General features: G+C 63.2%; 106 protein-coding genes and 2 pseudogenes (1 of these 108 cut by a window edge). 44 read left to right on the top strand and 64 right to left on the bottom strand.

Annotated features, from left to right (window positions below; all coding sequences use genetic code 11):
• Window positions 1-508, top strand: partial view of a CocE/NonD family hydrolase gene (locus JCM7686_RS20580; protein WP_020952941.1) — the final stretch only. It extends 1496 nt beyond the left edge of the window; only the last 508 of its 2004 coding nucleotides appear in the window; its start codon lies beyond the left edge, outside the window; its stop codon occupies window positions 506-508.
• Between the two features lie 80 nt (window positions 509-588).
• Here the strand turns inward: JCM7686_RS20580 and JCM7686_RS20575 are convergent, their stop codons facing one another.
• The gene (locus JCM7686_RS20575; protein WP_020952940.1) at window positions 589-1386 is read right to left on the bottom strand and encodes a M55 family metallopeptidase; all 798 of its coding nucleotides are present in this window, start codon (window positions 1384-1386) and stop codon (window positions 589-591) included.
• A gap of 152 nt (window positions 1387-1538) precedes the next feature.
• Here JCM7686_RS20575 and JCM7686_RS20570 point away from each other — a divergent pair, with 152 nt between their 5' ends.
• Together JCM7686_RS20570 and JCM7686_RS20565 are read left to right on the top strand one after the other, a co-directional pair.
• A complete protein-coding gene (locus JCM7686_RS20570) occupies window positions 1539-2786 on the top strand; it encodes an MFS transporter (protein ID WP_020952939.1) in 1248 nt (415 codons plus the stop codon).
• A gap of 126 nt (window positions 2787-2912) precedes the next feature.
• A complete protein-coding gene (locus JCM7686_RS20565; RefSeq protein ID WP_020952938.1) occupies window positions 2913-3383 on the top strand; it encodes an SRPBCC family protein in 471 nt (156 codons plus the stop codon).
• Window positions 3384-3405: 22 nt separating this feature from the next.
• Here the strand turns inward: JCM7686_RS20565 and JCM7686_RS20560 are convergent, their stop codons facing one another.
• Genes JCM7686_RS20560 through JCM7686_RS20545 form a run of 4 tightly spaced genes read right to left on the bottom strand, consistent with a single transcriptional unit; the run spans window position 3406 to window position 9427 of the window.
• Window positions 3406-3744, bottom strand: a complete 339-nt coding sequence (locus tag JCM7686_RS20560; RefSeq protein WP_020952937.1) for a DUF3307 domain-containing protein — start codon at window positions 3742-3744, stop codon at window positions 3406-3408.
• A 37-nt stretch (window positions 3745-3781) separates the two neighbouring features.
• On the bottom strand, window positions 3782-6013 hold the full coding sequence (locus JCM7686_RS20555) for a CHASE2 domain-containing protein (protein WP_020952936.1): 2232 nt from the start codon (window positions 6011-6013) through the stop codon (window positions 3782-3784).
• A 12-nt stretch (window positions 6014-6025) separates the two neighbouring features.
• The gene (locus JCM7686_RS24185; protein WP_020952935.1) at window positions 6026-7993 is read right to left on the bottom strand and encodes a FecR domain-containing protein; all 1968 of its coding nucleotides are present in this window, start codon (window positions 7991-7993) and stop codon (window positions 6026-6028) included.
• A 9-nt stretch (window positions 7994-8002) separates the two neighbouring features.
• On the bottom strand, window positions 8003-9427 hold the full coding sequence (locus tag JCM7686_RS20545; protein WP_020952934.1) for a tetratricopeptide repeat protein: 1425 nt from the start codon (window positions 9425-9427) through the stop codon (window positions 8003-8005).
• A gap of 428 nt (window positions 9428-9855) precedes the next feature.
• Here JCM7686_RS20545 and JCM7686_RS20540 point away from each other — a divergent pair, with 428 nt between their 5' ends.
• The 3 genes from JCM7686_RS20540 to JCM7686_RS20530 all read left to right on the top strand — a co-directional run bounded on the left by JCM7686_RS20540 (window position 9856) and on the right by JCM7686_RS20530 (window position 12867).
• Entirely contained in the window at window positions 9856-11682 is a 1827-nt protein-coding gene (locus tag JCM7686_RS20540) for a patatin-like phospholipase family protein (protein WP_020952933.1), read from the top strand.
• On the top strand, window positions 11679-12188 hold the full coding sequence (locus JCM7686_RS20535) for a GNAT family N-acetyltransferase (protein WP_020952932.1): 510 nt from the start codon (window positions 11679-11681) through the stop codon (window positions 12186-12188). Before JCM7686_RS20540 ends, JCM7686_RS20535 begins: the two co-directional genes overlap by 4 nt.
• Window positions 12189-12276: 88 nt before the next feature.
• The gene (locus JCM7686_RS20530) at window positions 12277-12867 is read left to right on the top strand and encodes a hypothetical protein (RefSeq protein WP_020952931.1); all 591 of its coding nucleotides are present in this window, start codon (window positions 12277-12279) and stop codon (window positions 12865-12867) included.
• Window positions 12868-12885: 18 nt separating this feature from the next.
• Here JCM7686_RS20530 and JCM7686_RS20525 read toward each other — a convergent pair whose 3' ends face one another.
• From JCM7686_RS20525 to JCM7686_RS20490, 8 genes are all read right to left on the bottom strand, one after another.
• On the bottom strand, window positions 12886-13623 hold the full coding sequence (locus tag JCM7686_RS20525) for an ABC transporter ATP-binding protein (RefSeq protein WP_041528291.1): 738 nt from the start codon (window positions 13621-13623) through the stop codon (window positions 12886-12888).
• Window positions 13624-13701: 78 nt separating this feature from the next.
• Window positions 13702-14634: an IS5-like element ISPam2 family transposase gene (locus JCM7686_RS20520; RefSeq protein ID WP_020952554.1), complete on the bottom strand. Its 933-nt coding sequence runs from the start codon at window positions 14632-14634 to the stop codon at window positions 13702-13704.
• A 107-nt stretch (window positions 14635-14741) separates the two neighbouring features.
• Window positions 14742-15734 carry an ABC transporter substrate-binding protein gene (locus tag JCM7686_RS20515; RefSeq protein WP_020952929.1) on the bottom strand — a complete coding sequence of 331 codons (993 nt, stop codon included), beginning with the start codon at window positions 15732-15734 and terminating at the stop codon, window positions 14742-14744.
• A 29-nt stretch (window positions 15735-15763) separates the two neighbouring features.
• A complete protein-coding gene (locus JCM7686_RS20510) occupies window positions 15764-16603 on the bottom strand; it encodes an ABC transporter permease (RefSeq protein WP_020952928.1) in 840 nt (279 codons plus the stop codon).
• Window positions 16604-16612: 9 nt separating this feature from the next.
• The gene (locus JCM7686_RS20505) at window positions 16613-17962 is read right to left on the bottom strand and encodes an LLM class flavin-dependent oxidoreductase (RefSeq protein WP_020952927.1); all 1350 of its coding nucleotides are present in this window, start codon (window positions 17960-17962) and stop codon (window positions 16613-16615) included.
• Between the two features lie 316 nt (window positions 17963-18278).
• On the bottom strand, window positions 18279-19820 hold the full coding sequence (locus JCM7686_RS20500) for a phospholipase D family protein (RefSeq protein WP_020952926.1): 1542 nt from the start codon (window positions 19818-19820) through the stop codon (window positions 18279-18281).
• A 172-nt stretch (window positions 19821-19992) separates the two neighbouring features.
• Window positions 19993-21510: a DHA2 family efflux MFS transporter permease subunit gene (locus tag JCM7686_RS20495; protein ID WP_020952925.1), complete on the bottom strand. Its 1518-nt coding sequence runs from the start codon at window positions 21508-21510 to the stop codon at window positions 19993-19995.
• On the bottom strand, window positions 21507-22637 hold the full coding sequence (locus JCM7686_RS20490; protein ID WP_020952924.1) for an HlyD family secretion protein: 1131 nt from the start codon (window positions 22635-22637) through the stop codon (window positions 21507-21509). The genes JCM7686_RS20495 and JCM7686_RS20490 overlap by 4 nt, the downstream gene beginning before the upstream one ends.
• A gap of 457 nt (window positions 22638-23094) precedes the next feature.
• On the opposite strand from JCM7686_RS20490, the gene JCM7686_RS20485 reads away from it, so the two are divergent.
• The 5 genes from JCM7686_RS20485 (at window position 23095) to JCM7686_RS20465 (ending at window position 29365) form a co-directional block, all read left to right on the top strand.
• Window positions 23095-24075: a lysylphosphatidylglycerol synthase domain-containing protein gene (locus JCM7686_RS20485; protein WP_020952923.1), complete on the top strand. Its 981-nt coding sequence runs from the start codon at window positions 23095-23097 to the stop codon at window positions 24073-24075.
• 140 nt (window positions 24076-24215) lie between these two features.
• Window positions 24216-26267 (top strand): type VI secretion system Vgr family protein, encoded by a 2052-nt coding sequence (locus JCM7686_RS20480; protein WP_020952922.1) that lies wholly within the window; start codon window positions 24216-24218, stop codon window positions 26265-26267.
• Window positions 26268-26854: 587 nt separating this feature from the next.
• Window positions 26855-27328: a molybdopterin-dependent oxidoreductase gene (locus tag JCM7686_RS20475; RefSeq protein WP_020952921.1), complete on the top strand. Its 474-nt coding sequence runs from the start codon at window positions 26855-26857 to the stop codon at window positions 27326-27328.
• Window positions 27329-27341: 13 nt separating this feature from the next.
• Window positions 27342-28736: a sensor histidine kinase gene (locus tag JCM7686_RS20470; protein WP_020952920.1), complete on the top strand. Its 1395-nt coding sequence runs from the start codon at window positions 27342-27344 to the stop codon at window positions 28734-28736.
• Window positions 28737-28738: 2 nt separating this feature from the next.
• The gene (locus JCM7686_RS20465; protein ID WP_020952919.1) at window positions 28739-29365 is read left to right on the top strand and encodes a response regulator transcription factor; all 627 of its coding nucleotides are present in this window, start codon (window positions 28739-28741) and stop codon (window positions 29363-29365) included.
• Between the two features lies 1 nt (window position 29366).
• On the opposite strand, the gene JCM7686_RS20460 is transcribed toward JCM7686_RS20465, so the two are convergent.
• Window positions 29367-30236: a dienelactone hydrolase family protein gene (locus JCM7686_RS20460; RefSeq protein ID WP_020952918.1), complete on the bottom strand. Its 870-nt coding sequence runs from the start codon at window positions 30234-30236 to the stop codon at window positions 29367-29369.
• Window positions 30218-31882, bottom strand: a complete 1665-nt coding sequence (locus JCM7686_RS20455; protein ID WP_020952917.1) for an alpha/beta hydrolase — start codon at window positions 31880-31882, stop codon at window positions 30218-30220. Before JCM7686_RS20455 ends, JCM7686_RS20460 begins: the two co-directional genes overlap by 19 nt.
• A 230-nt stretch (window positions 31883-32112) precedes the next feature.
• On the opposite strand from JCM7686_RS20455, the gene JCM7686_RS20450 reads away from it, so the two are divergent.
• A complete protein-coding gene (locus tag JCM7686_RS20450) occupies window positions 32113-32517 on the top strand; it encodes a YbaY family lipoprotein (protein ID WP_020952916.1) in 405 nt (134 codons plus the stop codon).
• 78 nt (window positions 32518-32595) lie between these two features.
• Here the strand turns inward: JCM7686_RS20450 and JCM7686_RS20445 are convergent, their stop codons facing one another.
• From JCM7686_RS20445 to JCM7686_RS20420, 6 genes are all read right to left on the bottom strand, one after another.
• Entirely contained in the window at window positions 32596-33342 is a 747-nt protein-coding gene (locus JCM7686_RS20445; RefSeq protein WP_020952915.1) for a 2OG-Fe(II) oxygenase, read from the bottom strand.
• On the bottom strand, window positions 33339-34400 hold the full coding sequence (gene ada, locus JCM7686_RS20440) for a bifunctional DNA-binding transcriptional regulator/O6-methylguanine-DNA methyltransferase Ada (RefSeq protein WP_020952914.1): 1062 nt from the start codon (window positions 34398-34400) through the stop codon (window positions 33339-33341). The genes JCM7686_RS20445 and ada overlap by 4 nt, the downstream gene beginning before the upstream one ends.
• Before the next feature lie 96 nt (window positions 34401-34496).
• Window positions 34497-35150, bottom strand: a complete 654-nt coding sequence (gene alkB, locus JCM7686_RS20435; RefSeq protein WP_020952913.1) for a DNA oxidative demethylase AlkB — start codon at window positions 35148-35150, stop codon at window positions 34497-34499.
• A gap of 247 nt (window positions 35151-35397) precedes the next feature.
• On the bottom strand, window positions 35398-36663 hold the full coding sequence (locus JCM7686_RS23695) for a CAP domain-containing protein (protein WP_020952912.1): 1266 nt from the start codon (window positions 36661-36663) through the stop codon (window positions 35398-35400).
• 304 nt (window positions 36664-36967) lie between these two features.
• Entirely contained in the window at window positions 36968-37375 is a 408-nt protein-coding gene (locus tag JCM7686_RS20425; RefSeq protein WP_020952911.1) for a DUF2000 domain-containing protein, read from the bottom strand.
• Window positions 37376-37417: 42 nt separating this feature from the next.
• A complete protein-coding gene (locus JCM7686_RS20420) occupies window positions 37418-38239 on the bottom strand; it encodes an AraC family transcriptional regulator (RefSeq protein ID WP_041528317.1) in 822 nt (273 codons plus the stop codon).
• 619 nt (window positions 38240-38858) lie between these two features.
• Here JCM7686_RS20420 and JCM7686_RS24180 point away from each other — a divergent pair.
• Window positions 38859-39726: pseudogene (locus JCM7686_RS24180) on the top strand (transposase); the annotation flags it as partial.
• Between the two features lie 229 nt (window positions 39727-39955).
• Here JCM7686_RS24180 and JCM7686_RS20410 read toward each other — a convergent pair.
• Window positions 39956-40825 (bottom strand): DUF6073 family protein, encoded by an 870-nt coding sequence (locus JCM7686_RS20410; protein WP_020952908.1) that lies wholly within the window; start codon window positions 40823-40825, stop codon window positions 39956-39958.
• Between the two features lie 74 nt (window positions 40826-40899).
• Here JCM7686_RS20410 and JCM7686_RS25240 point away from each other — a divergent pair, with 74 nt between their 5' ends.
• Window positions 40900-41313 carry a hypothetical protein gene (locus JCM7686_RS25240; protein ID WP_148292708.1) on the top strand — a complete coding sequence of 138 codons (414 nt, stop codon included), beginning with the start codon at window positions 40900-40902 and terminating at the stop codon, window positions 41311-41313.
• 249 nt (window positions 41314-41562) lie between these two features.
• Here the strand turns inward: JCM7686_RS25240 and JCM7686_RS24990 are convergent, their stop codons facing one another.
• Together JCM7686_RS24990 and JCM7686_RS25205 are read right to left on the bottom strand one after the other, a co-directional pair.
• Window positions 41563-41892 carry a hypothetical protein gene (locus JCM7686_RS24990; RefSeq protein WP_236635912.1) on the bottom strand — a complete coding sequence of 110 codons (330 nt, stop codon included), beginning with the start codon at window positions 41890-41892 and terminating at the stop codon, window positions 41563-41565.
• A gap of 105 nt (window positions 41893-41997) precedes the next feature.
• Window positions 41998-42111, bottom strand: a pseudogene (locus JCM7686_RS25205) (TetR/AcrR family transcriptional regulator); the annotation flags it as partial.
• 940 nt (window positions 42112-43051) lie between these two features.
• On the opposite strand from JCM7686_RS25205, the gene JCM7686_RS23680 reads away from it, so the two are divergent.
• The gene (locus JCM7686_RS23680) at window positions 43052-43390 is read left to right on the top strand and encodes an MFS transporter (protein ID WP_148292707.1); all 339 of its coding nucleotides are present in this window, start codon (window positions 43052-43054) and stop codon (window positions 43388-43390) included.
• Between the two features lie 153 nt (window positions 43391-43543).
• On the opposite strand, the gene JCM7686_RS20385 is transcribed toward JCM7686_RS23680, so the two are convergent.
• From JCM7686_RS20385 to JCM7686_RS20365, 5 genes are read right to left on the bottom strand one after another with little or no spacing between them, the layout of a single operon-like run.
• Complete coding sequence (locus tag JCM7686_RS20385; protein ID WP_020952905.1) at window positions 43544-44056, bottom strand: AmiS/UreI family transporter; 513 nt, start codon at window positions 44054-44056, stop codon at window positions 43544-43546.
• A 22-nt stretch (window positions 44057-44078) separates the two neighbouring features.
• A complete protein-coding gene (locus tag JCM7686_RS23675; protein ID WP_020952904.1) occupies window positions 44079-44405 on the bottom strand; it encodes a hypothetical protein in 327 nt (108 codons plus the stop codon).
• Window positions 44402-45382 (bottom strand): Rieske (2Fe-2S) protein, encoded by a 981-nt coding sequence (locus tag JCM7686_RS20375; protein ID WP_020952903.1) that lies wholly within the window; start codon window positions 45380-45382, stop codon window positions 44402-44404. The genes JCM7686_RS23675 and JCM7686_RS20375 overlap by 4 nt, the downstream gene beginning before the upstream one ends.
• Window positions 45383-45441: 59 nt before the next feature.
• On the bottom strand, window positions 45442-47868 hold the full coding sequence (locus JCM7686_RS20370) for a N,N-dimethylformamidase beta subunit family domain-containing protein (RefSeq protein ID WP_020952902.1): 2427 nt from the start codon (window positions 47866-47868) through the stop codon (window positions 45442-45444).
• Between the two features lie 58 nt (window positions 47869-47926).
• Complete coding sequence (locus JCM7686_RS20365) at window positions 47927-48367, bottom strand: hypothetical protein (RefSeq protein WP_020952901.1); 441 nt, start codon at window positions 48365-48367, stop codon at window positions 47927-47929.
• Window positions 48368-48560: 193 nt separating this feature from the next.
• On the opposite strand from JCM7686_RS20365, the gene JCM7686_RS20360 reads away from it, so the two are divergent.
• The 3 genes from JCM7686_RS20360 (at window position 48561) to JCM7686_RS20350 (ending at window position 51977) form a co-directional block, all read left to right on the top strand.
• Window positions 48561-49781 (top strand): transporter substrate-binding domain-containing protein, encoded by a 1221-nt coding sequence (locus tag JCM7686_RS20360; RefSeq protein ID WP_020952900.1) that lies wholly within the window; start codon window positions 48561-48563, stop codon window positions 49779-49781.
• A 100-nt stretch (window positions 49782-49881) separates the two neighbouring features.
• A complete protein-coding gene (locus tag JCM7686_RS23670) occupies window positions 49882-51354 on the top strand; it encodes a sensor histidine kinase (RefSeq protein WP_020952899.1) in 1473 nt (490 codons plus the stop codon).
• The gene (locus JCM7686_RS20350) at window positions 51351-51977 is read left to right on the top strand and encodes a response regulator (protein ID WP_020952898.1); all 627 of its coding nucleotides are present in this window, start codon (window positions 51351-51353) and stop codon (window positions 51975-51977) included. Before JCM7686_RS23670 ends, JCM7686_RS20350 begins: the two co-directional genes overlap by 4 nt.
• 181 nt (window positions 51978-52158) lie before the next feature.
• On the opposite strand, the gene JCM7686_RS20345 is transcribed toward JCM7686_RS20350, so the two are convergent.
• From JCM7686_RS20345 to JCM7686_RS20295, 13 genes are all read right to left on the bottom strand, one after another.
• The gene (locus JCM7686_RS20345; RefSeq protein WP_020952897.1) at window positions 52159-52506 is read right to left on the bottom strand and encodes a hypothetical protein; all 348 of its coding nucleotides are present in this window, start codon (window positions 52504-52506) and stop codon (window positions 52159-52161) included.
• An 80-nt stretch (window positions 52507-52586) separates the two neighbouring features.
• The gene (locus tag JCM7686_RS20340) at window positions 52587-52853 is read right to left on the bottom strand and encodes a hypothetical protein (RefSeq protein WP_041528284.1); all 267 of its coding nucleotides are present in this window, start codon (window positions 52851-52853) and stop codon (window positions 52587-52589) included.
• A gap of 276 nt (window positions 52854-53129) precedes the next feature.
• Window positions 53130-53561, bottom strand: a complete 432-nt coding sequence (locus JCM7686_RS20335) for a sugar ABC transporter ATP-binding protein (RefSeq protein WP_041528283.1) — start codon at window positions 53559-53561, stop codon at window positions 53130-53132.
• 239 nt (window positions 53562-53800) lie between these two features.
• On the bottom strand, window positions 53801-54523 hold the full coding sequence (locus JCM7686_RS20330) for a type 1 periplasmic-binding domain-containing protein (RefSeq protein ID WP_041528282.1): 723 nt from the start codon (window positions 54521-54523) through the stop codon (window positions 53801-53803).
• Entirely contained in the window at window positions 54520-55158 is a 639-nt protein-coding gene (locus JCM7686_RS20325; RefSeq protein WP_041528281.1) for a hydantoinase/oxoprolinase family protein, read from the bottom strand. Before JCM7686_RS20325 ends, JCM7686_RS20330 begins: the two co-directional genes overlap by 4 nt.
• Window positions 55145-55327: a hydantoinase/oxoprolinase family protein gene (locus JCM7686_RS25085; protein ID WP_328286689.1), complete on the bottom strand. Its 183-nt coding sequence runs from the start codon at window positions 55325-55327 to the stop codon at window positions 55145-55147. Before JCM7686_RS25085 ends, JCM7686_RS20325 begins: the two co-directional genes overlap by 14 nt.
• An 823-nt stretch (window positions 55328-56150) precedes the next feature.
• On the bottom strand, window positions 56151-56444 hold the full coding sequence (locus JCM7686_RS25200) for a 3-keto-5-aminohexanoate cleavage protein (RefSeq protein ID WP_148292704.1): 294 nt from the start codon (window positions 56442-56444) through the stop codon (window positions 56151-56153).
• Window positions 56445-56655: 211 nt separating this feature from the next.
• Window positions 56656-56862, bottom strand: a complete 207-nt coding sequence (locus tag JCM7686_RS24170; protein ID WP_084621257.1) for a 3-keto-5-aminohexanoate cleavage protein — start codon at window positions 56860-56862, stop codon at window positions 56656-56658.
• Between the two features lie 192 nt (window positions 56863-57054).
• Entirely contained in the window at window positions 57055-57369 is a 315-nt protein-coding gene (locus JCM7686_RS20320) for a hypothetical protein (RefSeq protein ID WP_148292703.1), read from the bottom strand.
• A gap of 331 nt (window positions 57370-57700) precedes the next feature.
• Window positions 57701-58144: a hypothetical protein gene (locus tag JCM7686_RS20310; RefSeq protein ID WP_041528279.1), complete on the bottom strand. Its 444-nt coding sequence runs from the start codon at window positions 58142-58144 to the stop codon at window positions 57701-57703.
• A 187-nt stretch (window positions 58145-58331) separates the two neighbouring features.
• Window positions 58332-60011, bottom strand: coding sequence for an ABC transporter permease (locus JCM7686_RS20305; RefSeq protein WP_020952888.1), 1680 nt, complete (start codon window positions 60009-60011; stop codon window positions 58332-58334).
• Between the two features lie 41 nt (window positions 60012-60052).
• Window positions 60053-61078, bottom strand: a complete 1026-nt coding sequence (locus JCM7686_RS20300; RefSeq protein ID WP_020952887.1) for a Fe(3+) ABC transporter substrate-binding protein — start codon at window positions 61076-61078, stop codon at window positions 60053-60055.
• A 77-nt stretch (window positions 61079-61155) separates the two neighbouring features.
• A complete protein-coding gene (locus JCM7686_RS20295; RefSeq protein WP_020952886.1) occupies window positions 61156-62247 on the bottom strand; it encodes an ABC transporter ATP-binding protein in 1092 nt (363 codons plus the stop codon).
• Between the two features lie 235 nt (window positions 62248-62482).
• Between JCM7686_RS20295 and JCM7686_RS20290 the strand changes: the two genes are divergently transcribed.
• Window positions 62483-63154: a helix-turn-helix domain-containing protein gene (locus JCM7686_RS20290; RefSeq protein ID WP_020952885.1), complete on the top strand. Its 672-nt coding sequence runs from the start codon at window positions 62483-62485 to the stop codon at window positions 63152-63154.
• A 26-nt stretch (window positions 63155-63180) separates the two neighbouring features.
• Here JCM7686_RS20290 and JCM7686_RS20285 read toward each other — a convergent pair whose 3' ends face one another.
• From JCM7686_RS20285 to JCM7686_RS20275, 3 genes are all read right to left on the bottom strand, one after another.
• Window positions 63181-63855, bottom strand: a complete 675-nt coding sequence (locus JCM7686_RS20285) for a TetR/AcrR family transcriptional regulator (RefSeq protein WP_041528278.1) — start codon at window positions 63853-63855, stop codon at window positions 63181-63183.
• A 284-nt stretch (window positions 63856-64139) separates the two neighbouring features.
• Entirely contained in the window at window positions 64140-65084 is a 945-nt protein-coding gene (ctlX, locus tag JCM7686_RS20280) for a citrulline utilization hydrolase CtlX (protein WP_020952883.1), read from the bottom strand.
• A complete protein-coding gene (locus JCM7686_RS20275) occupies window positions 65085-66134 on the bottom strand; it encodes an ornithine cyclodeaminase (RefSeq protein WP_041528277.1) in 1050 nt (349 codons plus the stop codon).
• Window positions 66135-66237: 103 nt separating this feature from the next.
• Here JCM7686_RS20275 and JCM7686_RS20270 point away from each other — a divergent pair, with 103 nt between their 5' ends.
• Entirely contained in the window at window positions 66238-66666 is a 429-nt protein-coding gene (locus JCM7686_RS20270) for an Lrp/AsnC family transcriptional regulator (protein WP_020952881.1), read from the top strand.
• Between the two features lie 48 nt (window positions 66667-66714).
• On the opposite strand, the gene JCM7686_RS20265 is transcribed toward JCM7686_RS20270, so the two are convergent.
• The 5 genes from JCM7686_RS20265 to JCM7686_RS20245 are packed head-to-tail and all read right to left on the bottom strand — an operon-like array spanning window position 66715 to window position 70639.
• Window positions 66715-67680, bottom strand: a complete 966-nt coding sequence (locus JCM7686_RS20265; protein ID WP_020952880.1) for an arginase family protein — start codon at window positions 67678-67680, stop codon at window positions 66715-66717.
• Between the two features lie 23 nt (window positions 67681-67703).
• The gene (locus JCM7686_RS20260) at window positions 67704-68396 is read right to left on the bottom strand and encodes an ABC transporter permease (RefSeq protein WP_020952879.1); all 693 of its coding nucleotides are present in this window, start codon (window positions 68394-68396) and stop codon (window positions 67704-67706) included.
• Window positions 68393-69082 carry an ABC transporter permease gene (locus JCM7686_RS20255; protein WP_020952878.1) on the bottom strand — a complete coding sequence of 230 codons (690 nt, stop codon included), beginning with the start codon at window positions 69080-69082 and terminating at the stop codon, window positions 68393-68395. The genes JCM7686_RS20260 and JCM7686_RS20255 overlap by 4 nt, the downstream gene beginning before the upstream one ends.
• Before the next feature lie 6 nt (window positions 69083-69088).
• Window positions 69089-69838 carry a transporter substrate-binding domain-containing protein gene (locus JCM7686_RS20250; RefSeq protein ID WP_020952877.1) on the bottom strand — a complete coding sequence of 250 codons (750 nt, stop codon included), beginning with the start codon at window positions 69836-69838 and terminating at the stop codon, window positions 69089-69091.
• A 30-nt stretch (window positions 69839-69868) separates the two neighbouring features.
• Complete coding sequence (locus tag JCM7686_RS20245) at window positions 69869-70639, bottom strand: ATP-binding cassette domain-containing protein (protein WP_020952876.1); 771 nt, start codon at window positions 70637-70639, stop codon at window positions 69869-69871.
• A gap of 9 nt (window positions 70640-70648) precedes the next feature.
• On the opposite strand from JCM7686_RS20245, the gene JCM7686_RS20240 reads away from it, so the two are divergent.
• A complete protein-coding gene (locus JCM7686_RS20240; RefSeq protein ID WP_148292702.1) occupies window positions 70649-70933 on the top strand; it encodes a hypothetical protein in 285 nt (94 codons plus the stop codon).
• Here the strand turns inward: JCM7686_RS20240 and JCM7686_RS20235 are convergent.
• The gene (locus tag JCM7686_RS20235; protein WP_020952875.1) at window positions 70926-71864 is read right to left on the bottom strand and encodes a LysR substrate-binding domain-containing protein; all 939 of its coding nucleotides are present in this window, start codon (window positions 71862-71864) and stop codon (window positions 70926-70928) included. The genes JCM7686_RS20240 and JCM7686_RS20235 overlap by 8 nt on opposite strands.
• Window positions 71865-71965: 101 nt before the next feature.
• On the bottom strand, window positions 71966-72631 hold the full coding sequence (locus JCM7686_RS20230; protein WP_020952874.1) for an HAD family hydrolase: 666 nt from the start codon (window positions 72629-72631) through the stop codon (window positions 71966-71968).
• 272 nt (window positions 72632-72903) lie between these two features.
• Between JCM7686_RS20230 and JCM7686_RS20225 the strand changes: the two genes are divergently transcribed.
• Window positions 72904-73257, top strand: a complete 354-nt coding sequence (locus tag JCM7686_RS20225) for a hypothetical protein (RefSeq protein ID WP_020952873.1) — start codon at window positions 72904-72906, stop codon at window positions 73255-73257.
• Between the two features lie 65 nt (window positions 73258-73322).
• A complete protein-coding gene (locus JCM7686_RS20220; protein ID WP_041528275.1) occupies window positions 73323-74894 on the top strand; it encodes a multicopper oxidase family protein in 1572 nt (523 codons plus the stop codon).
• Window positions 74895-74936: 42 nt separating this feature from the next.
• Here JCM7686_RS20220 and JCM7686_RS20215 read toward each other — a convergent pair whose 3' ends face one another.
• The 4 genes from JCM7686_RS20215 to JCM7686_RS20200 form a co-directional block, all read right to left on the bottom strand.
• Window positions 74937-75554 carry an NUDIX hydrolase gene (locus tag JCM7686_RS20215; RefSeq protein ID WP_020952871.1) on the bottom strand — a complete coding sequence of 206 codons (618 nt, stop codon included), beginning with the start codon at window positions 75552-75554 and terminating at the stop codon, window positions 74937-74939.
• A 167-nt stretch (window positions 75555-75721) separates the two neighbouring features.
• Window positions 75722-76924: a 3-oxoadipyl-CoA thiolase gene (gene pcaF / locus JCM7686_RS20210; protein WP_020952870.1), complete on the bottom strand. Its 1203-nt coding sequence runs from the start codon at window positions 76922-76924 to the stop codon at window positions 75722-75724.
• A 1-nt stretch (window position 76925) separates the two neighbouring features.
• Window positions 76926-77597, bottom strand: a complete 672-nt coding sequence (locus tag JCM7686_RS20205) for a 3-oxoacid CoA-transferase subunit B (protein WP_020952869.1) — start codon at window positions 77595-77597, stop codon at window positions 76926-76928.
• Window positions 77594-78328 (bottom strand): 3-oxoacid CoA-transferase subunit A, encoded by a 735-nt coding sequence (locus JCM7686_RS20200; RefSeq protein ID WP_020952868.1) that lies wholly within the window; start codon window positions 78326-78328, stop codon window positions 77594-77596. Before JCM7686_RS20200 ends, JCM7686_RS20205 begins: the two co-directional genes overlap by 4 nt.
• Before the next feature lie 108 nt (window positions 78329-78436).
• Between JCM7686_RS20200 and JCM7686_RS20195 the strand changes: the two genes are divergently transcribed.
• On the top strand, window positions 78437-79195 hold the full coding sequence (locus tag JCM7686_RS20195) for an IclR family transcriptional regulator domain-containing protein (RefSeq protein ID WP_020952867.1): 759 nt from the start codon (window positions 78437-78439) through the stop codon (window positions 79193-79195).
• 12 nt (window positions 79196-79207) lie between these two features.
• Here the strand turns inward: JCM7686_RS20195 and JCM7686_RS20190 are convergent, their stop codons facing one another.
• Window positions 79208-80440, bottom strand: coding sequence for a glycerate kinase type-2 family protein (locus JCM7686_RS20190; protein ID WP_041528274.1), 1233 nt, complete (start codon window positions 80438-80440; stop codon window positions 79208-79210).
• A gap of 346 nt (window positions 80441-80786) precedes the next feature.
• Here JCM7686_RS20190 and JCM7686_RS20185 point away from each other — a divergent pair, with 346 nt between their 5' ends.
• The 5 genes from JCM7686_RS20185 to JCM7686_RS20165 all read left to right on the top strand — a co-directional run bounded on the left by JCM7686_RS20185 (window position 80787) and on the right by JCM7686_RS20165 (window position 85599).
• Complete coding sequence (locus JCM7686_RS20185; protein WP_020952865.1) at window positions 80787-82001, top strand: aminotransferase-like domain-containing protein; 1215 nt, start codon at window positions 80787-80789, stop codon at window positions 81999-82001.
• 147 nt (window positions 82002-82148) lie between these two features.
• Window positions 82149-83138, top strand: a complete 990-nt coding sequence (locus tag JCM7686_RS20180) for a cation diffusion facilitator family transporter (RefSeq protein WP_020952864.1) — start codon at window positions 82149-82151, stop codon at window positions 83136-83138.
• Window positions 83135-83494, top strand: coding sequence for an ArsR/SmtB family transcription factor (locus JCM7686_RS20175; protein ID WP_020952863.1), 360 nt, complete (start codon window positions 83135-83137; stop codon window positions 83492-83494). The genes JCM7686_RS20180 and JCM7686_RS20175 overlap by 4 nt, the downstream gene beginning before the upstream one ends.
• 144 nt (window positions 83495-83638) lie before the next feature.
• The gene (locus tag JCM7686_RS20170; RefSeq protein WP_020952862.1) at window positions 83639-83938 is read left to right on the top strand and encodes a hypothetical protein; all 300 of its coding nucleotides are present in this window, start codon (window positions 83639-83641) and stop codon (window positions 83936-83938) included.
• Window positions 83939-84084: 146 nt separating this feature from the next.
• On the top strand, window positions 84085-85599 hold the full coding sequence (locus JCM7686_RS20165) for a malonate--CoA ligase (protein ID WP_020952861.1): 1515 nt from the start codon (window positions 84085-84087) through the stop codon (window positions 85597-85599).
• A 57-nt stretch (window positions 85600-85656) separates the two neighbouring features.
• Here the strand turns inward: JCM7686_RS20165 and JCM7686_RS20160 are convergent, their stop codons facing one another.
• From JCM7686_RS20160 to JCM7686_RS20150, 3 genes are all read right to left on the bottom strand, one after another.
• Entirely contained in the window at window positions 85657-87621 is a 1965-nt protein-coding gene (locus tag JCM7686_RS20160; protein WP_020952860.1) for an ABC transporter permease, read from the bottom strand.
• Window positions 87618-88640 (bottom strand): quaternary amine ABC transporter ATP-binding protein, encoded by a 1023-nt coding sequence (locus JCM7686_RS20155; protein WP_020952859.1) that lies wholly within the window; start codon window positions 88638-88640, stop codon window positions 87618-87620. The genes JCM7686_RS20160 and JCM7686_RS20155 overlap by 4 nt, the downstream gene beginning before the upstream one ends.
• 76 nt (window positions 88641-88716) lie before the next feature.
• Window positions 88717-89646 (bottom strand): ABC transporter substrate-binding protein, encoded by a 930-nt coding sequence (locus tag JCM7686_RS20150; protein ID WP_236635911.1) that lies wholly within the window; start codon window positions 89644-89646, stop codon window positions 88717-88719.
• A 226-nt stretch (window positions 89647-89872) separates the two neighbouring features.
• Between JCM7686_RS20150 and JCM7686_RS20145 the strand changes: the two genes are divergently transcribed.
• Complete coding sequence (locus JCM7686_RS20145) at window positions 89873-90577, top strand: response regulator (protein ID WP_020952857.1); 705 nt, start codon at window positions 89873-89875, stop codon at window positions 90575-90577.
• On the opposite strand, the gene JCM7686_RS20140 is transcribed toward JCM7686_RS20145, so the two are convergent.
• Window positions 90558-93431 carry a sensor histidine kinase gene (locus JCM7686_RS20140; RefSeq protein ID WP_020952856.1) on the bottom strand — a complete coding sequence of 958 codons (2874 nt, stop codon included), beginning with the start codon at window positions 93429-93431 and terminating at the stop codon, window positions 90558-90560. The genes JCM7686_RS20145 and JCM7686_RS20140 overlap by 20 nt on opposite strands.
• A 77-nt stretch (window positions 93432-93508) precedes the next feature.
• On the opposite strand from JCM7686_RS20140, the gene torT reads away from it, so the two are divergent.
• From torT to JCM7686_RS20075, 13 genes are all read left to right on the top strand, one after another.
• Window positions 93509-94597, top strand: a complete 1089-nt coding sequence (torT, locus tag JCM7686_RS20135; protein WP_020952855.1) for a TMAO reductase system periplasmic protein TorT — start codon at window positions 93509-93511, stop codon at window positions 94595-94597.
• Between the two features lie 642 nt (window positions 94598-95239).
• Entirely contained in the window at window positions 95240-95758 is a 519-nt protein-coding gene (locus JCM7686_RS20130) for an RNA polymerase sigma factor (protein ID WP_020952854.1), read from the top strand.
• 107 nt (window positions 95759-95865) lie between these two features.
• Window positions 95866-96831, top strand: coding sequence for a FecR family protein (locus JCM7686_RS20125; RefSeq protein ID WP_020952853.1), 966 nt, complete (start codon window positions 95866-95868; stop codon window positions 96829-96831).
• 105 nt (window positions 96832-96936) lie between these two features.
• On the top strand, window positions 96937-99366 hold the full coding sequence (locus tag JCM7686_RS20120) for a TonB-dependent siderophore receptor (protein ID WP_020952852.1): 2430 nt from the start codon (window positions 96937-96939) through the stop codon (window positions 99364-99366).
• 17 nt (window positions 99367-99383) lie between these two features.
• The gene (locus tag JCM7686_RS20115) at window positions 99384-100268 is read left to right on the top strand and encodes an ABC transporter substrate-binding protein (RefSeq protein WP_020952851.1); all 885 of its coding nucleotides are present in this window, start codon (window positions 99384-99386) and stop codon (window positions 100266-100268) included.
• A 6-nt stretch (window positions 100269-100274) separates the two neighbouring features.
• Window positions 100275-102254, top strand: coding sequence for a Fe(3+)-hydroxamate ABC transporter permease FhuB (gene fhuB / locus JCM7686_RS20110; RefSeq protein WP_020952850.1), 1980 nt, complete (start codon window positions 100275-100277; stop codon window positions 102252-102254).
• Window positions 102255-102275: 21 nt separating this feature from the next.
• Window positions 102276-103049, top strand: coding sequence for an ABC transporter ATP-binding protein (locus JCM7686_RS20105; protein ID WP_020952849.1), 774 nt, complete (start codon window positions 102276-102278; stop codon window positions 103047-103049).
• A gap of 161 nt (window positions 103050-103210) precedes the next feature.
• Entirely contained in the window at window positions 103211-104329 is a 1119-nt protein-coding gene (locus JCM7686_RS20100) for an SGNH/GDSL hydrolase family protein (protein WP_148292701.1), read from the top strand.
• Window positions 104330-104427: 98 nt separating this feature from the next.
• Entirely contained in the window at window positions 104428-105483 is a 1056-nt protein-coding gene (locus tag JCM7686_RS20095) for a glycosyltransferase family 61 protein (protein WP_020952847.1), read from the top strand.
• A 35-nt stretch (window positions 105484-105518) separates the two neighbouring features.
• Window positions 105519-106052 carry a serine O-acetyltransferase gene (locus JCM7686_RS20090; protein WP_020952846.1) on the top strand — a complete coding sequence of 178 codons (534 nt, stop codon included), beginning with the start codon at window positions 105519-105521 and terminating at the stop codon, window positions 106050-106052.
• Entirely contained in the window at window positions 106045-107619 is a 1575-nt protein-coding gene (locus JCM7686_RS20085; protein WP_020952845.1) for an AMP-binding protein, read from the top strand. The genes JCM7686_RS20090 and JCM7686_RS20085 overlap by 8 nt, the downstream gene beginning before the upstream one ends.
• A 20-nt stretch (window positions 107620-107639) precedes the next feature.
• The gene (locus tag JCM7686_RS20080) at window positions 107640-107876 is read left to right on the top strand and encodes an acyl carrier protein (protein WP_020952844.1); all 237 of its coding nucleotides are present in this window, start codon (window positions 107640-107642) and stop codon (window positions 107874-107876) included.
• Window positions 107857-109125, top strand: coding sequence for a type III PLP-dependent enzyme (locus JCM7686_RS20075; protein ID WP_020952843.1), 1269 nt, complete (start codon window positions 107857-107859; stop codon window positions 109123-109125). Before JCM7686_RS20080 ends, JCM7686_RS20075 begins: the two co-directional genes overlap by 20 nt.
• A gap of 188 nt (window positions 109126-109313) precedes the next feature.
• Here the strand turns inward: JCM7686_RS20075 and JCM7686_RS20070 are convergent, their stop codons facing one another.
• The 3 genes from JCM7686_RS20070 to JCM7686_RS20060 form a co-directional block, all read right to left on the bottom strand.
• Window positions 109314-110366, bottom strand: coding sequence for a glycosyltransferase family 61 protein (locus tag JCM7686_RS20070; protein ID WP_020952842.1), 1053 nt, complete (start codon window positions 110364-110366; stop codon window positions 109314-109316).
• A 618-nt stretch (window positions 110367-110984) separates the two neighbouring features.
• A complete protein-coding gene (locus JCM7686_RS20065; RefSeq protein ID WP_020952841.1) occupies window positions 110985-112034 on the bottom strand; it encodes a ParB N-terminal domain-containing protein in 1050 nt (349 codons plus the stop codon).
• Window positions 112031-113341, bottom strand: a complete 1311-nt coding sequence (locus JCM7686_RS20060; protein WP_020952840.1) for an AAA family ATPase — start codon at window positions 113339-113341, stop codon at window positions 112031-112033. The genes JCM7686_RS20065 and JCM7686_RS20060 overlap by 4 nt, the downstream gene beginning before the upstream one ends.
• Before the next feature lie 363 nt (window positions 113342-113704).
• On the opposite strand from JCM7686_RS20060, the gene JCM7686_RS20055 reads away from it, so the two are divergent.
• Entirely contained in the window at window positions 113705-114394 is a 690-nt protein-coding gene (locus tag JCM7686_RS20055) for a DnaA N-terminal domain-containing protein (RefSeq protein ID WP_020952839.1), read from the top strand.

The following is a 114394-nucleotide window of genomic DNA, read 5'->3' as shown; positions in this document are numbered from 1 at the left end:
CGCGCCCGAGGCCGCGACGCTGACCATCCACCCCGAGCATTCGACGCTCTCGCTGCCGGTGCGTGACCTGTCCCTGCCGCAAGCTGAGGTCGCCTTCCTGCCTCCGGCGCATGGGCCTTTGACGCCGACAACCCAGCTTGATCCGGGTCGGGTCGCGCGCTGGTCCTCGGTCGATCACCTGACCGGGCTTGCGACCTATGTCACTGAAGGCGAAGGCGGGCTCTTCGGCGAGGGCATTCTGCGCTTTGACGAGATCGACACGACGCAGGCCCATAACCTGCGGCGCGAGCTGACCATCCACCCCGATGACCCGCTCTCGGCGCGCTACGTCCTTGAGCAGAGCTATGTCATGGGGCGCGAGGGCTGGCAGAGCCATATCGAGACGCGGACGGAAATGACCTCGGATGCGGGGAATTTCTACCTGACCGGCTGGCTCACCGCCCATCTCGAGGGCGAAGAGGTCGCGCGCCGCGACTGGTCGCAGGTGATTGCGCGGCATCTGATCTGACGACAAGGCGCGCCGCCTCAGCGGGTGGCACGCCCGAACGGCTTTGGGCGGCGCGGGTTTGAACCGCGCCGCGCTTTTGCTCAATCGATCAGGAAACGCAGCGCGCGCTGGATCTCGAAGAACTCGGTCGCGGCAAAGGCCACGGCGCGCGGGCCATGCGCACGCGCGCCCGGAAACCACGAGACGCGATAGGCATCGGTCGGGTTCACGAATTCGATCACCACCTCGAAGGGCCCCTCGATCTGCGGCAATCCCCCCACGCCTTCGCGCAGCGCCGCCTCGACCCCCGCGCGGATCGCCTCCTGCGCGCGCACTGGCGCCACGGAAATCGAGGCACGACCAAAGCCTTCCAGCGTCGCGAAAGAGTGGATGCCCGGGATCATCGCCTGCGCATCGGCACAGATCTCGGCATCGCCCGCGATAAAGGCCGAGCGCACGCCATGGCGCGCCGCCGCCAGGGCATTCACCGTCAGCTCGGAGGCCACCTCGCCATTGAGCAGGAAGCGCGAGATCCGCAGCGTCGAAGTATGGGCGAGCGGGTTGCTCTCGGCCCCGGCCTTGGCGTGATAGCCGGTATAGATCGCCGCGTCGAAGCTGGGGTCCAGCCCGAACATCATCGAATCGGGATGGCCCGACCAGCCGCGCACGATCCGCGCATAAGCGGGCAGACGGTCGACCAGAAGGTTGCGCCCGCTTTCATGGGCATCCTTGATCAGCACCTCATCGGCCCCCGCCGCGCGCGCACCTTCGCAGGCGGCAACCACCTCAGCAGTCATCAGCACGCGGAATTGTTCGTAATCAACATGGTTGCGGTCGGCCTCGTCCCAATGAGCGATGCCAGCGGTGCCTTCCATATCGGCGGAGATGAAGACTTTCACGGAAAGATTTCCTTTTCCCTGTCGGTGGTGTCATGGCGCGGCTCGTGTGTTACGTCCGCAAGCGCCGCGCGTAAAGAGCGCGCAGCCAACGCCCCCAACCTGCCCTTCCGCCGTGATGGCGCTCAGGACATCCAACCGCCCAGGACTGGCCCATGACCTCCCAAGATTTTGCCAACGGCAGCGATCTCCTCTCTCCATCCGTTCTGCAAAATCGCAATTATCGCCATTTCCTGATCTCGCGCACCTGCTCGTCCTTGGCGTTTCAGTCGCTGACTGTCGCAATGGGCTGGATGATCTATGAGATCACCGGATCGGCCTGGATGCTGGGCTGGGTCGGTTTTTTCCAATTCCTGCCGATGCTGATCCTGACCTTTGTCGTCGGCGCCATGGCCGACCGCTATGACCGCCGTCGCATCGGGCTGATCTGCCAATGGGTCGAGGCGCTGACCGTGCTCGTTCTGGGCGTTCTGGTCTGGAAGCAAAGCCTGACGCCGCAGGGCATTCTGGTCGCGGTGACGATCTTGGGCGCCGCACAGGCGTTCGAGCGCCCGACCATGGCCTCGCTTCTGCCCGGCATCGTCGGCCCGGCCATGCTGCAACGCGCCATCGCAACCTCGACCTCCTTCATGCAGACCGCGCTGATCGTGGGTCCGGCGCTTGGCGGCGTGCTTTACGGCTTTGGCCATATCGTGCCCTTCTTCGTCTCGGGGCTGCTCTTTTTGGCGGCGGGTTATAGCGTCGGCACGATCCGCATCCTGAGCGCCGCGCCCACGGCCCGCACGCCCGTGACCTTCGAAACGATCTTCGCGGGCGTCGCCTTCATCCGGCGCACGCCTGCGGTTCTGGGCATGATCTCGCTCGATCTGTTCGCGGTCCTGTTGGGCGGCGCGACCGCGCTTTTGCCGATCTATGCCTCGGATATTCTTGAGGCAGGCCCCTTCGGGCTTGGCCTGTTGCGCTCGGCCCCGGCAATCGGCGCTTTGGCGATGTCGATCTATCTCGGCCGCTATCCGGTGGTCGCAGGCGCCGGGCGCAAGATGTTTGCCGCCGTCGCGGTCTTTGGTCTGGCAACCATCGTCTTCGCGCTCTCGACGCAGGTCTGGCTTTCGATCCTTGCGCTGCTGGTCGTCGGCGCCTCGGACAATATCAGCGTCGTCGTGCGCTCCTCTCTGGTGCAGCTGATGACCCCCGACGAGATGCGCGGGCGGGTCAACGCGGTCAATTCGCTCTTCATCGGCACATCGAACCAATTGGGCGAGTTCGAGAGCGGGATGATGGCGGGCTTTCTCGGTCCGGTCACAGCCTGCGTAATCGGCGGTGTCGGCACGCTGGCCGTGGTCGCGATCTGGATGAGCGCTTTCCCGGTGCTGCGCCGGATCGAGCGGCTTGACGGCAAATAGCGCGCTTGCCTTGATGCGGCTCACGTGGCTAGCTTGGCCCATGGCGAGAGCTGCGCGCTGCCCGACAAATCGGCCCTGCCGATCCTGACGCGCGAGACCCGCCTCCCTTGACGAGGAGTGAAGACGATGGAACTCGACCCTCTGACCGATCTCACGCTGGAACGCCATCTCGACCTGCCGCGCGCCTTGGTCTGGGAATGCTGGACGACGCCCGAGCATATCCGGCATTTCTTCGTCCCGAGCCCGCATCGGGTCCTTGATTGCGAGATCAACCTGCGGGTCGGTGGCCGCTTCAACACGACATTCGATGTCGAAGGCCATGAGATGAAGAACGAGGGCGTCTATCTTGAAATCGACCCGCAGCGCAAACTCGTCTTCGCCGACAGCTATCGTGAGGGCTGGAAGCCTGCGCCCGAGCCCTTCCTGACCGCAATCCTGCTGCTTGCGGACAATCCCAAGGGCGGGACCGATTATACGGCCATCGCCCGCCATCGCTCGGCTGAGGCGCGCAAAAGCCATGAAGAAATGGGCTTTCACTCCGGCTGGAGCGCGGTCATCGACCAGCTTGAAGCCTACGCGAAAGGGCTGGGCCGCTAGGCCCCTCCCTCCGCTGCGGCCGTCAGGTCCAGATCACCAGCAGCCCGATCCACAGCAGTTTGCACAGGATGTGCAGCAGCTGATCGAGATTGAAGCCGATCTTGTTTCTGCATTTGGCGTCGTCGATCAAGGCGTGGATCACGGTTTCCAAAAGCGCGAGCACAAGGCTGCCGGTGATGATCCCGACGATACCGCCCTGAATGATCGCATGGGCCGCCAGCGCCTGATACCACGGCGTGCCGGGCAAGGGATCGCTGCGGTTCTTGGCACGCGACAGAAACGCGCCCTGCAATGGATAATCCCCGAGCATATGCCCAAAGACCATCAGGGCAAACAGGTCCGCCAGATTGCTCGTCAGCATGTCAGTGCTCCGTCAAACCGGGTCAGGATCGAGATTATCATTTTGATTTCGCGGTATAAACGCCATCCCAATCTGGGCCGGGCGGTTTGGCAAGAAGATTCGTAATCCGCTCGTGATATTGTTCGTAGAGGCCCTGCAATCCGGGCTCGGCTCGGGTGCGCAGCGCGGCCAGACGCGTGGTGGCCGTGGCGAAATCCCCAGCGCGATAGGCCGCCAGAAACGCCTCATGCGCAAGACGCCAGTCGTAGAACGCGGGCTGGCGCGCTTGGTTTTCATCGCCGAGAAGCGCGAAAAGCGCGACCGGCGCGGCGCGACCCACAACGCGGACGCGGTCAAGTTCGAGAAAGGCCAGATCCTCGCCAGTGGCCTCGCTGACGGCGGCGCGCACCGCCTCGGTCACGGCAATGCTGACGCCATATTGCTTGGTCAGCCCTTCGACCCGCGAGGCCAGATTGACGGTGTCGCCAATCGCGGAATAGGAAAACCGCTGGATCGAGCCCAGATTGCCGACGCAGGCCATGCCGCGATGCAGCCCAACGCCGATACGGATCTCGCTGCCGCGCTCGCGGTTCATCCGCTCGACCGCCTCGGCCATGGCAAGCGCGGCAAGGCAGGCCTTGCGCTCGTGTCCTTCGATCTCCAGCGGCGCGTTCCAGAAGGCCATGATCGCATCGCCAATATATTTGTCGATCGTCGCCTCATGCGCCAAGAGGACATCGGTCATCGGCGTAAGAAAGCCGTTCAAAAGCGCGGTCAATGCGGTCGGATCGAGCCGCTCTGACAAGGTGGTAAAGCCGCGGATATCGGAAAAGAGCACGGTCAGCTCACGCGCCTCGCCACCCAGCCGCAGGGCCGAGGGGTCATCGGACAGCCGATCGACCAGCGTCGGCGAGAGATAGCGTCCGAAGGCACTGCGCACGAAAAGCTTCTCGCGGTTGGTCAGCGCGATCAGCAAAGGCGCGGTCAGGCCAAAGACCGCGATCAGGCACAGGACCGGCAGCACCGGATCGAGGAGCAGGCCAAAGCGATTGAAGCTGATCCAGGACAGCCCGGCCACCGCCGCCAGCAACAGCCCAAGGCCAAGGCTGCTGAGAACCGGGCCCAGAAGGGCCACGATCCCGATCAGCACGACACTGGCCAGAACCGCGACCGTCAGCTCGGCGCCGGGTGCCCAGTCGGGACGGGTCAGAAAGCTTTGGTTGATGATCTGGTCGATGACCTCGGCATGGACCTTCACCCCGGGCCAAGAACGCGAGATCGGAGTCGCCACAATATCGCGCAGCCCGATTGCGCTGGTGCCGATCAGCACGATCCGGCCCGAGATCTCGGGCTCGATCACCGCCGCTTTCGTTGGGTCGAGCACATCCGCCGCTGGGATCACCGGCATCCGCGGCATACCCGAGAAATGCAGCCAGAGCCGCCCGTCAGCATCGGTCGGCGCCGAAAGTGTCCCGACTTTCAACGCGGTCATCGCCCCGCCCGAGCCGCCAAGCTCGCCGCTGGCATCGGTCGAGCGCAAGACGAAGGACGAAGCCCCTTGCGCCACGCGCAGCGCCTCGACATTGAGCGCGGGAAAAAGCCCCTCTTCGGTCGCCACGACCAGCGGCATGGTTCGGACGATATTGTCGGATGACGGCACGAAGGAAAAGCTGCCGATCCCGGTCGCCGCCGCCGTCAGCGGTGCGATATTGCCGATACTGCCGGTGAAATGCGGCAGATAGCTCAGCGGATCAGAGCCGCCAAAGGCAAAGCCCGCGCGGGGTTTCGGCGGCGGGGTTCGGGTTTCGTTGTTCAGCGCGACCCCGAGCACCACCGGATTGCGCGCAATGGCGGCGGCGAAAGCCGCGTCGCTGTTCAGCGCCGCGCCGCCGTCAGGCAGGTTGATGCTGGCCCCCATATTGCGCAGCCGCGTCACCGCCTGATCGAGCGAGGTGCGGTCAGGCTCGGAAAAGCTCATATCGAAGGCAATGGCCGCCGCGCCCATGCCGCCCAAGCGGTCAACCAGATCGGCAACAGTTCCGCGCGGCCAAGGCCATTGCCCAAGCGCGGCAATCGAGGCCTCGTCGATATCGACCACGGCAACCGCCGGATCGGTCGCGGCCCGAGGCGCCAGCCGTTGATAGGCGTCAAAGACCTGAAAGGTCAGTCGTTCGCGCCAAGGCTGAAACAGCGTCGCCGCAAACAAGGCCAAGAGCAGCGTCGCCAGCCCGGCGAGGCTCACGCCAGCGCGGCGCCGCCCGACCGGAGAGCTCGGCCAGAGCCGTATCATTCCGCCCGAGCGTCAGTCACGCCCGCCGCCGAAAATGCCCGACCCGGACCATCCCGACCCGTCATGGACATCGAAGCCGCCGAGAATTCCGCCAGCCGGAATTTGGCCGTTATCAACGAAACCGCCCTCGAGATGCCCGTTGATGCCGCCCGGGCCCTGCGCCTCTCCGATAAAGCCATTGCCATGGGTTCCGCCCTGCGGCGTCATGGGAATATTGCCGGTTCCAAAGTCGCGGCCATCGAAATTCGTGATCTGGACGTTGCCCCGGCCCGTAGCGAAATCGACGCCTGCCGTCATATCGCCGGTGACCTCTCGCACCTGCCCGTCCTGCACCGAGTTCCCGACCGCATGGCCGCTATAGGTTGCGCTGCCAGTGGTCGGAATATCGGCGGGATCGGTGAACCGGCCAACCGCCCAATAGCCGTTCTCGACCGGATCGTGATTGGTGCTGCCGGTCGGCCCGGTCGCCGCCCAGACGCCCCAAGCCATGAACGCGCAGTCGCACAGCCGGTCTTGGCGGATCGCCGTCGTCACACTGCCCTGCTGCCCCGAACCTGCCGGCTTCCTCGCGCCGAAACGGCTATCCGAGGAATAAAACGATTCCGCATCGGAAAAGTCGAATGACTGCTGGTCACCGTACCAACTGCCCGGAGTGATCGAGCCGTTGAGCGTGCGCTCCTGCGGGTTGAAGGTGAAACGCACCTGCCCAGTCGTGCCGCTCAACGGACCAAAGGCGGTGGTCAACCCGCTGGAATAACCCTGATAGGTGCCCGTGAAGGTCCGCCCGGACGGAGGCGGCTCTGTCGGGCCCGTCGGATCGGTTGGAAAGGTCGGGTTCGTCGGAAAGGTCGGCTCGGTCGGGAGCGTCGGCTCTGTTGGACCGGTCGGTCCCGTAGGATCGGTCGGACCAGTCGGACCCGTTGGTCCAGTGGGATCGGTGGGCCCCGTCGGTCCCGTGGGGCCGGTCGGATCGGTTGGTCCAGTCGGACCCGTCGGGCCGGTGGGATCGGTGGGACCCGTTGGCCCGGTGGGGCCTGTTGGGTCAGTCGGGCCGGTTGGCCCAGTGGGTCCGGTTGGATCGGTTGGGCCAGTCGGCCCCGTAGGATCGGTCGGACCCGTGGGTCCGGTCGGGCCGGTTGGAACCGTCGGCACGAGATGGTCCGGCAGATTCACCAGCGTATTGTCCTCGCGGGCCTGATCTCCCGGCTGGTTGCTCTGATTGGCGAGGTCTTCCTCATCCCCGGGACGATTGCCCCAGCCAGCAGGCGGCGGCAGCGGAACCGGGCCGAGACCGCTGCGGATCAGCGCGGCCTCAAGCTCCGTCAAGGGCGCGCGCAGGCCCTGCTGTTGCTGGCTGTTGGTGAAGACCATGTTCTGGGTTGCAGCCCAGCTGTCGGGCGCCCATCCGATCCGGGGCGGCTCGTTGGGGCTGAAGATGATCGAGGTCCCGGGCAGGCTCAGGCTCAGGATTTCACCGTTTGGCAGGCGCAGCGTGACCTCTTCGCCGAAGACCAGCGTGATATGGGCCGGCATGTCGTCCGCGGGCGTCAGGTTGAAATCGACGATCGCGCCGCGGATGCCCGCGACGCCCACCGGCGTTGTCACCTCGGCCTTGCCATCGCCCTTGCTCGCCGCGCCGCCGATGAAGCGGAATACCCCGCGCGAGGCGCTTGCGGCAACGCTCGCCGTATCGGCGGTTGGGTCATAGACGAAATTGTCGATCTTGAGCGAGGAATTCGGGCCGACCGTGAAATTCGTGCCATCCGCCAGCAGGATCTGCACGATCCCGGCGCTGTCGGTATCGAAGATCTCGTTGTGAATCACCGTCTGACCCAGCCGCACCAACGTCGAGGCGCCGCCCTCCATCCGCGATTTCGCATCGGGATTGATCGCCGAGGTCACGCCGACATCCTGCGCCAGAACCGGGCCTGAACTCAGCGCCGCGGCGACAGAGGCCGCGAGAAGACGGGAGGTTCTCATCGGTTCACCTCAGAAGTTGTGGATCACGGATACCCCGACCGAGGCATCATGGAAGGTGCGGATGTCGTAATTCGAACGGACCGAGCGATAGCCACCATAGACCTGCAACCCGACCTTGTCGTTGAGCGGCACATTCTGGATCAGCTGAAGGTAATAATCGTTCCCCTTCTGCTTTTCCGTGCTGCTGACAATCGGGTTGGGCGCATCATTCACCCGGCGCGAGACCCGGCCAAGCAGCGTCAGCGTCCAAGGCCGCTCGGTCACCTTGAAGGGCGCGGTATAGCGATAGGACAGACCGAATTGCGTGCTGCCCTCCCAATAGGCGGTGTAATCGCGCTCGGCCGTGCGCCGCTCGAGGCCCGCGCCGATAAAGCCCTGCAGATTTTGCCCAAGCTGGCGCGTGATCATGCCGGTCAGACGATAGCGCTCTCCCGAGAGCAGATTGGACAGCGGGCGCTTGGCTGTCGCGCGGTAATCTTCATCACGGTAATCAAAGGCCAGACGCAGCCCGCTTTTGCGCGAAAGCGGCATCTGATAGCCGACGCTCAGCCCATAGCTGAGATAATTCGGCGCATCGCCCAACCGCCCGCCACCCAGCGTCGCCGCGACCGACAGCCGGCCGCCCTTGATGCCATAGCGATCAAGCAGGAAGACCGGACCCAGCCGGATCTCGACATCCTCGGTCGAGATGTCGGTGCGCTCGCGGAATTCAGTGGCATTGACATCGAGGCTGTATTGCATCGCGACGCCGCGATAGGACAAAGGCTGAAGATAGCCAAGCGTCAGGCCCAGCACCGCGCTGGTATCCGGGCGCCCCCGCGCCAGATCGTCGAGCACGAAATCACGGCCCATCAGGTTCACGACCGGATTGTTCGGCCCGGCATTGGCATTGCTTTGATGGCGCAGGCCATAGGTGAGTTGGCCGGTCACCCCGCCCTTCTTGCGGCTGCCGTTCATCGCCAGCATGAAGGTCGAGATATTGTTGCGCACCTCGGGCGGCGTGTCGGGCCGGGCCAGCACCTGCTGGAAATAGGCGCGCGAATTGTCAAACGCGCCCAGCCGGAAATAGAGCGCGCCCAACTCGAGCTGCAGCCGCGGCGTGTTCGGGACCCGGATCAACATCCGCTCATAGGTCGCAATCGCGCCCTCAAGATCACCAAGCCGCGCCGAGGCCTGCGCATAGGCAAAGGCCGCATCGAGATCGCCGGGATCGGCCTGCATCCGCTTGAGCAGCGCGCGCCGGCGCTGTTCCAGCGGCGCGACCAGGGCACCGGGGGCGTCCGGGGCAATGTTGTAACGCTGCAAATTGACCTGCTCGGCCAAAAGCGGCGCGGGCGCGGCGAAGCCCGCAAACATGACGCCCGCAGCCAGACCCGCACGCGTCATCAGGCCAGAAAAATACCCGCCCGCGTCAGATCTGCTCTTGCCTGTCACTCGTCCGTCCCTCGCTCAGTCAAGCGGTTTACCCGCATCTGAGATTCGTCATCTTCGGGCTTGTGTAGGCGACTTTGGGCCGAGGACCAAAGCATTTGACCCCGGCAGCCCCTACAAAGTTAGTTTTCCCGGGGAAAGTGTGCTGTGCGGGCCATCCGCACCCGAGGGTTTGCGTCTGGAAGATCACAGTTCCGCGCCATCGCCAGCTTCTGTCGGAGAGTTTAACACAGTTTGATTTCCTTGGCTTAAACCTCATCCTAAACTCTGACATATTGCGGAGATGAGAACGCCGGATCACCAACGACGACGCAACCCCTTCGCTGTGACGACCTGCGCCCCACGGGCTTTGCTGCACTGACTGATCCGTTTGGTTCAGCCTGACCACCTTGCCGTTTTCTTGCTGCCTGCCCCTCAATTCCGCGGATGTGATGACCCTTTCCAGTTCCGAGCTTCCCCCCTCAGCGCAAGAACTGCTGCGCGATCTCTCGCCCGAGGATCGCGGGCTGGTCTTGCAGATGGCCCAGATCCTGCGGGTGCCGCGCGGGAAGGTGCTGGTCCATCAAGGCGAACCTGCCGATTGCGTCTATTTCGTCTTGCGCGGCAAATTCGAGGTGCTGCGCGACCGCAGTCGCGTGCTGGCCGAGATCGGCCCGGGTGAGCCCATCGGCGAGATTGCCTTCTTCGCCGGGCTGACCCGCACCGCAGATGTCACCGCGACTCGCGACAGCGATGTCATGTCGCTCGACCGCGATGCCTATGCCGAGCTGTCGCGGCGCGTCCCAGCCTTCACGCAGGCGATCCTGCGCAGTTTCGGGCGCAGGCTGGCGGCGGCAACCTCGACCGCACCCGCGCTGGCACCACGCGCGCCCGGGACCATCGGCATCTGTCAGGCGGGCGCGACCCCGATGCCTGAACGTCTGGTGCGCCAGCTCTGCGCGGCGCTGGGTCAGTCGGGCCATGCAGCGCCAATCGGCTTTCGCGACCTGCCCGCCGACCGCGATCCAAGCCAATCCGCCGCAGTTTCGGACTGGCTCGCGATGCGCGAGCGCGCGCAGGGGCGGCTTTTGCTCATCACGGGCGAGGGCAATGCCGATTGGGACCGCACCGCGCTCAGCCAATGCGATTTCCTGCTTTTGATCGGTGCCGCCGATGAAGGCCACGCCGGACCGGTCGCGCTTGGCGCGCTCGAAACCTTCGCCCTGCCGCTTTTCCGACAAGAGCATGTGAGCCTGCTGCTTTGGCGCGAAAGCCAGAGCGACCCCATCCGCGAGACGGCGAATTGGCTTGGCCCGCGCGCGCCGCATCTCCATCACCATCTGGCGCTGGACAATCCGGGCGATCTCGCGCGGCTCGTGCGCTTTCTCAACGGCACCGCACTTGGCGCCGTCTTTGGCGGCGGCGGGGCGCTTGGCGCGGGTCATATCGGTGTCCTGCGTGCGCTGTTTGATGCGGGCGCGGTCTTTGACCTTTTCGGCGGCACCAGCATCGGCTCGTCAATCGCGATTGAAATGGCGCGCAACCCGGTCATGGCGGGCAAGCTCGACGTGTTCGAGGAGTTTTTCCTCAAGCGGCGCTCGCTCAGCAAGCTGAACATCCCGCTCTACAGCGTTTTCGATCACAGCCATTTCGACACTGAATTGCGCGTCGAATTCGGCAAGAACCGCCTCGAAGACCTCCCGCTCAACGCCTTCGCAGTCGCGACCAGCCTGTCGACGAATGAGATCGTCGTGCTGCGTCAAGGCCTGTGCTGGCAGGCCGTGCGCGCCTCAGCCGCGATCCCGGCCGTGCTGCCGCCCTTTGTCACCGAAACCGGCGATGTGCTGGTTGATGGCGCGATCATCGACAACGTGCCGACTGCGGTCATGCGGCAGCTGAAACCCGGCCCGAATATCGCGGTGATCCTATCGCCGGACGAAGATTGGCGCGTGCGCAGCGCCTATGAGAACCTGCCTTCGCGCCGCCGTTTGGCCGGGCAGATCGTGCTGCGCCGCCATTCCGCGACGGATTTCCCGAAGATCATGGAGGTCGTCGGCCGCGCAATGATGGTCACCAGCAGCCGCACACTCCGCCAGCCCGCCCATCCCGACGACCTGCTGCTGATGCCGCCTTCGGTGCCGGGCATGGGGTTGCTCGACTGGAAAAGCGTCCGCGCTCAAGAGGCGGCGGCCTATGAATTCACCCTGCGCCGGCTTGACGCAGCAGGCGGCTTGGCCGGGCTGCTGGCTGGCCCTGCCCCGAAAGATCCCAACGAATGACCGATCCCACAGCTCCCGCCTGGCAGATCCTCGATCTGCGCGACTGCCCCGAGCAGGCGGCAGATGTCGCCGACCGGATCTGGCAAGCCTGGTGGAAGGCCGATGGTCATGCTCTGGCCGATGTTACCGCGCTGACGCGCCTGTCGATGGGCGAGGCGGCGATCCCCTCGACACTGGTCGCTCTGACCGAGGGGCGCTTTCTCGGCACGGTTTCGGTCATTGCCAATGATCTCGAGGCCCGCCCGGCGCTGACACCGTGGCTCGCCGCGCTTTGGGTCGAGCCCGAGGCACGCGGGCGTGGGATCGGGGCGGCTTTGATCGGCGCGGCTCTGGCCCATGCCAAAGCCAGCGGCGCTGCGCGGCTGTATCTTTGCGCGGAAAACCCGATCTCGGCCTATTACGAGCGGCTCGGCTGGACGGTCGAAGAGCGCGCGGTCGAGGGGCTTGATGTACTGTCCCATCCCCTGCCCGCCGATTTCGCCGCTGCATCGCCGCGACGTGATTGAACCCTGCGGGGCCGTTGCGAGTTCATCCCACGCCTGAGGGCCGTCCCGTCAGATCGGCCCACAGCGACGCGCCCGCAAGGAGAATGCCATGAGCTTTCATCTCCGCCTTGCCACTTGCCTGATGATCCCGCTCAGTCTGGCCCTGCCCTGCGCAGGCAGCGCCGATCCGGTCAGCGATGCCTTGAACGCCGCGCAAAGCGCCTATCGCTCGGGCGATCTCGCCGCGACCGGCGCCAGCCTGATCACCGCGAGCACAGAGCTGCGCCGCATCGAAACCGCAAAGCTGCGCGCGGCACTACCCGACGCGCCCTCTGGCTGGTCTCGCCAGATCACCGAAACCGGCACGGACGACAGTGCGACCGCCGCCGCGACGCTGCTGAGCGGGCCCTCGATCGAGGCGACCTATGTCAATGGTGACAGCGATGCCTTCACCCTGACCTATTCCGCCGACAATCCCGTCGCGGGCACCCAAAGCAATGCCTATGGCGATCCGAAGCTGATGGCCCTGCTGGGAAAGGTCGTGGATTTGAACGGGGTGGCGCTGCTCGATCAGAATGACACGGTCACGGCCATGCTGGCCAATCGCGTGCTGGTTCAGGCCGAGGGCATGAGCTTTGACAAGATGCGCCCGGTGCTCGAACGGATCGATTTCAAGAAGCTTGGCAGTTTCGACAAATAAACCGCGCCCGGCCAGAGCTCAATGCAGGCCGAATTCGCGCATGAGCCGCTCGCGCAGCCGCACAAAGCCGGTTTCGGCGCGTTCGCGCGGGCGCGGCAGCGGGTTTTCCAGTATGCGCGGCGCGCCGCCTTTCTGATGGGACAGGACCAGCACTCGGTCGGCCAGATAGATCGCCTCTTCGAGGTCATGGGTCACGAGAACCATGGTCACGCCCTCGCGCTGCCAGATCCCCGCCAGTTCCTCCTGCATGGTGATCTTGGTCATCGCATCCAGCGCCCCGAAAGGCTCGTCGAGCAGCAAGATGCCGGGCTGGACCGCCAGCGCGCGGGCGATCCCGACCCTCTGGGCCATGCCGCCCGAAAGCTGCGCCGGATAGGCCGCGGAAAAATCGCCAAGCCCGACCAGCCGCAGATAGCTTTCCGCATAGCGGCGCGCGGCAAGCTTGGTGCGGCCCTGCATCTCAAGCCCGAAGGCCACATTGTCGAGCACGGTCAGCCAGGGCAGCAGCCGTGGCTCTTGAAAGATCACGGCGCGGCCCGGACCAACGCCCGAAACCGGATCGCCGTCGATGCTGATGCTGCCGCTGTCGGCCTCCTCCAGCCCAGCCAGAACCCGCAGCAGCGTGGTTTTGCCCGAGCCCGAGGCGCCGACGATCGCCAGAATTTCGCCCGGCTCGATGTCGAGATCGAGGTTGCGCAGCACCTCAAGCCGCTCGCCGTTGATCTCGAAGCTCTTGCTCAGATCGCGGATGCGCAGGGCCGATTGGTGGCGGCTCAGGTCGGCATTGTTGCAGAAGTCCGGCTGCGGCCAGACGCGCCCCTTTCCCCGTTGGGTTCAGGCCACGCGTTCAATCTCGGCAGTGCCGAGTGCATTGAAGCGGTTCATGAGTGCTACGCGGATCTGGACCTCGGCGGTTTGGCGATCCGGGTCGCGTGATGCAATGCGTTCCCCGAACGACTTGAGACACCTCATCTTGGCCTCGATCCGGCTTCGGGCGTGATATCCTGACCAGCGTTTCCAGACTGCCCGCCCCAGGCGTTGTGTCGCCTTGAGGATCTCGTTGCGGGCCCTGGCGGCGGGACAGTTCTCCCGCCATCGCCGCCCGTTCTTGCGGATGGGTATGATCGCCGTTCCACCGCGCTCGAGGATCGCGCTATGGCATCGCCTTGTGTCAAAAGCGCCATCGCCGGTCACGGTGCCGATCTGTTCATCGGCAGGGATCTGGTCCAGCAGGTGGGGCAGAACGGGGCTGTCGCCCTTGTCGCTCGAGGTGAACTCTACTGCACGGATGTCGCCGGTGGCCGTATCCATCGCCAAATGAACCTTGCGATATTGGCGCCGACGCTGCGTGCCGTGCTTACGCGCAAGCCACTCCCCATCCCCGAGGAACTTTATTCCGGTGCTGTCAACAAGCAGGTTGAGCGGACCGGACGCACGGCGGTTCGATATTTGCACCGTGATGCGCTTCTGCCGACGGCTCAGGGTCGAAAAGTCAGGCACCGGCCAGTCCAGACCGGCCATCGACAGAATGCTTGCCACCATCCCGGTCGTCTGGCGAAGTGGGAGCCCGAACAGAACCTTCACCATCAAACAAAACTGGACAGATGCATCGCTGAACACCGGCGGTCGGCCATTGCCACCGGCCTTCGGCGCAAGCCACGTCATGTCTTTGTCCAACCAGATCAGCAGGGAACCGCGCCGCTTCAGGGCCTCGTTGTAACTCTTCCAGTTATTCGTCCGATAGCGGGCAGGATCAGGTCTCGTCATCTCAGACCATTAACCCCATGGATTCCCCGTGTGAATCCTGCTCCCTGGGGACTTCTGCAACAAAGCCGCTCAGGTCCAGCATGGTGGTCTCCGGGTCCATCAGCATGTCAGGATTTCGCCGCTGCTGCGGGCGAGGCCGCCAGCAAGGCATCGGCATCAAGCTTGCCCTTCGGGACCGAGCCCTCGGCTTCAAGCCGTTCGATCCAGAAGGAGAGGTCGTGTTTCTCGGCAACCGCGCCCGGACGCAGGCCGAAACCGCGCCAGTATTGCGCCAGCTCGCCCGGCTCGCTGCGGGCTTCAAGGATCTCGGCAAAGACCTTCTTGGCCTCTTCGGGATGCTCGCGCGACCAATCTGCGGCCCGGATCGCGCCATCGACAAAAGCGCGGGTCGCCTCGGGATGCTCTTGGGTGAATTTCTTGCTCAGAACGATGAAACCGCCCGCGATATTGCCCAGAACATCGGTGTCGTTAAAGACCTCGCGCACGCCGCCGGTGGCGAGCAGCTTGCCGTCGAAGGTCGTCTGCCAATAGCCGACCGCCGAGACATCGACCTGACCCGCGCGCAAGACCTGCTCGAGCTGGGGGCCCGGCACGACGACGAGGTTCACATCCGAAGGCTTCAACCCGTTCTGCGCCAAAGCCTCGCGCACCGTATAATCGAGATGCGCGCCAAGCGTATTCACCGCAATCGTCTTGCCCTTCAGATCAGCGATCGCCTTGATCGGGCTGTTTTCAAGGACATAGAAGTGGCTTTGCGAGTTTTCATTGATGCCGTTGCTGGGATAGGCCAGCACGAAATCATTGCCCGCCGCGATCGAGTTCAGCACCGCCGCCGTCGCCGCCGAGCCGACATCGCCGCTGCCGCCCGCCACCGCCATCAGCGATTCCGGGCCGCCGCTGCTATAGCCGATATGCTCAAGCCGGACCGGGGTGCCGTCGTAATAGCCCAGCTTTTCGGCGAGAAGATGGGGCTCGATGCCGCCTCGTGAGGCGAAGACGCGGAAGGTCGCGGGGTCTTCGGCCAAGGCGGGGCTCGCCAGAGCGGCGAAGGTTACAGCAGCCAGAGCGGCCGCATGACGTGTCACATTGCGCAAAAACATGCTCGGATCCGTTATCTGGGGAAAGGGGGTCAGTAATTGGCCTTGGTGTTCCAGCGGCAGAGGTGGCGCTGAAGCGCGACGATCAAGCCATTGGCGGCCAGACCCAGAAGGGCGAGCAGGCCGATATAGCCAAACATCAGGCCGATCTGGAAATTGTATTGGGCATTCATCACCTGAAAGCCGACACCGCTGTTCGCGCCGATCATTTCAGAGGCGATCAGCATCAAAAGCGCGGTCGTCGCAGATAGCCGCAGCCCGACGAAGATCTGGGGCAGCGCGGCGGGCAGGATCACCCGGCGGAAGATCTGCACCCGGTTCGCGCCATAGCTGCGCGCCATTTCGACCAACTTGTGATCGACCTCCTTGACCCCGCCAATCGTCGCCAGAAGCAGCGGAAAGGCGGTGCCCCAGAAGATCACGAAAACCTTCGAGGTCTCGCCAAGGCCGAGCAGCAGAATGAAGACCGGGTAAAGCGCCAGCGCCGACAATTGGCGAAAGAGCTGCAGCACCGGGTCGAGCACGCGCTCAAGGCGGTGCAGCGTGCCCATGACCAGCCCGAGCGGGATCGAGACCAGAACCGCCGCGCCAAAGGCCAGACCAGAGCGTTGCAGCGAAATCGCCAGATCGCGTTGCACGATGCCCTTGTCGATCGCCACGCCCATTGCCGCGACAATCGTCGAAGGGGCGGGGAAAACGGCGGTGTTGATCCAACCCAGCCGCGCCGTCACCTCCCACAGCAGCAAGGCCGCGAGAATGATGCCATAGCGGGCCAGCGTCGCGCGCACGACCGCGGCCATGCGGCGCGAACTCGGGCGCGGCAGCGTGCGAAGCGTGCTCAGGTCAAGCGGATTGGTCGTTTGGAGCGTCATCGCTGTCTCTCACTCTGCCGCAAGCGCGCTGCGAGCGCGGGTCCAGGGATTCTCGGGCCGGGCGAGCCCAAGGTTTTCGCGCAGCGTCCGCCCCTCGTATTCGGTGCGGAAGAGCCCACGTCGCTGCAATTCCGGCACGATCAGGCCCACGAAATCCTCGAGCCCGGCCGGCAGCCACGGCGGCAGGATATTGAAGCCGTCAGCCGCGTCAGAGGTGAACCATTCCTCAAGCGTATCGACGATGGTCTTGGGCGTGCCGATCAGCGTCAGATGCCCGCGAGCGGTTGCAACATATTGATAAAGCTGGCGGATGGTGAAGCCATGGCGGTCGGCGATCTCGCGGATAAGGACCTGACGGCTCTTGTTGCCCTCGGTCACATCCTGCGGCGGCAGGGGGCCGTCCAGCGGATAGCCGGTCAGATCAAGCGTGCCGCCCGCGAGCCCATTGAGAAGCGCCAGCCCCTCTTCGGGCAGGATCAGCGAGGTCAGCCGGTCATATTTCGCCTGCGCCTCGCCCAGAGTGCGACCGATGAAGGGCGCAACCCCGGGCATGACCAGAATCTCGCGCGGATCACGGCCTTTTGCTGCGGCGCGGGCCTTGATGTCGCGATAGAATTCCTGCGCCGAAGAGAGGTTCTGATGCGCGGTGAAGATTACTTCGGCGGTGGCCGCAGCCAGATCGCGACCGTCCTCCGAGGCACCGGCCTGCACCACCACCGGATGGCCCTGCGGCGGACGCGGCGTGTTCAGCGGGCCGCGAACCTTGAAATATTCGCCCTCGTAATTGATCTCATGGACGCGGTCGCGGTCGAAAAACTGCCCGCTTTCCTTGTCGCGCAGGAAGGCATCGTCCTCCCAACTGTCCCAGAGCTGGCGCACGACATCGACATGTTCACGCGCCCGGGCGTAGCGTTCGGCATGGGGCAGCTGCGTATCGCGGCTAAAGTTGCGCGCGGTCTCGTCGCCGGTCGAGGTCACGACATTCCAGCCCGCGCGGCCCCCCGTCACCAGATCGAGCGAGGCGAATTTGCGCGCCAATTGATAGGGCTCTTCATAGGTCGTCGAGGCCGTCGCGATAAAGCCGAGGCGCTTCGTATGGGCCGACAGCGCCGCAAAGAGCGTCACCGGCTCGAAGCCCGCCGCCTTGGCACTGCCGCCCTCCCGGCCCCCCGCAAAGCCCGCGGAAAGGCCGTCGGCGAGGAAATAGGCATCGAACAGGCCCTTTTCGGCGGTCTTGGCCAGTTCGATGTGAAAGGCCAGATTGGTCGCGCCATCCGAGGGGGAGCCCGGATGGCGCCACGCCGCAACATGCTGCCCGCCGCCGGGAAGGAATGCGCCAAGGCGGATCTTTCTGCTCATCTCAACGTCCTTTCTGCACGGCTCCGCGGCGCAAGGCCTCAGGGAGTTCCCGGGTCGGCAGGGCTTAATCACGCCCTATATGGTCGTGTATAAACTACGCCCGAGTTCCGCCGTCCCGCCATTCCAAAAAAGGTGCGTTCCAGAGCATGTTTTGCTCTTTGATGTCGGAGTACAGGAAAAAATCCCGAGATTTTGAGATGATCTCAGCCAGTTCGGGAAATTATCCCAGAATCGGTGCCGAAATCTCCGGATCATCAGTGCGAGAGGTCACACTCTGCGGCGTCAATCCGGGGCTTTGACCTGTGCCTGATTGGCCCTAGAGCAACCATTCGATCGGCAAAACACCGATCACGACAATCGCCGCCTGATCATAAAGCGTCGAGCCGGGCTCTTGCTGATAGATCGCAACCTTGCCGTCGTGCTTTTTCTCGGTCCAGACAAGGCGCTCTTCGACACTGAGCTGGGGCTTGTAGCACATGACCTCCAGCGCGCCGTCAAAGGCCGCCGTGGTCATTTTGGCCAGCACCGGGCTTTCGATCATAAAGCCCATTTCGCAATTCAGAAGCGCCGAGCGTGGGTCAAAGTTGAACGAGCCGATGAACACGCGTTTCTGGTCGATGGCAAAGGTTTTGGCGTGAAGACTTGCGCCCGAAAGACCGAAGCGCTTGATTTCCTCGTCGCCGCGCACCTTGCCCGCGCGCAGCTTCAGCTCGAAAAGCTCGACCCCGGCCTTGAGCAGACGGCGGCGGTATTTCGTATAACCGGCATGGACCATCAGCACATCAGTCGTATCAAGCGCATTGGTCAGGATCCGCACGCGCCGCGTCCGCGCGAGACTTGAAAACAGCCGCAGCCCGCCCGTTCCCGGCACGAAATAGGCCGAGACCAGATTAAGCTCGCTTTCGACGCCGCCCAGAATCTGATCGAGATGGGTGACCATCAGATGCTTGCGCTTGGCCCCGCCGGTGCCCTTGATCGGATCATCTACGACCAGCCGGATCTCGGTCCAATCCGGGGTGATGCTGTGCCGGTTCAGCCGCTCGGCGCTGGTGGTCAGCTCGCCCACCACCTTCTGCGCCTCGGGCGTGCTGGCCGAGGTCGTCAGGGTTTCGCGCAATGCATCCGGATCCTTGACCTTGCGCACGATCTGTTCGAGCGCGAAGACCGAGCTGCAATTCCAATAGGCGTCAAAGGCCTCTGCCGTCTCGGCGACGATCGGGCCAATCGCGATGACATCGAGGTCGAGATAAAAATCGGCGTCCCCGACCTGAAAGTACTCATCGCCAATGTTGCGCCCGCCAATGATCGCCAGCGCCCCATCAACCAGATAGGATTTGTTGTGCATCCGCCGGTTCATGCGCAAAAGATCGAACGCATAGCCTGCATATTTCGGACGCCGAATGGTCGAGGGATTGAACAGCCGGACCTCGAAATGCTCGAGCGCGTTCAGCGCATAAAGCGTGTCATCGAGCCCCGGGATTCCGTTGTCGTCGAGCAATAGCCGCACCCGGACGCCGCGCAAGGCCGCATCATGCAGCGCCTTCAGCAGCAGCCGTCCAGACGTGTCGTCGTGCCAGATGTAATATTGCACGTCGATTGAACGCTCGGCCCGATGCGCCAGCTCAAGTCGGCTGCCCAAAGCGTCATGGCCGCTCATCAGCGGGATGAAGCCGCTCAGACCCGGATGGGTGCGCATTCCCGCGAACATCTCGCGCCCAAGCCGGGTGGTTTCATCGGCGGGAATGGCGGCCTCGAAGGGGCGGCCCGCGATCGAGGGCAGGCGAAAGATCAACCGGGCCACCAGAATGGCCGCAACCAGAGCGACCACGGTCCAGAGCAGGATCTTCAGGACGATCACGATCAAAAGCCGCTCCTCTTCCTTGCCTGCCCGTTCGGCCCGCGGCAGATGCTCCCGCTCTGTCCCCCGAGCATGGCGAAACCGCGCCGCGCCGCAAGGGGCTCTGTTCCAGCGCAGCCAGATGTCACGCCAAGGCGGCGCGCGAGCCACAGCCGAGCGTCGCGCGGGCCGATCAATGCGCGGCAGCCGGGGCGCCCTGCCCCAGATGCGGACGCTCCATCAGCAACACCACCGGCAGCATCGCGAAAGCGCCCCAGCCGGTCAGCAGGAAGACGTCCTTGAAGGCCAGCATCTGCGCCTGCGCCGCGACGATCTGGGTCAACTGCCCCGCCGCCGCCGGGCTGAGAAGCGGGATGCCGTGGACCTCGGCCCAATGCTGCACGGTCGGATTGACCTCGGTGATATGGGCGGTGAGATCGTGCCAGTGGATCTGGGTCCGCGATGAGACCTGCCAACCCGCAATCGCAATCCCGATCGAGCTGCCAATCTGACGCACCACGCCGTAAAGGCCCGAGGCTTCGTCCTGCCGTTCGCGCGAGATCTTCTGGAAGGCCACCGTCGACATCGGCACGAAGAAAAGGCCCATGCCGACACCGGAAACCGCCCCGGGCCAAGCGAGATCCCAAAAGCCCGAGAAGAGATTTTCCCGCGCCAGCATGATATTGCCAAGCCCGGTCATCACCAGCCCGCAGGCCACCAGCAAACGCGGGTCGAATTTTTTAAGGAGGATCGAGCCGGTCACGACCATAGTGACCCCGGCGGCCAGCCCGCGCGGCATGAAAAGATAACCCGCCGTCAGCACGTCGAAATCCAAAAGCCCCTGCACGAACAGAGGCAGGATCGCGATCGTGCCGAACATCGCCAGACCAAAGCCCATCATCGCAATATTCGCGGCGGCGAAGCTGCGGTCGGCGAAGAGCTTCAGATCGACGACGCTGTGCTTGTTGCCAAGGCTATGCGCCAGAAAGGCGGCCCCGGCGAAAACGAAGACCAGCAGCGAGACCTGAATGAAATGCGAGGAAAACCAGTCCTTGCTTTCGCCCATGTCGAGCATCATCTGCAGGCCGCCCACTGCCAGCACCATCAGGATCAGCCCGGTCCAGTCGATCGGCGCGGGCTTCGGATCCTCCTTCGGCAGACCGCCTGCCATCATCAGCAGCGCCAGAACCGCGACCGGGATATTGACGTAAAAGACCGCGCGCCAGCTGAAATGCTCGGTCAAGATTGCGCCGACGGTCGGGCCAAGGATCGGTGCGACGATCACGCCAAGTCCGAACAGCGCCATCGCCTGCCCGCGTTTTTCCACCGGGAAGCTGTCAAACAGAATCGACTGCGACAGCGGGATCAGGAAGGCGCCGAACAGGCCTTGCAGGATGCGGCAGGCCACCATCATGCCAATGCTGATCGAGGCGCCGCACAAGGCCGAAGACACGGTAAAGCCGATGATCGCGGTCATGATCAGGCGACGGCGACCATAGCGGCGCGCCATCAGCCCGGTCAGCGGCATCGCCGCCACCGCCGAGACGATATAGCTCGTCAAAATCCAGACAGTCTGGTCCGAGGTAATGCCGAAAGCCGCCTTCATATGGGGCAGCGCGACGTTCACGATGGTGCTGTCGAGCACCTCGAGAATGGCGGTCATCACGACCGCCAGCACCACGCCCCATTTGACCGGGCTGGTTTCGGTCATTCGGCTTGGCCCGGCTTCGCCGCCGCTGCGGCGGGCTCTGCCGCGCCTGCCTGACCAGCCCCGGCGACCGCCGATTGGGCCGGTTGGCCCGCCCCAGGGGCGGGGGCGGTCGTGGGCTGGGTCTGCGGGGCCGCACCACCGCTCTGCGTCGTATCGACCGTGACCGTGGTCGAGGCGCCGGTGCGCAGTTGGAAGGCGGGATCGGTCGGCACTTCATCCAACCGCACGCGGACCGGGAAACGTTGCGTCACTTTCACCCAGTTCCCGCTCGCATTCTCGGGCGGCAGAATCGAAAAGCTCGACCCCGAGCCCGCGCCAATGCTCTCGACATGGCCCTTAAGCTTAAGGCCGGGATACATGTCGATCTCGATTGATGCGGGCTGGCCCGGGCGGATGCGGTCCAGATCGGTTTCCTTGAAATTCGCGACGATCCACCAGCTGCTGTCCTCGACCAGCGTGAAGAGCCCCTGTCCGGTATCGACGACCTGCCCCGGCCGCAAGGTCAGGTTCGATACCCAACCCGAGGCGGGCGCGGTGACCCGGGTATAGCCAAGCGAGATCTTTTCCTGATCGAGTGCGGCCTGAGCGGCGCGCACCTGCGCGTTTTCATCGCCGCTCGAGCCGTGCTGATCCTGCGCGGCCTTCAGCGCCGCTTCGGCGGCCTTGACCTCGGCCGCAGCCTGATCGAGCTGGGCCTGCGCCAGATCGCGCGCGGCTTTGGCGACATCGCCCTTGCGAAACAGCGTAACCTGCCGGTCATAGGTCAGCTGGGCATTTGAAAGCCCCGCCCGCGCGCCCGCAAGCCGCGCCTCGGCCTGGCTGATGTCGGCGCCAGTCACGCCGCTGCCTTGCAGCGCGATATCAAGCTTGGCCTGCGCCGCCGAGACCGCGGCTTGAACCGGCGTGTCGTCGATCGTGAAAAGCGCGTCCCCGGCTGTGACGCGCTGGTTTTCGGTCACATCGACCAAAAGCACGCGCCCGCCGATCTGCGGAGAAATCGTGATCATATCGGCGGTCAGATAGGCGTCGTCCGTCGACGGATGCAGCTTGGAATGCTGCCACCAGAACCACATGCCGACGCCCGCCGCGACAGCCACCGCACCGATGATAATCAGTTTCTTATTCATAGTTCTTCCTGACGGCCCGAAATACCCAGCGCAGAGATTCGAACGTCACTGGTATGAGGCAACGGGCAGCTTTGCCTGCGGTTCCACCGAGAGAGAATCCCGGTCACGCAAACAACGCACAATTCGGATATCTGCCTCCGAGCAATCTCCGATGGCTCGGGGAAAGACAACATCTGCTGTGACAGCTTGCCGCAGATTGTGACACAGTGGCAACGGCGCAACCTTAACGCGCACCAGCACAGAGCGTTCGCGCGATCAAGGAAACCCCTCGACCTTCCGACCCGCGCGCAGTATGCGACCGAACAGAACGGATGTCGGCATTTCAACTCGGGAAAGTCTGCGCCCTTCGGCGCATTGCCCCCGCCTCGGAATGCTGATCCTATCCCGGCACGCCGGGCCTGCCGCAAGGCCGGTCTCGGCCCGCGTCAGGAAAAGCGCGACAGGAAGACGAGGCAAAGTGGCAGGTCAATGCGGCAATTCTAGCAGGTGGAAGCGGTTTCTCTGGCCGGTTATCGGCCTGACCGCGATCTCGATCTCGTTCTGGCTGCTGACGAAAGAGCTCCGGGGCATGTCTTGGCATGTGCTCTGGCTGGATCTGCGGGCGATTCCCTCGCAGCATTGGCTGATGATCCTGATCTGCACGCTTGGCTGCTATCTGATCCTTGCGGCCTATGACGGGCTGGCGCTTCAGCATCTGCATAAAAAGGTCGGCTATCTCTTCATCGCGCTCTGTTCGCTGTCGAGCTACGCGCTTTCGCATACGCTCGGAGCCTCGGCCTTCACCGGCGCGGTGATCCGCTACCGCGCCTATTCGACCAAAGGGCTCAGTGCGGCCGAGGTGGGGGTCCTCGCCACCTTCTGCTCGCTCACCTTCGCGCTTGGGGTGATGATGCTTTTGGGCGCGCTTTACCTCTTGGTGCCTGCGCTCGACGACCGTTTCTCAACCCTGCTCTCTGGGCCGACCGTGCGCTGGATCGCCTTTGGCCTGCTGGCGCTGGTGATTTTTTACCTGATTGGCAGCGCCTTGAAGCTGCCCGATCTCATAATCCGCAACTTCCGCATCTCTTACCCCAGCCTGTCGATCGCGCTGAAGCAGGTGGTGGTGGCCCCGGTCGAGCTGTTTTTCGCAGGCGGCATCCTCTATTTCGCTTTGCCGGCTCTGGGCAACCCCGGCTATTTCGTGGTGCTGGGCGTCTTTGTCGTGGGCTTCACGCTGGCGCTTTTGTCCCACGCTCCGGGGGGAATCGGGGTCTTTGAGCTTGCGGTCATCACCGCTTTGCCTGAGTTTCCGCCAGAGACCGTGCTCGCCGCGCTGCTGGTCTTCCGGCTCTGCTACTTCCTGATTCCGTTGGCGATCGGCCTTCTGACCGTGGCTTATTTCGAGCATCAGCAGCTCAAAACCGTCGACGCGCAGCCAAACGATCCACCAACCCCCTGATCTCACCGCATTTTTGGAAACCCGATGTCACCCGAAGGCACACCTTCGGGAAATCGGGCAATTTCCGGTGGCAAAATCTTGCCTGTTTTGTCTAAATACCCTAGCATTTCTTCAAGTCCTTTGTGTTTACCGGTGTTTTTATGTCAACGAGCTTGCGCCAAACTGACCGTCTCGGGCATCTGACGACGGTTTTAGGCCCGGATGTTCTGGTTCTCTTGCGCTTTGACGGGTCGGACCACCTGAGCGAGCTCTTCGAATACCGCGTCGAGGCCCTGTCCGCCGAGCGTGACCTCGATTTCGACAGCCTCATGGGCACCCATGCCAGCGTCACCATCGAGGGCCGCGAGGGCGCGCGCCATTTCGACGGCATCGTCACGCAAGCGCGCTGGATCGGCTCGGGCGAGAACGGGCATCGCTATGATCTGACGCTGCGCCCGTGGTTTTGGCTCGCGGGGCGTCGGCGCAACCAGCGGATTTTCCACAATAAAACCGTGACGCAAATCCTGCAGGAGCTTTTCGCCGATTATGCCTCGCTTGGCGATCCGGCTTTCGATTTCGCGTTAACCGGCGATTATCCGGTGCTGGAATATACTGTCCAGTATCGCGAATCCGACCTCGATTTCGCCCGGCGCCAGATGGAGCGGCACGGGATCTCCTTCTTCTTCCGCCATGCCGAGGGCAGCCATACCCTCGTTCTGACCGATGATGTCTCCAGCCATCCGAATGTCGGCGCGCGCGAATTCAAACCCTTCGATGCCCATCACCAGGCCGAGGGCGAACATTTCTGGGAATGGGCTCCGGAAAGGAACATCACCACCGGCGCGGTGCGCCTGACCGATTTCAACTTCAAGACCCCGCTTGCCGCGATGGAGGTCGACCGGCAGGGCGATGCCGCCCATGCACAGGGCAAGATCGAAAGCTTCGACTATCCCGGCGATTATCTCGATCGCGGGCGCGGCAAGACCGTGGTCGGGCTGCGCAATGACGGCGAACGCGGCGGCGACAAGCGCCACCGTGCGGCGGGCGATTGCATCTCGCTGGGATCGGGGATGCAGGTCTCGCTCTCGGGCGATCCGGTGCCGGGCACGGGCGAGACCTATCTCGTGCTCTCTTCGAGCTATCATTTCCTGAGCGAGGCCTATGGATCGGGCTCGCCGGCAAGCGACGGCTATGCCTTCAACGGCGCCTGGACGATGATGCCGGCCTCGGCGCCAATGACGCCGCCGCGCCGCACTGCCGTGCCCGTGGTTCAGGGCCCGCAGACCGCGATGGTGGTCGGCGATGGCGAGATCGATTGCGACGAATTCGGCCGCATCCTCGTGCGGTTCCACTGGGATCTGAAGGACGCCTATTCGATGCGCTGCCGCGTGTCGCAGAACTGGGCGGGCGCGGGCTGGGGCGGCATGGTCATCCCCCGCATCGGCATGGAGGTCGTGGTCGAATTCCTCGAAGGCGATCCCGACAAGCCGCTCGTCACCGGTTGCGTCTATAACGGCAAGAACAACGTTCCCTACGATCTGCCCGCCAATAAGACGGTCAGCACCTTTCGCACCGACACCCATGAGGGCACCGGCTATAACGAGCTGCGTTTCGAGGATCAGTCGGGCCGCGAAGAGATTTTCCTGCACGCGCAACGCGACCACAACACCGTGATCGAGCAAGACGAAAGCCATTCGATCGGTCACGACCGTGCCAAGGCCGTGGGCAACAACCAAAGCGAATCCATCGGTCATGACAAGGCGATCTCGGTCGGCAATGACCACCGCGAGACCATCGGTCAGGACATGTATTATCAGGTCGGCCGCAACCAGCAGGAAAACTACGGCAAGGATCACATCCACCGCGTCGGCAATATCCACAAACAGACGATCTTCGCGGATCATCTCTATGAAGCCGGGCGGAATTTCGAGGGCGAGGTGCTGGGGCGCTACACGCTGGATGTCGGCAAGTCGATCACCAACAACACCCGCGTCCATACGCTGATGGCCTTCGAGAAGATGCAGATCAAGGGCCCCGGCGGCAAGATCACCATCGATGCAACCGGGATCACACTCGAGGCGCCGACGATCTGGCTGAAGGGCCAAGTCATCACCGGCGGCACCGGTGGCGCGCAGGTGCCGACGCTGCTTGCCGCTGCACGCGACGGGCTGCCGCTGTGCGAGGAATGCGCCAAGTTCGAGGAAGAAAGCTGAGGCCGGTGACGGCCGAGCCCAAACGCTCGGATCCCCGTCTGAATTGACGAATCAATTGATCTAAATCTGCAAGATCGCCTCGGATTTTGCGCCGCGGCGCGGCGCGCTGGCTCAGGTCTCTGACCACCGCGCCCGCGAGCACACGCGGCAAAACGCGCTTTGACAGCCCGCTTTGGATGGGCCGAACAAGGCCCGTTCCTGACTTATCAGACAAATTTCCTGATAATTTTCACGAAATTGAGGATGCGTCCGGGAGCAAGCCCCATTAGCCTTTCAGCACAAGTCTTCCTCATTTCAACGTGCGAGGGGCGGAAACCACTTAACCTGCCCCAAAATAACCAGCGCCGACCCCAGTTTGAGCCCGCGCCTCACCACCTCTCGCAGGACCTATACTTATACAAGTTATCTTGACCGCAACATTCCCCCGAACTCGGGAATAGCCCTGCTGTAAAAACGAATAGAAACCTTTATGTGAGTGAAGATGTCGGTTGTTGGAGTGTTCTGCCTTGCATAACTCTGCTCAGGATAAAGCGGCCCCTTTCTGGACGCGTCTGGCGGTTCTTCTATGCGCTATATCTTTGATTGTTATGGCGACGGGGCCAACAAGCCCGGCCCAGGCACAAGAGGATGACCACACCCCGCTGGAGGTCATTTTATCGGTAACCGGAACCGATGGCGTCCAGCACGACTTTTCGGAAGAAGAGTTCAACCAGCTGCCGCAACACCAGATCGTGACCAATACGACCTGGACCGACACTGCCCAGACCTTCGACGGGGTGCTGATGCGCGATTTGCTGGCCGCGGTTGGCGATGACAAAGCGGCGATGCAACGTCACACGGTCGATACGCTCGCGCTGAATGACTACCGCATCAATATCCCGATCGAGGATATCTATCACTACGACGCCATGGTCGCGCGCAAGATCAACGGCGTGCCGATGTCGCGGCGTGACAAGGGCCCCTATTGGCTCGTCTATCCGCGCGACACCTATCCCGAGCTGAAAGACGCGCTCTACGATTACCGCTGGATCTGGCAATTGCGCAGCGTCATCGTGAAATGAGGTCGCCCGGCCGATGAGAGGGAAAAGCTACTTCCTGCCCACCGGGGCGGCGATCTGTGGCTTTGTCCTGCTGTTCCTCTACGCTTTCGTCCAGCTTGTCGAAATCCAGCACCGGATCACGACCAAGGTCGGCGAGAACATGCTCTGGGCAATCTATCAGGCCGAGCGCGAGGCTTTGCGGCTTCAAGAGGCCTTGGTCGGTGCAAAGCTGCATCTGGCCACGGATGATGAGATCCGGCTTCGCCTCGATATCCTTTACAGCCGCATCACCCTGCTGAAAGAGCCGCCTCAGGCCGCCTGGGTTACCCATCTTGGCGCGACATCGCGCATCGAGGAAAATGCCCGCCGCGTCGACGCATTGGCGGCTCTGATCGACGCGGCGCCATCGCCCTCTGCGGTCGATCTGAACCAAGCGCGCGCCATCTTGCGGCCGATTCTTTCGGATATGGGCGAACTCGCCAATCAAACGATGATCGGTGAGCAGAATGAACGGGTCGCGCAATGGCAAGAGGAACGCCAGAGCATGTATCTGATCATGGCCGCTCTGGTTGGCACGCTTCTGGCGGGCGCCTTCCTGTCCTGGCGGCTGGTCCTGACGATGCGGGCGACCGAACGCGCAGGCGAAGAGCTGCGCCAGCACAAGATCCATCTCGAAGATCTGGTGAGCAAACGCACCGACAAGCTCAATGCGGCTTTGGCGACCGAGCGCCATGCCAAAGAGGTTTATCGCAGCTTCATCACCACCGTCTCGCATCAGTTTCGAACCCCGCTTGCGATCATTGACATGGTTGCGCAGCGCCTGATCCGACGGCCCGAGAAGTTCACCACCGCCGAAATCGCCGAAAAGGCGCGGCGCATCCGCTCGGCGACGCAGAGGCTGAACCAATTGGTCACCAGCGTCACCCGCGTCGCAAAGCTCGACGGCGGCGATGTGGCGATTTCGCGTAAGCCGCATGATCTCAATGAGATCCTGCGTTCTGCCGCCGCCTTCAACGCCGAATTCGAGCCCCATCGCCGAATCGAGCTTGATCTTGCGTCCGACCCTTTGGTTTGTGATTGCGACCCGGCGCTGATCGAGCAGGTCGCGCTGAATCTTATCTCGAATGCAATCAAATATTCCGACGATCTGACCGTGATCCGCATCCGCAGCTGGTGCGCGGAACGGCGGTGCTGCTGCGCGATCAGTGATCACGGAATCGGTATTCCGGCAGCGGATCAAAATCGGATCTTCGAGCGTTTTTTCCGTGCGGGCAACGCATCGCTGCTGGTTGGCTCTGGCCTCGGGCTCAATCTGTCACATACGATCATCGAGCTGCATGGGGGACGCCTGAACTTTCATTCTGTCGAAAGCGAGGGCACGACCTTTACCTTTGACCTGCCTGCTTCCTCTGACCTGAAGGAGGTCTGACGATGCCCGCGCCCGAACGCCCCGTCATCCTGTGTATCGAGGATGAGCCGCATCTGCTTGGCGAGCTGGTCGAAGAGCTGACGGCGCTGGGATTTGATGCCCATGGCACGCCTCACCCGCGCGAAGCTGAGGATCAAATCGCGCGACTGCGGCCCGATCTGATCATTTGCGATATTATGATGCCCGAGCGCAGTGGCTTCGAAGTGCTGGACCAGTTGCGCCAAAGCCCCGAAACCGGCGTGCTGCCCTTCATTTTCCTGACCGCGCTCAGCGATCGCGACAGCCAGATCCGCGCCCGCAGGCTGGGCGCGAATGACTATCTTGTCAAACCTGTCGATTTCGATCTGCTCGAGGCCGCTGTCCGCGCGAAACTCGATTACATCGACCGCCTGCGCGCGCCGCCGCCACCGGGACCAGAGACCGGCCCGCCCTCGGTTCATCTGTCGCGGCGCGAAACGCAGGTCCTGCGCGAGCTGGGGCTGGGGTTGAAGATTTCCGACATCGCGCTGCTGCTGGCGATCTCGGAACATACGGTCGCGCAATATGTGAAATCGGTCTATTCTAAGCTCAATATCTCGAGCCGGGCCGAGGCCGCGCGCGAAGCCGTCCGGCGCCGCCTGCTGGATTGAATCAGCGCGATCCATATTCCAGAATGAAGGGCACAATCAGCGCCTTGGCCTGATCGACCAGCCCTTGATCGAATTTCAGCGTCGACAGGAACGAGCGGTCATTCTGGTCAAAACCGTGATCCGCCCCGGCGAGCGTCACGACCTCGACCTCATCGCCCAGAGCGATCAGGCCCTCGGACATCGTCCGGCATTTCTGCGGATCGACGATGCTGTCATTTTGCGACAGCAGCATCAGGCCGCGCACCTGCGCGGGCCAGCGCGCCTCGGCCGCGCCGCTCAAGAGGCCACAGTAGGGGTAGAGCATCACCGCCGGGCCGATCCGGGCGGACAGCACCGCGCGCGGCTCGGGCCAATCCGAGAGGCCGGGCGGGGGCGCGTCGCTGCCGAGAAGGTCGAGAAGCTCCATCACCGACCAGCCGCCATGCGAGGCCCCGATCAGCGCGATCTCATGCGGGTCGATCTCGGGCAGCGAGCTGAGCGCCTTGATCGCAACCGCAATATCGCCCGCCCGCTCGGCCCCGGTCAGCACCTGCCCCGCGCAAACCGCGCGCCAGGCCTGCAACTGATCAAGCCCGCGCGGGCCGTGGCTGTCGACGATCAGCGCCGCGCGGCCAAGCCGGACCATTTCGCCCGCCCAGAGATCCATATTGTCGTGGACCCCGTCGCAGCCCGACATCAGCACGGCCGCCTTGAACGGGCCCGGCCCCTCGGGCTTCACCAGCCGCCAGCCCGGGGCGAGCAGCGCGGCGCGCTCGGTCGGGGTCTCGGTCAGCGGCTGCCAGCGCGCGGCATTGCGCGCGGTATTGCCCGCAAGCGCGGCGATCAGCACCCCCAGAACGATCAGCCCACCGATCAGGACCCGTTTGCGCATCCCAGCATCTCTCCCTGACCACAATGCCCCTTGAGCGCCGCGGCCGCCGCCTCGGACCAGCCCGCAGGCTCGGTCACCGCGGCCCAGGCGTCAATATAGTCATGGGCATGATAGGTATGGCCAAAGCCGGGCGGCGGCACGGTGCTGAACAGCAGATCGACCGTCAGCTGAAGCTGCGTCACCAGAGGCGTGAAGGACAGCAGCGGCGAGACATCGGGCGCCTTCGGCTCATGCATCCAGACCGGGGCGCGCCAGAAGCCGCTCGGCGCGTAGAAGGTGATCGGATCGCTGGCATATTGCAGGAAGAGGATATGGATCCGACCCCAGGGCTTGCCCGAGCGCAGGGGCTTGGCGAACTGGCTGGCATAGCGAATGACGCGGCCCTCATCGAGCTCGGGCAGAACGAAGGGCGTGCCCGGATCGCGCGCCGAATTGGCCTGATTCCACAACGTCGAGGGGAAGGGCGGGCCGACCCAAAGCGCGCCGTCGATCGGCTCGTTCATCATCTGGAAGACGTTGAACGCATACATCGACGACCAGGCACCAAGCGAGATCCCATGCATGTAAAGCTTCGGCCGCCGGTCGGGCGGCAGGCGCGCCCAATGGTCATAGACGACATGCATCAGGGCCTCGGCCTGTTCGAGCCCGGAATCGGTCTCGAAAATCAGGGCGAGCGGGCTTTGCAGATAGGAATATTGCGCGGCCACCGTCGCGACATCGCCGTCATGCATATATTCCAGCACATCATAGCTCGCCGGATCCATCCAGCCGGTGCCGGTCGGGCTCGCGACCACCAGGATCTTGCGCTCGAACGCCCCGACGCGGATCATCTCGGCCAAAGCGATCTCGGCGCGGCGCTGCGCATGATCGGCCTCGGCCAGACCGACATAGATCCGCAAAGGCTCTTGCGCGGGACGGTGGTTGAAGGCCTCGATATCGGCGCGCGAGGGGCCGCTTTCGACGAAATCCCGCCCCGGCGCGCCCATCATGTCCCAGCGGATCTCGGAAGGTGCCGAGCCGGATTTCCAGCTTTGCGCCGGGGCCGGGGTCGCCGGATCGGTCAGGCGCTGCGCCGCGACATAGGATTGGTCGGCGACCTTCAGCGCGGCATTGACCACGCCGTCGCGCGTCACGACAATCAGCAAGACCGCCGACAGCAAGAGCCCAAGCACATTGGCGCTGCGGGCCGGGATATAGCGCGCGAGCCGGTCGCGTAGGATGCGAAACAGCCCGCGCACCGCCAGACCGATCGCGAAGAGCACCAGAAACACCGCCAGCGCCACCAGAAGCATCTTGACCGTGCTCGTCGCCTCGAGATCAGGCAGCCCCATGCGCGAGCGGATGCTGTTTTGCCACATCCGCGCCTGCGAGATGCAAAACACCAGAGTGGCCAGCACCGGAATGGCGAGAATGGTCAGCGCGATGCGTGCCGGACGTCCGCCAAGCTCGGGGATCTCGAGCGCGCGCCACAGCGCCAGAAAGAAGCGCATGCAAAGATAGCCGACCGCAGTCGATGCGCCCGCGAGCACGCCCTGAAACAGCATGTCGCGCGGGATCAGCGAGGGCGTCAGCGAGGCCGCCGCGAGAAGCAGCCCGACCAGAATGGCCAGAACCGAGACCTCCGACATGAATTTCTGTCCTGTCACGTTCTGTCTCCGCTGATGGTCCGGGTCGCGCCCGCCGCTTGGGGCCGGCCGCAAGGCTTGCCCTCCTTTTGTCCGAGAGCGGCGCCTCGAACAAGTCAATCGACGCAAGTCGCGTCAAGATTGTGACGCTGCGTGGCGCGCGGCGACGTTTTGCGGCGAAAGACGTTTGTCATTGCCGCCTCGGGCCACGCCGCATAGCCTTGGGCCAAGCCGCAATTCGGGAGATGTCAATGTTTCAACGCGTAATTTCCGCCCCATTGGTCGCCGCCGCCGTGCTGTCGCTGGCCGCCTGCGAGGCCCCTGCCGCCAAGACCGAGACCGTGAGCGGCTCGGTCATCTATCGCGAGCGCATGGCCCTGCCGCCCGGAGCCGAGGTTTCGGTGCAGCTCGTCGATGTCTCGCGCGCCGATGCCCCCTCGATCACCTTGGCGGAGACCACGATCCAGCCCAAGAGTCAGGTGCCGATCCCCTATGTGCTGAGCTATGATCCCGCGCGGATCGAGAGCGGCCACAGCTATGCGCTGCAAGCGCGGATCAGCGATCAGGGCAAGCTCTTGTTCATCAACACGACCCATCACCCCTATGTGCCGGGCGAAGCCAAACAGGCCGATATTCTGGTCGAGCGCACCCGCTGATCGCAGAAAGCGCCGCGAACCGGCCGCCACGGATCTGCGGCGGCCGGTCTTGAGGTGGCCAGTCTTGAGGCGCGCGCGTCAGAGCGCGTCGTGAAAGATGATCCCCAAAGTATGGCGCCGCCCCGAGCGCAACCGGCTGACCCCGTGCCGCAGGTTGACGCGGTAGCTGCCGCGACTGCCCTGCACCGGGCGGTTATGGACCGCGAAGATCACCGCATCACCCTGGCGCAAAGGCACCACCTCGGCCCGGCTTTGCATGCGGGGGCGCTGCTCTGTCAGCACGAACTCGCCGCCGGTGAAATCACGCCCGGGCTCGGAGAGCAGAACGGCGACCTGCAAGGGAAAGGCGAGCGCCCCGTAAAGATCCTGATGCAGGCAGTTATAATCGCCCTCGACATATTGCAGCAGCAAAGGCGTCGGGCGGGTCTGGCCGCCCGCGTGACAGGCGGCCAGAAAATCGGCATGCTCCGCCGGATAGGGCGTCGCACCGCCCATCCGCATCGCCCAATCATTCGCGACCGGCGCGAGGCGGGGATAAAGCGCCTTGCGCAGATCGGCGATCAGCCCGGGCAGCGGATAGGCGAAATAGCGGTATTCGCCCCGCCCGAAACCATGGCGCGCCATATGGATATGGCTGCGGAAATGGCGCTCTTGGGGATAAAGCCCGGCGATCCCGTCGCATTCCTCGGCGCTCAGTAGGCCGGGCAGGATGGCGGCACCAAAGCCGTCGAGCTCGCGCCGCAGTGCTTGCCAATCCTGTGCCTGAACCCGGCTCTCGACCGAAATTGCAATCGGGCTTTCAACCACGCTTTCGACCGGGCTCATGCGCTGGCCTCGCGGGCGAGAAGCTGGCGCTTGCGCTCGACGCCCCAGCGATAGCCCGAGAGCGCGCCATCGCTGCGCAGCACCCGATGGCAGGGCACCGCCACGGCAAGCCGGTTCGCCGCGCAGGCCTGCGCCACCGCGCGCACCGATTTCGGCGCGCCGATCCGGGTGGCGATCTCGGCATAACTTGCCGTCTCGCCCGAGGGGATTTCACGCAGAGCCTGCCAGACGCGCTGCTGGAACGCTGTGCCGCGAATGTCGAGCGGCAGGTCAAGACCGATCGCAGGGGCTTCGACAAAACCCACGACCTCGGCGACAAGCTTCTCGAATTCGGGATCCGCGCCGATCAGCTCGGCCTTGGGAAAGCGGTCCTGCAGCTCGCGCAGAAGCGCCTCGGGATCGTCGCCAAGCGTGATCGCACAGATGCCGCGATCGCTTTGCGCCACCAAAAGCGCACCAAGCGAGCAATCGGCCAGCGCAAAGCGGATCGTCGCCGCCGCACCGCCCTTGCGATAGGCCGAGGCGGTCATGCCCAAAGTCTCGGCGGATTTCTCATAAAACCGGCTGCTCGAATTATAGCCCGCGCCATAGATCGCGCCAGTGACGCTTTCCCCCGCCGCAAGACCGTCGCGCAGACGGCGCGCCCGCTCGGCCTCGCCCCAGGCTCTGGGGGTGAGCCCTGTCATCGCCTTGAATTGGCGGTGAAAATGATGCGGGCTCATGCCGAGGCGGTCGGCAAGCGCCTGAAGGTTCGGCGGCTCATCGGCTTCGGCGATCAGGCGGCAGGCCTCGGCCACCAGCGCGGCATTGGCCTCGGCGGGCGACTGGCCCTTCGGGTGACAGCGCAGGCAGGCGCGATAGCCCGCAGCTTCGGCCTCGGTCGGGACCGCGAAAAACCGGACATTGGCCGGGCTTGCATGGCGCGAGGGACAGGACGGGCGGCAATAAATCCCCGTGGTTTTCACCGCGAACACAAAGCGGCCATCGGCCCCGGCATCGCGCGCCACCACGCTGTGCCAGCGCGGATCGGCTTCTATCAATTTGGAGTGGCTGGTCATCTTGGACCTCATTGTCTGAACCATGGGTCGAAGATAGGCCACACCCCTGCCGCGCTCACTCCGGTCCTTGCTTTCAAATTCGGACGAGAGATCGGGCTAGAGCGCATGGCGGAAAGTCAGGTTCAGGCGGATCTGACCAACCCGCGGATGCTCGCCGGGTTTCAGGGCGAGAATACCGTGATAGGCCAGCCGCATCGGGCCGCCCCAGACGACGACATCGCCATGCAGCAAGGGATAGCGATGGACCGGCGCCGCCCGCGTCAGGCCGCCGAATTGAAACACCGCCGGCAATCCCAGCGAGACCGAGACGATGGGATGGCCCAGATCCTGCTCATCCTTGTCCTGATGGAGCGAGAGCTTCGCGCCAGGCTCGTAGCGGTTGATCAGGCAGCCATCCGGCGCAAATCCGGGAAAGCCCGCCTCTGCGGCGGCGGCCTTGGCCAGCGTCAGGAAGCTTGCGGGCATCGCGGGCCAAGGCGCACCGCCAAGCGGATCGTTTCGGGCATAGCGATAGCCCTGCGCATCCGTGACCCAGCCCGCGCCGCCGCAATTGGTCATCGCGACCGACATCTTATAGCCACCCGGCGTCGTCATATTGCGAAAGGGCGCGGCGGCGCTGATCCGGGCGATATCCTCGAGCAGCTGCGCCTCGGTGGCGATGGCGCGACCGCGCAGGATGACAGCGCCCGGCGCGAGCGTCTCGCGCCCGGTCTGAATCGGATCCTCGCCCGAGAAAAGATCCGCGCTCATCTGCGTTCCCATAGCGTGAAGGCCAGGATGCGGCCCACATCAAGATAGGCAGCGCGGCAGACGGGGCAAAGACCCGAGGGCGAAGATTCCGGCGCGCTGCGCGGCACCCGCCCTCTAGGCCTCCGGCCGGGCCGACATCAGCCAATACTGGTCATGCGGCTCAGACGGCAGCCGCGTAGCGAGATCACCGCCAAGGCGCGCTCAGACGGTGCTCCCCTCCGAGCATTCGCCGCCGAAGGCAAAGCACTCAGACGACGAAAATGTCGTCAGCGATTACCGCGGCCGTCAGCCCCTTGCCCTGAATGGTGATCGAGCCCTGCGCGCCGAAGTCGATGACAACGCCGGTCGCGGTCTCGCGGGTATGGGACAGAATATAGTCCGGGCCATTCTTGCCGACCAGATCAGCGGTCAGGAACAGTCGGTCGATGCCATGTTCGAACCCCACAATCGTGTCGCGCCCAAAGCCGCGCTCGAAGAGGAACACATCCGCGCCCGCGCCGCCGTTCATCAAATCATTGCCGCGTCCGCCGACCAGCGTGTCATTGCCCGGCCCCCCGATCAGCGTGTCGTTCCCGGCATCTCCGGCAAGCCAGTCATCGCCGGGGCCTCCGTCGATCCGGTCCGCCCCCGCACCACCGCTGATCTTGTCCTGCCCGGCGCCCCCAAAGAGCCGATCATTCCCGAGGCCGCCAAAGATGATATCGTCCCCGGCCCCGCCGAAAATCTGGTCATGCCCGCCACCGCCGACCAGCCTGTCATGGCCTGCCCCGCCGATCAGCTTGTCATTGCCAGCCCCGCCAAAGAGATGATCATTGCCCGCGCCGCCGTCGAGCTTGTCATGACCGCCATTGCCCGCGATCCAATCATCCCCCGCGCCGCCCGAAACCACGTCATTCTTGCCCGTCAGCCGGTAATCATCATTCCGCGCGGTTCGGTCCTGAGGCCCTGCGTCCAGAAACAGCTTACCGTCGAAACTGGTCAGCCATTCCGCCCGACCGATCATCGAGAAATCTACCTTCGGCGCCGCGACCCGCTCGAAATTACCGGTATCGAGCGAAAGCTCGCCTTGCGTATTTCCAAAATTCTGCGTCACCATCAGGACTTTGTAATCGCGCCCGCCAGAGCGGAAAGAACCGACCTGAAGCCCGATGCCGATAAAGGCCGCATCGCTCATGATATTGGCGTAATGGCCGGGGCTGTTCATCAGGTTCTGATGCAGCTGGCGCACCTCGTCGCGCAGATCGTCCTCGCCCCGGATCGTGACATAAGCGATGTTTTCCGCGGTCATCCAATTGCCCGCAAGATCAAAGCCCGCGGCCTTCATCCGATCATTCGAGCTCGATCCCCGCTCCCCGGTATGGGAGAACACATTGGCGTCGAGCATCCATCTGCTGTGGCTGTCCGCGGAATCGTTCAAATGCTTTTCAATGGTCAGGGGCTTCAGCCCCTTTTCCGCCCGGGCTGTATTAACCAGACTGACAAAATATCGTTCATCTTGAGTGGCATAGGACATCAACAACGCTCCGCTTCTCAGGCTCTTTGACCATAGTCCCGCCCTTGGATCGAGGCCAGAAATCAGTGTTTAAGATATTATCGATCCCGTGAGACCGCTCTGGTCGGGGACCGAAACCTCAGGCTCTGGGCGGGCGAACGGGCAGTTGGCCTTGGATAAAGCTCGATATGCCCGCAAATCCCGCCGCCGCGATCTGGACCCGGCAGCGGGTGCGGTTCAAGGATTTTCGCGGCCGAGGCGCGTGGCGTCTGGTCCGCGCAACTTTGACGCCACAGCTGAGCCAGGTCGTAACCCGCGCCGCGCGTCAGGGATGAAGCTTCGCGCCCTTGATCACCTTATCCACGTCCTTTTTGGCGCCATAGACGGCGAGCCCGACCAGATCCGGGGCATCGGCGGGTTCGGCGCGAAAGACCTCGCGATTGGCACTGTCATGGCCGGTCGCAAACATCGCCCGGACATAGGCTGCGCGAACCAGACCACGCTCGATGCTTTTGGCCCAGACGCGCTGCAGCAGATCGGTCTCGCCCGCAAAAATCAGCATCGGTTGGCCCAAAAGCCGCCCGTGTTCGCGCCCGGCGGCGTCGATATAGGGCTCGCCCAGAAGATCGGGCAGCGCGGCTGTCATCCCGGATGCAAGGAACGCGGTCACGTTCAGTTTTTGCCAGTTTTCTAGATCGGTTTGGATCAGAATGGCGATTTTGGTGTCAAACATCTGCGGCCTCTTCGTGATGGGAGGCCGCAATAGCCCACGCGGTCAGGCGTGGTCTTGAACGATTGTGCGCCCCCGCTGCCAGGCCCCCGGAGCAATGCCATAGGCTCGCCGGAACCAACGGGTCATATGGCTTTGATCGGCAAATCCACAGGCAGCGGCGGCCTCTGCCGGGGCTTGACCCGCGCGCAAAAGCGCCCGCGCTCGCGCCAGCCGGATCTCGACCAGACAGGCATGGGGCGAGGTGCCGTAGCGCGCCTGAAACGCGCGCGCGAGCTGAAAGCGGCTGTCCGCGCCCGTCGCCTGAACCAGATCGGCGCTGGTCAGATCCGTGTCGAAATGGGCCTGCAAATAGGCCATCGCCCGCGCCGCGAGCCCAAGGTCGGGGCGGTCCGCGCGCGCAGGCGCGGCACCCAGATGCTGGCGCAGCCGCCCGAGCACGCGGTCACGAAGCTCTTCGATTTGCAGCGCGCCGCCCCCCTTCAGCATTGCGCGGCAGGTTGCAACAATCGCTTGGCCCAGCCGGTCGTCCTCGGCCAAGGTCTGGCGAAAACCAATGCCCGCATCGCTGCCAAGCGCATGTCGCACCCAAGGCGCCGGCAGGTAGAGCATACTATAGGAGAACCCGCCCGCCTCGACCGCACGGCCGTCGTGTCGTTCGCCGGGCTCGATCAGGATGACCTTGCCGCGCGTGCTCTGCCGCCGACTGCCTCGGCAGAAGAAATCCTGCACGCCCGCATGGGTCACGCCGACCAGCCATTCGTCGTCATGCGTGTGCATGTCATAGGCATGACCCGAGAACCGCGCATGAATGGCCTCGATCCCGGTGACAAGATCGCGGCGCGAGGTGAGACTGGAGCCCTGCATGGCGGACCTGTTCTGCATCTGACCGGGGCCCGCCTCGACGCGAATGCGGCCCTCTTCGGAGCCGGGCCATAGCCCCGATCGCCGTCGCCGAAAAGCCAAATGATCGTTATCGTCGATCTGGGCAGATAGCCCGGCCCGAGCGGCTCGCCTCCGGTGCCTGCGGCACAGAAGCGCGGGGATGGCCAAGGTGATCGGCGGATCAAAAATCGTCGGTGCGCGCATCTCGATTTCAAGTGCGGCGCCAGTGCCTTTTGCCTGAACCGAGCCAATCTGTTGCGGACGAAAGCACACCATATCTGAGACCTTGGGAAAAAGCGGCAACGTCACCGCCAGCAGGTATTTTCCCGCCAGTTCAAGCTGTGCTGGCTTGCGCAACGGCGGAACAAAACGCCAATTCGCAGGCCTTCCCACCGGCGCGCGGCGATCAAAAGAGCCGACAATGATCGGGCTGATCGCATTGGCACGGTTCTTGAACTGGAGCCGCGCAATCTCGCCGCTGCCCGCACCAAATCCGCGCTCGTGGCGCAGGATCAGATGATAGATTGATATGGCTTTGTTGCGCTCTTCCTTGGCCGTCGGATTCATGATTTTGAATCAGCCGATTAGGCTGGCACTATGAGCAAACCCGTCCCCCCTTTTCCGCACGACGAACTGATCCTGCTACAACCAGGCTCTAAAGCGGCGCGGCGCGCTCTTGGTATGGCTTGACCCAGAGGTGTCATGTTTCGCGGCCCGAACGGCAGGCCAGACCATCCTGAGAGGTGTCTGCCGCAACCATCCAAGTCGGCCTTTCGGTCAAGGTGCTGTTCGGGCGACCGCTCCGACAAGCAGCTGCGTTCCTAGAGAGCCTGCTAAGCCTGTCCGGTCTCAACTGGTCGGTGCCGGATTGCACGACGCTCTGTCGCAGGCAAACGCATCTGAAGGTGCAGATCCCCTATCGTGCAGCGTCCGGCCCCCTGCATCTGCTGTTGGACAGCAGCGGCCCTAAGCCCGCGGGCAAAGGCGAGTGGCAGGTTCGCAAGCAAGGGGCCAGCCGCCGTAGGCAGTGGCGCAAGATCCACATCGGCATCGATGCCGAAACCCTTGAAGGTCGCGCGGTGGCGATATCGCGCCGGTGAGGCGCCACCGATTCGAGCGAACTGGCAGGGCGTTCTGCCCGACCCGTTGGCGCAGACCCCGCCCGAGGTGTCGATGCCAACATACCGTCGCGACGATAGGCCCGGGACTGGAAGGGCCCCGACCCGGGTCTGAATGCACGCAAGGAAGTATTGCAGGCCCGCAAACGCTTCGGTCGGGCGAACTGGAAGAAGTGGTCCGGATATCACCGACGGCGTCGTGTCGCGGCCAAGATGAGGCGCCTCAAGTTGCTGAATGAGCGCGTCATGGCCAGAGAGTTCGACCGGCAGGATGCACAGGTTCAGATCCGCATCACACTCATGAACCGCCCCACATTACTCGGGACGCCCGAGACCGTTCGCATGCGCTGAAACAAGCCGAGAAAGGGACACGTACAGCCTCAATCAGCATGCCGCAGCTAAGCCAAGCAGGACAAGACTGAGCAGGATCGCGAGAACGCCCGCCAAAATCAGCCTGACATCCCGTAAGGCGGGACGGGCGATTGGCGCTTCAGTAATCCACAGCTTGTCTTTCATCGTTGCTTCGCCCACTCCCGATCTTGCATCGGGCGGGCCTGACCCCGCCCGATGCAAGATCGGCCTAATCGTTCGACACGGTTTTCAGATCGAAGCGCTGGTCAAAGCCCGCGCCGCTCAGGGGCTCATGCAGGATAATTTCGCGGAACTTCACTTGGGCCGAACGTAACTCTCCGACCTTGCGACCATCGCTCATCAAAGCGCGCGGCTCGACGCTGGTCGAGGCGACATAGCCGACCGGGGGAATGGTCTCGACCGAGGATTGCATGACCACGGGCCGGTCGGTCTTCATCTCAAGCTTCAGGCTCGGCATCCGCACAGAAACGGCCAGCGGTGCAAGACAGGTGCAGGGCGCATTCTCGGGCGGAGAATTGCCCTTCGGCGGTTTGCAGGTCGGGCGCCCCATCTCGTCGATATCGCTTTGATCGACGCCGACCATGGTTAGGAACGCGGGCGGCACTTTGCCGTCGGGCCAGGCGCCGACCCGACCAATCGCGGGCATGTCGGGATTGAGCGAGACCTCTATCGGACCAAAGAGCGCGCTTTCGCCCTTGAGGGAAAGGCCGACGAATTCGGTTCCGACCTGTGCATTACCCCAGCGCGGCGCCTGCCCCGGCTCGATCGAAACCGGATCGCTGTGGACCACCGCGATCCAGCCTGAAAGCTCGACCGTATCGCGGCCGATGCCGTCGATCGTATAGGTTTCCTCGACTTTGGCACGCAGCACGTCGACGCCCGCCGAGGGCAAGGTGAAACGCTGGACCGAAAGGCTCGGCATCGCGTTAACATCCATCGTTTTCATCCGTTCGAGAAGGCTGTCGATCTTGGCCTGATTTTCCGGTGCAATCGGCGTGCTCAGATCGCCCGCGCTGACGGAAAGCGACAGGGCCAGAACTGCCCCGCTGCCAAGGATCATGCGTTTGATAAGCTGCATCTCTTTCTCCTGTTGGGCTCTGCGACGAATGTCGCCTTCGGTCAGTCTTCGGATGGTTGGCTAGAATAATGCTCATGGACGACCCGCCACGCGCCGTCGGGGAAATGCCGGGCGACAAGCGTCCAGCGGAATGGCTACCTCGCCGCGAGGCCGCTGATTTCGACGACGGCGGTGCCCTCTGCGGTCATGATCGCAATCGGTTCGTAATCCTGCACCTCCAGATTGCTGATGCCGATTTCGACGTGATCGAAATTCTTCAGAATCAAAGCCTGCATCTGCAAAAAGGCATCGCCGCCCTGCGCGACGATGGCATTCGGTCCGAAAAACACATTCTGCGGATCGAAGGAGTAATAGGGCCGCAGCGCCTCGACATCGCGCGCCTCAAGCGCCGACGATGCCTTTGGCCATCTGCGTTACTTGCCGCTCGACCTCGGTTTCGGCTTTTGCGGGCGCAACCTGATCGTCGCGCAAGGCAAGCAACCTGGTGAGGTCGGACGCGGTCTCGGCATGGGCAGAGGGGATTGCACCCAAGATCCCGAGCACCAGCCAGCCGAGACATAAGGCCACCGCCCCTTTGCTCCGTCCTGCCTTGAGCCCGCAAGCCGCAATCGACACACTTCCGCCCCCTGTTCCGGCCTTGGCCTTCGAAAGAGCCTAACCGTTGAGCGGAGCTCGCGACTTCTCAAAAATTGCGTGGGTGCGTTGGGCGACGCGCGGGGCAATATCAGGCGTAAAGCTCAGCTTCTGCTTACGCCGCAGCGGCCCTCAATGGTCATGAATTTCACAATAAAATGACGCAGTTCGGCCGGAAAAGCATCGCGGTCGATCTGACGATCACGCATGATTTTTTGGTGAAGCGCGCCGTCGAGCGCATGAAACAGCAGCGCGGCGGTCGTGTCGGTCGGCACGCCGGGAGCAAGATCCGGCTGGTCGTCGAGGATGCCGATCAGGCGCTCGAGAATCGCCTCGTCAGAGCGTTTGCACAGCGCGCTCGCCGGGGCATCGGCCGCGCCGTAGATTGTACGGTGCAGATGGATGTGATCCAACGCATGTTCGGTCAGGCGCATCAAAAACGCGACCAACCGTAGCCCGGGGCTGTGCTCTGGCCCGGTTATCAGAGCGTCGGTTAAGGTCATAAAGCCCGACACATAGCGCTGCCAAAGTGCGGAAACGATTTCGTCCTTGAATTTGAAGTAAAGATAGAATGTCCCGCGCGCGACGCCGATGCGGCAGGTGATATCGCCAATCCCGGTCTCGGCGACGCCTTTTCGGTGAACAGCGCTGATGCCGCCTGAAGTAGCTCTTCGCGCCGGACATCAGGAGCTTCGCTAACGCGCTTCTTCTTCGGCTCTACCGCGAGGGACTGCGCGCTGAAGGTTAGGCCGGGCATCTGGCGAGACTCACAGATCGACAGAGATTCACTGAGACTGACGCCCGCTCAGTCGCGGGCGGATCTATCATGCCGCATGTCGTGAACCAAACCCAATGATCCCGCTCTCCCGTTCCCTGGAACCTCGGAAAAGCCGCCTTCGCGCTCTTTGTCTTGCTGGTCGACACCAGCTTCCCGGCACCCCTTGACCACGGCTACGAGCACGCCTTTGGCCACAGCCCTTTCGTCACTAGGCCGATCTTCGCCGCATATGTCGCGACGCTCATTCCAGCCCTGCTGATTGTCGGGCCGCTTACGGATGCACTGGGGCGCCGCGCGATACTGGTCCTGCTTTTTGCGACCGGCACGGCGTGGCTTTTCTGGACCCGCATCCTTCAGGGATATGTCGTCGGCGCGTCTTCGGGCGCCCTGACCGCCCTGACCGGTGAGGTAGATCCCTCAATCAGCCGCTCTGATCGCCGCAGCCACCTCGGCGGCAGGCTTGGCGATCGGGCCGCTCGTTTCGAGCATCCTTGCACCATACGGGCCTGCACCTTTCGTCACGCCCTATCTCTTCGAAACCGTCTTGCTGCTGATCGCCCTCGCCCTTCTATTCACCATTCCCGACACCGCCGCCCGGCATCCATGGAAACCGCGCCAGCCCTCGGCCCCCAAGGAGATGGAGGACATCTTTCTGCAGAGTGGGGTCGGCCTATGCATCGAACTGTCGGGACGCGTCAAGCTGGCGGCCCCCGGGGGGCAGCACCAGCGTCTTTCTCACGGCGTCGATCCTTGCCCAGATCCTCGGACGGGAGGGACCCGCGACGCCGTTGCAGCGGTTTGGACTGCTCTTGCTCTTGCCTGGTCTGATTTATCTGATCCTCGGCGGGCGCCAATCCCCGCTTGGCCTGCTGATCATTGCCGCTTGCATCGCCGGATACGGATACGGGCTCATCTTTCTGGGCAGCCTTGCGGAAATTACCCGATGCGCGCCGCCAGAGCACCGCGCCGAGACCGTCTCGACCTATTACGTCATCGTCTATCTTGGCATCGGCATGCCGATGATCGCTGTGGGCTATCTCGCGACCTATGTCGGCCTTTCGGCAGCCGTCCAGTCCTTCTCGGCTGCACTGATCCCCGCAGTGCTGGCGGTGCTGATCCTGATGCGGCGGCTGCCAAGCTCGTTGAGCTGCTAACGCGTCAGGATCTCGCTGGCCACTGATGCCGAGCATGCAAAGCGCCACTTCGATCAGTTTGCCGACGCTGCTCTCGGGCCACCAGGTGGGATACAAGCCAAATGGGCACATCGCATTGACATTTCGGCGGCCCACATCCCTCCGCCCGTGCCCTCACATCCGATCATAAAGCAGCAGCAAACCCGGCAGCCAGCCCGTGACAATCCCCGCGATCAGGGTCGTCCAGGCGGTTTGCTTCAGGATGGGCTTTCCAAGCGCCAGAAGCAGGAAATACATGAACCACAGGACCGCCCAGATCAGCCAGTTGAGCGCGAGCCAGATCTCGCTGGCGTTTGCGGCCGCCTGAAAGCCGCCCAGAATTTCCGGCAGCAGCGTGATCGAGACGAAGAGGCTGAACCAACCGAGCCCCCGCCCGTTCACGCCCGACCAGCGATTATAGGCGACCCAAAGGTAGGTCGTGGCGAAAAGCAAAGTCAGGGCGCCCGCGCGGATGCTGATGGTCGTGGCGGCCGGGCCAAAGATCGATTGCGCGGCCACCGCCCCCGCGACCAGACCCGAGACGAGATTGATCACGACGATCTCGCGATCCTCGATCTTGGCCATCAGCCAAAGCCCGTTCAGAAACAGGACAGCGCCGACCCAGAGCAGCAGAAATCCAAGCATCATGGTCATCCTTGTGAAAGCGGGGTCAGGACCCGGGCGGCGGCGAAGGCGGCTGGTAGGGGATCACCAACCGGATCGCGAAAACGCAGCTGCCCGCCTCGGGCTGCTCATCGCCCGGCGGCAGGCGGCAGGCGAGTATCCCGGTGAAATAGCTCTGGATGTTTCGGGCCGCGATCGCGCTGACCGCCGGTTTGAAGATCCACGGATCGCGGTCGAGATCAGCGCCCGGAATAATCTGCATCTCTCCGGCAGGGTCGTCGCTGGTGCCGATGGTCCAATGACGGAAATCCGCGTCGATTGCCTTCATATAGCCAAGGAGTTCGTATTTGATCTGTTGAACGCTGTATTTCATTGGCCTCCTCCTGCCTCGGTGGGCACCGAAAACGATTGGCCCAACCGCGTCGCGAACCAGTCAATCACCTCGCGCTGCAAGGCATTCCGGCCAAGATCAGCCGCCGTCGTCGCCAACTTCGCCCGTTCGGCGCAGCGCGCGAGCAGGCCAAGCGCACGCGGCGCCCCCCCTTTCCCGCGCAGCGCAAGGCGCAGCAGGGTCAGGTTTATGCCCGTCGGCTGGAGCGTGGCGGAAAGCTGGCTGCCCTCTTCATCGAGGATGAGCAAATTGGGCGGATAGGCCCGCAGGCGCAGCCCGGCGCGATTGCGCCCGGTCAGCGCCGAACCCGCGCCTTCGTCGCGCTCGAATTCCGCAAGCACGGCCTGCCAGAGATATTTCCAGTTGCAGGCGGGCTCGAGGGTCGCGCTTTGCGCCTCGCCGGACAGCAGCGCAATCGGCGCGGGCCCCTGCGCCGCCGGATTGGCCCCGCCCAGATGGACGAGGATCACCTCTCCGGCCAGCCGAACACCGACGGGAAAGCCGGGCGTTTCGGAAAAACCCAGAAAATGATGCGCGCTCGGATCGGAGCGGTTCAGCGAGGTCGGAAACCCCTCGACCCGGTCACGGCTATAGCCGCAAGAGAGATAGGAGCAGCGCGTTCTGGTTCCGGTCTGGCATTGCAGGGGAATGCTGCGACAGCCGCCGTGCTGGACGAAGTTGAACCGCGCCGCAATGCTGCCATCGGCCATGCGCTCGACATGGATGCCGTGATTGCCGACGGTGAAGGGCAGGATATCCCCGACAGCCGGAATCTGAGCGGCATAGCCGATCGCGACCCATTCGCGCGACCAGATCAGCTGGTCTTCCAGCGCGACGAGCGCCCGCGAGGTCCAGGGATCGCGGGCCCCGCTCGCCGGATCGGCACTGGCCGGAGGACCCTCCTCTGGCAGAAGAAAGGAGGATGTGGCGATTGCCTTGCTGTGGCTTTGGATGGTCATGGCTTGCTTTCCTCAAGGAAATCGCGCGGCCGCCGGATCAAGGGCAGCCGCGCCACAGGTCACACCTTGGCCGCGCGCCGGAAGGGCTGGCTCTCGCTTGGCGCGGCGGGAATGTCCTGCACATATTCCGCCCTGCCGCGCGGCTTGATCGCCTCCTCGGGCGCGGCTGGAAGCGCGCCGTCCTGCATGAAGCGGTCAAGCACATTGCCGACGAGGCGCGAGATATTGTTTTCCCCGTCGTTCCACGGCAAAGCGCCGCAGAAGGCAATCGAACTGAAGGCAAAGACGCCGCCGCCATTCGGCGTCTCGTGGAAGGCAATATCCGAGCGCACGCGCGGATGCTGGGTGCCATCGAGCCCTTGCTGGTTGAAGCCGAAATCCTCCATCACCAGCAGATAGCACTCGGTATGACGCCCCGCCGAGGTCGCGACGACCAGCGTATGGGGCGGCGAGCCGAGCATGGTGTCGACGATATCCAGCTCAAGCCCGGCCGCACCGCCGCCGACAAGGCCGAAGTTGCCAAGCTTTTCGTCGAAGCCGATGCCCTCGAAAGCCCAAGCGACGCGCGGATCGAGGCTTTCCGGGGTTCGGCTGTAATAGGTCGAAATATCAAACCCTTCCGCCGACATGCCCGTGCCGCCGACCGTATGGAGATAACGTCCGCGATAGCGCCACATGCCGCCCAGCTCACCGCTGCCCTGATGGTAATATTCGCCCGGATCGGCGCGCCAGGTGCGGATCCCGGATTCGCAGCGGCGCATCTCTGTCAGGACGCCGCGCCCGCGATCCTCATAGGCGGGATGATAGGAATGGACCCAGTAGAACCCATCCGCCCCCATATACATCAGCCGCCCGCCGCGCTGCTTGTAATTGTGCAAAGCATCAAGCTGGCTGCCCACGACATGTTCGGGATGCGAGCCGGTGATCAGGACGTTATAGCCTTCGAGCAGGCGCAACCCGTCATAGGTCACGTCCTCGTCGGTCAGAACGTCGTAATCATAGCCCTTCATTTCGAGCCAGCAGATCAGATGAAGATCCGCCGGATATTGCCACGGGGCCTGCGACAGGAAGTGGTCGTATTTCGGCCGCATGCTGAGGATCGGGCGCAGCCGCGACGACAGACAGAGCCCGCTGCCATCGGTATGGGTGTCATAGACCGAGCCGCCATATTCGCGATGCTCGGACAGATACATGTTCTGTTGCTGCATGACCGGCACGCGATAGACCAGCAACTCGGCCCCGCCCGCGTTATTGGCAAGGTGCTCGTTGGCATAGGCGATATAGCTGGTCGTCGGCATGATGACCGCGATTTTCGCGGTGGGCTTGCCGGGCCAGGGCGTGACGAAGAAGGGAATGTAATCCTCGTGGCCCTCGGCGCTGGTCAGCTTGACGGCATAGGTCGCGCTTTTCTGGGTCTTCGGCACCTCCCAAGAGAAATCGACCTGCCAGCGCGCATCATCGAGATCGTCGTCGTGAAAATGGATCGCGCCATATTGCTGCGGCGCCTGTTTCCAGTCGAAGACATGCCCGTCCCAGTTATGGCCGGTCAGGGCGCGGGTCGGGGCATTGATCAGCACGGCGTCGAACCGGTAGGGCCCGCGATCGGTGGCGGTCATCGTGTCGATGCCAACCGAGAAATCCCAAGCGCCGACCAGAGCTTCGCTGAGCGCAGGCGTCGGGCCCGAGCCGCGTCGTTCATCCTGTGCGCTTTGCCCGCCCATTTTCATGGTTTCGATTTCCAACCGGCTCAGCGCGCGATTACAAAGCCGGGGGCTGTCGAGCTTGCCGTTGTAATGATTGGCGATCACCACGCCCTCGGGGCGCGAGGCCTGCGCCTCGGGCTCGGGGGCTTTGTCCAGACGCTCGGGACTGCCTGCGATCACGAAAGGCACGGCGGGGGTCTTGATCTTTTCCTTCCAGCTCGCACTGGCGGCCTCGCTTTGCGGATCGAGCGCATAGTGGATCTGCGGCTCGCAATAGAGCACGGCCTTGCCGGTCGCCCCGTCATAGCTCGCCGCGATGAAATGCCAGGCATGGTCGCGCAGCGGAACCGGGCTGCGCAGGCTTTTCCCATTGATACGAAACTCGACATGTCCCTCGGCGTCGATGAAGAGGCCATAGCCCTTGCCCTCGGACCATTTCGACATCAAGGCCTGCGCGCCGTGTTTCCAATAGCCGGGGTCAGTCTTCGGGATCGTCGGCCAAGCCCAGCATTGCAGGGTCACGCTGTCGAGATGGAATTGCGGCAGATCCTCTACATAGCCATAAGAGCCGCTGTAGATCTTCTGACGCCGCGCCGGATGCGCGCCGTTGAACGCGGCCTTTTGCGGCTTCTCGATCAGGCCGGGGCCGCGCGGATTGGTGTTGCCGTTGATCAGATGGACGAGCTGGGCATCATACTCGCCCTTGAGATCGGCGTTGATATGGAAGCGGATTGTTTCGCCGGGACGCACACTGAGGCGATCGGCATAGCCGGTCAGTTTCATGATCGTGGTCTTTCTGCTGAATGGGGTGGGTGGGGTGTCGACCTGCCGCGCGAGGCGCTCAGGTGACCGTCCAATTGTCCGAGCGGCGCTTCCAACCCTCGTTGAAATCCTCTGGCTCGCCGTCGGTCTCGCTCATCTCATCAAGCCGCATCAGGAAGATGGCGTGCTGGACCTCGTTCTCCTCGGTGAAGACGCGGTCATCGACGAATTTCGGCGGAACCCCACGGACCCCGGACAGTCGGGCGATGCGCCATTCCTCGTCGATCTTGGTGCAGATCGAGACGAGCTTGCCCTTCGCCTCTTGCGCGCGCATCCGCAACAGCACGCGGTTGAGCTCGATATCCCCGTGCATGCCGCCCGACACCTCGGTGACATCGCCCTGCGTGGCGCAAAGCAGCGAGGAATAGCCCGCCACCCCATACATGGATTCGGTGCAGGCCTTGTGTTCAGCAATCAGTCTGTCCCGCTCTTTCGAGCCCTTCGGCGGAATTCGATACATGATGACCTCCCTGTCGAGATGGACGGCAGCCGTGCTGCCCGTCCCATCAGAGTAGAAATCCGCAGAGGCCTACGACTATCGGACTATTCTGATTTTTCTTTGAGGAATGTCCCATTCGTGCCAGCTTACCCGGATCGTGGACGCAAAGCGCCGCGACGCCGCACTGAACAGCACAGCCACGGGATCAGCCGATATGACGCGGAACGAGGCGCTTGCAGCGCGGGACGACATTCCCGTCGGCGTGATTTTTTCGGCCACCGGACATCTCTCGGTCATCGAGAAAAGCTCAATAGATGTCACGCTTTACGCGATCGACCGCATCAACGAGGCGGGCGGGATCGGTGGCAGGCAGGTCACGCCCTATCTCTTTGACGCCTGCTCGGATGTCGGCACCTATGCGGTCGGGATCGGCGAATTGATCCGAAAGCATGGCGTGCTGTGCACCTTCGGCGGCTATACCTCGGCCAGTCGGCGGGCGATGTTGCCGACCGTCATCGCCAACAATCACCTGCTCTATCTGCCCACCTGTTGGGAGGGCAAGGAATGCGTGCAAAACATCATCTATACCGGGCCCGTCGCCAATCAGCACTCGATCGAGCTCATCCCCTATATGATCCGAAACTACGGCCCCCGCGCCTGTTTCGTCGGCTCGGATTACGTCTGGCCGCGCGAGTCGAATGCCGTGGCCCGCGCCTGGATGGATCAGCATGGTGGCGCGGTCATCAGCGAGCGCTATCTGACACTTGGCGTCACCGATGTGGCCGACCTTCTGGCGCTGATCCGCGCCGAGGCGCCGGATTTCATCTTCTCGACGCTGGTCGGCAATTCCGCTTTGGCCTTTTATCGCGAATATGCCCGGATCGGCTTTGACCGGGCCAGAACGCCCATCGCTTCGCTGACCACCAGCGAGGCCGAGGTGCGCGCGATGGGCCATGAGATCGGCGAGGGGCATATCCTCTCGGCGCCCTATTTCCAGTCGCTGCAAAATCCGACCAACGCACGGTTTGTGCGCGCCTTTCTGTCCAGCCCGCATGGGGAATCCGGGGTCACCCATTTCAATCTGGAAAACACCTATCTCGCCGTTCTCGCCTTCGAGCGCGCGCTGCGGATCAGCTTGACCAGCCGGGACTGGGCCGACCTGACTGCGAATGACATCCGCAATGCCTCGGCGGGATTGGCGCTTGAGAATGAGGTCTCGCCCGAGGGTCATGTCTGGATCGATCCGGACAACTTTTGCATGGCCTTCGTGCCGAAAATCGGGCGCTGTGGGCCGGATGGCCAGTTCGAGGTCCTGCACAGCTCGGTCCGCCATGTCCTGCCCGATCCTTACGCGCTTTATCCCGAGCGCGGCATCTGCCGACGCGACGGGCTGCATACGCCCGACGGCATGGTTGTGCCGAATGCGCTTTACTGACCTCTGGGGCGGCAAAGGTTGACACAGCCGATCCAGCTGCCGTTACCTTGAGCATCAGCGCGCGAAAACGGCGCGCATCCTCCGGTTTTCAGGTCACGCCATGTCCCAGATAGCCAGACCGATCGACCTTTCCTCTGCCGGGTCGCAGAGCGCGACCTGGGCCGCCTCGCTCTTTGAAAACAACCCCGCCGCTATTCTGATCGTCGAGGATGACGCGGGGCGCATCCTCGCGGCCAATGGCGCCGCGTGCCAACAATTCCGGCTCTCGGCCGAAGAGCTGCGCAACCGGCGCTATGGTGAGCTGCTCAGTGCGGTTTCGACCCCGCCCGGCGAGCATGGCCGCTATCAGCGCGCCGACGGAACCGAGTTCCGCGCCAGCGTCAGCCGCATTCCGATGGACCTTGATGGGCAGGCGGTCAAAGCCGTGACGCTGCACGATGAGACCAGCGCAACCGAGATTCAGGAATCGCTGACCGCCACGCTGCATCGGCTTCAGCGCGCGCAAGAGATCACCGAATGCGGCTGCTGGGATTGGAACATCCCCGACAATCTCATTCTGCTCAGCCGAGAATCCCTCGTCATTCTGGGCCTGCCGCCGGGAGACCGGCTGGAAACCCCAATCGCCTTCGACGTGTTTTTGCGCCGCGTCCATCCCGATGACCGCTCGCATGTGCTCAAGACCATCGGCGAAGCGGTGACCGCAGCGCGTCCCTTCAGCGTGGATTACCGGATCCTGCGGGCCGGCGACGAAATCCGTTATCTGCGCACCGTCTGCGAGCTTCAGACCGCCGAGGCGGGCATCGTCGTCGGCTTTTTCGGCACGATTCAGGATATGACGCTCGCCTGGACAGCCGCGCGCAATCTGGATCGGCAACGTCTCAAACTCGAACGGCTGACCGGCCATTTGCAAAATGTCCGCGAGGAAGAGCGCAAGCGCATCTCGCGCGAATTGCACGACCAGCTCGGCCAATTGCTGACGGTGCTGCGCATGGGCATCAGCTGGGTGCAAGATCAGCTGCCGCCCGAAACGGCCGAGACCCGCCGCCTCGCCGAATTGAAGCAGATCGCGGATACGACGGTCGATGCCGTCCGCCGCATTATCGCCGATCTGCGGCCTTCCGAGCTGAACGATCTGGGTCTCGTGCCCGCCGTGAGCAATCTGCTCGAAAGTCTGGAGCATGAATCGGGCATTGCCTTCTGCCTCGATGCCACCGAACCGCCCGAGGATCTCTCTGAGGCCATGGCGACCGGGCTCTTCCGCCTGATCCAGGAGGCCTGCACCAATATCGTCCACCATGCGCAGGCCCGAACCGGGCATGTCAGCCTTGATTGCGCGCAAGACAAGATCACCGTGACCGTCGCCGATGACGGGATCGGTATGCAGGACGACCTCTTCCCCGCCAATCCCGATTGCGATGACAGAAAGCCCTCCTTCGGCATTCTGGGTATGCGCGAGCGGGTCCGGCAGCTCCACGGCTCGATCACCTTTCAAAGATCCGCCATGGGCGGCGCAAGCGTCGCGATCACCGTGCCATTTGCCGAAGCACCCTTCCGCGAAAGGTCACGAGAATGATCCGCATCGTGCTGGCAGATGACCATCGCATCGTAACCGATGGGCTCGCGCAAATCCTGTCCTATCAGGAGGATATGGAGATCGCGGCCGTCGTCGAGGATGGCGATCGCCTTTGCGCATTGTTGCAGACCGGGATCGAGATTGATGTGCTCGTCCTCGACATGTCGATGCCGGGGCGCACAGGGCTTGACCTCATCAAGCATCTGAACCGCCACTGGCCGAAGCTGCCGATCCTAGTCCTGAGCATGCATCCCGAAGCGGTTTACGGGATGCGCGCATTGAAGTTGGGCGCGAACGGCTATTTGACCAAGGACAGCGACGCAAGCCAACTCGTCCGCGCCGTGCGTCAGGTCGCGGCGGGCCGGTCTTACGCCAGCGAAGCGTTGATCAGCCAACTGGTCGATTCCGCACGCGGGGCACCAAACAGCGATATTCAGGCGCTGTCGGACCGCGAATTGCTTGTGCTGCAACTTCTCGCCTCGGGCTCATCGGTGACCGATATCGCCGAGCGGCTGTGCCTGAGCGTGAAGACCGTCAGCACGCATAAGGCCAACATCCAGCGCAAGTTGGGCGTCGTCGGCACGGCGCATCTCGTGAAATATGCGCTGAGCTACGGGATTTAAGCGCGGGCTGCAGCTTGTGGGGCGAGGTTGCTTGGACAGAACGGCAAGGAGCAACACGTAATCCGTGTCGGAAATATCGGAGACGACCGCGCGGCGCGCGCCCGGGCCGTCACTCTTGCTCAAGGCGGAGAGCCCGCTCAGCTTGGCCTCGGCGCAATGGTGACGGTGGTCGTATGGCGTTTCAGCCGCCGATCACCACGTCCTGAAGAACCTCGGTCACAGCTCCCACCCCGATCGCGATCGCGACCGGCAGGTCGAGCGAAAAGCCGGCCATGAAGATCATCGCCGCCGCCCTCACCTCCAAGCCCATAGAGACGAACGCGCCCGAGAGCATCACCGGCGTCATACCAACCGCAACGATGCCGACAAAGACCATCGACAGGAGAATAACCTGATCGTTTCCGGCCGTGAAAAACCCCTGCGTTGTCGCCGCAGTCCGCGCGATCGCCAGAAGCGGAGCGGCGGCAAGCGCCGGAAAGAGCAGGCAGAGGCCGCGCTCATGGGGTAAGCTCCGCTTCGCAATCCCCATGCATCATATCCGACAACAGCCGCAGCTTGTCGGTGTTGCGGGCGGGGTGCTACGACATGACCACGCCGAGCGCCGCACGACTACGTCGTCAGCAAAGCCCGGAACTGCATCAAGATCGGAAGGGGCGATGCCCCACGCACGACGAGCGCGCGCAGCAGGCAATGGATCTCGGCCCGGCCGCCGACATCGACCCCACGCGTCGGCTCGTCGCGCAAAAGCCCGCGGATATCGTCACGCTCAAGGCATTTGCCGAAGAAAGCCTTATGTCGATTGCCGCCGCTGAGCTGGTCGACCGGATGTTGCAATCGGCTGGTATCAATCCCGACATGGATAGCGATCCGTTCCACAATCGCGCAACAACTCTCTGGTCGACCGGGCATGCGGGCGAGCTACCATCAGCTTCCCGGCGACCAGACGCGACAGAAAGAGCCCGTCCCTCTTGCGTGCGACAACAGAAATCCGATCCCCGTGGCGATCGATGCCAGCCGCCCCAAGCGCCACCGAGCTGCCCGCGATCGTCAACCTGTCCCGCGCGCCGGGCATCAGCCCGCCATCGCGCGCGGCATCGCTGCCCCCCGATCCGCCCCGACCTGCAATGACAGAGATGCTGCCCGTCGACAGCTTCATGTCAAAGCCGTCCAAACACGACCGGCAGACCGCACCGCTAGGTCAAGCACGATCTCAGCCGAGCGCACCGCCCCGTTCCGACACGGGGGCTCGGGCGCAGGACCGCTCACCAGCGAGACGAGTCGATCCTGGCTCAGGTCCGCCACCAGCGCGACCGCTATGACCGCCTCATCGCGCATGATCCCGACCCGGTCGCAAACCATCAGGTCCTCCTCGAGTCGATGCGAGACATAGAGGGAATCGCAGCCCGAGGCAGCAACCCAGCGCACCGCCGCAAAGATATAGGCAATGTCGGCGGCGTTCCGGGTCGCGCTCGGCTCATCCAGAATGAAAAGGCGCGGCTCGCGTCCTATCGCCCGCCCGAGGTCAACAAGCTGCCTTCCGCCGATCGGAAGATCTCCGAGATGGCAGGACGGATAGGGACGCACGACGCGGTCCGCATGAAGACGGCGGATCCTCGCGGCTTGCGGCAGGCAGTCGTGCAGCCCAAGGCAACTCTCCCCCAAGCGAGGCCTCAGCGACGATCAAAGCCAGGATAGCGCTCAATTTCTGCTCGACCAGCGCCACGCGATGTCCTTACGCGTCGCGCATGCTTTTGAAGACCAGCGGGCTGCCGTCGATTACCATCCAGCCCTCGTCCGGGCGATGAAGCCCGAGAGGATCCGCATCACTCTGCTTTGCCCGCACCATTTTGCGCGCAATCTCCAAGCACATCGCCCGCGCCGACCGGGAAGCTCACCTCATTCCCCGCTTTGAAGCTGCCGTAGCGCAACGAGACCTGATCGAAGGACAAAAGCGGCACCCTTGCAGTCGTTTCCCGCAGACCTTGGCAGTTGCCTCGGCATTGGCGGCGGTCACGTGATGCTTGGGCACCATGATGATTTTTCATAGGGCATGCCCGATAAGAAGAGGATCGCGGCCGCATCGCCTCGAAGATCGGGATCGCCATGTTATCGGCATCCGCGCACGGCCTAAATACCGCCCTGCCAGAGACATTGAGCGAAAAGCTGCTGCGCCATGCGGCCGCTTTCGACCGAGTCTTACGTGTTGGCCTGAACCTCAACGACCTTATCGCCTCCCTGAAGCCGCGCTGGCGTTCAGGCGCCATGATGGTCCTCACCGACCCGGTGATTGCGATCTCATTCGCCGTCTGATGGCTCGTCACCTTCAGCCACTCGATAATTTGCTCGCCCGCGAATCTCCCGAGGCTGTAATCGTCGGTGATGATCTGACCCGCGATGGCGAGATCGGCGAGGGAAAGCGCCGCAACCCCGGCGGCCGTGGCCTTTGTGATGGTCCCGATCAGCCACTTGTTATCGGCGGGCTCGACCATGATCACGTCGGGCGCCATCCGCTGATTGAGCTGGATGGGGATCGAGATCGTTTTCAAGCACCCACACCTTGACCTCGGTCGCCAAAGGCACAGCGGATGCTTTGCGTGAGGGTCTTGCACCGCGGATTCGAGGGGCCGCATGTCACCAAAACCAGATGCGTCAAGGTCGGGTCCTTCGCGCGAGACATGCCGAGGGGCAAGATGGGAGTCATGGCGGCAAGAGCGAAGCTCAGCCCCAGACAGGCTGAATGCCGTTTGATCATGGCGCTTCTCCCTTTTACCCGGCAGTTGGTTGGATTCATGTGCATTCGCACCCTATAACTGCCGTCCAAAACGACCTCGACCGTCATGCCCATGATACGGCGGCCCGTCGCGCCGTCTCCGGCCACCACATGGCTGTCGGACGGGTTCAGCCTCTCGTTGTCCGTATTCTTTTCGATCGCCGCGATCATTTTGGGGCTCGACGTGGCGTGGATCGCAGAGGCCGCCTCAAGCCGCGAGATTCCCATACGCACGGCAATCGCATCGGCGCCGGTTTCGACGCGCCTTTTGTCTAGCGAGATCGCGTCGCCCAGGAAGAAATCGGGATCGAGAATGTCCAGAGCGTTCTCGGCAGCGGTCACCCTCGCTAGCCTGCCGCCGGCGCCATCGCAGACCGGACGGCGCACCGCGCGCGCGTTACGACCCGACATGCCGCAGCCCGCCACCGTTGGCCCCAGCCAAAGTGCCGCCCACGCCTACCGCGCGGATGGCCACTATCGGCACGTCATGTTCATCGATCATCACCTCGGGTGTCACGAAGATCTGGTCCGCGCGGACCGCCGCCACGTCAAAAGTGGTGGTGCCCATATCCGCGACCACCACATCCTGACCGAGCGCGAGATATCGCGTGGCACCCGGCGCCTTGGTCGACCCGAACGTGACGGATTGGATCGGATCTCCTCGGGAGCATCATGCCTCCGGTGCAAGTGGCCGTCAGCTGTCGTCCGCCATAGTCTGCCCGACCAACGCGCCAATATAGGAATTGACCACGGCCGCGGCGCAGCATCAGTCGCGATGTTGCGGCGGTATTCATGCGGGATCGAAGTAACGAGACGGCTGAGGCTGACGGCAATCGCCTCGCCCCCTGCTTGGCTCAGTAGCCAAAACGCCGCGGGGGCGTGGCCCTCGGCAAGCCGCTCGACCTCTTGTCAGAGCGAGCCGATCCGGTCGCCGAGCTCGACAGTGCGATTGCGGGCAATGACGGGATCAGGATAGTCGAGCCGCTAGATCCAAGCCCTTCTGCGCTAGGCCTCGCGCCGCGTCAGCACATCGGCATGGTCGCGTGTGCCAATCAGCACGGTTGGCGTGGCGCGCCGCGTCACCATCGCATTGGTCGAAGCGGTGATCATAGGTCAAAAGCCCGCAAGAAAAGTCGCGCGCATTGGTGATCCCCGTTGAACGATGTGTATTTTCGGTGAGATTCGACATCTCTCGCACCACCGACTTTATGCCGTTCGACAGGACGGCGCGCAGCAAGGGATCGAAATCGCTGAATTCTGCGCCGGGATTAGCCATTCGCGCCACGCCTCATTCTGGACTTCGTGGCGATCCGATCAAATGGAGCGGTACTGAAATGGGCGGATTTGAATATTTATATATACTTCAAACGGTTGAATACGATTTGGTGATACCCTTGGCGGCGTCACGCTTTGGATCGCGCGCGCCTGTTCGGGCGTGGCCGGACGATGGCCAAGAGCGCTACCAAGGCCGCAGCATCAAGGGCCAATCCGCATTGTGCCAACACGCCACGGCTGCGGTAGCGATTGTCCCCCAGCCCGACGCGCACCCGCCCTCCCGGCACGCCCGAGCGCGCCGCGATTTCCATCGGCGCGCCCCACACTGAAAGCGACCCAAGCGCTTCCGACCGGTGGCATGTCCAACATCGCGAGAAGCAGCCGCGCATCCACACGGGCACGCCCCATTTCAGGCCAAGCACGACTTGCACCAGCGGGCAGCGGCACAGTCAGACCCTCCCCGCACGCACGAGTGCGCCGATCAGATGGCTGAGTTAGAAGATCTTCAAACTCAGCGATGACCGGGTGCTGACTTCGGTCTCATTGGCAAAGTCCGAGCTGAAGCTGCAACAATCGCGGCTGCACATCTTTGGCCGCCGCGCCTCGACCGACAAAGGCGGGTCGCGGCATTCCTCACATCGCTCTCAGGCGCGGGCTGTAAAGGCCTATCGGGCCCGAAGACAACTCTGCCGACACGCCAGCGGTCAGATTGATCGGCGCGGGGCAGCCCGCCGCGCGGCGCGGCGCGACCACATCGGCATAAAGCGCGACCTCGCGGCTGCCGCGCTTGGTTTCCGGGTCGCGCACATGAATATGAAGGATCGCCGCGCCGGTCGCGATCGCATCTTAGACGGTTTCATCGAGCGTCACCGAGACATGAGGGCTTTGCTCGGGCGTGTCGCCGTCGCTGGTCGGCGCACAGGTGATGGTGGCGGGCCTGCTCATGGGACGCCCGTCACCTTCGGAAAAACGCTCTGATAGTCACTCAGAAAGAGATCACGCCGCGCGGTGTAACATACTGCCCCGCCAGCATCATTTCGAGATGCCAGAGCTTGCCGGATCGCGGATCCACGCTTTCGGCCGCCGCGGGCGCGACGCTGCCTGTCGGCAGGAAATGTAGATTGAAGAGCGACCATCAACCAGCGCGCAACCGGCAATGCCACGGCGCTCAAAGCGGGCTTGCATCGCGATTTTGAGCAGGTCGCCAAGGGCGTTGAACCGGGCCGAGGTCTCTGCCGTCGGCACCTGCATCAGCGCGGCATGACCCGCCGCCATCGAGAGGATATTTTTTGTTAAACGTGCCGCCATGGTGCCGGCATCGGGCGTGGTCGGGGCGACGCGATCCACCAGATCGGCGCGGCCCCCGAAGGCGTCAAATCGGGGATGATCCTCGCCACCGATTGCAGTCCGCCCAAGGCGAGGCGCGAGGTTATCACCTCGTCAGAGATCAGGATCGCACCGATCTTCTGAGCCACGCGGCGCAGGACCTTCAGATCGTCGTCGCTAGCTTGAATGCAGCCACCGCCGCCGAGCATCGGTTTCAGGATTCCTCGGGCGAGTCATCGGCCTGTTGCCGCAGAACGGCCTCAATTCCCGCGAGATCGCCGCAATTGAGCATCTCCTGAAGGAAAGGCAAATTCAGATCAGACCCGCCTTGGGCAAAGATCAGGACCCCGCTTTAATAGCCCTCGCACATGGTCCCGGCCTTGGCGCGCCCCGTGACCCAGCGCTCGGTCGAGATCGCCATGATACTCGGGAGGTCTCGGAATTGGTGAAGCGCGCGCGATCGAGTCCTGGGAGGCGGCGGACAAGTTCCTTTGCCAGCGCAGCCTCGAGCATATCCGGCCCGCCGAGCCGCGACGCCTACCCGCGTCACCTCGATCAGTCTCGCCTGAATGGTGGGATCGGAGTGGTCATCAACATCGCGCAGCTCCGCCGCGGCCTCACCTGCCATGGCCACGGGGAGCGGGTGATACCCCACCACTGAGCGGGCGCCTCCGCCCGGCAGGTTGCTGCGCATGTCGATGTGGCGCGCTCGGATTTTCGGGTTGGCGGCGATGTCGCGGGCTTCGGCATCAACGACCGTCAAGGTCGGATCGGAATTGTCGCGGATCCCGAACATCTCGGCTTCGAAAGAACTGATCGAACTCTGAGATGAATCTTCAAAATGTCCGGATCTTCGGGAGGCTCTTGAGATCCTGTCTTACCGCCACGCATTCGGCGCGAAAAATGCGCCGCTCTGCCGTCGGATGGATTGCATGGGCAGCTCGTCCCGCTGCCTCCGTGCGCACTTCCCGAGAGGCGACCGGCTAGCGATCCGCGTCTTTGCGCCCGATCCGCGCCAGAAGAATGACCGGCAAGATGCCGACGGCCACAATTGCCAAAGCAGCGAGCGAGGCCTCTTCATAGGTGCCGCGTGCGGCCTCTCCGTAAAGATGGGTCGCGAGGGTCTCGAAGTTCAGGGGCCGCAGCAGCAGGGTGGCCGAAAGCTCCTTCATGCAATCGACGAAAACCAGCAGCCCGGCGGCGGCCATCGCAGCTTTCGACAGCGGCAAGTGGATGTCGCGAAACGTCCCGGTCAGGCCGCGCCCCAGCGTCCGCGCGGCATGGTCGTAGCTTTGCGGAACCCGCGTCAACCCAGCCTCGATCGAGCCCACGGAAATCGCAAGAAAACGCAGGAGATAGGCATATCCGAGCGCGAGCCCGGTGCCGATCAGCACGAGCCCGGTCGAGACGCCGAACCACTCCTGTGCGCTGCGATCAATCAGCCGGTCGAGGCTTGCGGCAGAGATCAAAACCCCCAACGCCAGAACGGTGCCCGGCATCGCATAGCCAAGGCTCGCCACCCGCTGGATCAAGGGCATGGCGCGACCGGGAAAGGCGCGGGCGGTATAGGCGATGATTAGGCCGCAGATCAGCACCCCCGCCGTGGCGACAGCCGAGATCGCCAGCGTATTGCGGGCCTCGGTCAGCAGACGGTCAGACAGGCCCGCGAAGCGAAAGCGATGCCAAGCCTCGACCGCAAGAAAGCCCGCCGGGATCAGAAAGCCAAAGAGCACCGGCAGCGCGCCCAAACCAAAGGCCGCCCATTGCGCCCGTCCGGTCAGACGCTTCGGGGCGAAACTGCGGGCGCGTTGGGCGCTGGTGCTGTAACGCTGACGCCGCCGCGCCCATCGTTCGAGCGACACCAGCGCAACCACCAGCACGATCATCGCCAGCGAGATCTGCGCCGCCCCCGGCAGGTCAGAGCGCGTGACCCAGGTCGTGTAAATCGAGATGGTCAGCGAGCGCACGCCGAGAAACTCTGAGGCGCCGATGTCGTTCAGCGTCTCCATCAGCGCAAGGCTCACGCCAACGGCAATCGCGGGACGAGCCAGCGGCACGGCAATGCGCCAGAAGATCTTGCGGCGCGGTGTTCCCAGTGTGCGCGCGGCCTCAACCAGATTGGCGGCCTGCGTCAGAAACATCGCTCGCGTCGGCAGGTAGACGTAAGGATAAAGCACGAGGCTCAGAAGAATGATCGCGCCGGTCATCGAGCGAATATCCGGCAGACGGAACTGCCTTGGACTGTCATAGCCAAGTAGCGTTCGGATCGCCGATTGCACCGGCCCAAGTGGATGCAGCAGATCGAGATAGGCGTAAGCGACGATATAGGTCGGAACGGCCAGCGGCAGCAGCAGCGCCCATTCCAGAACGCGCCGGCCTCGGAAATCATAGGCGGTCACCAGCCAGGCCGCTCCGGTTCCGAGCATCGAGACCAGCACTCCGACCCCCAGCATCAGCATCGCGGTCTGGCCAAGCGCATGGGGCAGCACATAGGCCAGAAGATGCGACCACAGCCCGTCCGAGCCCTGCGCCGCCTGCCAGATCAGCGCGCCAAGTGGCGCCGCCACCAGCGCCGCGATCAGCAGGCTGGCGTAAAACCACAGGCTGCGCGGGCGGCGTGCGGGTCGAGCAGGATCGGAAAGAGACGGCAGCGGCGTGGTCATTTCAAAGCGGGGCAGCACCGAAGCGCTGCCCCTGTTGTCCTTCAGTTGTCGAAGCCGACCTTGTCGACCAGAACGCTGGCTTCCTTGCGGTTTTTGACGATCTCGGTCAGCGGGACCGGATCAACCTTGAGCTCGCCGAAGGAGGCGATGATCGGATCGATCGCCACGCCCGGCTTGACCGGATATTCGTAATTCGCCTCGCCGTAGATCTTCTGGGCTTCATCCGACACGAGGAATTCCAGCAGCTTGACGGCTTCGGCTTTGTTGGGCGCATGTTTCGCCACGGCCGCGCCGCTGATGTTCACATGGGTGCCGCCGTCCTTGAAGGTGGGCAGCACAACCTTGATCGCATCGCCCCAGGCCTTTTGATCATCGCCGCCTTTGCCCGAGCGCATCAGCCCGACATAATAGGAGTTCGCCACCGCGATATCGCAGATCCCGCCGAGAATATCCTTGGCGCCGTCGCGGTCGCCACCGCCCGCCTGACGGGCGAGATTGGCCTTGAGCCCGGTGAGCCAGCTCTCGGTTTCAGCAACGTCGTGATGCGACAGGAATGCCGAGATCAGCGCGGTGTTATAGGGATGCTGGCCCGAGCGGATGCAGATTTTGCCCTTCCACTTCGGATCCGCGAGATCTTCATAGGTCACGCTCGCAAGGTCGAGGTCCTTGGCGGCATAGATGACACGCGCGCGCATCGACAAAGCGAACCATTGATTGCCCGGATCGCGCAGGTTTTCCGGGATCGCCGAGGTCAAAGCCTCGGATTCGACCGGCTGGGTCAGGCCCTTGTCGACCAGATCGGCGAGATTGCCGACATCGACCGCCATCAGCACATCTGCGGGCGAGCTTTCCCCTTCCGAGGCGACGCGCTCGGCCAGACCTTCTTTCAGAAAGACCGTATTGACCTTGACCCCGGTCGATTCCGTGAAGGCCGCCAGCAGCGGCTCGACCAGACCCGGCTCGCGCGAGGTGTAGAGATTCAGCTCTTGCGCGGCGAGACTGGTTGCGCCGCCGGTCAGCATAACGCTGGCCAGAAGGAGCGAGGAAAGTTTCTGTTCGATCTTCATGTTTCGGCCTTTCAGCGGGTCGGAAGGAAGCATTCCGACAGATTAGCCGAATGCGCTCAATTGACTTACACTTTTTATCAAGTTTTCGCCAGTTGAGACAAGTTGTCGCGGTCATCAGGCGCCGAAAAAAGATGAACCTGCGCGCCATTCAGCTTCAACCCGACCCGCGCGCCCACCGCCATCGGCACCCGGAAGTGGCTGTGCATGCGCAAAGGCTCGCCCAGAGGATGGACCTGAAGGTCGATCATCTCGCTTTCGCCGATGAAGGTTTTGGCGAGAATCCGCGCCGAAATCCCGTCACCATCCGGGACAATCGACAGCGCCTGTGGGCGGATGCAGGCCAAAGCCAGCTCGCCGTCGTTCAGGGCCAGATCGCCCGCAAAAGTGCCGATCGGCGTCTCCAGCGCCCGACCGTTCCAGACCCCGGTCAGCCGGTTGCAGGGCCCCATGAACTCGGCCGCATAAAGCGAGCGCGGCGCGTCATAGATCTCGTAAGGCGTGCCGGTCTGCTCGATCTGCCCTGCGCGCATCAGCACGATCAGATCGCCGACCGCGAGCGCCTCATGCGGGTCATGGGTGACGATGACCGCAGTCGCCCCAAGCTGGCGCAAGGTCGAGACGGTTTCCTGCCGCACCCGCTCACGCAGACCACGGTCGAGGTTCGAGAAGGGCTCGTCCATCAAGAGGATCGCGGGTTTCGGCGCCAGCGCACGCGCCAGCGCAACCCGCTGCTGCTCGCCCCCCGACAGCGAATGCGGAAAGTGATCGCGCAGATGGGTGATGCCGATCCGCTCGGCGATTTCGGCGACCCGCGCCGCGCGCGCGGATTTCGGAAGATCGCGCAGCCCGAAGGCCAGATTGTCGTCGACGCTCAGATGAGGAAAAAGCGCGTAATCTTGAAACATCAGCCCGATCTGGCGGTCTTCGGGCTCGACGAAACGTTGAGGCCCCGCAACCTCACGGCCGTCGATCACGATCCTGCCGCCGTCGGGTCGGTCCACCCCGGCAATCAGCCGCAAAAGCGTGGATTTCCCGCAGCCCGATTGCCCTAGCAGACAGGTGATCTGCCCTTCGGGCACGGCCAGTGAAATTCGGCTCAAGACATCACGCGACCCAAAGCGGCGCACCAATCCCTCAAGCTCGACTGCGATGCGCGCGGCCTGCGCCATGTTCCTGCCCTCCAAGCTTGGGCCAATGCCCCACCGCTCTTTACGGTCGGTCGGGCCGCCTTGTCTATCGCGCAAGTCGCGACAGATTGGCCGGGTCTCCAGCCGTCGCCGCGTGGTGGAGATCCCACTCTTGAAGCCAATCTTTGCGCCGATTGACAGAATCGGTCACCTGACCTACTTCTTGATTTCAAGGATCAGCGACGGCACGGCTTTATGAACAAGGGCTCTGTTTCAGATGCAGTTTGAACCTCGGATGATGGACGACGTTTCTTTTCAGTCCATAGACGACCTGACGCCCTCTGCGCCGCCGCAGGATGGTGGACTTACCGGGAATCTGGAGGTGGCCATCGGACGCGCCCTGCGCGAACTGCGCCGCGAAAGAGGGGAAACGCTGACCTCTTTGGCAGAGCAGACCGGGCTGTCGAACAGCATGATCTCTCGGGTCGAGCACGCACAGGCCAGCGCGTCGTTAACCACGCTCCAATTGCTCAGTGAGGCATTGGATGTGCCGATCACGAGCTTCTTGAAATATTATAAAGAACGCTTTGAAACCCAACACATCAAAGCCAGCGAGATGTTGCATCCTGAAAGCGACGGCGCTGAAAGCTCGCCGCGGTTTCGTTTGTCCAGAAATGCAGGAGTCACCAAATACGGCGTGTCAATTGAACCGTCGCTGGTGACGCTGAGTAAAGAAAATCTGCGCAACTATGCAACGGGCCGTGATTTCGGGATGGGGTTCATTTATATGCTGGAAGGCGGGATGGACTATACCTACGGCAAAGAATGCTTCAAGCTCGACGCCGGAGATAGCCTGATCTTCGACGCAGATATGAACCATGGCGTCGGCGGATTGCGCAAAGGAGTTGCGAAATTTTTGGAAATAGCCGTGTTCTCGGTTAAGGAATAACCCGCAAATCGTAGATCATCTGTCGATCATGGCCAGATTGCGAGTTTCCAGATCGCTTTCGCAAGTTCACTGTCGGGATCGAAAGACGGACGATCCCCCCGCACATTCATCCGCACCATATTTCCTTCCAGGAAGAACAGCACGCAGGCCGCGCGCTCTTCTCGTGTTTCAGCGGGCATTTCTGGGCTTAGCTCTTCAATGATATCCTCAATCCGCGCTTGAAGACGTCCGTACATTTTCGCGACCTGTGTCGCCACATGATCGGCTCTTTGCGACAAGGCCCAAATATCGAAAAACAATCTGCTCACGGATCTTTCAAGGCTATCGCCAAACAGGAAATTGATCATCATGCTGAACTTTTCCTGAGGAGCAGCCTCGCTTTCGAATTTGATCTCTTCAAGCCTTTGCTCATAAGCAGAGGAGATCAGCTTAAAAAGATCCTCAAGAAGCGCGTCTCTGGTCGGATAGTAATATTGAAGGTTCCCGAGCCTCACATTCGCCGCACGCGAAACTTCACGCAATGTAAGCTCGCTATATCCTTTTTCCACCAGGATAATACGCGCGGCTTCAAGGATTTTAAGCGTCGCGTCTCGGCCTTTTCCGGTCAGATTGCGATTGAGCAGGTGATTTGACGCAAAGTAATCAGCACTCGACAGCAGCGTAAATTCACCACTTTTGATCTTTTCGCTGGTGCTGGCCATATCCGTCATTCTGCGCTGGATCGCTTTCGATGCTCATGCCGTCTTGGTGACGAAGCCATATAGAAGTTCAGGCGCTGAGGATACTGTTAATGGAAAGCGGGACGCAAAAGTTAAATCCGGGCTGCGGGGGGCGCGGCAGAGGCGGAATCGGCGGCGTCGCAGGCAGTCTGTGTAGCAAGATCAGGGCCTGCATTCGCGGGCAGAGATAAGCCTACCCGCATCTCACATGCGAAGACGCCCCTCACGGCTTGGCAAGGGGCGCCCGAAGTCAATGCGTCGGGGCCTCAGGCGGCTTCGGCCAGCTGCGTGCGCGCGACCAGATGGACGCCCGCCAACATGCAGCGGACCGAGCCGCCCGCAAGCTCGATCGTCGGGATCTCGAGTGGCAGAAGGCTCGCGTGACGTTCCAGCGCCTTGACCTGCGCGGGCTCCAGCGCCGCCAGAGCGCGCGAGGACAGCGCCACAACTGGCCCGCCACGGCCATCGACCTCAAGCGCATTGCCGCAGAACTCGCCGATCTGGGCATGGCTGAGATCGATCACCTCGCGCCCGCTGCCCGCCAGACGGTCGCGGATCTCGGCACGGCGGGCGGCATCCTTGACCGTATCCAGACCGATCATCGCGAAATCCGTGCCGATGCACATCAAAACGTTGGTGTGATAGACCGGCTTGCCCTGCGCATCCACCGCGTCAAAAACGATCGGCTCGAAGTTGAAATGCGTGCAGAACCGCTCAAGAATGACCTCATTCGTGCGCATCGAACGCGCCGCATAGGCCACCCGCTCGATATGGTCGAGCACCATCGCCCCGGTGCCTTCCAGATAGATCCGATCCTGTTCAAGCCCCGAATAATCGATCACATCCTGCACGCGGTAGCGATGCTTGAGCATCTCGATGATGTCGGGACGGCGCTCTTTGCGACGATTGGGCGAATACATCGGATAGATCGCGACATGCCCACCGGCATGGGTCGAGAACCAATTGTTTGGAAAAACGGAATCCGGGGTCTCGGTGGTTTCATCCTCGAAAAGATGCACGGTGACGCCCGCCGCTTGCAGGGCTTCGGCGGCGCGCGTTGCCTCGCTATGGGCCGCGCGGGCGATCTCGGCGGCGCTGCGCAAAGCATCCTCCGTCTGGAAGGCATTATCCGCAGCCGTAGAGGGATTCGGCGTGAAATGGTGAGGACGGATCATCACCACGGCGCGGGGAGATTGAACGGATGCGGGCATTCAGGCGGCCTCGGGCTTGGAAAGAAGGCCAAAGAGATCGCGCGGATCCTCGGGCGTGGTCAAAAGGTCGATGATCTGGCCATGTCCGGTCGCCTGGACCTGATCCCACAGGTAACGCAGCGCCGAGAAATCCTCGATTGCAAAGCCGACCGAGTCGAAAATGGTGATTTCATGCGCGGACAGACGGCCGGGCGTCGCGCCGGTGATGACCGACCAGAGCTCGGTCACGGGGAAATCTTCGGGCATCTGCTGAATCTCGCCCTCGATCCGGGTCTGGGGCGGATATTCGACAAAGACGCGGCCCCGCGTCAGGATCGAGGCCTGAAGCTCGGTCTTGCCCGGACAATCGCCGCCGATCGCGTTCACATGGACGCCCGCGCTGACCATATTGTCCGAAAGGATCGTCGCATTGCGTTTGTCGGCGGTCACGGTGGTGATGATATCGGCGCCCTGCACGGCTTCGGCAGCCGAGCCGGCCACGGTGATCTCGATCCCCGAACCTGCCAGATTGCGGCGGTATTTGGCGATGGCTTCGGGCGCGATATCATAGACCTGCACCCGGTTGATCCCAACGATCTCCTTGAAGGCGATGGTCTGGAATTCCGATTGCGCGCCCGCACCGATCAGCGCCATGACCTTGCTGTCGGCCCGCGCGAGATGCCGCGCCGCCATGGCCGAGGCCGCCGCCGTGCGCAAAGCCGTGGCGATGGTCATCTCGGAGAGCAGCATCGGATAGCCCGTCGCCACATCGGCCAGAACCCCGAAACCGGTCACGGTTTGCAGGCCCGCGCGGAAGTTGCCGGGATGGCCGTTCACATATTTGAAGCCGTAAAGCTCGGCATTGGCGGTCGGCATCAGCTCGATCACGCCCGCATCGGAATGGCTCGCGACGCGCGGGGTTTTGTCGAAATCCGGCCAGTTGCGGAAGTCTTCCTCGATATAGGCCGCCATGCCCTTGAGCACGTTGCCAATGCCCAGCTGTTCGATCAGCGCGATCATATCAGCCACGCCCAGATACCGCATGTTCCGCATCTGTGATTCCTCGGTCATTTCATTGCAGACAGTTTAGCGCATCGCAATTTGCGCAGTGAATGTTCACCTTTTTTAGTTTTCATGCGATGATTGCACAAATTGAATAGGCATATGCAGCACCATGTCAGAAATTCTCGACGAGCTTGACCATCGCCTCATTGCGGTTCTGCGCGAGGATGGCCGCACCCCGATCTCGAGCCTTGCGCAAATCCTTGGCGTGTCGCGGGCCACCGTGCAGACGCGGCTCGACCGGCTTTTGGATACGGGGGTGGTGCTGGGTTTCACGATCCGCGCGCGGCAGGATTACGACGAGGATGCCGTCCATGCGATCATGATGGTCGAGGTTGCGGGCCGCTCGACCACGCAGGTCATCCGCCAATTACGCGGTCTGCCAGAGCTGCATTCGCTGCACACGACCAATGGCGGCTGGGATCTGATCGCCCAGATCCGCGCCGAAAATCTGCGCGATTTCGACCGTGTCCTGCGCGAGGTCCGGCTGATCGAAGGCGTGCTGAACAGCGAGACCAGCATCCTGCTCAGCACGGTCTGAGAAAAGGGAACCCGCCGCGGGGGACGCGGCGGGTTCGAGGGTAAGCGCTCATCCAGCCTGACGCGCGATCACCCCCATGGCGGTGATGATGGTGCGCGCGAAGGTCAGCGCGCCCATCCCATCGATATCCCGCTCGGGCATGAATTCGACGAAATCCATCGCCTTGATGCGGCCCTTCGCGGCGGCGGTCTGGATCAGATCGACCACCTGATAATATTCCAGCCCGCCCGGACCACGCGCGATCACGCCCGGCAGATCCGACGAGTTGAAGGCATCGGCATCGATGCAGATGACGATATCGCTGCCTTCAGGAATGCTTGCGAGCGCGGCCTCTGCGCCGATCTTGTGCAGCTGGGCCGCGGTGACGAAATGCACGCCCCAAGCGAGCGCCGCCTCATAATCCTCGGTCGCGCCCGAGCCGATGCCGCGCGCGCCGATCTGGATGATGCGCTTGACCTGCGACAGTTCCGAGGCGCGGCGCATGGTCGAAGAAAGGCCATAGCGCTCGCCCATATGGATCTCGCGCCAGTCGATATGCGCGTCGATCTGGATGATGGTCAGCTCGCGGCCCTCGGCTTCGGCCTTGGCGTTCAGGGCCTCGAGCATCGGCACCGGGATCGAATCGTCGCCACCGACCAGCAGCGGAACCGCCCCGCGCGAAATCAGCGTCGAGACAGCCGTGCGGATGCGGTCGCGGTTCGCTGCGCTGTCAGTCTCGTCATAGTCGAGATCGCCGCAATCGACGGCGCGCAGGCGCGGCTCGGGGAAGACCTTGCCGCCGATGTCGAAATCATGGCGGTCGATATTGGCGATGAAGCTCGCCGTCGCAGCACGGATCGCGTCAGGCGCATTACGGCAATAGGCCCCGACCGAGGCATAGGGCGTCGCGCAGGGCACGCCCAGAAGCGCCATCGGCGCCGAGACCGCGTTCAGATCACGGACCTCTTCCAGCCCCAGAAAGCTGTTTTTGTCGCTGCCTGCGCCAAACAATGCGCCCAGATCAACCTTGCTCATGAAATCGTCCTTCTTCGGATGGATCAGCCCCGGCGCTGGTCGAGATAAGAGGCATAGCGCGCCTCGGCGACCTGCACGGCGACCACCAGAACGGCGGTCAGGGCGAGATAGATGATGGCTGCGGCCACATAGGGCTCGAGCTGGATGTAATAGTTGAGCGTGATGTTGCGCGCGACGCCCGTGACCTCCATCAAGGTGACGGTGCTGGCCAGCGAGGTCGCATGCATCATCATGATCATCTCATTGCCGTAAAGCGGCAGGGCGCGGGTCAGCATCCCCGGGATATAGATCTTGAGCGCAGCACGCAGCGGCGAGAAACCAAAGGCCTCGGCCGCCTCGATCTCGCCTTTCGGAATGGCGCGCAGGCCGCCCGCAAAGATCTCGGTCGTATAGGCGCCGCTGTTCAGCACGAAGACCAGAAGCGCGCAGAACATCGGGCTCGACAGCCACGGCCAGAGGATCGAGCTGCGCAAGAGCTCGAATTGCGCCAGTCCGAAATAGACCAGAAACAGCTGCATGAGCAGCGGCGTGCCGCGAAAGACCGTGGTAAAGACCATGACCGAGCGGCGCAGCCAGGCGCGTTTGCTGTTGCGCGCAAAGGCCAGCGGCACCGAGATCAGAAAGGCCATGACCAGCGCCGCGACGCTCAGCTTGATCGTCAGCCCGGCGCCCTGGGCATAGAGCCCAAGGTTTTCGTAAACCACGTCCCAGTTCATGTGCGCCCCGCATGGATCGTCTTCTCAAGCCGGCGCGCCAGAACCATCAGGCCCCCGGTCGAAACCAGCGTGACCGCGAGATAAAAGCCCCCGGCGAGCAGGTAATAGGTGAAGGGCTGGCCCGTCGCCTCGGCTGCTCCCTTGGCGCGGAACATCACATCCTGCAGCCCGATCAGCGAGACCAGCGCCGTGGCTTTCACCAAGACCAGCCAGTTGTTCGTGAAGCCGGGAAGCGCGAGCTGAGCGAGTTGCGGCAAGGTGATGCGCCAGAAGATGCGGACCGGGTGGATGCCGAAGGCATGGGCCGCCTCAAGCTGGCCGCGCGGAATATTCATCAGCCCCGATTTGAAGGTCTCGGTCATATAGGCGCTGAAAATCACACCAAGCGTCACCATCCCGGCGCCGAAGGGCGGAAACTCGACGCGGCCATTGATACCCACCGCCGCGATCAGCTGATTGAGCAGCGCGGGCAGGCTGTAGAAGGCCAAGAGGATCAGGACGAGATCGGGAATCCCGCGAATGATGAATGTATAGGCCTGCGCCAGCCGCCGCAGCCAAGGGCGGCGCGACAGCTTGGCGAAAGCCAGTGCCAGCCCCATGATCGAGGCAAGCACCAAGGCTCCGACCGCGAGGACGAGGGTCAGCCCCCCGGCGGCGAGAATGGTCAGGGCGTAGTTGAAAAACATCGGCTCTTATTGCGCGAAATATTTCTGGTTGAGCGCCTCGAGCGTGCCGTCCTCGCGCAGCTTGGCCAGACCGCCGTTGATCTTCTCGACCAGCTCGGTGTTTTTCTTGTTGATGGCAATCGCGACGCCTTCGCCGAATTCGGGCGCGTCCTTGCCGGTCAGTTCCGGGCCGACCAGTTCAAAATCCTTGCCGGAGTCCGATTTCAGGAAAGCCTGAATGATTTGCGCCTGATAGGAAATATGGACATCAGCCCGACCGCCGGTCAGTTCCAGATAGGGCGCGCTGCCGGTGTCGTAGCGTTTGATCGTCGAATTCGGGTAGTATTTCGTGACATAGGCATCCATCGGCGTGCCGGTCTGGACCGCGATGGTCTTGCCCGCAAGCCCCTCGGGCGAGATCTCAAGCCCCGCGTCTTTCTTGGCGACGAAGCGGAAGACCGGATGCTCGTAGATATCCGAGAAAGCCATGACATTGCGGCGCTTTTCGGTGACGGTCAGCTGCGAGATCAGCGCATCATATTTGCCGTCGAGCAGGCCCGGGATCATGCCGTCCCAAGCGGCATTGGCGATATTGCAGTCGAGCGCGGCGGCCTTGCAGATCGCTTCCATCAGCTCGATGTCATAGCCGACAAGCTTGCCGTTCTCGTCGATCGACTCGAAGGGCGGGAAGGTCGCGTCGGTCGCGATATTCAGGGGCGCTGCAACCGCAGGGGCAGCAATCAGGGCCAGCGCGAAGGCGAGGTTCAGGCGAAGCATGGCATTCCTCTCTGTTGGTTTCTTGGTTTGTCAGTGTTGCGGACGGCTGGACAGAAAACGCGCCAGCCGCTCGGATTTCGGCGCACGGAAGAGCTCTTCGGGCGTGCCCTCTTCCTCGATGACGCCGCCGTGCAGATAGACGACCTGCGTCGAGGCATGGCGCGCAAACGCCATCTCATGGGTCACGACGATCATGGTGCGGCCCTCGTCGGCAAGCTTTTGCATGACCTTCAGCACCTCGCCCACCAGCTCGGGATCCAAGGCCGAGGTCGGCTCGTCGAACAGCATCACCTGCGGTTCCATCGAGAGCGCGCGCGCAATTGCCACACGCTGCTGCTGGCCGCCGGACAGCTGGCCCGGATAGCGGTCGAGGACCTCGCGCCCGAGACCGACCTTTTCCAGATTGATCCGCGCGCGCTCTTGCGCCTCGGCCTTCGAAATCCGCTCGACGCTCATCGGCGCCTCGGTGACATTGCCCAAAACGGTCATATGCGACCACAGGCAGAAATTCTGAAAGACCATGCCGAGACGGCTGCGCATCTCGCGTAGCTGCTTCTGGCTGACCGGCACCAGCGTGCCATTGCCCGCGCATCGGGTCTGCAGCTCTTCACCCTCGACGCTGATCGAGCCTTCATTCGGATGTTCAAGAAAGTTCAGGCAGCGCAGAAAGGTCGATTTGCCCGAGCCCGATGAGCCGATGATGCTGATCACATCCCCCGCCTTGGCCGCCAGCGAGACACCTTTCAGCACTTCGGTGCCGCCGTAGGATTTGCGGATTCCGGATGCGATCAATTTGTGCATAGGGGCCTCGTGCCGCGACTTCGGGTTTCGGTTGCGCACTTCGCGTTCGATCCGGGAAAAGCGCAAATGATGGATTGTCATGGCATAGATGAATTTTCATCATCTATCGATTCAACCTTTGCGGAGCACAGCACTGACGGCCACATCCTTTTGATTGTGATAGCGTTTTTTTCCACGCCCGCGGCTTGGTCGCAAAAGAGCGCGCGACAGCCTGAGCTTGAACAGAAAGATTATTTCTTCGCGGTCGCCCTATCTGACCATTTGCTGCGGCTTTGCCCCGATTTCGTCATCTGAGAAACCCTTCGGCCAAAGTGCGGCCGAAGCGGCCAAGAATCCAATGCAGAAACAGCCGGACCCGCGACAGTTCGAGATTCGCCGGTTTCGTCACCACATACCAACCGCCATTCGGGTTGATGGTTTCGGGGAAGGGCCGGATCAGGCTGCCTTCGCGCTGGTTGAGCCCGGTCAGCGTCTCGCTGGCCAGAGCGCATCCCACCCCATGCAAGGCAAGGTCGATCGCCGCGCCAAGATCGCTGCAATAGAGATTGCGGGTAAAGCTTGCCGTATCAGGTTGGCCAGCCTCGGTCAGCCAGCGCCGCCATTCTGACCCGTCGTCCCAATGCAGCAAAAACACCCGGCGCAGATCCTCGGGGTGACGCAGCCCATGGTCCAGCCGACTGAGCAACACCGGGCTGCACACCGGGCCGATGGTGATATCCTCCAGCAGCACCGAGCGCAGATCCGGCCAGTCTCCAGCGCCGAAAACCAGCCCGAGATCGGCCTCGGCGAGATCGGGCGTCGTCTCGTTTCCGGTCAGCTGGATATGGCATTCGATCTGCGGATGGGCCTCGCAGAAGCTGGCGATATTGCGCGACAGCCAACCGCTGACAAACATCGGCGGACAGCGCAGCGTCAGCCTGCCGCCGACCTCGACCTCTTCCGAAAGCCGCAAAGCGGTGCCGTAAATGTCTTGCAGTGCCGCGCCCACGGTCGCGGCGAAAGCGCGCCCCGCTTCGGTCAGCTGGATGCCGCGCCCGACCTTGGTGAAAAGATCGAACCCCAGTGCGAGCTCGAGCCGGCTGATCTGATGGCTGATCGCGGAATCGCTCAGATGCAGCTCGGCGGCGGCACGCGAAAAGCTCATATGCCGCGCAGCCGCCTCGAAGGCGCGCAGATTGGCCAAGGGCAGATGGCGCAAATCGGTCTTGGGGCGGGCAGAGCTCACGGCGGCAAACCTGTCGGGGCAAAGAAAGTCCCCCGCCTTAGCACAGGCGCCCCGGTTTCAGAAAGAACGAACCCCGCGCTTCGGCTGAGGCCCAAGCAGGCTCAGCCGCAGATCTCGCGCAGAACCTTGCCAAGTTCGGCCGTGCCGGTCGCGACCTCGACCGCCCCCGCCGCACGCAGAACCTCGACGCGCCCCGAACGAGGATCGCGCGGATCGACAAAACCAATGGGCAGAACCCCCGCCGCACGCGCGGCCAGAATACCATGCGGGCTGTCGTCGATCATCAGGGCACGCGGGGCGGGCGTCTCCATCCGGCTCAGGCAGAGCTCGATCAGATCGGGCGCGGGTTTGCCCTGCGCCACCTGCTCGGCGGAATAGACATGGGGCGCGAACTCCGACCAGATCGGCAAAAGCCCCAGCGACAAGCGCAGCCGCTCGAGCAGGCTGTTCGAGGCCACGCATTTGCGCATCCCGCGAAACTCGCCCAGCAGCGCGGAAATCCCCGGCATCTCCGTCAGCTCACGGGCGAAACGTGGATAAAGCCCCGCGTTCATCTCGGCAAAGATCGGGTCCATCTCGGTGATGTTCCAGCGCGTCCGGGCAAGCTCGCGCGCCTCAGCCTGACCAAGCCCGGTGAAGAGTCGATGGACCTCTTCGACCGAGGTCTGAACGCCCGCGCTGGTGAAAGCGTCGAACATGCACGCCGAGGCGAGCGGCTCGGAATCGATCAGCACCCCGTCGCAATCGAAAATCAAAAGGTCAATCATTCCGTTCCCGCATCCTGCTTAAGCTCATGTCTGGATGGGCTGCGCTTGGCCCGCGCCCCCACTGGCCCTGTCCTGTCGGCCTTTTCATATCGGCGGCCCTTGCCAAAGTTTGGTGACAGTCGCCGCCACCCGCCAAAGCCGCCGCCGCGATAGCCGAGCCCGTCCAGCAGGCGCAACCCCTGCCCCAGCGGCCTGCCCGGGAATCTGCCGAAGGACCGCGCCCGGCCCTGCGTGGAATTGCGCCAAGGCTGCCGCGCTGCTAGGGTCTGCCTATGGTCAGATATCTTGCGCCCCTGATCGGATTTCTGATGCTCAGCCTTCTGGCCGTGCTGCCTTTGAGTGCGCAGGCCCTCCCAGTTGGGGCTGCCGCGCCGGACTGCTGCGCGCAAGGTGCAGAGGTGCATCATGCGGGCGCCAAGACCAAGGCCCCCCATGAGAGCAATGGCGCCGCCCATCACGTCCTCTGCGAGCTGATCTGCGCCGGGGGCTTTACCGTCGCTTCGCCTGCCCCTGTCCTGCGCCGCGAGCTTTCCTTGCGCAGCCAAGATCACCCGCGCGATCCGCCCGCGCTTGAAGGCCGCGCGCTCGCGCCGCCCTCACCGCCGCCGATCGGTTCTTTCATCTGATGTCGCGCCCCGAAACCGGGGCAATCGGTTCCCCTGTCCGCGGACAGATCATGAAAGAATTCCCCATGTCCTTCACACGTCGCGGCGCTTTGGCCGCAACTGCCGCTTTTGCGCTACTTCCCGCCATGCCCCGCTTGGTGCGCGCCGAAACCACGCCCATGACCTTACGCACCACCACCCGCGTCATCGAGGTCGCGGGCAAAGCCGCCACGGTTTTCGGGATCGAGAACGCGCAGGGCGGCGCGGGGCTCATCCTCGATCCCGGCCAGCGCTTCCACGTCGATCTGCGCAATGAGGCCGGGGTCAGCACCTTGATCCATTGGCACGGCCAGATCCCGCCGAACCTGCAAGACGGCGTGCCGGACGCGCCTTTGGCGGCGCTCAATCCGGGCGAAAGCCGCAGCTATGACTTCGAGCCCGCGCCCGGAACCCATTGGATGCACGCCCATATTCCGGTGCAAGAGATTGCGATGATGGCCGCGCCCCTGATCGTGCGGCGGCCCGAGGATCTGCGCGCCGATCGTCAGGAGGTGGTCATGTTCCTGCATGATTTCACCTTCCGCACGCCGGAGGACATGCTGGCCGAAATCCAGTCCGGGCATGGCGGCCCCGCCCATGCGGGCACCTCTGCCGCGCCCGCCATGGGGGCCATGTCCGGGATGGATCACAGCGCGCATGGCACCGCCCCGGCGCCCTCTGCCCCAGCGCCTTCTGGCCCTGCGTCCTCTGCCCATGACGGGCATGACATGTCGGGAATGGCGATGCCCGGAATGGCGATGTCGGGCCACGATATGAGCGCCATGTCGGGGATGGATATGGGCGCGATGGATCTCAATGATTTCGATTTCGACGCCTATCTGGTCAATGACCGCACGCTCGACGATCCCGAAATCATCCGGGTCGAAACCGGGGGGCGGGTGCTGCTGCGGGTGATCAATGCCGCCTCGGCCACGACCTTCTGGATCGACAGTGCCGCTTTGCCGATGCGGCTGGTCGCGGTCGATGGCCAACCGGTTCAGCCTCTGGCCGGGCAGCGCTTCGGCCTCTCGATGGGGCAGCGCCTTGATCTTGAGATCGATCTGCCCGGAGCCGGTGCCTGGCCGATCCTCGCCTTGCGCGAAGGCGCGCGCGAGCAAAGCGGGCTCGTGCTCGCCACGGCAGGCGCGCCCGTGGCGAAGCTGCCGCTGCTGGCCGAAAACCCGGCCCCGGCCTTCGATACCGATCTGGCGCAGGAATCGCGGCTGCGCGCGGTTTCGGGCCTCGCGCCCATCGAGGGCATCGCGCCGCGCATGGTCATGCTCGGCGGGTCAATGCAGCCCTATCGCTGGACGATCGACGACCGCACCTGGCAGGACCGCGCGCCCATTGCGGCGACATCAGGCGAGCGCATGGAGATCATGTTTCACAACATGTCGATGATGGGCCATCCGATGCATTTGCATGGCCATCATTTCCAGATCGTCGGCATCAATGGCCAGCGCTTTGCTGGCGCATTGCGCGACACGGTCTATGTGCCCCCGATGAGCAGCGTCACGCTGGCCATCAACCCCGGCGAGGCCGCGCGCTGGATGCTGCATTGCCACCACATGCCCCATCTCGAAACCGGGATGATGACGGAATTCGTCGTCTCGGCGTGACCTGAGCCTCACGCCTCGCAGATCAGCGGCTCGGATCCGGGCTCAGATCTGCGGGGCGATCTCGAACCGGGGATCCTCGGACCAGGGACGCGGCGGCCATTTCGCCGGATCGGGGTTCGGATCATGCCCCGGACGGAAGCCGCGGAACGTCGGGGTATAGCCTTTCGAGGTGACCCAATGGGCCAAAGCATAACCGCCGCCACCGGGCCAACAGGTGACATCCGCGGCCGATTGCCAGCGATATTCGACCAGCTCGGGCGACAGGATCACCTCACCCTCGGCGCGGATGTGATAGGCGATCATCACCTGATTCATCCGCAAAAACTCCCACGCGCCAAGGAAACGCAGCACTTTGGCGCGCAGCCCGGTTTCTTCGAAAACCTCGCGGCAGACCCCGGCCTCGGGGCTTTCACCGGCCTCCATGAAGCCGGTGATCAGACCGAACGAGCCCTCTTCCCACAGGGCATTGCGCGCCATGAGAACCTCGCCGCGATCATTCTCGATCACCGCAGCCAGAACCGGAGTCGGATTGCCCCAATGGGTCCAGGCGCAGGCCGGGCAGCGCAGGCGCTCCTTCGGGCCCCCGTCCTCAAGGGCCGAGGCCATGGTCAGCGCAGTCGCGCAATTCGGGCAAAACCGCATCTCGTAAGGGGCTGTCATCGTCAGATCTCATTCGCACAGGGGTCGCGTTGCGCGACAGACTGAAACGAACTTTGCGCGATTACCAGACGGATCTTCGGGCGATCTTTGCGCGGGCGGAACCCGGCTTGCGAGCCGCGTCGGCACCCCTGCCCGCACCTCCGGCGGACAGGGGACCGGCGCCTCGATCAGACCCGTTCAAGCGCAACGGCAATGCCCTGACCGACGCCGATGCACATCATCGAGAGCGCGCGGCGTCCGTCGGTCAAGGCAAGCTCCAGCGCCGCCGTCCCGGTGATGCGCGCCCCCGACATGCCAAGCGGATGCCCCAGTGCAATCGCCCCACCGTTGCGGTTCACGCGCGGGTCATCATCGGCGATCCCGAGCTGGCGCAACACCGCCAAGCCCTGCGCGGCAAAAGCCTCGTTCAGCTCGATCACGTCGAAATCGCTTGCGCCTAGCCCCAGCCGCGCCATCAGCTTTTGCGCGGCCGGAACCGGGCCGATCCCCATGATCCGAGGAGGCACACCCGCCGCCGCTCCGCCCAGCACCCGGGCGATCGGGCGCAGGCCATGCGCCTTGGCCGCGGCCTCCGAGGCAAGGATCAGCGCGGCCGCGCCATCATTGACGCCCGAGGCATTGCCCGCCGTCACCGAGCCGCCCGCGCGGAAGGGCGCCTTGAGGCCACGCAAGGTTTCGATCGAGGTCTCACGCGGATGTTCATCCTGCGCGACCAGTTTGGGCTCGCCCTTGCGCTGGGGAATGCGGACCGGGGTGATTTCCGCGGCAAGCCTCCCGTCAGACTGAGCGCGCAGCGCCTTCGACTGGCTGCGGCAGGCAAAAAGATCCTGATCCTCGCGTGAGACCGCAAAATCCTCGGCGACGTTTTCGGCGGTCTCTGGCATCGAATCCACGCCATATTGCTCTTTCATCAACGGGTTGATGAAGCGCCAGCCGATGGTCGTGTCATGGATCTCATTGGCACGGGAGAAGGCGCTTTCGGCCTTGGGCAGCACGAAAGGCGCGCGCGACATCGATTCAACCCCGCCCGCAATCATCAGCTCGGCCTCGCCTGCGCGGATCGCGCGCGCGGCAGCAATCACCGCATCCATGCCCGAGCCGCACAAGCGGTTGATCGTCGTCCCGGGCACGGAGACCGGAAGCCCCGCCAGCAACAGCGACATGCGCCCGACATTGCGGTTGTCCTCGCCCGCCTGATTGGCGCAGCCGAAAATCAGGTCATCGACCGCCTCCCAATCGACCGAAGGATTGCGCGCCATCAGCGCCTTCAGCGGCACCGCGCCGAGATCATCGGGGCGCACCATTGCCAGCGCACCACCAAAGCGGCCGATCGGGGTGCGGATGTAATCGCAGATATAGACGTCGCGCATGTCAGAGCTCCGGAACGATCAGATCGGCGGGCGCGCCGTCAAGGTTAAGCCGCGCGCCGGTCAGAGATTGCAAGGTCTCGAAGGACAAAGCGGCCAGCTTTTCGCGCAGGACGAACCGGCCCTGCTCGATGTCGATCACGGCAAGCGAGCTATAGACCCGAGTGACGCAACCGACCCCGGTGAGCGGCAGCGTGCAACGCTCGAGGAGTTTCGGCTGGCCGTCCTTGGTCACATGATCGGTGATGACCGCGACGCGTTTGGCGCCGTGAACCAGATCCATCGCGCCGCCAACGGCGGGAACGCCCTTGGGCCCCGTCGACCAATTCGCGAGATCGCCGGTTTCGGCGACCTGATAGGCGCCGAGGATCGCCACATCGAGATGACCGCCCCGCACCATCGCGAAACTATCGGCATGGTGGAAAAAGGACGCGCCCGGCTTGAGCGTGATCGCCTTCTTGCCGGCATTGATCAGATCCCAATCCTCGGTCCCCGCTGCGGGTGCTTCGCCAAAGCCCAGAACGCCGTTTTCGGTATGAAACACCGCCTGCCGCCCCGGAGGCTGGAATTTCGCCACCATTTCAGGAAAGCCGATCCCGAGATTGACATAAGCGCCATCGGCAATGTCTTGCGCCGCGCGCCAGGCGATCTGGGCATTGCTCAATTTCTCGGTCATGCGCGAAGCTCCGGGTAATGGGCATTGGCGCGGTTGAGCGCCTCTTCCTGCTGGGGGGCGGGGACCTCGACGATCCGGTCGACGAAGATCCCCGGGGTGACGACGCTTTCAGGCTCGATCTCGCCCGGAGCGACCGCGCGGCTCACCTGAACGATGGTCTCGGTGGCCGCCATCGCCATCAGAGGCGCGAAATTGCGCGCGGCCATGCGATAGGTGAGATTGCCGACCGCATCGCCAAGCTCGGCCTTCAAAAGCGCGAAATCGGCCTTGAGCCAGCGCTCTTGCACATAGGAGCGGCCATCAAATTCAGCGACGGGTTTGCCCTTGGCGAGATCGGTGCCGTAAGAGCTCGGCGTGTAGAAGGCCGGGATCCCAGCCCCGCCTGCGCGGATCCGCTCGGCCAGAGTGCCCTGCGGCACGAGTTCGAGCTCGATCTCTCCGGCCAGATATTTCGTCGTGAAAACAACCGGATCCGCCGAGCGCGGGAAAGAGCAGATCATCTTCTTGACCATGCCCTGCTCGATCAACGCGGCAATGCCGACATGACCATTGCCCGCATTGTTGTTGATGACCGTCAGCGCCTTCGGGCTGCCGGTTTCGAGAAAGCGGCCGATCAACGCGTGAATAAGCTCGATTGGCGCGCCCGACCCGCCAAAGCCGCCGATCATCACGGTGGCATGGTCGGGGATCGGGGCGACGGCGTCGCGCAGGCTCGCGATACGCTTGTCCATGGGGGTCTCCGTTCATGAGTTGCGCAGAGATTAATCCGCGCGCGCCGCTCGAACAGGACTTTTGTGCGCATATTGATCTTTGTTCACATCGCGCGCTAAACTGTGCGCATGGTGAACAAAACCGATTATATTGCCTCATTGGCCAAGGGATTGAGCGTGATCGAGGCGTTTCGCGCCGAATCGCCGCGTCTCTCGATTGCCGAAGTGGCGGAGACGACCGGGCTCGACCGCGCCACCGCCCGGCGCTGCCTGCTGACGCTTCATGAGCTGGGCTATGCGGCCTATGACGGTAAATTTTTCACGCTGACGCCGCGCGTGCTGCGTCTGGGCATGGGGGCCCTTGCGGCGCTGCCTTTGGCGCAGATCGTCCAGCCCTGGCTCGATCAGCTGTCGGATCGGATCGGGCAATCGGTCTCGGTCTCGATCCGCGATGAAACCGAAATCGTCTATCTCGCGCGTGCGGCGCAGCGCAAAGTCATGTCGATCGGGTTGATGCCGGGCTCGCGTCTGCCGGCGCATTGCACCTCGATGGGCCGCGTCCTTCTGGCCGCCCTGCCCGAGCCCGAGGCCCGCGCGCTGATCGAGCGTTCCGACCTGAGCCCTCGCACCTCGTTCAGCCTGACGGCGCCCGAGGAGATCATGGCGCGTCTGGCCGCGGTCCGGCGCGACGGCCATGCGCTGATCTTTCAAGAGGTCGAGCTGTCGCTCTGCTCGCTCGCCGTGCCGCTTTACAGCAGCAATGGCCGCGTCGTCGCGGCGCTCAACACCGGGGTCGCCGTGTCCGAGGGCGTGCGCGAGCGGCTTCTGGGCGATTACCTGCCCGCGCTTTTGGCGGTGCAGGACGGGCTGCGCCGCGTCCTGTCCTAGCCGAAAAGCGCCCTAGCCTTCGATCAGGATCGCGCGGAAATCATTGACGTTTGTCAGCGTCGGCCCGGTCACGACCTGCCGGTCGATTGCGGCAAAGAAGCTATGGGCATCATTGCGCGCCAAAGCCGCTGCCGGGTCCACGCCATCCGCGTTGGCACGGGAAAGCGTATCGGGCCCGACCAACGCGCCCGCCACCTCGGCTGCGCCATCAACGCCGTCGGTGTCACAGGCAATCGCGTGAATGCCCGGCGCGCCATTCAACGCAAGCGCCAGCGCCAGCGAGAACTCGGCATTCGGGCCGCCGATCCCATCCCCGCGCCGGGTCACGGTCAGCTCACCCCCCGACATCAGGATGCGCGGGCCGCTGGCGTTTTTCGCGAGCGCCGCCTGCTCGGTTGCGACTTCGCGGGCCTCGCCCTCGAGATCGTCACCCAGAAGATCGACGGCGTAACCGGCATCCCGGCCGATCCGCGCCGCCGCCTCCAAGGATTGCGAGGGCGCGGCCACGATCACATTGCTGACCCGCGCCAGTCGCGGATCGTCGGGCTGCAAAACGCCGGTCTTGCCCGACAGCGCGCGCTGCACCGATCCCGGCACGTCGAGATGCCAGCGTTTGACGATGGCGCGCGCATCCTCGGGCGTGCTGCGATCTCCCACCGTCGGGCCCGAGCCGATCAGCGCCGGGTCATCGCCCGGCACATCGGAAATCAGCAGCGCGAGCATCTTGGCCGGATAGGCCGCCGCCGCGAGCTGGCCGCCCTTCACCCGGCTGATATGTTTGCGCAAGATATTCATCTGGCCAATCGGCGCGCCCGAGGCCAGCAGCATCTGGTTCACCTGCTGCTCTTCGGCCAGCGTGATCTCGCCCGCCGGGGCCGAAAGCAGCGCCGATGCGCCGCCCGAAATCAGCGCCAGCACGAAATCATCCGGTCCGAGGCCAGAGAGCAGCGCCAAAAGCCGCTTGGTCGCCTGCAGCCCGGCCTCATCGGGCACGGGATGGGCGGCTTCGACGATCTCGATTCCTTGGGTCGGTCGGCCATAGCCATAGCGGGTGATGACCAGCCCCTCGCAGGGACCCCAGGCCGCCTCGACCGCCTCGGCCATGCGCGCGCTCGCTTTGCCCGCGCCGATCACCAGAACCCGCCCCTTTGGCTTTTCCGGCAGATATTGCGCAAGGCTGCGCATGGGATCAGCGGCCTCGACGGCGCGGTCGAACATCTGGCGGAGAAGCTGGTCAGGGCTCATGGCAGGTCCTGTTCTGAAGACGGCTTGCGACGGTCGCCTATCCATAAGTCGCTTTCGCCCCCCTGTCAGCAACCTCCCGCGCGATCTAGGACTTAGGCCTTTGCATCGGGTCAGAGGCAGAGGCCGGACGGCCACGATTTGTCACAGTCGCAGTCAGGCGAATCGTGACGCTTTCGCGAGGACGCCACACGAGAGGCGCCATGCGTTCGCCCCTAGAAATTACAATCATGCTGAAATGACGTCGCGGCTGAAATAATCTTTCAATTTTTCTCTCGGCAGCGCATTGCCTTTCCCTGTCGCGAAGCGCAGTTTCGCGCCGATCAATCAAGGCCAGGAGAATGGGCTCATGCAGTGGACGGATGTGCTCGCCACGCGAAATTCGAGAATGAAGGCATCGGAGATCCGGGAGCTGTTGAAGCTCCTCGATCAGCCCGACATCATCTCTTTTGCAGGTGGCATTCCTGATCCGGCGCTGTTTCCGACCGAGACTTTCGCCAAGGCCTTCGAGAATGCGATGTCGCCCGAACATGCGGCGACGGCGCTGCAATATTCGGTCTCCGAGGGCTATAAGCCGCTGCGCGAATGGATCGTCGGCGAGATGGCCAAGATCGGCGTGCCCTGCGATGTCGACAATATCTTCATCACTTCGGGCTCGCAGCAGGCGCTTGACTATCTGGGCAAGCTCCTGATTTCGCCCGGAGATACGGCGATGGTGACCTGGCCGACCTATCTTGGCGCTTTGGGGGCGTTCAATGCCTATGAGCCGCGTTATGCCCGGCTTGATCCCTTCTCGAATGCCGAACCGGCGACCTTGCAGGCCGAAGCGGCGGCGTCCTCGGGCGGCGCGGGCAAGGTGAAGTTTTCCTATCTCTCCGCGGATTTCGCCAACCCGACCGGCGAGAGCCTGTCTCAGGCAGGGCGCGAGGCGGTGCTCGATCAGGCTGAGGCGCTTGGCATCGCGGTGATCGAGGATGCCGCCTATCAATCCCTGCGCTTTGACGGCGAACCCGTGCCGCCGATCATGGCGCTGGACATCGCCCGCAATGGCGGCATCGAAAACACCCGCACGATCTATTGTGGCTCGTTTTCCAAGACGCTCGCGCCGGGGCTGCGCGTTGGCTGGGTTTGTGCGGCCAAGGATGTGATCGGGCGGCTGGTGCTGATGAAACAGGCGGCCGATCTGCATTCGCCGACGCTGAGCCAGATGGCCACGAATTACGTCGCTCGCGCGATTTTCGATCAGCATGTCGCCAAGATCAAAAGCGTCTACAGCGGGCGGCGCGACCGGATGCTGGCCGCGCTTGACCGCGAGATGCCGGCTGGCGTGACCTTCACCCGGCCCGAAGGCGGCATGTTCATCTGGGTGACGGTTGATGAAGCGATCAACTGCGCCGAACTCTTGGCCCGCGCGGTCGCCGAGCAGCGCGTGGCCTTTGTGCCGGGCGGTGCTTTCTATGCCGACGGCTCGCGGCTGAATTCGCTGCGCCTGAGCTATTCCTGCGCCAATGACGCGCAGATCGACGAGGGCATTGCCCGCATCGGGCGCCTGCTTCGGGCCTGAGCCGAAAGGCGTCCGAAAAGAGCATCGCGACCAAGAAAGGCCGGGCTTACGCCCGGCTTTTTTCATCTCGACACATTGCTTGCCTCGGCGCGTGAAATTCATATATGAATATGTATTCATATGTTGATGCCGAGAAGGACCAGACCGATGCAGGACCACGCACAGCATCCCGGCGGCCATGACCACGATGGTGGTGGACACGAGGAGCATGACCACGATCACACCCCGATCGTCACGACCGAGAACGAGCGCAAGGTCCTGATCGCGCTTGTCATTACCGGCTCTTTCATGGTGGTCGAGGTCATCGGCGGCTATCTGTCGAACTCGCTCGCACTGCTGGCCGATGCCGGGCATATGCTCACCGATACGGCGGCGCTGGCGCTGTCGTTCTTCGCGTTCCGGATCGGGCGGCGGGCGGCGGATGGGCGGCGCACCTTCGGCTATCTGCGCTTCGAGGTGATTGCGGCCTTTATCAACGCGCTCGCGCTCTTCGCCATCGTCCTCTGGGTCGCCTTCGAGGCCTGGCACCGCTTCAGCGCGCCCCCCGAGATCCTCGCAGGGCCGATGATGATCGTCGCCGTTCTGGGCCTTTTGGTGAATATTCTGGTGCTGCGCATCCTGCAAAGCGGCGAGCATGACCATGTCAACATTCAGGCGGCCTCGCTGCATGTGCTGGGCGATCTTCTCGGCTCGGTCGGTGCAATTGGTGCGGCGGTGGTGATCTGGCTGACCGGCTGGACCCCGATCGACCCGATCCTGTCGCTGGTCGTCTCGCTTCTGATCCTGCGCAGCGCATGGTTTCTGGCAAAGCGCTCGCTCAATATCCTGCTCGAGGGCGCGCCCGAGAAGCTGCATCCCGAGGCTTTGCGCAGCCATATCCTTGCGGGCTTTGCCAGTGAAGTGATCGAGGTCGATCACATCCACATCTGGCAGATCACCGACAAGCGCGTGCTCGCGACGCTGCATGTGCGCCCGAAAGAGCTCGCCCCGGCGCGAGATCTGGGCAACCGCATCGCGGCCTCGCTGCACGAGACCTTCGCGATCGAACATGCAACCGTCGCGCTCGACTGGTCGGGAGACGGGCAAAGCTGCTCGCTCACCGCGACGAGCCAGCGAATGGAAGGGCGTTCGGCATGACCGCCCCGACCCGGAATTGCGGGCTGACACTTGCGGCCGATGAAACCACGCGGCTCGCCGAAACCTTCCGCCTGCTCGGCGACACGACCCGCCTCAGCATCCTGCTTTGCTGCCTCGCAGGCCCGCGCGCGGTCGGCGAGATCTCGGATCTGCTTGGCCAGTCGCAATCGCTTGTCAGCCATCATTTGCGGCTCTTGCGCGCCGCCCGGCTGGTGCGCGGAGAGCGGCGCGCGCGGCAGGTTTTCTACAGTCTGAGCGACCGCCATGTCTCGGATATGCTGCATGACATGGCGCATCACATCGCCGAAGAGAGGGCTGAGACCGCGGCCCTCACCGCCGAGGGCGAGGTCAAATAACAAGGGCGGATAACGCGAAAGTTCACTGCAGTTTTGCACAGTCTCTGTGCGCTGGGGGCGGTTTAACGCTGTCGTCAAAAGGTCATATTCACCAGGACGCAAACATGGCGGGCCATGAAGACCCACCCGAACTGGAGAAAAGTTATGATTGCCAAATCCTTTATCGTCGCCCTTGCGGTTGTCGCCGCAGCTCCTGCCATTGCCTCGGCCCAATCGATCAACAGCGGTCTTTCCATGGAAGCGCGCCTGCTCAACGTCGATGCCTCGGCCTTCACCGCCAATGAGCTTGCCGTGATTTCGGCCGAAGATGGCAACGTGAACCAGCAAAGCCGCGCGGCCTATATCACCGCCGAGAAATCCCGCAATCTGAGCACTGCGATCGCCAGCGACGACAATGTCACCGCTTTCGGCATCAACGCACCGCAACGCGTCGGTCGCGACTGATTTCGGTCACGCTCCGGACCGCAAGGCGCGCCTGCTCCCCGGCAGGCGCGCTTTTTCATATCTGTCCACCGCCAAGGCTGGATTTCGGGGTGGGAATTGCCAAGACTGGCGCGCTCTGACCCCAAGCCAGCCAAGGACCCGCGCCGATGACCAACCCGCTTTACGACGCCCTGATCGCGCCCCAGTCCCGGCACAGCGGGCCGCTGCTTCTTCTTGCGGATGGGCGCGAGGTTTCGGGGTCCGGTTTCGTGACGCTCGTGCATGGCTTCGCCGCAGGCTTGACCGCGCTTGGTCTGAAACCCGGCGATCGGCTGGCCGTCCAGATCGAGAAATCGGCCGAGGCGCTCGCGCTTTACGGCGCGGCCTTGGCGGCTGGCATCGTCTTCCTGCCGCTGAACACCGCCTATACCGCCGAGGAAATCGCCTATTTCGTCGAGGATTCCGGCGCGGCTTTGCTGATCGGCGATCCGGCCAAGGCCGAGGCGCTGGCGCCCATCGCCGCGCGTTTCGGGGCAAAATTCGCGACCCTCGACGGGGCGGGGCGCGGCTCCTTCGCGGATCTCGCCGCGAAGCAAGGCGCCGATTTCACCCCGGTCCCGCGCAGCCGCGATGATCTCGCCGCGATCCTCTACACTTCGGGCACCACGGGGCGCTCGAAAGGGGCGATGCTGACGCAGGCCAATCTTCTGGAGAATGCCGAGGTTCTGGTGCGCGAATGGCGCTTCACCGCCGAGGATCGCCTGCTGCACATGCTGCCGATCTTTCACACCCATGGGCTTTTTGTCGCCTCGAATGTCGTGCTGCTCTCGGGGGGCTCGATGATCTTCCTGCCCGGCTTCAAGGTCGAGCAGGCGCTCGCGTGGTTGCCCCAAGCCACCACGATGATGGGCGTGCCGACCTATTACACCCGCCTTTTGGCCGAGCCGCGCTTTGATCGCGATCTGACCGCGCATCTGCGGCTCTTCACCTCGGGCTCGGCCCCGCTTCTGGCGGAAACCCACCGGCTTTTCGAAGAGCGCACCGGCCATCGCATTCTCGAGCGCTACGGCATGACCGAGACCAATATGTCGACCTCGAACCCTTATGACGGCGAGCGCCGTGCCGGGACCGTGGGCTTTCCCCTGCCCGGCGTCGAGCTGCGCATCACCGATCCCGAAACCGGGGCCGAGCTGCCCACGGGCACGCCCGGCATGATCGAGGTGCGCGGCCATAATGTCTTCAAGGGGTATTGGCAGATGCCGGAAAAGACCCGCGAAGAGCTGCGCGAGAACGGCTTTTTCATCACCGGCGATATCGGGGTGATTGATGCAGAGGGCTATGTTTCGATCATCGGGCGGCAGAAGGATCTGATCATCTCGGGCGGCTATAATATCTATCCCAAGGAGATCGAGCTTTTGCTGGATGAGGCGCCCGGGGTGCTCGAAAGCGCGGTGATTGGGGTGCCCCATCCCGATTTCGGCGAGGCGGTGGTTGCCGTGTTCGTGGCCGCGCCGGGAGAGGCGCCCGATCCGCAGGCTTTGGCGGCGGGGCTCGCCCCGCGCCTTGCTCGGTTCAAGCAGCCCAAACGCTACGAGATCGTCGCGGCGCTACCGCGCAACACCATGGGCAAGGTCCAGAAAAACCTGCTGCGCGACACCTATCGCGGGCTTTTCGCAGACTAAGCCTACGAAAAGCGGGCCCCGGATCAGATGAACCGGGACCCGCCTCTTGCGATTGTCTCAGCCGCGCGAGTGGCGCTCGCTGTATCTTTGCGACCAGCCCCGGATCAGGAAGTCAGCCATCAGCCCCATGGCCGCCACCGCGCCGCCCAGAACCAGCCCCTTGCCGACATCGGCGGTCGAGAGCGCGCGCTGCATTTCCTGCCCCAGATCCTGCGTGCCAATGAAGGCCGCGATGATCACCATGAAGAGCGAGAACATCACCGATTGGTTCAGCCCGACCAGAATGGTCGGCAGGGCAATCGGCAAGCGGACATGCCAGAGCATCTGGCGCCGGTTCGCGCCGCTCATCTCGGCGGCCTCGACCAGCTCGGGCGAGACGCCGCGCAGGCCCTCGATCGTGTAGCGCGTCAGCGGCACCAGCGCGACCACGACCACCGCCGAGATGACCGCGACATCATTGACGCCGAAAAGCATGATGACCGGGATCAGATAGATGAAGCTCGGGAAGGTCTGCAGCGAGTCGCAGATGAGCAAGGTCGCCTGCGCGCGCCGCTCTGTCCGCGCGCCCCAGATGCCCAGAGGCAGGCCGATCAGGCAGGCAAGAAACACCGAGAAGCTGACGGTATAGGCGGTGATCATCGCGCGGTCCCACCAGCCGGTCAGCGCAATCAGCCCAAAGGCCGCCGCGCAGACCAGCGCACCGCGCAATCCCGCCGCCGTCCAACCCAGTGCGGCCAGCGCCAAGATCAAAGCCGTGTAGGGCAGCCAAAGGGCGAAATCGCGCAGCGGGATCAGAACCCAGGTGATCAGGAACCAGCGCAGGAACTGGGTCAGCGGCGTGACAAGCTCGATGAAACCATTCATCAGCCGATCCAAGGGCCCCGCGATGCTAAGCGCCTGACTGCGCGGCACGATATGAAGATAGGGCACCATCGCCGACAAAACCAGCGCCACGACCACGGCGCCAAGCCAGGCCAGCAGCAAGCGGTGCCGCCCAGCCCAAGAGGCATTCGCGGGATGATGGGTCGGCTGATGCATCGCCCAAGCCTTGGAGAGCCGGTCGAGCATGACCGCCAGCAAGACGATGGTGATGCCGATCTCGATCGAGAGGCCGATGCGCAGGGCCTGCAACAGTTGGAGCAGCTTTTGCCCAAGGCCCGGCATGCCGATGAAGCTCGCCAGGACCACCATCGCCAAGGATTGCATGATGACCTGGTTGACCCCGATTAGGATCTCGCTGCGCGCGGTCGGAATGCGCACGCGGGTCAGCAATTGCCAGCGGCTCGCGCCGCTCATCTTGCCGCCCTCGATCACCTCTTCGGGCACTTTGCGCAGCCCGAGCAGCGTCATCCGGATCATCGGCGGCACCGAGAAGATGATCGTCACGATCGCGCCCGCCTTGGGTCCGACGCCAATGAAGACGACAACCGGGATCATATAGACGAAGTGGGGCAGCGATTGCGCGATGTTCAGCGCGGGGTTGAGAAAGCTCTCGAAGCGCGGCCAACGCCAAGCCGCGACCCCGGTCACCAGCCCGAGCAGAACCGAAAACGGCGCGGCAACGACGATGACCGAAAGCGTCTCCATCGCCCATTGCCATTGGCCCATCAGCGCGATCCAGACGAAGGTGCCGCCGCACAAAAGCGCCAGCCGCGTGCGGCCAAGCGCATAGCCCGCGAAGGCCGCGCTGACGGCAATCACGCTCCACGGGATCGCACCGATCCGGGGCCAGCGCGCCTTGCCGTAAAGCAGGTTCGCGGTCACATCGAGGCACCATTGCACCATATCGGCGAAGGCGCGGGTCACATGGATCAGGCCGAGATCATCGCGCAGAAAGGCGAAACCTGCGTTGAACCAATTGGCGAAGGGCACCACCGCCCAATCGGGCAGACGGATCAGCCCGGCGGGCAGAAAGGCCTTGCCAAGCGCCAGAGCCACCGCGAGCCCGAACAGCAGGCTCGCGGTTTGCAGCGTCGAGGGCGGGGATTTGCTCGGGGCCTCGGGGCGGGCGATATCGGTCACGCGGCACCTCCGAGCAGCAGGTTCAGCGCGGCTTGACGTTCGAGCACGCCGATCAACGCGCCCTGACGATCCGCGACGGGGATATGGCTGCGGCGATCGGAAACCATCTGGCGACCAAGCTCGCGAATGGTCAGCTCGCCCGCAACCGCCGCGCCCTCAAGCGCAATTCCATTCACCGGACGCGCCAGACCCGAGGCCCGCACCACTCGCGCCCGGTCGATATCGGCGGTGAATTTCGCGACATATTCCGTCGCGGGCGCCAGCACGATCCGGTCGGGCGTGTCGCATTGCTCAATCGCGCCGTCCTTCATGATCGCGATCCGGTCTGCCAGCCGCAGAGCCTCGTCGAAATCATGGGTGATGAAGACAATCGTCTTGTTGAGCAGGCCCTTGAGGCGGAGGAATTCATCCTGCATCTCGCGCCGGATCAGCGGATCGAGCGCCGAGAACGGCTCGTCGAGAAACCAGATATCGGGCTCGATCGCGAGCGAGCGGGCAATGCCCACGCGCTGCTGCTGACCGCCCGAAAGCTCGCGCGGGAAATAGCCCTCGCGCCCGGTCAACCCGACGAGGCGCAGCATCTCGCGCGCGCGCTCATAGCGGGCGTTGCGATCCTGTCCGCGCATTTCCAGCGGAAAGGCGACGTTTTCTAGGACGGTGCGCTGCGGCAAAAGGCCGAAGCTTTGAAAGACCATGCCCATCTTGCGACGACGCAGATCAATCAGCTCGGCCTCGGACATGGCGCCGATGTCCTGACCCTCGACCGAAACGGTGCCGCCGGTGATTTCGATCAGCCGCGAGAGACAGCGCACCAGCGTCGATTTGCCCGAACCCGACAGGCCCATGACGACCAGCATCTCGCCGCGCGCAATGTCGAGCGTGACATCGCGCACCGCCGTGACATGGGGGCTGCGAATCTCGTCACCGCCGCGTTTCAGGCTGTCGAGATATTTTTCCGGCTGGGCGCCGAATATCTTCCAGACATTGCGGCAGGAAATGGCGGGGGTTGAATCTGTCAAGGCGGTCTCCTGATCCGGAAGGTGGTGCTGCGAAAGGCTCACCCGGAGGGTCTCCGGGTGAGTTCGGCCCATGGGATTATTCGAGCCAGGGCTTCCAGACATCTTGATGGGCGTCGAGCCAGGCCGTCGCCGCGTCCTCGGGCTCCATCCCGTCGACATCGACGAGCTTGGCCATTTCCGAGATCAGCGGGTTGGAAATGCTCATCTTGGTCAGGACCTTATAGGCATCCGGCCATTTTTCCTGCATCCCGTCCCAAGCCGCGGTCTTGAGATAGCCATTCGCGGGATTGCCGCAGTCATAGACCTTCTCCGGCACCGGCCCGACCTTGGGATCGGTGTTGCAGCCTTCGACCCACGGCGGGAACTCGACGAATTCACCCTTCCAGACCGCCTCGACGAAATTCGGGGTCCAGTTGAAAAGAACGATCGGCTTTTTGTCCTTCTCGGCCGCAGCCAACTCGGCCCACAGCGCCGCCGCCGAGCCCGCATTCACCACGACGAAATTCATGCCAAGCGCGTCGACTTTCTCGGCGTCATGCTTCAACCAATCGACCGGACCGCCCAGAAAGCGCCCCTTCTCACCGGTCTCGGGCGTGGCGAAAATCGCGGCGCAATCGTTCAGAGCCTTCCAGTCCGGCAGCCCCGGGCAGGCCTCTTTCGTCCACATCGGATACCACCAGTCCTCGCGGGTGATCGCCTCATGGGCACCAGCGGCGTGGATGCCGCCCTTGGCGACAGCGGCATCGAATGAGGCCCCAAACGCGCCTTCCCAGACCTCGACCTCGAGCGCGGCATCGCCCAGACGAATCGCCTCATAGACTGCTTGGCTGTCGGTCGAGACATATTCGACATTGTCGCCAAGCTTTTGGAAGAGCTGGCCGATGACATGGCTCATTACGATCTGGCTGGACCAGTTATGGGTCGGGATCACGATCGGATCGGAGGAATCCTTGGCGCTGGCCTGACTTGCGAAAACCGCAAGCGCCGTCGCGCCCAAAAGTAACATTCGGCTGCTTTTCATCGGATTTTCCCTGTTGGTTTCCTGCGGGACCGCAGGATTGTGCCCGGACGATCATCTGCCGTCCTGACCTCAGACTATGGTCGGGTTGTGAACGAGTCAGACCCCACAAGCGAACAGATCTGGCTAAGTTGTGAAAAAATGTTAACCAGAAGAAAGTTTCTGCTAGGCTCGACCTGCCCCAGCCTCAGATCCGACCGGAGAACCGCGCGCTTTGAGCCCCGTTCCAGCCCATATCGTCCTGATCGAAGACGAGCCGATCACCCGGATGACCCTTGCGACCTATCTTGGCTCGTTCGGCTATCGCGTGTCGGAATGCGACACCGCCCAACAGGCGGAGGCGCTTCTGGCTTCGGAAGGGGCGGATCTGCTGATCGTTGACATCAATCTGGCGGGCAAGGACGGGCTTGAGATCACACGTGAACAGCGGTCGCGCTCGGAGATCGGCATCATCCTTCTCAGCGGGCGCACCGATGACATCGACCGCATCGTCGGGCTAGAGCTCGGCGCGGATGATTATGTCTGCAAGCCCTTCAACCGCCGCGAATTGCTGGCGCGGGTGAAAAACCTGCTGCGCCGCACGATGCTGATCAAACACCTCAACCGCCGGGTCGCCCAGTTCTGCGGCTTCACCTTCGATATCTCGCAGCGCAGCCTGACCGACCATGACGGCGCGAATATCCCACTCACGCGTGGGGAATTCGAGCTGCTGCGGGTCTTTCTGACCAATCCCGGCGTGGTGATGGATCGCGACCGTCTGAGCCATGCCATCACCCATCGCCAGATTTCGGCCAATCCGCGCACGATTGACGTGCTGGTGCGCCGGTTGCGGATCAAGCTGCGCGACGATCCGAAACAGCCGCGCATCCTGTCGACCTCGCATGGCGAAGGCTATGTTTTCACGGCACCGCTGGACTGAGGACCTCGGTTTCCAACCAACCGAGTGCGGTTTCCAGCTCGGCCCGCAACGGCGGCACAATGGCATGAAGCCGCGTCAAGGCACGGTCGATCGCATCCGGGTTTTCGGCGCGCGCCCCCGTCTCGAGACCATGGAGCGCCGCCGCAAGCGCGCTCAGATCGAGATTGCCCGCTGCACCCTTGAGCTGATGCGCCGCACGCGAAAGCTGCTCGAGCCTGCCGCGCGCGCGGGCCGTCTCGATCTCGCCGAGCTCGGCGTCCAGACGGTCCAGAAACAGCCGGGCAATGGTGATGGTGCGGTCGCGGCCGACATCGTCGAGCAGATGCTGCAAGATCGCGCTTTGTGCGCCCGTCTGCGGCGCGATCTTTTCCAGCGCGGCATGAAGTTGCTGCGGCGTCAAGGGCTTGGGCAGAACCTCGGTCATGCCAGCGGCCAGATTTTCGGTGATCTCGGCGTGATGGACATGGGCGGAAATCCCGATCACCGGCACCTGCGCACCCGCGCGGTCGGACAAGGCGCGGATGCGGCGCGTGGCCTCGGTGCCCGACAGGCCGGGCAGGTTCACATCCATCAAGATCACGTCGAAGCTTTGCGTCGCCGCCGCCTCAACCGCCGCCTCACCGGTTTCGGCGACCTGCCAGCGATGCCCGCCCGCCTCAAGATAGGTCTCGACCACCATGCGGTTGATCGGATGATCTTCGACCACCAGCACGAAAAGCGGGCGCAGCGCCAACTGGGGCTCGGGCACGTCGCGGGGCAGATCCGCCGGATCGCCGCTGGCAAAGCCGACATTCAGGGTAAAAACCGAGCCTTGGCCAAGCGTGCTTTGCACCGACAGCTTACCGCCCATGACCTCGGCAAAGCGGCGGCAGATCGCAAGCCCGAGACCAGTGCCGCCATATTGCCGCGCGGTCGCCGCATTTTCCTGCTCGAAAATCTCGAAAATCCGCTCGCGCGCCCATTCGGAAATGCCTTTGCCGGTGTCGCTGACGCTGAGGGTGAAGGGGATTTTACCGCCCTCTTCTGGCCCTTGGGTGATGCGCAGAAGAACCTCGCCCTGTTCGGTGAATTTTACCGCATTGGCGACCAGATTGAAGAGGATCTGGCGCAACTTGGCGACATCTCCGCGCAAAGCGGGCGGAAGATCCGGCGGCAGGTCGATTGCGAAAGTCAGGCCCTTTTCCTGCGCATTCGGCGACATCAGATAGGACAGATCGCGAACGAGTTCGGAGAGGGAAAAGGTCGAAACGGTTTCAATCAGCCGCCCGGATTCGACCAGCGGCAGATAGAGAATATCATTGAGGATAGCCATCAAGCCATGACCCGAGACCTCGGCGGCGCGCAAATAGGACCGCTGGCGCGGGGTCAGATGGTCACGGCCAAGCCCACGCAGCATCCCCAGAACGCCGTTCATCGGGGTGCGCAGATCATGGCTCATCATGGCCAGAAATTCGGATTTGGCGCGATCCGCCGCTTCGGCGCGGCGCCGCGCCTCGGCATGGGCGGCCACCTCGCCGCGCAGCTCTTCGGTCTGGGCGCGGACAAGGCCTTCCAACTGATTGCGGTGATGGCTGAGCTCGTCGAGATGTCGACCGCGCTCTTCCTCGAGGCGCCGGTTTTCAATGGCTTGGCGACGAAAGACCTCGACCGCCGCCTCCATCCGCGCGATCTCATCCGTGCCGCGCGGGATGATCGGATCGCGCGTGTCCCCGCCCTCGAGCCGCGCCATGGTCGAGGCGAGCCCGCCGAGCCTGCGCAGGATATTGCCCCGGACATAGAACCACAGCACCCCGAGCGACACGAGCAGCGAGACAATCGCGCCAAGGGTGGTCAGTTGGCGCGCAAAGCGGATCGTCTCATTGGCCTTGCCGCCCGAGGCCGCCGCATTCGCGTGGATCTCATCGGCCAGCGCCGCCGCCTCGCGATCCATCTGCGCCGCTGCCGCGCGGACCGCCGCCTCGACCGTGGCGATCCGGGTATTTATCCCCAAAAGCCGTGCGGTGACCGAAGCGAGATCGCCGCCACGCGCGTCGCCATCCGGGGCGATGGTCGCCAAAAGCTCCTTGGCATGGGCGGCGCGCACCGGATCTTCGATGGTGCGGATCCGCCGCGCGATAATATCGGTGCGCCGCTTCAGATCCTGCTCGGCCAAGGCGAGCGCCGCGGGCGTCTCTGCCGCGGCCATCCGCGACAGGATCATGCCGAGTTCAGCCGCATGGGCGCGCAGTTCGAACATCAGGCCAAGCTGGAAGAGATCGACCTCGATCAGCTTGTCGAGCGCCTGCATCTGATCCTCGACAGCGCCGGGGCGCAGCGCGAAATCATAAAGGCTGGTGACCCCGGCCGCCGTGCTCATTTCCGAGTTGGCGACGAGCGTATCGGCGATTTCAGAGAGCTCGGCCGCAGCCTCTAGCCCCGCCGCCAGCCGCATCCGCTGCTCGCCAAGCGCGGTGATCCGGCGCTGGACCAGCACGTCCAGCACTCCGATGCTGTCGCGCATGTCCAGAACCGTGCGCGACAGCGCATAGGGCGGCAGGTTGCTGTGATTGCGGTTGCGCTCCAGTCGCAAATGCAGCGCATCGACCTGACCAAGCAGCGAGGCGGCGCGTTGCTTGCGATCAGCCTCGCGGGTGACGGCGGCGAATTCGGGGGCGGCGGCAACAACCTTGCTGCTTTCCTCGGTAAAGCCGCGCACATCGATGATCGCGGGCAGGGTCTTTTTGATCAGGGCATCTTGATTGCGCGCGACATCGGCCAGCAGAATCCAGCCCCAGAGCCCGGTCAGCGCAGGCAGGCCCGCGATGATCAGAAATGCCACGAAGAGCCTGCGCCCGAGGCTCGAGCCCTGTTTCATATATCGCTTGTCGCCCCCCTGCCTTTCAGCCCAGAGTTACTATGCCGAAGACCGGCGCGCAGAGGTAGGGAAACCGCATGACCCGGCTGAAAGGATTATTCGGGGCTCTGGCCCCTGCGCTGGTCCTGTGGTTGGCCGCCCTGCCTGCAGCGGCGGAAGACTGGCTTCTCGACGCCCATCTGCTGCCCTTCGACGATCAAAGCCCGACCCGCGCCATGCGCTATGAACCGCTGGATCATGCAGCGCGGCCTTTGCGGTTCTGCATTCTCTATCCGCATCTGAAGGATGCCTATTGGCTCAGCGTCAATTACGGCATGGTTCGGGAGGCGCAGCGTCTGGGCGTCGGGTTCGAGCTGTTCGAGGCAGGCGGCTATCCAAATCTGCGACGGCAGGCCGAGCAGCTGAAAGCCTGTGGCGCGGGCGGATTTGATGCGATCATCCTTGGCACGGTCTCTTATGACGGGCTGACGCCGCTCATCCGCGAAATCAGCCAAACGACACCGATCATCGCCACGGTCAATGACATCGACCCCGAGGGCATCAGCGCGAAGTCGAGCGTCTCTTGGCGTGATATGGCCGCCGCCGCCGGGCAGGCTTTGGCCGCGCGTCACCCCAGGGGCAGCCCGCCGGTGCGCGTCGCCTGGTTTCCCGGCCCGAAAGACGCGGGCTGGGTGCGCTTTGTCGAAGAGGGGTTTCGCGCGGCGCTGGCCGAAAGCTCTGCCGAGATCGTGGTCACGAAATACGGCGATACCGGGCGCGAACAGCAGGTCGTGCTGATCGAAGAGGCGCTCGAGGAAGATCCCGACATCAACTATCTGATCGGCAATGCGCCGATGGCCGAAGCGGCGGTCGCCATCACCCGCAACCGGGGCCTTTCGGATCGGGTCGGGATCATTTCGACCTATATGACCCATGGCGTTTTTCGCGGCGTGCGGCGCGGGCGCATCCTTGCTGCGCCAAGCGACTTCCCGGTTATGCAAGGGCGGCTTGCAATCGAGCAGGCGGTGCGGGTCGTCGAGGATCGGCTCGAGGTCAAACAGGCCGGGCCGCGCATAGTCGTGCTGACGCCTCAAACCATTACGGATTTCGACACGGATGAGGCGCTGACCCCGGCAAGCTTCGTCGCCCGCTTCAGCCTCGCCCCGAAGGCCGCAGATCGTCGTTGACGGAGAGGCTGACGTAATCTCTTGTTTCAAAAAAGAAAGAAAGGGCCGCAGATGCGACCCCTCCCCATGCCGCTCTGGCACGTTTATTTGTGCTGAGGCGATTTCGCTTTCTCGAACTCACCGGTTTTCGGGTCGCGCCGTGGGGTCGCTTGCGACTGTTGGTGCTGGGACGGCTGCTGCTGGCCAGGATCCTTGCGCGGGGCGCTGGAATGTGAGGCGCTGCTCGACTTCGGATCGTGTTTATGGTCGGCCATTTCACTTCTCCAAGGTTTTTCCGTTGGGTGTTGCTGCGGGCCCTCTGTTGAACCCAGCAGTGTGCGTTCAACCGCGCCGCAGAGCACTCGTTCCGCGCTGACACAGAGACGTGTCTTCGTCGCGACCGCGCCGATTTCGGCTGCAAACCCGCCGCGTTTTCCTAAGCCCCTCAGCCTCCGGATTAATTCGCACGCTCGGGTCGCCCGAACTGCATCGCCGCTCATCACGAAGTTTCTGCGCCTCACGCGCGCGTGTAGGACAAGGCCCGGAGACGGTCGCCAGCGATGGCAAATTTCCCGACTGAAACCCTAATCTATTCCTTGCGCCGCTGTCGAAATCCGGTTACCGCCAAGGTCAATCTCTGGTTTTGACGTTGCCCCTCCCCTCATGTCCAGCTGGCGTGACACGATTGCAGGCCTGTTTCTGACGCACCGCCGGCGGCTGGAGCGCAGCGTGCGTGCGCGCGTCGGCAATGCCGATATCGCCGCCGAAATCGTGCAGGACGTGTTCTTGCGCACGTTGATGGCACCGCCGCGCGCCAGCGATGAAGAGGGCCGCCGCCTGCTTTACGCCGCCGCCCGCAATGCCGCGATCGAGCATTACCGCAGCGAAACCCGGCGCAGCCGCATCCTGCAGGCGCTGCTGCCCGAGCAGCTTGGTCGCACCGCGACGACCAGCGGCGAGGATCACACCAGCGCGCGCGAGGCCTTGGCGACGCTGGAAAAAAGCCTTGCCGATCTCTCGCCGCGCTGCCGCGAGATCTTTCTGCAACGCCGGGTCGAGGGGCTGTCGAATGCCGAAATCGCGCGCCATCACGGCATTTCGGTCAATTCGGTCGAGAAACATATCGCGCGGGCGCTTCAGCATTGCGCTGCCCGTCTCTCCGGGTATCTCGGTGACGAATGACCTCTGCGGAAAACTCGGCTACAGACACGGCAGAGCGCCGCTCGCCCGTTGATCAAGACAAGGCTGACAAGAGCAGGGCGGATGCGCGCGGCAATGAAGGGAAGGATATGACGGCAGGCCCCATTCCGGACGAGATCCGCGCCGAGGCCGCGCTGTGGCTGGCACGGCATGAGGGTGGCTCGCTCGATGCCGAGGCCCGCGCGGCATTCGAGAACTGGCTGACCGTCGATCCCCTGCATCGCCGCGCCTATCATCAGATGGTCTCGGTCTATGCCTTGCTGGACGCCCCGGCGCGCAAGCTTCATGCCCGCGAAAGCCGCAGCAGGGATCTGCGCCGCGCCTTCCGGCCCCGCCTGGGCTGGCTTGTGCCCCCGGCGCTGATCGCCGCGCTTTGCGCCGGGGTCTGGCTGGTCACGCCCGGGCTGATCCAGAACCTTCAGGCCGATATCGTCTCGTCGCGCGATCTGGTGTCCGAAATCACCCTGCCCGATGGCTCGCGCGCCTATCTGGGGGCCAACACGGCGCTGGCCCTCGATTTCAGCGCGGGCCGACGCGAGCTGACGCTCTTGCGCGGCGAGGCCTATTTCGACGTGCGCCATGCGGATACCGGCGCGGATCTGGCTCCGTTCACCGTCCATGTCGGCCCCGATCAGATTCGCGACATCGGCACGCGTTTCGCGATTGAGCGTCAATCCACAGGGGCAACGGTCGCGGTCACGCAGGGCGAGGTCGAGGTCCGCGCGCAAAATGATGCAAACCCGCAGCGCCTGATCGAAGGCGAGCGGCTGGTGATCACCGAGGGTCATGCCCAGCCGGTTGAACCGAGTGATACCGACACGGCGCTTGCCTGGATGGACGGGCGGCTGGTGGTCGAGGCGGCCCGACTGAGCGATGTCGCCCGCACGCTCGAACGCCATACCCCGGGGCGGATCGTCCTGCGCGGCGATGCGGACAATCGGCTGATTTCAGGGACATTTCCGCTGACCGATGTCGATGGAACACTTGAGACCATGGCGGCGGCGCTGGACCTCTCGGTGACCCGGATCACGCCCTATCTCATCATCCTCGGATAAATTTCTGATTTTTTTCGTCAGTTAAGACACGGCAGTCCAGATCTCGCCCGTTCATCTATCCGAGAGCCGCAAAAAAAGCGGCACAGGATGGACAGGAGAAGAAGAATGACGGCACGGCTTCGGCCCGGTCTGGGACTATTGCTGGCGCGGTTCCTTGGCTCTACCGCAATGCTGACAGTGGCCGCGCTGCCCGCAGCGGCGCAGGAGACGCGCGGCGGTGCGAGTTCGACAGCCAGCTATGAGTTCAATATCCCCGCCCGCCCGCTTTCGGGTGCGCTGGCGCAGGTCGGCGCGGTCAGCGGCTGGCGCATTGCCTACGGCTTCTCGCTACCCTCGGGGCTGAAAAGCCAGCCGGTGACCGGCCGCATGACCCCGACCGAAGCGGTCGAGCGGATGCTGCGCGGCTCTGGCATCAGCTGGCGCCAATCGGGCGACCGCGCGATCGTCTTGATCGACGCGCGCCGGGGTGCCGCAGTGGGACCGGCGGTTGATGGTGCGATCCAGCTCGATACGGTGGTGATTTCGGCAGATGCCACGACCGATGGCTCGACGAGCTATGCGGGCTCCGAGGCTTCGGTCGCGGGCAAGCTGGCCGCGCCCTTGAAGGAAACGCCGCAATCGGTCTCGGTCATGACCAAGCAGCGCCTGAACGACCAAAACATCACCACCGTCGCCGATGCGATGCGTCAGGCGACCGGCGTCACCGCCGTCAACTATGGTGACGGCACCTATTACATGAACGCGCGGGGATTCGCGCTAGATGCGCAATATGACGGCATGGCGGTCAGCTCGGGCATTCAATACACCAGCCAATTCGACCTTGCGATCTATGACCGCGTCGAAGTGCTGCGCGGCCCGGCGGGCTTGCAGCAGGGTCTGGGCGGCGCGGGCGGCACGGCGAACTTCGTGCGCCTGAAACCGCGCGACCAATTCGGCATTTCGACCGAGACGCGGTTCGGGTCGTGGAACCTCAAGCGCCAGAGCGTCGATGTCACCGGCCCGATCAACGCCGACGGCAGCCTGCGCGGCCGCTTTGTCGGCGCTGTCGAGGATCGCGACGGATTCAACGGCACCGGCTCGCGCCACGGCACGCTTTACGGCGCGCTGGAATATGACATCGCCCCCAGCACCACGCTGAGCTTCTCGGCGGCATGGCAGAAGGAAAAGCTTGCGCCCTTCGATTACGGTCAGTCCATCATGATCGGCGGCGGTTTCCTCAATGCACCGCGCTCGACCTTCTTCGGTGCGGATTGGTCGCGCAGCGAGACCGAGATGCACGAGATCGCCACCGGCCTGCGCCATGATTTCGGCAATGGCTGGGTCTCGAACACAAACCTGTCCTATCGCTACACCGATGGCGCGTCGAAATATGCCTATATGATGAACGGCATCGATCCGACGACCTTCGAATCGAACTATGCGATCCAGCGCAACGAGATCCAGGAAAAGCTGCTCAACCTCGACACCAGCCTGACCGGCTCGGTCGATGTCTTTGGCCGCCCGGCCGAGATCGTTGTCGGCGCAAGCATGGCCGAAAAGAACCGCGACCGCGCGGGCGGCTTCATGTCGGGCGGGCGCTGGAATGTCTTTGATGCCCATCACCAGATCCCGAATGTCGATGCGCCCTATACTTGGGCCAATTCGGCACGTGCGCGCGAAATGGGCCTCTATTCGCAGGCCCGCATCAAGGTCACCGATCCCCTCACCGTGGTCGTCGGCGGGCGTCTGAGCTGGTATGAGGCCAAGAACCGCAACCGCATGCCGGTTGGCGAGTGGGAGCAGGAGCCCGATATCAATGCGCGCTTCTCGGGCAATGTCGGGCTGCTTTACGACATCACGCCCTCGACCACGCTTTATGCGAGCTATGCCGATATCTTCACCCCGCAGGCCGACAAGTCGACCTTTGAAGGTGTGACGCTGAAGCCGCGCGAGGGTCGTCAGATCGAGGTCGGCGCCAAGACCTCGCTTCTGGATGACCGCCTGCTGGCGACGGCCGCGATCTTCGAGATCAAGGACAGCAACCGCCCGATCGACGATCCCGACCATGCGTGGTTCTACCGCCCCGGCGGCAAGGCCCGCAGCCGCGGCTTCGAGACCGAAGTCACCGGCGAGATCACCGATGGCTGGAGCCTGACCGCCGGTTACACCTATCTCGACACCAAGATTACCGACAACGAGAACCCGGCCTTCATTGGCCAGTCCCTCGACACCGAAGAGCCGCGCCATAGCCTGAAAGTCTGGAGCAAATACCAGTTCCAGGAAGGCAGCCAGCTCGAAGGTCTCAGCCTTGCCGCCGGTCTGCGCGCCTATAGCAAGACCAAGCGCATCGACAGCATCCGCACGATCTATGCCGAACAGGGCGGTTATGCGGTGGTCGATCTGCAGGCGGGCTATCGCTTCAACGACAAGCTCGACGCGGCGCTGACGGTGACCAATGCGTTCGACCGGACCTATTGGGACCGCCTGCCCACCCGCTTCTTCGGCAATTACGGCGAGCCGCGCGCCGTCCAGCTGAGCATCAGAAGCCGGTGGTAACGCCAGATCTTCCGGTCATGCCCCGTCTCGGCCGCCGCCTGTTTTTGCAGGCGGCGGCAGTTTCCGTCCTGGCCCCTTCTCTGATCGCCCCCAAAGCCTTCGCAGCCCCTGCCCCGCCCCCCAAAGGCGGGATCATCGCGTTGGATTGGGCCTTGGCTGCGAATGCGCTGGCGCTTGGCGCGGATGTGACGGGCGTGCCCAGCACCGCCTATTATAACCGCGCCACGGTCGAACCCGCCTTGCGCCCCGACACCGTCGATGTCGGGCTGCTCTTTACCCCCAACTTCGAATTCATCGACGAACTGTCCCCGCGCCTCATCCTGATCCCGCCGCGCCTTGGCCAGATGCTGCCTTTCCTGCGCCGCATTGCCCCGGTCGAGGTCGTCGATCTTGCCTCGAATGGCACGGCCACGCTGGACGCCGCGACCGCGGCGCTGATCCAGATCGGCACCCTGACAGGCCGCGACCCTCAGCCCGTGATCGCCGAGGCCGAGACCACTCTGACCGAGGCCGCAGCCGCGCTTGCCCGCCATCGCGGCAAGCCGTTCCTACTGCTCACCTTGGCCGATGACCGTCATCTCTCTGTCTTCACCGCCGAAAGCTTCGAGGGTCAGGTCATGGCGCGGCTCGGGCTGGTGAACGACTGGACGCGCGGGGCCTTCTTCGGCAGCCGCGCCACGGTCGCGCTCGATGAGCTCGCCCAACATCCAGAGGCCAGCCTCTTGGTCCTTGATGCGGCCGCGCTCAACGGCCTGTCGGGCTCCAGCCCCGGCGGCCTCTTCTGGGAGGCCCTCCCCGCCGTGCGCGAGCATCGCACCCGTCTCCTTCCCGCCCTTCTCGAAGACGGAGGCCTGCCCTCGGCCATCCGTCTTGCCCGTCTCCTTGCCGAAACTCTCGCCTGATCCCGCATGACCTTTCGCCGACATCTGCCACTGATCCTTTTGTGCCTGACGCTGGCCGCGCTGGCGCTGGCCTTTGCCGCCCGGACCGCCGCCCTGAACCTGCCGCCGCAAGAGTGGCTGAAGGCGTTAAGCCAGCCCGATCCGACCCGGATGGGAGAGCTGGTCTTTCACTATAGCCTCGTGCCGCGCCTGCTGCTGGCGCTTCTGGTCGGGGCGGCGCTCTCGCTCGCGGGCGTGCTGGTGCAGCTGGTTTTGCGCAATCCCGCCGCCGAGCCTGCGACGCTTGGCACTTCAGCCGGGGCCTTTCTCGCGGTCAGCGCCGCGACGATCTGGGCGCCCGGCCTTCTGATCGGCGGCAAGATGCTGGTAGCGCTGGCGGGCAGCGCGATTGCCGGCGCGCTGGTGCTGGCGCTGTCATGGCGTGCGCGGTTGGCCCCACAGGTCGTCCTGCTCGCCGGGCTGGTCGTCAGCCTTTACGCGGGCGCGATCAACACCTTCATGATCATGCTGCATGGCGGGCTGATCAAACTCTTCATCTGGGGCAGCGGCTCGCTCGCGACGCAGGATTGGAGCACGTTCAACCTGCTCGCCCTGCAACTGCTGCCGGTCGTCCTGCCCTGCCTGATCCTCGCCCGCCCGATCGCGATCCTGAGCCTTTCCGACGAGCTCGCGACCGGGCTGGGCGCGAACCCTTGGCTGGTGCGTGGCGCGGCGATTGCGGTGGCTTTGTGGATTGCGGCGGCAACTGTCGCGGCAGTGGGCGTCATCGGCTTCATCGGCCTTGCCGCGCCCGAGATCTTGCGCCGCATGGGCTATCAACGCGCCGAGGCGCAGATCCTGCTGGCCCCGCTGCTTGGCGCGCTTCTGCTGGTCGTGACCGATCAGATCTTTCTGGCGCTGCCGACGCCCACGACCATCCCCGCAGGCGCGGCGACCGTGCTGATGGGCGCGCCACTCCTTATCTGGTTGATCGCCCGCAACCGCATCGCGAACCGCCCGCCCGCGCCCACGCTGATCGCCCGCACGGAAGACGAGGCCGCCCCGACCCGCCGCCTGATCTGGCTGCTCATGGCTTTGGGTTTACTGGTGCTGGTCGCGCTCTTCACCGGCAAGGGGATCGGGGGCTGGTCCTTCGGCGGGCTCTCGACGCTGCACGAGACGTTTTTCTGGCGCGGTCCGCGCGCGCTGGCCGCAGCTTCGGGAGCGGTCATGACGGCGATTGCGGGCGGGATCATTCAGCGCCTGACCTCGAACCCTTTGGCCTCGCCCGAGCTTTTAGGCATCAGCTCGGGAGCGGCCTGCGGGGCAATCGTCGCGGCCTTCGTGCCGAGTCTCGGCTTTCTGGGCGGGCTTGGCGCCAGCATGGCCGGAGCGGGTTTGGTGCTTGCCTGGCTGATGGCGCTGGCGTGGCGGACAAGCTTTCGCCCGCATGATCTCTTCATGCTCGGCATCGCCATCACCACCGCCTTCAGCGCGCTGGTCTCGCTGCTTCTGGCCAGCGGAGACAACCGCGTCTTTGGCCTCTTGCGCTGGATGAATGGCGCGACCTTTCTGGCAACGCCGATGCAGGCGGGGATCATCGCCGCGACCGCGCTGATCGGTCTGGCCGCCCTGCCCCTCTTCCGCCGCTGGCTCGCGATCCTGCCGCTGGGGCCGGTCGTCGCGCGCGCGCTTGGCGTGCCGGTCGCGCGGGCGCGGGGCAGCCTTCTGCTCTACGCCTCGTTGCTGGTCGCGCTCTCGGTGACGGTGATCGGGCCCCTGAGCTTCGTCGGCCTGATGGCCCCGCATCTGGCGCGGCTGATGGGCTTTCGCAGCCCGACGGCGGAACTCACCGCCGCCGCGCTTTCCGGCGCGGCCTTGATGGTTGTCGCCGACTGGCTGGGCCGGGTGCTGATGGTGCCCAATCAGATGCCTGCGGGGCTTTTGGCCACGCTGATCACCGCGCCGCTGCTCGCCTGGCTTTTGCTGCGCCGCTCTTCGACCTGATCCTTTCGCAAAGACCTTGCCATGACGCTTTATTCGCTTACCGATGTCAGCTTTCAGCTTCCCGAGCGCAAGCTGCTGACCGATCTGACGCTTGATCTGCCTGCGGGCAAGGTCGTCGGGCTGATCGGGCATAATGGCTCGGGGAAATCGACGCTGCTGAAACTGCTCGCCCGCCAGCTGCGCCCGAGCGCCGGTGGGATCAGCTTTGAGGGCCGCGCGCTTCGCGATTGGCCGGGCCGCGACTTTGCCCGCCGCATCGCCTATCTGCCCCAAGACCCGCCGCCCGCCACCGGGCTGACCGTCCGCGATCTGGTGGCGATGGGGCGCTATCCCTGGCATGGCGCGCTTGGGCGCATGAAGGCCGAGGATCACGACCGCATCGACGAGGCCATGACGCTGACCGATGTCGCAGCTTTCGCGACCCGACAGGTCCAGAGCCTTTCGGGAGGCGAGCGCCAGCGCGTCTGGCTGGCCATGCTGGTCGCGCAGGAAGCTGGGGCGTTTTTGCTCGACGAGCCGATCTCGGCGCTGGACATCAGCCATCAGGTCGAGGTGCTGTCCTTGGTGCGCAAGCTTTCCGAAGACGGCGGCGCGAGCGTCATCGTCGTGCTTCACGACATCAACATGGCTGCGCGCTATTGCGACGAGATCATCGCGCTGAAAGGCGGCAGGCTGATCGCGCGCGGCGATGCGCAAACGCTTTTGGCCCGCGATACCCTGCGTGAGATCTATGGTGTCGAGATCGCGACCTTCGCCCACCCCCGCAGCGGCGCGCCCATCGCTTATCTCGACTGAGCCGCGCCCCGACATCCCTAGCGCGAGCGGCGCCCGCCGCAGCCGCGCCTCGCGTGAAATCAAACGTGGACAGCCGTTCGGGCCAGAGATATTCTGCGCCAAACTTTCCATGATTTGAGTTTTGGATGAACAGGTTACGGGGGCGACTGGTGATCCTGGCGATGACTGGGCTGGTTGTTGGTCTCATCTGGACATTCAATGGACATGAGCCTCAAATCGACACGCCCCTCCCTCTCCTTCATGTCGATACGCTGCCGCCGCAGGCGCAGGTGCAGCTTGTCGATACGGCCCTGACAGGAACGCCGCTGGCTGTCCGCCTTGAGGGGCGGCGCGCGGTGGCCTCGGATGGGGTCTGGCATCAATGGCCCGGATTTGCCGCTGAGGGGCGCTTTGACGGCCCGGCGGTGTCCATGCGCCTCGCCGATGCCACCAACCGGCTGCGCGTGGTGATCGATGACGGGGCGAGCGGCAAGATCACGCTGGTGCGGCCCGGAACAAAGACCATCGAGATCTCTGGCCTGCCCGCCGGGCCGCATCAGGTCCGGGTCGAAACCTTAAGCGAGGCCGACCGGCCCGCCCGTTTCGTGGGCTTTGCGACCCCGAGCGGCGGTCAGGCGCTTCCAGTTGCCGCAGCCCTGCCGCGGATCGCCTTCATCGGGGATTCCGATACGGTCGGCTATGGCAATACCGGGCATCAGCGCGAGTGCAGCGGCACGCAGGTCTTTGCCGAGACCGATACGACCCAAAGCTTTCCCGCCCGCGTCGGTCAGGCGCTGAAGGCCGAGGTCACGGTGACCGCGCGCTCGGGCGTCGGGCTTTTGCGCAATTACGGCGGCTCTGCCGGACCGACCATGGCGGCGCTTTATCCGCTGGCGATCCCCGACCGGCCCGACCTGCCCGACGACCCGCCCGGAGCGGTCGCGACGCTGGTCGTGGGCCTTGGCTCGAACGATCTGGGCTCGCCCTTTGCTGCCGAAGAGAAATGGGGCTCGAACGCGGCACTGCAATCGGATTTCCAAAACGCGCTGATCGCCTTTCTGAAAGCTCGCCAAAGCGAGATGCCGGGGGCGCGGATCGTGCTTTTGTCCTTCACCGAATATGGCGAAGAGATGATCACCTCTTACCGCGCCGCCGAGGCCGCGCTGCGTGACGCTGGCAGCGAGGTCGCGCTGATCGAGCTGCCCAAGCTTGAGCGAAAAGGCTGCCACTGGCATCCCTCGCTCAAGGATCATGCGCTCATTGCCGACCTGTTGATTAAGGCAATTGACTCAAAACAATGAAGCCTTAAGGCTGATCTCATTCCATCTGTGAACAGGTGATCACAGCCAACGCACCTGTGGCTGTGATTGCATTGTGGTGTGATTCAGAAGGGCAATTGATGTGGAGTTGGCGCCCCCTGTCCTATCGCTTGGGCCGTCTCGCGGGTCGTGGAACGCGTGAACTGGCTGGGCTCGCCGTCGAGCGCGAAGAGATCGCGCCGGGCGAAATCCGCCCTGTCCCTCCCGTCATCATCCTGCCCGGACAGGCCGAGCGCATCACCCGGACCGAATTCGCCCCGCGTGACATGGTGCTGCGCTCGCTCGCGGGGGATCCTGCCGAGCAGATCGCGCCGACGCTCGCCTGGCATCTGCGCGATGTCGATCTGATTGACGGCGTGCTCTATACGAACGGCCTTTCGCTGCATCTGCACCGCCGCACTCGGCTGCCGCGACCGGCGCGGATGGAGGATGCAGGCTCGGGCGCGCTATATGAGACTTGGGTCGGCAACCGCTGGTTCGGGAACTGGTTGCTTGACGATTGCCTGAGCTACCGGTTGGCAGAGGCCGCAGGCCAACCGGTCACGACGCGGTCTGGCAGCGGTGGCCATGTCCCGCGCTACGAAACTCTGCTTGCGATGGCTCCGCGCCGGGTTGGCGATGTGCATTTCGACGAGCTGATCGTCTTCGACGACCATGCAAACAACACCAACCGCCTTGCACGCGCGCAAGACATGCGCCGCCGCCTGATCGGCGCGGGTCACCCCACCCCGTCACCGGGGGTTTTCTTGTTGCGCGGGCACAGCGGCGATCAACGGCGGCTCCTGAACGAAGACGAGCTCGCCGCGCGGATGGCGCGCGACTTCGGCTTCAGCGTGGTCTTTCCCGAGGATCACAGCGTCGATGAGCTGATCGTGCTGTGCGGCGGCGCGAAGGTCGTCATGGGGGTCGAGGGCAGCCAACTCAACCACGGCATCGCGGTGATGCCCGAGGGCGGCACGCTCTTCACCCTTCAGCCCGCCGATCGTGCCACGACGGCGATGAAGCTCTTGAGCGACCGCTGGCAGCAGCGCTTCGCCATGGTCATTGGACAAGGCGAGGCCAGCGGATTCACCATCAAATGGAGCGATATTGCCCGAACCATGGAACTGATTGCCTCCCCATCCGAAATATGCTGATACAACCATCAAGGGAAAAGCCGGCGGACGATAAGATGTTTAACACCTTGCGAGACGATTACAAACGGCACGGCGAAACTCTGGCCGGTTCGGGATTTGTCTCATTGACGGTCTATCGCTATGGTCGTTGGGCACTTGCCAGAAAAAACCCGGTGGCGCGTTGGGTTGCCAATAAAGTTTACGGATTGATGAAGATTTTCATCCTGAACGTGACGAAAATCTGGATTCCGCCGCAGGTAACCCTCGGGCAAGATTTTCATATTATCCATGCCGAAGGATCACTATCGATTCATCCGGATGTGGTAATTGGGGACCGTTGCGGCGTTATGCATAATGTGACCATTGGGACCAATATGCGGGGCGGGGCTCCGATAATTGGCGATGATGTCTTCATCGGCGTGAATTCGACCATTCTCGGCCCGATCAAGATCGGCGACCGGGTGCGGATCGCCGCCAATACCGCTGTGACGACCAATGTTCCGGCGGATTCCGTGGTCGTCGGCTCTCCGGCGCGGATCTATCCCAGCCTGCCGATGATGTCCAAAGCCGCGGGACCACGTCATGATTGAGACCTTCGATCGCGCGCTCTGGTGGCTTTTGGCCGATAACCTGCCCGACCGCGCCGACAAGATCGCGGCGGTCGATCCCGGGCGGCAAGCGCGCTATGCCGATCTTGCCGGCGAAGCCGGACGGATTGCCGATTGGCTGATCGCGCGCGGCATCGCAGCGGGCGACCGGGTGATCGTTCATCTGCGCAAAGGCATCGACGAGGTTGCGGCGATGTTCGGTGCCTGGAAAGCCGGGGCGGTGGTCGTCAATGTCAACACGCGCTGGACCGCGGCGCAGCTTGCCTATGTCGCGCGCGATTGCCGGGCGCGCGCGGTGATCCTTGAGGAAACGGCGCTTCGCGGTCTGACCGGCGAGCATGCGCTTGCCCCGGAAACCGCCCTGCTCGTGCATGGCAAGGGCACCGAGCCGCCTGCGGGCGCGGATCTCTGGGCGGCGCTTCCGGCCGATCAGAAGACCGCAGCGGTCGAGGTCGATCCCGCAGGCCTTGCCGCGATCATCTATACCTCGGGCTCAACCGGGATGCCCAAGGGCGTGATGCTCAGCCATCGCAATATCCGGATCGGCGCGATTTCGGTCACGGAGTATCTGAAGCTCGACGACAGCGACCGGCTGCTGTCGGTGCTGCCCTATAGTTTCGACGCTGGGTTGAACCAGCTGACCACGATGATGCTGACCGGGGGCACGGTGGTTCACCAGCCCCTGACCATGCCTGCCGAGATCTTGCGCATGGCCAAGGCCGAGCGCGTGACCGGCATCGCGGGCGTGCCGCCGCTCTGGGGCCCGATCGTGCGGATGCAGCAATCCAGCCCGACCGATCTGCCCGATCTGCGCCGCATCACCAATACCGGCGGCAAGATCCCGCAACCCGTGCTCGAGGCGATGCCGCAGGTCTTTCCGGGCGTCGACATCTATCTGATGTATGGGCTGACCGAGGCCTTCCGCTCGACCTATCTCCCGCCCGAGCGTTTTGCGCAAAAGATGGGCGCGATCGGCCAGCAGATCCCGAATGCGCGGATCTTTGTCGTGACACCCGAAGGTGGTCTTGCCGGTCCGGGGGAGCAGGGCGAGCTCGTCCATGCCGGTCCGCTGGTCAGCCTAGGCTATTGGGAACGCCCCGAAATCACTGCCGAAAAGATCCGGCCCTGCCCCGCGCTTGAAGGGGTAATCGGCGCGGAGCCGGTGGTCTGGTCGGGTGATCTCGTCCGGATCGACACGGATGGCGATCTGTGGTTTGTCAGCCGGATGGACGATATGATCAAGACGCTCGGCTTTCGGCTTAGTCCGACCGAGGTCGAGGATTTGATCGCGCAAAGCGGGATGGTCAGCGATGTCGTCGCCTGGGGGGAAGAGGACCTCGATCTCGGCGAGGCCGTCCATGTCGCCGCGACCCTGCTGCCCGGCGCCGAAGAACGTGAGTTGAACAGTTACTGCAATCGCCACATGGCCCATTATATGCGTCCACGCCGCCTCTTTGCCTGGGCTGAGGGCATGCCGCGCACCGCCAGCGGCAAACTTGACCGGCCAGCAATTATCGCCGCCGCCCGCAACTCGATGACCTCAGTCTAAAACCCAAGGATTTTACGAATATGACCCTCGCCGCCGACGATTTGATCTCTTACCTTATCGAAGAGCTGAACATTGCCCCGCCGATTGATCTCGACACCGAACTTTTTAGCAGCGGCATCCTCGATTCCGTCTCGCTGGTCAGCCTGATCGGCTTCATCGAAGAGAAGGCGCGCACCACCATTCCTCCGGTGGATGTGACCCTCGAGAATTTCGACAGCGTGGACCGGATCGTGGCCTATGTCAGCTCACTCGAGTAACCAGATCGGCCCAGACCGCGACGCGGAGCTTCAGACCGTCGCCGCGACGTTCGGCACGCCCGCCTATGTCTATTTCACCGATGTGCTCGCGGCCCGGTTGGCACGGCTGAAGGCGGCTTTTGCGGGCCGGTTCGACATCAGCTATGCGGTGAAAAGCAATCCGAACCCGGCTCTTCTGGGCTGGATGCGCGACCGTCTTGAGACCCTTGATATCTCGTCGGGCGGTGAGCTTTCCCTTGCGCAGCGCGCCGGCTGGCCGCCCGAGCGGATCAGCTTCACCGGCCCGGCCAAGCGCGAAAGCGAGCTCCGCGCCGCAATCTCCGCGGGGATCGGCGAACTGGTCCTTGAAAGCCTGCGCGAGGCGCGGCTGGCCAATCAGATCGCGCTCGCAATTGGCAAGGTCCAGCCGGTGCTCTTGCGCCTCGGTCCCGACCGTGTGCCGAAGGGGTTCGGCGATCAGATGGCGGGGCGGCCCAGTCCCTTTGGCATCGACATTGAGGCCGCGCCTGAGGTCATTCCCGAAACTCTGTCACTGCCCGGCCTGCGCGTCATCGGGCTTCATATCTATTCGGGCACCCAATCGCTCAAAGCCGATGCAATCTGCGAAAATTGGCGCGGTTTCATCACGATCTTCCGCGAGATCTGTGCGCGCTACGATCTGACGCCCGAACGGCTGATTTTCGGCGCGGGCCTTGGCATCCCCTATCATCCCGGCGATCAGGAGCTTGATCTTGAGGCGATCGCGGAGGTGATCAATCCAGATCTCGACGCGCTGAAAACCGATCCGCGCTTTGGCGAGACCCGCCTTGCGCTGGAGCTTGGGCGCTATCTGACCGGACCGGCGGGCGTCTTTCTGACACAAGTGCTTGCGACGAAACACTCGCGCGGACGGGACATTGCCCTCTGCGACGGTGGGCTGAATGCCAATCTCGCGGCCACGGGCAATTTCGGCATGGTCCTGCGCCGGAACTATATTCTCCGGCGGGTTGGCGGCGATGATGCGGGCTCCCGTCCGATCGGTCCCGTCGATATCGCGGGGCCGCTTTGCACCTCGATCGACCGGCTCGGCACCGGGGTCGAGCTGCCGAGGCTTGATGAAGGCGATCTCGTCGTCATCCAAAATTGCGGCGCCTATGGTCCGTCGGCCAGCCCGATCAATTTCATCAGCCATCCCTGGCCGAACGAGGTGCTGGTCACCGAAACGGGGATGCAGGATGCAAACTGGCTTGGGCAGCAACCCGAGCGATAAGATTCTGTTCTCGGGCGGCGCAAACCTGCGGCCCGAGAGAGAACGACTACTCCCGTGACCCGGAGTTCAAAGGCACAAATCGACTCTTATGCGAAGGCCGTGTGCACTGTTATGTGCACGGTGCTTACAACTGCCGGGCAATCGCGCGCGAGCAATTCTCTGCGCTTTGACGGATCATCTATTCGTGCTCATGAGAACAGATCGAGCGTCGCCGCCAAATCCTTCCAATCGAGCGTAAAGGCGGTCTCATGGCCTTCCGCGACCAGAAGGCCAAATCGCTGATCCAGCCGGTCCGAGATTTGCTTCAGCGTCGCCGCAACCCGGTCAGGCGGTTGAATTGGCACGATGGCCGCACCCGCCGGTGCGCTGATGATGCCATGGACCAACTGGCTCCCCTCGACACCGACAATCGCTTTGGCCGCGCCGCAAGCCGCAACAATTTCGTCAACGGTTGAAACCATGGGATCGAGCACGAGGAACCCGCGCTCGGCCGCCAGACGCTCAGCCAATTGACGCTCATTGAGCAAAAGCCGCAGATCGCCCCCGGTTCCGCGCAAGAGAAAAACGCCGGGAACCGATGTAAGCTGACGCCCCTGTAGCAATTTCTCACGCAATTGCCGCTGACGCGTCCATTTTCCGCGGTTGTTCGCGAGATCACCGAAAAGGATGAGCTCGTCAAAATGCACATCGCCTTGAATGCGCCGCGGCACGACTCCCAAAATCTCTTCGTAGCGGGCAGCATGGCCCCCCAATTGCGGCGCGGCTCCGGTGCGAAAAGCGGCGCCCGTGGCCTGAGCCAGCGGCCAGGTCAGCAGCTCATCCATCAACCAACTGCCAAACCAGCGGTTGGTGGTCCAGGTTTCGTAAAGGGCGCCGCTCGCCGATTGGCGCGGGCGGAACGCAAGCCCCAGCCGGTTTTGGCGCGCGCGCAGATGCATTTCCGCCCCGCGACCGTAGAGCACGCCATCCACCAGATCGACATTGCGAAAGCGCCAGCCCATGGTCGGCCCCTCCGAGGCCGTCCCGTCGCGGGTCAGCGCCTCGATGGTTTCTGGGAGCGAGGCAAAGATGCTGCTTCGGATACGGTCGATCTGGCCCGACAGTGCAAGTGCAGGATGAAAGGGAAGCTCCTCGCCCGGGGCCTCCTGCCAAGTCTCGACAGCTTCGGAGAAAAAATCCGGACCTGACCGTCCGATCAGTTTCCGCAAGCGTGTGCCATAGGAGCGAAGCGGATTAACCATCGGGGCGACCCTCAAGATTGGCACCCGTCGGGCGCGAAATGCGTGGTCGGCCGAGCAATGCCGCAGACCATCGGGACAGATCCCGCGCTGAGGACCCGCTGATATGACACCGCACGATTGATCGCGCGAGAGCGTCAACGCTTTCTGTCAGAGACCCAGCCGCCCGGCAACCGCTCTTTTGCTGAGACTTCCCAAGTATTTGAAAGATCAGGGTGCCGCATCACAATCGAGGCGGAGCAATCTTAGGGCAGGGCTTCAGGTAGATGCCGCCCTAAATGGCAAGCCGTTTGCTCATGATAAAATTTGATTACTTGCGTAGGCCGCAATGCTAGAGCGCCGTCAAACACGCCTGTCCGAACTCGTATTCTTTCTCGCGTCAGGGGGCCAAGCGGTCGATTGGGACTTCCGATCAGCTGAGTAGGGCTCTACCGGTCATCGCGACATATCTGCACAATCCTCTTATTATGCGGAATTTGTATCGAAACCTCACTCACTCACGAGCCTGAACCTGCGGCCACACACCCCGGCCAAACATAGCTCCTGCGTCCCTAAAAAGAGACACGGCGCGTAACCCGTGGGTTACGCGCCGTGAGCTGTAGACCATAGGTAACCCGCGGGTTACGTATCGCGGAGAGCATTTTGGAAGGCTTCAATAGCCACCTGCAATCGTCGGCGGTCGATGGCAGAGAAGTCCACCTCCGAAAGAATTCGGCATTCTCCCTTTCGCGCGGTCACCTTGGCGTTGCCGACATGGAACTCATATTTCCCGCGCTTGGGCGCTCCTGCAGGAGGCGTTCTTCGCGTTACGACCACCCCATCAACAAATCGCTGAAGCGTCGAAACCTGTTCCTCAGCTGTCACAGCAGCTTCGAGCTCATCGCGAAGCCCTTGCGTCAAGTCAGGTGCGGCTTGGATCTTGCGAGCAGCCTCAACACCAAGGTTGCGCGAAATTGCCTTTGGGAAGCGCAGCGACGGCCCGAGCGATTGCAGAAGAAAGACAAAGCTCCGGATGTAAGAGCGCTTCATCTTATGCAGCGACGCGTAAATACGTCCCACGAGCGCATCGGCCCCCTGCCCGTCCAACGAGGCATCACTCGCGGCGGAGATAGCGACCTGAGCCATCTCGGCGAAGCTCAGGTCCTCGCGAATGACGTTCTCTTCAACCATGTCGATATAGAGGTCGATCCGGCTGGCGCTCCCTTCCGCAACGCGCGCGAGAACCGTTTCGAAACGGGCATCCTGCGTCTCTTCATGCAGCTGGCGCAACGCCGTCAGCCGCCGCCAACCCTTCTTGAGCTGATAGCCTTCCTGAGTTTGGTAAACCTCGATCGGCTCTTTCTGGCCCCGCTCACGCATGGAGGCCTTCAGCTCCTCCATCTCATCAGAATTCGCGATGAGCGTGAGATCGAGACGGTCGCGGGGGAGGTCATCCGTCCGAATTGCGTCGAGCGAAATCGCCTCGAGCACCCTGCCCTCTTCCTGGGCTGCACGGAAAAGTTTCGCCTCTGCCGCATTCTGCCGGCGCTGCTCCACGAGGTTCTCGGTGCTTTCGGCCAAGGACCCGGCAACCTCGCGAACGGCCGCACCCATCGGACCGACGTCACGCTTGCGCGGTTTGAGCTCGACAGGATCGACGGGGCCGAAGCCGAATTTATTTTTCCCGCTCATGCGCGTGCCTCCTTCTTCTCCTCACGCTGCTCCCATGCGCGCAGAACCGTGTCTCTGAATTCGCCGTAAGCGGAATCGAAACTTTGACGCGCCCTCTTCCAAGTCTCGCGGGTCATCAGCCGGTAATCCTGCTCATAGACCGATTGCTGGAAGCGCCCGGATTGTTCGACCGCGCGCGTCATCTCGATCGCGTTCCTGCACACATCCGCGCCGAACACGTTGCGGAAGGCATCCATCATAGCGGCATGAAGAGGATTGGAGGCTTCGAAGCGCGTCATCAGCAAACGAATATCCGCAAACTGTTTGGGCAGATGGATCCCGGCATCTTGCGCAATCGCGGCGAAGCCAGTCGAAATATCCTCCATCGCGTCGCCGAGCTGCCCGAGATAGCTGGTCGTTGAATCATATTCCCAATAGCCCGGCCCCGACGGAATATAGAGAATGTCGGCAGCGAAGGCCGCGTTCAGCGACTGATAGCCAATCGCCGGCGGGCAATCGAAGATGATGATGTCATACTGATCCTCCGGAAGCTCATCGAGATAGCGGGCGATACAGCCGAAGAAACTCCATGCCTTGTGAAGCGCACGGTACTGGGCGCTGGCGAACTCGACGAAGGCGGCATTCGCGCAGCTCGGGATAATGTCGATGGTCGACCAAGCGGTCTTCTGGATGAAGTCTTGCACCCGTTGGGCGCCGATGGATTGGACATCCTCGGGAAGCTCATCGGAAGACGGGTAGGGGCAGTCCTCCGGATCGTCATAGGCCGCGACGATCCTGTCCGCCTCGCGGCACAGGTCGCGACACATGATGCCCCAGACCGTATTCCACTCCTTCACCTCGACCAGACCCATCGAATGGGTCAGCGTCGCTTGCGGGTCAAAGTCGATGACAAGGACGCGATAGCCATCAAGCGCCGCCGCATTCGCAAGGTGATGTGCAACGACCGTCTTGCCGACACCGCCCTTGAAGTTCGAGACCGCCACGCGCATCGCGCGACCGCCGGGGCGTTTGGGCAGCAGCGATCTGCCGCGAAAGCGCAGGCGGCGCCGGAGCTCATTGATCTCCGAGAGACTGAACCAGCGCTGCCGGCCATCCTCTTCGACCGCGCCTTGGGGTAGGGAGGGATCATCCGACAGTTTCTTGCGCAACGTGTCAGCGGGCACGTCGAACATAAACTGGCTGATTTCCCAGATGGAGAAGGGACGGAGCACCTTCTTCTCGGACGGGGAGAAGGTTGCCTTGCGCACAGCCGCTTGCTGCGCAAGGCTCCTTTCGTTCATGGATTGAAGATCAGAATGGTCTCGCATGTCACTGCTCTCGTTATGCCGCTTTCCTGTCTAAATAACGCGAATTGACGGAAACGCAAAACAGAGACTTCGCTAATTCGCGATTTCGCCTCGATTCGACGAAGAACGGGATTTTACGCGTTGGCGCGACAACGTGAGGTGACAGATCGGGTGGAAAAACCCGAGTTGAGGTGACAAAGCGCCTATGTTTAGGTGACACCAATCTGTCCCCCTTAACCAATATAACCCTCAAATCTTTATTTTCGGCTTGTTTTGGTAAGGTCCCGTAATCTGAGCCTGATTGACAAACGACAGGATCTTCAGGCATCTTGGAGCCAGTCAAGAATCGGCCAAAGAAGCCGGACCGAGCAGTGGGTACGTCAGATGGATCTCAAACGCTTTACAGGCCCGCAGGCGGGTTCGCTGAAGTATGACTTATTGACCGCCATTGCGATAGCAGGGCTGAACGGCACGCCGGGCTTTCAAACTTCAATGCTGCGATTGGTTGCGCTGGTCACGGCACGCTATAACTGGAAGCTCGATGAGGTCAGTATTGGCCAGAAAGAGCTTGCCCGGATGTGGGCAGTTGATGAGCGCACCGTCAAACGCGAAATCAAGCGCATGATCGAGGCGAAGATCCTGTTGCAGCTTCGGCCCGGGCTGCGGGGCAGGGTGGCGGGCTATCGTCTTAATCAACGAGAGATCTATAGCCGAAGCGCACCTCACTGGCAGGAGGTCGGTCCGGATTTCCTGGCGCGGATGGATGGCCATGCCGAGCCGCTCAAGGCTGAACCTCCCGAGAAGGTTGTCCATGTCGATTTCCGTCCGCAAGCACAATCCGCCCCATCGACGGCGTGGGGCAGGGCCTTGGCGCGACTGGCCGAAAGCGATCCAGAGCTTCATCGCAACTGGTTCGCAAGCCTTGATTTTCAGGGCTTCGATGCCGGGCTTTTGATGTTGAGCGCGCCCTCGGGTTTCATCGCCCAATATGTGCTGAACCATCATGCGCGACGTGTGCAGGACGCAGCGGCTTTGGAGTTTCCGGGGCTTCGCCGGATCCATATCGGTGCATGA

The organism is Paracoccus aminophilus JCM 7686, assembly GCF_000444995.1.
In the GTDB taxonomy this organism is placed as follows: Bacteria; Pseudomonadota; Alphaproteobacteria; order Rhodobacterales; family Rhodobacteraceae; genus Paracoccus; species Paracoccus aminophilus.
This window is presented reverse-complemented; position numbering and strand designations above follow the sequence as displayed.

Coding starts and splice junctions, on each gene's coding strand:
- JCM7686_RS20475 (WP_020952921.1), top strand. CDS start 26,855: ATGGCGACGGGGCCAACAAGCCCGGCCCAGGCACAAGAGGATGACCAC.
- JCM7686_RS23675 (WP_020952904.1), bottom strand. CDS start 44,405: ATGAAATACAGCGTTCAACAGATCAAATACGAACTCCTTGGCTATATG.
- ada (WP_020952914.1), bottom strand. CDS start 34,400: ATGACCAGCCACTCCAAATTGATAGAAGCCGATCCGCGCTGGCACAGC.
- JCM7686_RS20285 (WP_041528278.1), bottom strand. CDS start 63,855: ATGGCCAGCACCAGCGAAAAGATCAAAAGTGGTGAATTTACGCTGCTG.
- JCM7686_RS20170 (WP_020952862.1), top strand. CDS start 83,639: ATGATTGCCAAATCCTTTATCGTCGCCCTTGCGGTTGTCGCCGCAGCT.
- JCM7686_RS20175 (WP_020952863.1), top strand. CDS start 83,135: ATGACCGCCCCGACCCGGAATTGCGGGCTGACACTTGCGGCCGATGAA.
- JCM7686_RS25240 (WP_148292708.1), top strand. CDS start 40,900: ATGGACGACCCGCCACGCGCCGTCGGGGAAATGCCGGGCGACAAGCGT.
- JCM7686_RS20370 (WP_020952902.1), bottom strand. CDS start 47,868: ATGAAACTGACCGGCTATGCCGATCGCCTCAGTGTGCGTCCCGGCGAA.
- JCM7686_RS20195 (WP_020952867.1), top strand. CDS start 78,437: ATGGTGAACAAAACCGATTATATTGCCTCATTGGCCAAGGGATTGAGC.
- JCM7686_RS20090 (WP_020952846.1), top strand. CDS start 105,519: ATGTTTAACACCTTGCGAGACGATTACAAACGGCACGGCGAAACTCTG.
- alkB (WP_020952913.1), bottom strand. CDS start 35,150: ATGAGCGCGGATCTTTTCTCGGGCGAGGATCCGATTCAGACCGGGCGC.
- JCM7686_RS20490 (WP_020952924.1), bottom strand. CDS start 22,637: ATGAATAAGAAACTGATTATCATCGGTGCGGTGGCTGTCGCGGCGGGC.
- JCM7686_RS20215 (WP_020952871.1), bottom strand. CDS start 75,554: ATGACAGCCCCTTACGAGATGCGGTTTTGCCCGAATTGCGCGACTGCG.
- JCM7686_RS20275 (WP_041528277.1), bottom strand. CDS start 66,134: ATGACCGAGGAATCACAGATGCGGAACATGCGGTATCTGGGCGTGGCT.
- JCM7686_RS20375 (WP_020952903.1), bottom strand. CDS start 45,382: ATGACCATCCAAAGCCACAGCAAGGCAATCGCCACATCCTCCTTTCTT.
- JCM7686_RS20570 (WP_020952939.1), top strand. CDS start 1,539: ATGACCTCCCAAGATTTTGCCAACGGCAGCGATCTCCTCTCTCCATCC.
- JCM7686_RS20505 (WP_020952927.1), bottom strand. CDS start 17,962: ATGAGCAGAAAGATCCGCCTTGGCGCATTCCTTCCCGGCGGCGGGCAG.
- JCM7686_RS24990 (WP_236635912.1), bottom strand. CDS start 41,892: ATGCGCCTGACCGAACATGCGTTGGATCACATCCATCTGCACCGTACA.
- JCM7686_RS20095 (WP_020952847.1), top strand. CDS start 104,428: ATGTGGAGTTGGCGCCCCCTGTCCTATCGCTTGGGCCGTCTCGCGGGT.
- JCM7686_RS20365 (WP_020952901.1), bottom strand. CDS start 48,367: ATGTATCGAATTCCGCCGAAGGGCTCGAAAGAGCGGGACAGACTGATT.
- JCM7686_RS20190 (WP_041528274.1), bottom strand. CDS start 80,440: ATGAGCCCTGACCAGCTTCTCCGCCAGATGTTCGACCGCGCCGTCGAG.
- JCM7686_RS20510 (WP_020952928.1), bottom strand. CDS start 16,603: ATGACGCTCCAAACGACCAATCCGCTTGACCTGAGCACGCTTCGCACG.
- JCM7686_RS20165 (WP_020952861.1), top strand. CDS start 84,085: ATGACCAACCCGCTTTACGACGCCCTGATCGCGCCCCAGTCCCGGCAC.
- JCM7686_RS20450 (WP_020952916.1), top strand. CDS start 32,113: ATGTTTCAACGCGTAATTTCCGCCCCATTGGTCGCCGCCGCCGTGCTG.
- pcaF (WP_020952870.1), bottom strand. CDS start 76,924: ATGCGCGACGTCTATATCTGCGATTACATCCGCACCCCGATCGGCCGC.
- JCM7686_RS20200 (WP_020952868.1), bottom strand. CDS start 78,328: ATGGACAAGCGTATCGCGAGCCTGCGCGACGCCGTCGCCCCGATCCCC.
- JCM7686_RS20560 (WP_020952937.1), bottom strand. CDS start 3,744: ATGCTGACGAGCAATCTGGCGGACCTGTTTGCCCTGATGGTCTTTGGG.
- JCM7686_RS20085 (WP_020952845.1), top strand. CDS start 106,045: ATGATTGAGACCTTCGATCGCGCGCTCTGGTGGCTTTTGGCCGATAAC.
- JCM7686_RS20205 (WP_020952869.1), bottom strand. CDS start 77,597: ATGACCGAGAAATTGAGCAATGCCCAGATCGCCTGGCGCGCGGCGCAA.
- JCM7686_RS20565 (WP_020952938.1), top strand. CDS start 2,913: ATGGAACTCGACCCTCTGACCGATCTCACGCTGGAACGCCATCTCGAC.
- JCM7686_RS20245 (WP_020952876.1), bottom strand. CDS start 70,639: ATGCACAAATTGATCGCATCCGGAATCCGCAAATCCTACGGCGGCACC.
- JCM7686_RS20115 (WP_020952851.1), top strand. CDS start 99,384: ATGCCCCGTCTCGGCCGCCGCCTGTTTTTGCAGGCGGCGGCAGTTTCC.
- JCM7686_RS20270 (WP_020952881.1), top strand. CDS start 66,238: ATGTCAGAAATTCTCGACGAGCTTGACCATCGCCTCATTGCGGTTCTG.
- JCM7686_RS20540 (WP_020952933.1), top strand. CDS start 9,856: ATGACCCTTTCCAGTTCCGAGCTTCCCCCCTCAGCGCAAGAACTGCTG.
- JCM7686_RS20075 (WP_020952843.1), top strand. CDS start 107,857: ATGTCAGCTCACTCGAGTAACCAGATCGGCCCAGACCGCGACGCGGAG.
- JCM7686_RS20100 (WP_148292701.1), top strand. CDS start 103,211: ATGACTGGGCTGGTTGTTGGTCTCATCTGGACATTCAATGGACATGAG.
- ctlX (WP_020952883.1), bottom strand. CDS start 65,084: ATGCCCGCATCCGTTCAATCTCCCCGCGCCGTGGTGATGATCCGTCCT.
- JCM7686_RS20470 (WP_020952920.1), top strand. CDS start 27,342: ATGAGAGGGAAAAGCTACTTCCTGCCCACCGGGGCGGCGATCTGTGGC.
- JCM7686_RS20260 (WP_020952879.1), bottom strand. CDS start 68,396: ATGAACTGGGACGTGGTTTACGAAAACCTTGGGCTCTATGCCCAGGGC.
- JCM7686_RS20345 (WP_020952897.1), bottom strand. CDS start 52,506: ATGGGGATTGCGAAGCGGAGCTTACCCCATGAGCGCGGCCTCTGCCTG.
- torT (WP_020952855.1), top strand. CDS start 93,509: ATGACCCGGCTGAAAGGATTATTCGGGGCTCTGGCCCCTGCGCTGGTC.
- JCM7686_RS20295 (WP_020952886.1), bottom strand. CDS start 62,247: ATGGCGCAGGCCGCGCGCATCGCAGTCGAGCTTGAGGGATTGGTGCGC.
- JCM7686_RS20385 (WP_020952905.1), bottom strand. CDS start 44,056: ATGATGCTTGGATTTCTGCTGCTCTGGGTCGGCGCTGTCCTGTTTCTG.
- JCM7686_RS20265 (WP_020952880.1), bottom strand. CDS start 67,680: ATGAGCAAGGTTGATCTGGGCGCATTGTTTGGCGCAGGCAGCGACAAA.
- JCM7686_RS20360 (WP_020952900.1), top strand. CDS start 48,561: ATGACGCGGAACGAGGCGCTTGCAGCGCGGGACGACATTCCCGTCGGC.
- JCM7686_RS20140 (WP_020952856.1), bottom strand. CDS start 93,431: ATGAAACAGGGCTCGAGCCTCGGGCGCAGGCTCTTCGTGGCATTTCTG.
- JCM7686_RS20220 (WP_041528275.1), top strand. CDS start 73,323: ATGTCCTTCACACGTCGCGGCGCTTTGGCCGCAACTGCCGCTTTTGCG.
- JCM7686_RS20070 (WP_020952842.1), bottom strand. CDS start 110,366: ATGGTTAATCCGCTTCGCTCCTATGGCACACGCTTGCGGAAACTGATC.
- JCM7686_RS23695 (WP_020952912.1), bottom strand. CDS start 36,663: ATGTCCTATGCCACTCAAGATGAACGATATTTTGTCAGTCTGGTTAAT.
- JCM7686_RS20480 (WP_020952922.1), top strand. CDS start 24,216: ATGTCAACGAGCTTGCGCCAAACTGACCGTCTCGGGCATCTGACGACG.
- JCM7686_RS20530 (WP_020952931.1), top strand. CDS start 12,277: ATGAGCTTTCATCTCCGCCTTGCCACTTGCCTGATGATCCCGCTCAGT.
- JCM7686_RS20150 (WP_236635911.1), bottom strand. CDS start 89,646: ATGTTACTTTTGGGCGCGACGGCGCTTGCGGTTTTCGCAAGTCAGGCC.
- JCM7686_RS20300 (WP_020952887.1), bottom strand. CDS start 61,078: ATGAAGATCGAACAGAAACTTTCCTCGCTCCTTCTGGCCAGCGTTATG.
- JCM7686_RS20225 (WP_020952873.1), top strand. CDS start 72,904: ATGGTCAGATATCTTGCGCCCCTGATCGGATTTCTGATGCTCAGCCTT.
- JCM7686_RS20350 (WP_020952898.1), top strand. CDS start 51,351: ATGATCCGCATCGTGCTGGCAGATGACCATCGCATCGTAACCGATGGG.
- JCM7686_RS20305 (WP_020952888.1), bottom strand. CDS start 60,011: ATGACCACGCCGCTGCCGTCTCTTTCCGATCCTGCTCGACCCGCACGC.
- JCM7686_RS20555 (WP_020952936.1), bottom strand. CDS start 6,013: ATGATACGGCTCTGGCCGAGCTCTCCGGTCGGGCGGCGCCGCGCTGGC.
- JCM7686_RS20255 (WP_020952878.1), bottom strand. CDS start 69,082: ATGTTTTTCAACTACGCCCTGACCATTCTCGCCGCCGGGGGGCTGACC.
- JCM7686_RS20310 (WP_041528279.1), bottom strand. CDS start 58,144: ATGTTCGGGATCCGCGACAATTCCGATCCGACCTTGACGGTCGTTGAT.
- JCM7686_RS20125 (WP_020952853.1), top strand. CDS start 95,866: ATGACGGCAGGCCCCATTCCGGACGAGATCCGCGCCGAGGCCGCGCTG.
- JCM7686_RS23670 (WP_020952899.1), top strand. CDS start 49,882: ATGTCCCAGATAGCCAGACCGATCGACCTTTCCTCTGCCGGGTCGCAG.
- JCM7686_RS20495 (WP_020952925.1), bottom strand. CDS start 21,510: ATGACCGAAACCAGCCCGGTCAAATGGGGCGTGGTGCTGGCGGTCGTG.
- JCM7686_RS20055 (WP_020952839.1), top strand. CDS start 113,705: ATGGATCTCAAACGCTTTACAGGCCCGCAGGCGGGTTCGCTGAAGTAT.
- JCM7686_RS20410 (WP_020952908.1), bottom strand. CDS start 40,825: ATGCAGCTTATCAAACGCATGATCCTTGGCAGCGGGGCAGTTCTGGCC.
- JCM7686_RS20290 (WP_020952885.1), top strand. CDS start 62,483: ATGCAGTTTGAACCTCGGATGATGGACGACGTTTCTTTTCAGTCCATA.
- JCM7686_RS20120 (WP_020952852.1), top strand. CDS start 96,937: ATGACGGCACGGCTTCGGCCCGGTCTGGGACTATTGCTGGCGCGGTTC.
- JCM7686_RS20060 (WP_020952840.1), bottom strand. CDS start 113,341: ATGCGAGACCATTCTGATCTTCAATCCATGAACGAAAGGAGCCTTGCG.
- JCM7686_RS20425 (WP_020952911.1), bottom strand. CDS start 37,375: ATGTTTGACACCAAAATCGCCATTCTGATCCAAACCGATCTAGAAAAC.
- JCM7686_RS20535 (WP_020952932.1), top strand. CDS start 11,679: ATGACCGATCCCACAGCTCCCGCCTGGCAGATCCTCGATCTGCGCGAC.
- JCM7686_RS20105 (WP_020952849.1), top strand. CDS start 102,276: ATGACGCTTTATTCGCTTACCGATGTCAGCTTTCAGCTTCCCGAGCGC.
- JCM7686_RS20445 (WP_020952915.1), bottom strand. CDS start 33,342: ATGAGCCCGGTCGAAAGCGTGGTTGAAAGCCCGATTGCAATTTCGGTC.
- JCM7686_RS20180 (WP_020952864.1), top strand. CDS start 82,149: ATGCAGGACCACGCACAGCATCCCGGCGGCCATGACCACGATGGTGGT.
- JCM7686_RS20465 (WP_020952919.1), top strand. CDS start 28,739: ATGCCCGCGCCCGAACGCCCCGTCATCCTGTGTATCGAGGATGAGCCG.
- JCM7686_RS20080 (WP_020952844.1), top strand. CDS start 107,640: ATGACCCTCGCCGCCGACGATTTGATCTCTTACCTTATCGAAGAGCTG.
- fhuB (WP_020952850.1), top strand. CDS start 100,275: ATGACCTTTCGCCGACATCTGCCACTGATCCTTTTGTGCCTGACGCTG.
- JCM7686_RS20520 (WP_020952554.1), bottom strand. CDS start 14,634: ATGACGAGACCTGATCCTGCCCGCTATCGGACGAATAACTGGAAGAGT.
- JCM7686_RS20185 (WP_020952865.1), top strand. CDS start 80,787: ATGCAGTGGACGGATGTGCTCGCCACGCGAAATTCGAGAATGAAGGCA.
- JCM7686_RS20250 (WP_020952877.1), bottom strand. CDS start 69,838: ATGCTTCGCCTGAACCTCGCCTTCGCGCTGGCCCTGATTGCTGCCCCT.
- JCM7686_RS20230 (WP_020952874.1), bottom strand. CDS start 72,631: ATGATTGACCTTTTGATTTTCGATTGCGACGGGGTGCTGATCGATTCC.
- JCM7686_RS20460 (WP_020952918.1), bottom strand. CDS start 30,236: ATGCGCAAACGGGTCCTGATCGGTGGGCTGATCGTTCTGGGGGTGCTG.
- JCM7686_RS20130 (WP_020952854.1), top strand. CDS start 95,240: ATGTCCAGCTGGCGTGACACGATTGCAGGCCTGTTTCTGACGCACCGC.
- JCM7686_RS20325 (WP_041528281.1), bottom strand. CDS start 55,158: ATGTCGGGTCGTAACGCGCGCGCGGTGCGCCGTCCGGTCTGCGATGGC.
- JCM7686_RS20420 (WP_041528317.1), bottom strand. CDS start 38,239: ATGCAGGGCTCCAGTCTCACCTCGCGCCGCGATCTTGTCACCGGGATC.
- JCM7686_RS20515 (WP_020952929.1), bottom strand. CDS start 15,734: ATGTTTTTGCGCAATGTGACACGTCATGCGGCCGCTCTGGCTGCTGTA.
- JCM7686_RS20065 (WP_020952841.1), bottom strand. CDS start 112,034: ATGAGCGGGAAAAATAAATTCGGCTTCGGCCCCGTCGATCCTGTCGAG.
- JCM7686_RS24185 (WP_020952935.1), bottom strand. CDS start 7,993: ATGAGAACCTCCCGTCTTCTCGCGGCCTCTGTCGCCGCGGCGCTGAGT.